Genomic DNA, 115,343 nt, shown 5'->3' with positions numbered 1-115,343 from the left:
TGTCCAGAACGAACACTGGCGCTATTCACCACCAACAACAAAACGTTCATACACAGCTATGAATGCTCTTGGGTTCACTACGCTAAGTTAAATCGGTTGTTATCTAACTGGCTGCAAACTGTACCAACTAATCGCGCCATTTACCCTATTGATATAACAGGTTCAGTTAAGTCACTCGTTGAAGATCTCCTTGAACTGCAACGAGTCGTACCAAGTGGGCATAGTCGAGAATATTACTTACTGCTAGATGATCTTGATAACGCTATGCGAAACTCAATGTGTGATGCTTTAGAGGATGTTTATCATGAGGGCGTTGCTATTCAAGGTGTCGAAAATTACCTTAATACCATACTCAGTCAATGAGCATTATCAAGTAGGAAACTCATGATAGAACTATACAAAGCAAGAGTTGCACTTTATGAAGCGCTAGAGACTAAAGATTTTTCAGCCATAAACAACAAAATGCTGAATCATATCGCAGAAATGTGTCTCACTGTGCTCGGAGTGGATCGCTCGGAGATTAACAAAGAGTTAATCGAAAAAAAAATAATCCAGTCCTCCCGTGCTTTATATATTGGCACTGAAGTATCCAATGATCGGAGTGAAGCCAAAGAGGACTCAGGTCAAGTCCTGCTCGATCTTATTACCAAAACCAACTCTAACAAAGTGAGTATAGAGCGGATAAATGTAGAGCATAGTGATGGTGAACAGAAGTTCACACTCACATTGAGACATACGGAAACAAAGACCATGATGGATTTTATTCTATCAATTAATCGATTCAGTGGTATTTGGGGTGGGCCTGCAGAACTATCAGTCAAAGCTCATATTCTCAAGAACAGGAAATCAATTTCTGTCATTGATAAGACAGAAAATGATTACGTAGTTCCAAGCTTTGAAAATCTTTTAACTTACTGGTACAGCACAAAAGAAAGTGGAATCCAGTTTATGTTTGGTCAGTGGCAAGTTAACAAATTTACAGAGGCCCAAACATACCTCTGTATTAAGGAGATATTAACGGATCAGTCTTACGAAGAGTTTGATGAAGGTGATTGGGAAAGTTTGAGCCAAATTGTAGCAGATGACGTCATGGTTTTAGAGTTGTCTGATTACATGACGTTTAAGCAATCAATCACAGCCCTACCGATGATGCGATACTTTTGGGATAACTGTTATGAGTACAGCGCGGAAGGGCATAACTTCGGTCAATCCGTAGCCTTTGCTCTGTTGCGTTCAGCTCTTATTCAAGCTGAAACTGAAGACCAAATAAATGAACTTGCCCGCGCTTTTGTTGAAAACGTCGATGCGGAAATTGGATCATTAACGGCTGCTGAATGCGCTCTCGAAGATTGCGTTTATTTCGGAATAGGAGAGTTTTCAGATATAAGCGTTCAATGCTTAGAAACGAGGAAGAAGTTCTTATCTCAAGTCGAAAGCGTTATTGACGAATTAGACGGCGAATGTTGGTAAATGATTTTTCCTGAACCAATAATGAGAAAAGTAGGAATAATTAATGGAACGAGAAATCACAATACAAGGTACCCAAGCCATCTATCATGCTTTCACGCTTGACCCAACGGATCGTAAAGTGGATTTCAGCAAGCACCTAGACCTAATCTCATCGACAATGGGTGACTTAGTTGTGGCTAATAAACCACGCTTCATTGGTATCGAAGGACAGTCAGGCACAGGAAAGTCAGGACTAGCTAAAGTGTTAAAAGAGGACGGTGTTAATGTCGTCGTCATTGATGTATGTGCCCTAAGTGATAAAACTTGGCAGCCCACGGACATATCTGATTACTTTGGCGATAGTAATGCCACCATCGTTATCGATGAGCTTGGCTTTGTTGACGTAAATTGCTACTCATTGATCGATCAGCACCTTGAACAAGGAGGTACTGTAGTAGCTTTGGTTCAGTCAAGAATGGATGTTGATTTAGACTCTGAGTTCGGGTGGCTATCAATGGATAGAAATGGAATCAGAGCCAAATAGGAAATGCGGCATTTATGTTTGGAAAGAAAAATAGAAAACTGATCATTAGCGATTCTGACATTGAAGCGGCATTGGCGCACTTAAACTCGCTACCTCAGACTATCACAAAGTCGATGCCGAACCCTTGGGCTAAACAACAATTCATTGATTGGCTTAAAAAGTCCATTCCTCAAAAAATCGAGTACGGGATTTCTTTCGGTGTGGCTACTGGCGTTTACGGGCATGTTGTTCCTGTATCGCATGGTTACAGCTCAATGCCAGATGATGAACGGTACTTAGTCATACTGTCAATACGGGCAGTAAACACCGATTTAGAGAGTATGAACGAGCTTAACTAGGATAGGAAATTATGGTCATTTGCCCAAAGTGTAGTTTTGAAGTTTTGCGGTCCGACAATGATTGGTTCTGCCTGCATTGCGATACCACAAAAATAGATGTAGACAATGAAGCCAGAGGTTACGGAGTGGCTACAGCTAAGATCATTAGCTCAGAAGATTACCGTGCACCAAAAAACCAACAACAATGCATGGAGGTTGCTTTAAAACATATACTCAGTGCAAAGCCAAATCTCAATAAAGACGTTCAGCTAGCTAAAACAGTCGCCTTCTCGTTATCCAATGAGCTAGAAATCGCTGAAAAGTTGAGGGATCACCCTGCTGTCCAACTAACATTGGGAAATATTAATGAATCTCTAAAGCGCAGTATCTCAAAACATCCGATGGTAAAGCGCATGAATGAACTTTACGCTTCACACAAGTTAAAATTCCAGTTTACTGATATATCGAACTCTGCTGGCAATGAAGTAATCGCCTCGTTCGATGGATTTGGTTTAGAGACCATCCCGCAAGATCTCGTTGCTGATTGGCTAGAGTTTAGAAATTGGTTGAACGCGGCGGCAAAGAAAACAGATCTTGTAATTCAGGAACGGTTTGAAAGCTACGCTTTCAAAAAAGTCAATTGTTAGCATAGGAAAAATCATGGCTGGCGTAGCGAAAGACCTAATAGGGCAGACATTCACGCGACTAAAAGTAATGGAACGTGTTGATCCACCAGAAGGTGTTACGCATAAGAACAGAGCGTATTGGCTATGTTTGTGTATGTGTGGCAATGAAGTAACAGTGCGTTCTGACATGCTAACTACCGAAAACACAACAAGTTGTGGCTGTCTACGAAATCAAAACCTCAGCTCCTTGAATTTCGTCGATCTTACTGGCAAACGATTTGGGTTTTTAACAGTTGAATCGAGAGCGGAACGTCCTGTTAACGTAAGTAATCTAAGCGCTTACTGGACATGCCGCTGTGAGTGTGGCGAGGCTGTAACTAAACATGGCGGTTCTTTGAGGTCAGGTCGATACAAAGATCACTGCGGGTGCAAAGGCGCCTAATAATCAATATGGAAAACATCATGAAAAGAATTACAGCAATAATAGCAATTTCCTTTTATATCGTTGGATGTAGCAAGGATATGCAGACTGTTACCCTGCCACCTGACGCCGTGATAACAAGCGGCTTTCACATTGAAGGAAAAGTAGAAGATAGCCTTAGATTGAAAGTATCTGAGATTGGCGGGATTAATCCAGAAAACTGTCACTTAGGCTACTCATCAAACGTAGACCATATAACAAAGAGAAACATCATTCGCATACACTCAATTCAGTGTGATGATCAGGTGAGGGAGTTCAAAGGTTTAGCTGTTGGCCAAGATACTATAGTTGGATTACGCATTAACCCAGAAGACTACAACATTCTAGAAGAGGATCGAACTTTTACCGTTATGGTACATGAAACCCTCAAACTTGGTGGACTACCTTTGAATTATTATAGTGATAAATCAGAGGTAGTTTTTAACCCAAAACAGATGTAGGAAACTGTATGGACTTAAGTGGATATGCGCTGATCGGTGGTGGTATAGCCTTCCTGCTCCTTGGAGCAACCGTATTTTTTGGTGCTATTACCAATAAATTCTAAGTAGGAAACTTAAAATGACTGAAACTGAGCAAAAAGAAGTCTTTGAACGTGGTGCGAGTGCTGCCAAAACCGCACTAGATTAATTACTCTAGGTAAGGAAAGTTAGAATGAATCAGATCCCGATAGAATATTGGAACTCAGAAGACAAAAAGTGGGACTCTCACCGAGCGTTTAAGACGACTAAACACTGGCATGTTTCTTACTACGGTACAGGTGCAGAATCAGAATCTTGCGATCTTATGATTGTTCAATGTGATAACGGCAAACGATACTTCATAGAGGACAATTGGGGGGGTGATGCTAAAGGGCATCAAGAAGTATTTAATCCAACTCAATTTGACTCATACCCAACGTTCTTTAACACATTCGATGACGTTAATCAGCGAACCGCAGAGATCGTAGCAAGTATCACTGGGGCAGACGTAGCTAGTCTATTGATTAGGGTTTAACTGCCTCTTAACCGATATTGGAAACAATAATCATAGGAATATAACCCATGAATTTGAAAACTTATGAAGATGAATACGGCCCCGATTATGAGAGAACATACGAAGCAATAGAGGATGCGACACTAAGCGATGGTTTAAGCGATTACATTGATGTTCTGATCCCTATATTCAATAAGCGACTACCTAGCTTCTCGTTTTTGGCCTATTCAGAAAGAGTTAATTACGAGACGTGCAAGCACTTTGTCAAATGCATGACACCAAAATCTTTAAAAGTGGAGTTTTACGCTGAAATATCGAGTTCTCATTCCAAGTATATTTCATTTGAAATTCGCTTATGCAAGCATGATCGGTGCGCGATGATCGGGAGCAACATTCTTAGTAATAAAGGTATAATTGTTAGAGGGGAGACATCAGAACTGCCTATGATGCTAGAAGCCTTGCTACAAGCCTTAAATGACAGTTTTGTTGAAATGAAGGGCTATTGTTTTCCCGTAGCATCACCGCCAACCGACACTAAACGAGTTCTTATATTTAGTCCTTATTATTTTGTTTATTATGACTCAAAAGGAACCGTAAGGCATGACTATAGCAATCTACCGTTTAAATTGGCTACTACTCAAGATTCCGTTCTAGGGATTTACAGTTTGATAGCTTTATCTCAAGAGGTATCGGACAAGATAGAAAGAGTCGATAAGCACGCTGAGGATGTAGCCCGATACATTGAGGTGAACAGAGCACCGGACAGTATTACCATGTCCTGTATTACTAAATTCCTGAGAAAAGAATACGCAAAGCCATTCCAAGGAGATAAAGGTTCGGTGGCTCATCTTAAATGGATAGAAGAACAATTCAAAAAGGCGTTTAATGTGAGAGTTTGTTAGGGGCGGGGGTTTTGTTAGCCTCTGTACAATATTTGTGGCGATCAAAACGTAAAAAATGCGACTGAGGGGGATTGTTCTCACCGCTGAATCGATACTTTAAGCATTCAAAAAAACACAGATATAAGTTCAACAAATGACATTGCAACACTCACCAATATCACTACTAAGGCTAACTTATTAGCGAGTTGAGTTAGGGCTAACGAATAGTCCATTCCCACAACACAAAACAAACAGATTGCACAAAGTACAGTTAACATAATCACTCTCCCTTTATATCGAATCAAATTCAAGATACACGAAGCTATTTGGTTGAAATTCAATTAGTGAGACGATTTTTCGTGATTGGGATCAATTGCTGTAACCTAGAAATGAAAATCACCTAAAACCAGTACTTGAGATTGAAATGACAGAAAAACCTAGTAAAACTCAAACCACTTTTCTTAGGCGCCTTCTGGTGGCTTATTTAATTGATACTGGAAAAAATACAGTACCTTTAGTGATGGAAGCGACGGGGATGCCGCGTAGAACAGCGCAGGATACGATCAAAGCGCTTCACGAAAATGAGATTAAAGTCGAACAATTTAATCGCGGTGAATATCGAATTGAAGATTGGGGTGCAGTAAATAGAAATTGGATAAAAAATAACTTTAAGCACGTGTGTGACGTGTTATCATATCCATATGAAATGGACTGAATGATTAATAGAACATGCCGTTAGGTCGGCTTAGGAAAAATCGATGACAGGATACGAACTAATCGCCACTGAAAGGCAAAGGCAAATTGATGTGGAGAATTGGTCTGAAGTACATGATGACCAACACGGCTCAAAAGTATTAGAGTTGGCTGCATATTGTTATCGTGACGCCGCCAATACTGATAGTGTTCTACAAGATTGCTGGCCATGGTCTCCAATGTTGTGGAAGCCTAAAGATCGCAAACGCAACTTGGAACGAGCTGGAGCACTTTATCAAGCCGCAGCTGATGCGGCGGAAAGAGCTGGGTCTTATGACGAAAAGAGAAGACTGCTCGGTCAGGTCAATAGCTGTGCAATTTTACTCGACAGCATCATCCAGCATGATGGTAGCCAGAAATAACCCTCGCTCACTAACCTGCTACTCACAGCACCAATGAGCTCTACAGTAACATAATCTAAACGACACGCTGTTTAGATTATGTCAATGCACCATTTATACGTTTTACGAATGCCTACTCAACCAATTACTCAGGAGATAGGGTGAATACTAGTTTCTTTATTGATATGGCCGGTTATGGAATGTTGACAGCTTCCGCACTTGTTAGCCTTATTGGCATATTAGGGGGTATTACATGCTTAAGACAAAGAGAGTATATCGGCGCATTAAACTTTTTTACTGTGACGTTTATGTGCATAACGACGGGATTAATTTGGTCTACTGATGTCATTGACGATTTAATCTTGACCTTTATCAAGTGGTATTGAAAATTGTTATCCAGTTTTTGCACATGGTATCCAATTAAGTTTAACCAATTTGAACCCATTATCATCCCATGACAGAAAATACTCTCCAATCACGATACTTCCCATTATGATGATCTTTAGAAGCAAGAATGAAAGATAGAACCCACAGAGATAACCATTGAGTTAAAATGCAATCAAACGAAATTTAAGAGTTGAATTAACATGTTGAGCCAAAAGTTGACACAACCCTCCTCGAAAGGAGTTGAACGTAACCCTAAAAAGAGACTTATTGCAAAGCATACAGATGTCCCTGTTGGCATTACTCTTTCGTACTCTACCTTTGTAGACGGCGCCTACGTGTTTACTGACACTCCTGCTTTCACCAATCGCGGTAATCCTACAGGACGTTATGGTACCTGGCTTGGGCAGAAATTTATTGCAGTTCATTTTGGAAACAATAGGACGCAAAATGAAGCTTTACAGTCCATTCTCGCATATAAAGTGAATGAGATTTATCCACCTAAAGCTTACTACAACCCAAAGACAGCGGAACTTTTGAAATTTGACTCAGAGATTGAATATCAAAATTATTTAAATTCAATTAAGCCTAATTTCGTCGCAATCCACCTTTACTTAAGTAAGGGTGCAAGAGCGTATTCAAAATCAGGTCTTAGACTTGGGCACTTTACTGCACTCAATGGGAGTAGCCAGAATAAATACTATTTCGGCACTCAAAGAAACCCAAGAGAAGCTCTTATCAACTTGGTTAGCAAAGAGATGGAAGAATTTACAGACCATTCGATTCGCTATATTTTCGATTCCAAAGAATACGTTATCCATGAACCTGATCATCACAATATTGCTTTAATGGTAGCGCGTTTAACAAGCCTTGCAGTCGATAACCCGATGGTTGGTGTTTTTGTAAGAACGGGACAAGTCATTCAACCGTGGCCACCTGTAACACCATTTGAAAGAAACCAAGAAGGGTCTATTTATGGAGCAATCCGAGTAGAGGGTCGATCGAAGAGTGTTAGTGTCGATTTCGGGAAAGACTTATCTAAAGAGAGCGCACTTACAGAGTTCCTCGCTTACAAAAATGCAGGAGTTAGCCCTCCGATGGCCTACTACTGTCATAAAGAAAGTAAACTCATTTATTCCAGAGGTTCTGATAGGGCGAACAAAAAGGTTAAAGCTCCATCGTCTGAAGTGATGTCAATTCGTTTAGTTTCAGGAGTAAAATCGATTGAAACTAAAATGCATCTCACCTCTGACAACAAACCTATGGGCTACTTATATCTGAATAATAAACGATTCGGTTTCGGTAGGCGTCGCAACCTCAGTGGTGCATTTCAGAATTTAATGACTTTTGCGTTAGGTAAGAAAGTAAAGTACCTTGAATCAAAGATCGATGACCAGAGCTGTCGCTATTCCACATCAGATAAGCAGCAGCTCCAGATATTACTCCAAAGCCTAGTAGAACATCTAAAATCAGAATTAAAGCAACACAGACCTGATTTTATCTTTGAAGAAAGTGCCGCTTTGAACGCTATAAAAGTGGTCAATCAATCTAAAGAACGCCAGATCAAAAAGGTCCCTCAGCTCGAATTAAGAGTTGGAGCTTTACGTAACGGAAAGACGCAATATCACACCTTAAAAAACGACCCACTTGGCTCTGTTTTGATAATGAAAAAGCGTATAACTTTCGGTGCAAACCGAAGTTTGACCGCCGCATTAAACATAGCGATCAATACCGCAAGGAAAAAAGGTGAACTAACAATTGAATTCATGCAGAATGATAAAACGAAAAAGTTTGACATAAATAACTCAAGTCAGTGCATTCTGATGGTAAATCAATTGAAATCACAGTTGAAAAGTGAATTAGAATCGGTTTGCTAGATAAGCAATCCTAACTTGAAAGCATTGAGATAAAGAATTTATTAAATGAAAAAAAACATTACACTACTAGCTTTTATAGCTACTATTCTTGTTGGAATGTTACTGGATTTTCCAACCTACATTGTCGGTGGCATTGGCGCAGGTTTTTCATTGCGTTGGTTTACATTTATCACAAAAGAACTTATACCATCTTACCCACTACACAAAGGGATTGAAATAACAGGTTACAGCCTAATGCTAGTCGTTGCTGGTGGTGTTTTCGAAATAAAACCAGATGACTCATACCTCACAATCCTTTTAATGATGGGATCTGCGAGCATAGGTATTATATTTGCTGAACTACTCGATAAAAGTATGCAAACAAGCAAATCTTAACGATTTAAAAAGACTGAATTCAATAACCTGGGATTTGAACAAGATCTCCGAAAACCTACATCAACTTCTGATTAACCAGTTAGAAGGCTCCAACCTAATCAACTTAAAAGGTCTTATGAATTTTCTCTGTAGGCCTTTTCTTTAAGTTTCGGTTTGGGTCAATATTTCCCCAAAAAATCCTTCAAAATCTTTCTTTAATTCAACAAATATGATCTAATCAGATTCATACCTCAAGTCGGACCCTGGGAGTTCGAGCCGTTGCCGTGGCATAGTCAGTTGATATTCCTCAAGAGGTGGCTTTCTACTCATTAAAATTTGACTCGCATTTTCACATGCGTGGTCAGGCAACAACTACGGAATCGAAATATGCGAATACCTATCCTTAAAACAGATCTATCTGAAGCTTTTAACTCGGTTGCTAAGTACCTAGGCCGCCACTGGCCAGAAGGAAAACTTAAGCACAACCAAAGCAGAGAATTGCTATCGAAGCTCATGGGGTACAACGATACTCATGAGGTTTACGAAACAGCCGAACTAAACACTCTCCCGGACATGATCACTCTAGATTCAGTGGTCAAAGCAATGCTTGTTCGAAGCTTAAAATTCAGCAGCTCAAATCCCGTCCTCCTACATAAACTTCTTACAAAACTTCCTTATAAAAAGTTAGCTTTCTACACCTGTACGACGAACTACAAATTAGACCAATTGAAAGAGCAGGCCAAACGTTCGAATAAGGTATTGGTACTTGATGAGTTCCACTCACATATGAACTACACAAGCCCTAAAATATATTGTGACGTTTATGACCAAAACCTGATTCCTAAATACAGACAAGCAGTAAGAAGAACAAATGATGGCTATGAGGTTTTTGACCAATCCAGAGTCGAGACGTTATCAACTACGTTCGATAACTTGCCATCAGAGGTTTTGGAGGAGCAAGGCATTACCAATGAAGCAATCATAGCTAACTATATCGCACCCCATATCTGGTATAGCTTAGACCACCACATCGACAAAATGATGGTCAATCAAGAATGGGATCTGCCTCATTGCTATAATGTTTTCATCGCCTATACAAGTAAGAGTGCTGACACAGAGCCAGTCTACCTTATTGGTAAAGGGGTTTACGAAGCGGTGGTCCCACGCATCTACTCAACAGCGAATGATGTTTACCAAGGCATCGCAACGCTTCTAAAAGGTCAACCGATAGAACCGCAGTCAGATCGACTACCTACTCTTTACAACGTTCGTGCTTGCTTCAGCCCAAAACACAACGAGCACGATCATTTTCGAATTGGCTTTGAAATGGCTGAGGCAAATCAAGATCTCTACCAATTTACCTTGCATGGCCAAGCGCTCGTAAAAATAGAACCTGTTAGCGCATTTCCTGAAGGGTGGCAGGACGCGATTGATTACCAGCCAACTAAACCGAAATTGTTTCCAAACATGCTTGAGTACCTAAACGATGTCATACCTACATGTATCGCAGAACAATCGCTTCAGATATCGAGACAAGCACTCACTAAAGTTAATTCAAAGCTCATTAGATTGGATAAACTTTCACAGAGCCAATGGCAAATAATGACTAAGCATAAGGGCCGTGTATCAATAAACTATGAGTCGAAAGACATTGAACGACTACGTGATGAAGACTTTGAACGTGATGAATACAAACTCATCGGACAATCAGTAGAAAAACAATATCCTGAAATTGAAGGCGTATTCGATTCTGATGTACTAGGTGTTCTCTACATTTCAAGCGAGCAAGATCACCACACAATCTATTACTCAAGAGAGGATGGGGATGAACTGCCGATTTGTTACGAGAGAAACACTCGCTTCTTGGTGAGTTTATGTGCAGGCCTACTGACTGATGAAGTAAGCTACTTTGCTGATGACAAAGCTTACCAAGCGACTATCCACGTCTTAACTGCCTGGATATTCAACGTAGAATGGAATTTTAAGTATGAATGGAGCAAAGAAGCATTTGAACATCTATCTCGCAACATAAAAATCATCCGTAGAACCATCGCGATTCAAGAGAATATCGACAGGTTCATCAAGTCACTATTGATGCACGAAGGTACTCTTCAAGACCGCGATGAGCAATATACCTATCATTCAACAACATCTGAACCCAAGCGTAACTCTGACAATTATGTATTTACGAATTTCGCAAAGCGATTCAGAAAAACATCGATATTAACGCAGAATGCCGAACAATTACTGAATGACTCTAACAAGCCGAATGAGGACAAGGAAAGCAATGAGATTAAACGTTACTAGGTACAAGCTTTATCACTCAGTAGGTAAGCAAATTTTGGCCCAGTCATGGGTCTCACTTTGCACTACCACTTCCATGCCGCTAGCTCTTATTCTCGTTACGCCCGTTTCGCTTATCATTCACGGTGAAAACCACTGGGCAATTACAATAGAATTGGTAGCGGGCTCCTTTGCGCTGGGCTACGTTGTCGGTCTTCCTTTTTGGGGGAAAATCAAATATGAGCAGATGCTGAGTCAATTTGGCCAAAAGGAGTCACATAGATTTCTAAGATGGTTAATACGTGACAAATCGAACTCTTTTGCATTCTCATCAAACCGATTAAAGGCCAATTAAGGTAATAAAAACATGCCCCACAAGAGACTCGCTTACGACAACTTTTCTGAATCGCAGATAATCACGAAACTTGCGTGCATCAGCGCCAACCACAGAATAGAAGTGAGTCTGTTTGGGCAGGTGCCATTAAGAGACGAAATGCCTCACGGTGTCTTATATTGGTCAAACTGGGATGAAGGATTTCCTCTCTTAGACGCCTTAGTAATACTCCGCAGAGGACTCGGTAAGCAGGATATAGAAAACAGCCTATGGTCGTTAGTTTGCAAGCCTTTCAAGGACTACTTTAATGCCGAATACCAACACAAACTTCCCGTGGTCATTCAGGAGAGCGACTTTGATGGTTTATGCGGCTCAATACTAAATGAAAACACCATTACAATTGGCGATTACATTATAGAACCCATTGGGTCGGGTGAATTAACCAACGCTTACGGTGAAGAGAGATATGGAACCGTTTGGGGAATCTTCAATCTTGATTTCACTCTGGTAGAGAAGAAGCAAGATTGCGATGAATGGGAAATGGCAAATCAACTTTACTCAATGGTTAATGGTTCAGCTCCAAATTCAGATTGTTTTGGTGAAAATGCAGAGCAACTAGATTTGTGTACCTGGAGCATATATGACCCTCAATATGTCCCACTTCTAAAGCGCGCTGAAGCAGAGTTAGAACATTTTTAGATATCGCACTCTTAGAACTTGATCCATTAGACTAGTTCAACCTAAAATACTGTATGAACAAACAGTATATCGAGTAAGAGTGTGAACGTTATTCCTATCAAAGCAAGTGCCGGGCTAAATGGCTTTGAGTCACCAGCTGCAGAGTATCAGCAATTAAAGTTGAGCTTAGACGAAATTCTTGTAAGCAAACCATCATGTACATGGTTAGGAGTGGCAAGCGGAGATAGTATGGTCGGGTCGGGCATCTACGACGGCGACCTACTTATAATCGATAGATCAGAAGCCGTTGAAGAAGGTGATGTAATTGTATGCAACCTAAATGGTGAATTTGCAGTCAAACAAATTTCCATTAAAAACCGTCAGCTGATCTCAACAAACCCAAACGTGAAGCCAGTAAGCATCAGTGAGACAGATACTTTTTCTAATGAAGGTGTTGTCACTTATTCAATAAGAGTTCACAAAAAGAACAAACTACAAGGTAGCATAGGGTAATGACTTACGCTCTCATTGATGCCAACGCGATGTATGCAAGCTGCGAACAAATCTTTCGTCCAGACTGGCGCAATAAACCTATTGCCGTTTTGAGCAATAACGATGGCACCGTAGTGGCGTGCAACCGCCTAGCGAAAGAGGCCGGCACGAAGAAGTTTAAGCCATTGTTCGAACAGCCGGTACTACAAAGTGACGGTACCAAAGGCAGTAAAGGTGTTATTTTCCTGAGTTCAAATTACGAATTGTACGCTGACATTTCTGGTCGCTTCCATGAAACCGTAGGTCGCTTTGCTCCTGAGCAATACGTATATAGCATTGATGAAAGCTTCTTAAATTTTAAGTCATGCCGAAAAGCGATACCTGATCTACGTGACCATTGCTTAACGATGAGAAGGACTGTTTGGCGAGAGTGTCGATTGCCTGTTTCTGTTGGGGTGGGAGAGACCCTAACTTTAGCGAAAGTAGGGTCCCACTTTGCCAAGCAAACTGCAGATTGGAGCGGGGTGTGCGTTATAGAAACTGATAAGCAGCGTCGCGAACTATTATCCAAACTACCTGTTAATGAAGTTTGGAACATTGGTCGCAAGCTAACAACGCACTTGAAGCATATGGGTATTACTACCGCCTTACAGCTTGCTGACACCGATCCAGATAAGATGCGAAAAAGCTTTAGCGTAGAAATGGAACGAACGATACGCGAACTTAACGGACAAGTGGCAAGGTCATGGGACCACAATGAAGTCAGCAAGCAGCAAATCTTCTCTACACGCTCGATGGGTGAGCGAATTACAGACGTTGACTCATTACAACAAGCAATAGCTAAACACGCCTGTATTGCCTCACAGAAGGCGAGAGAGCAACGTTCAATTGCCGGTGTGATGATCGTCTTTGCTTCTACATCTGCTTATGACAAAGGTGAACAGTATTACCAAAAGTCTCTTATCAAATTCGAACATCCAACAGCCGATGCCGACAAAGTAACAGCAGCCGCTACGCAAGCAGCAAGACAAATATACAAACGCGGCATTCGCTTCTACAAGGTTGGGGTAGGTCTTATTGACTTGGTTTCATCAAAGTACGAGCAGCAGGATCTTTTCAATGTCAAACCAAACAACCACGCATTGATGACGGTCTTAGATGGAATAAACAGCCGCTATGGGCGAGACACACTGTTTCTCGGCGCACAGGGCATAGAACAGAAATGGGCGATGAAACGGAACAGGTTGACACCTCAATATACGACGCGGTGGGCAGACTTGCCTCGCTTGTCTTGCTAGCATTTATTAAAACTTGTGCATTGGAAGTTTGTAGATGAAGCTAAACAATTCGCAAAACAGGTTGTGCCTTTGTATTTGAAGGAGGCTATACCACCAGCGGATTGTGTTATCGTTTCTGCACTACATCAGCGAGATTAGACATACTTATGAACCAAAGGGGCAAGCATGACCAATAACAAACATTTTGATAAATCCTTATCTCGGACGGTTAAGGGGCTAGAATCTACAATACCCTATGCAATAGAGACCGGTTACCCGTCGATAAGCGTTGATATGTCACTAGAGGTCGCTCAAGAGGTAGTAAATACCGTAAGATCATATCAAACATTTGAAGCATATCTTACGCAAAGAATTGCGAAAATTGAAGCAGACAAGAAAGGTCAAACAACAGAAGTTAAGGCCGTTCTTAATGGGGTTCTTGTGGAGCTAGCTGAGCTTAAAGATAAACTGGGGGAAATAGATGGAGTACCGTCTTCGTGAATGCCCTAGATAGCAAAATCAAAACTAAAAAAACATGACTGAATATGGTATTGGCATTCCAAAAGAAGTAGTTAACGATGCGCTTAAAATGCTAAAAGCCGAAGAGAAATTTTCTTTAGCTATGCTAGAGCATCAGCTGATAAAACGTGGGATACCTCACTACGGCGGAACCGATGGCAAGAAAGGTTACGTAGCAAATAGAATAGATGATCGGATCATTCAGAAACTCAAAAGAGAAGGTCACATCAAATTATCAAATGAAAGGGTATGGCAGTGGTTCGCGAATGGGTAACACTCGCGCTGGTGGCTTGATTAGCAAATATCAAAGCTCTAAATCACAACACCCAAACACATTCGATACAATAATTTAGAGCCAGTTTGGCATCTGTTTCCCTACTTATCTGTTTACTAACGATACAGCGAACTGAGCTGCATCCGATTCTGAAAAGTTACCCAACTGAAAAGCCCCTGCATTACACTTGTCACAGTACCATCCATTTTGAGTTCTAAATGCTTTTGATGAAGGAACGTGACTCACTAGCTTGTGATACATTTCATCAGCTCCGCACTTGGGGCATGGTGGAGGCGTCCAGTCTGGTAAGTCCATTTTTCCCTTAACGTTTCGACGTTGTTAATTTCTCTAGATCATGGCTTGATACCATTACAGGTGATTTGATTTCACCACCTACTGAGGAAATAATCGTCAAATCCATATCGTGAGATAGAAACTGTGGATGCTTTTTATTTCTGGTAACGATTGTATGTTTGATAATGGAGCTAATTTTTGACTCTTTAAACATGCTCTTTTCCCTACTTAGCTTGTTAAGTCTGTTGTTGGCCTCGCACAGTTCTAACAAGGCTTAGAAGTGCAATGAAGGAAAAAAGTGGCAAACCAATTTTGTAACCTACCCAAGATTCTCCGAACTGTGCTCCCGAAAACCCACCTTGTTGCGCCACTACTCCAACTACAGCTAATAGGGCCGCAACCACAAAGATAGATAAATGTTTAAGTCTGTATTTCATGTACTTCCCCCCTGTTTCGCGTTACTTAGCTTCTTTTACGACAGCTTGTGCATGCAGACCCTTGCTGAAGCAAAGGCCACCTTGCAACTTCCAACCGTTGCGAAGCTTCTTGTTTACTTCGTGCTAAGGGCTTCTGCTGTCTTTTTCTCTAATACTTTGTATTCCATAAACTACCTATAGGATGAATTTCCCTTATAGCTCGTTTAACGTTGGAAGTAGGATAGGCAAGGCACATATAAATAGAACTGAACCCGCAGCCTCTAAGCCACCTAACAGCCCATAAAATAGCCCTGATACCGCAATAACAAACGGTGCAAAATATGGCACTTGCTTGTGAAACCATTTACTCAAAAAACGGACTTTAACCGCTAGGCTTCGCTTACTATTTATGACAGGCTTGAATGCCGTTCTTACTGAGGGTTTAAAGCACCATGTAAGCAAGCCCATACAAAGAAAAAGAAGCGCGTTAAATGGTTCAAATACTGATTTCATACTCCTTTCCCTCTACGCTTCGCTGTCTTGCTTTAGCATGACGTTAAACGATGTGTTTGCGGCAATTGATTCACCAATAGGTGCGTCTTTCAATTGTGAAATATCAGACTTAACAAACACGGCTTTAAGGTCAGATAGTAGCTGTGATTCGTTAACGATCATTGTTTCGTAACTACCCATAAACCACACCATAGTCACGCTCGATACGCCCTAAAACTTCCGCGTTCTTAGTTGGTTCACCATCAATGCAAACCTGTACGTTTTGACCATTTTTAATCATGATTTTCCCTCTTAAATTTGTTTTCCTGACAATTTGCCAAAACCACGGGGCAATTGGCATTTGTTAGGCTTTCTACGCAATTGCATGATCCACGATGTTCTGTAAGTGCCAACCGGATTAGCAGATGTTTCAAATAAGCCACGATCTAGGTCTGATACTGGTATTTTTTTAATCACGATTTTCCCCTAGCGTCTAAAACGAACGTTTTTAGCAAAATAGTTGGTGCAAGTTCCGCGAGGGGCTGTATCACTTTTGCTTAATTTCTTTAGCCATTCACCAAAAGGTAGCTGACCACTTGAGTAGAAAACGACTCCTTCCATTAGTTCAAAATCACCTTTAGGATCGAAAATGGTAGGTGCATTAAGGTTGACTCGGCTAACCTTTACGCATTCCTCATTAATGCGGGTTCGTGTCTCTTCCCACTTAGGCTCTTTTTCCTGAATTGGTAGTATTGCTCCAAACATCTATTTTCCCCCGTTAGCGGCTTACTGTTCTTATTCCGCCATGAACTAACTGTGATACCGCATCTTTTGTAAATCCATAAGGCAACAAAACCTCTCCGACTTCTTCGGGGGCTAGCGGTTTTTCCGTTACGAACGAAACACCTTCTTTCCTGCCACACAAAGCCCATTGAAGAAGTTTACTTTGCCAATCACCCACTATTAGTGCTTCAAGTAGCTTTTCTTTACCTTCGATCTGAATACCTAGCTTTCCGAGCTTGGAAAAGCACTCAATAATTAAGCCATTCTTTTGTTCCCAACCACCATTCACAAAGTGATTTTCGAATGCTGTGACAAGTTGAGGTTTTAACTCATCTTCCCAACGCTTTTTATCTCGCTCTTCCCAAGCAGTTTCTTTGGTAACAAGTAAACGTTCTGGCGTCATGCTAGAAAGTGTTTCTGTTAAGCTTATATAGTTAAGTGGCTTATCTAAACGCTGACACTCCTTCAGAACTTCGCCAACCAAACTATTTAGTTCTAGGCTAAAAGGATCTGTCTTTGGAAAGAGTTCGTCACCCAATTCTGATCGATATGTGTTTAGTAGTACGCTTGTTCCTGTCATTTATTACGCTCTCTATTTGTTTTTCTACTCAGTCTTTCAATCGTTGGAAAAAGTCCGAACCTGTAATTTATTTAAACAAAATTGCAGTACTGCAATCAGAGTTACATTCCCCCCATTAAAGAGTTTTAGGAATGTTGTTAGCATCCATGAACGCGCTAACCTTACTCACCAGTTGTTTTGCACTTGGCTCTGTTTCTAACGTGGTCAATAGTTCATTCACGTTTGAAATGCATTCGTAATCAACGGATACAACTTGCTTACCTGTACTAGCAATATGAGTATCACAAGCCGTCTGTAATTGAAGTTCAACTAGTGAATCAACCATCGACAAACCAAACTCTTTAGCCGCTGTTTCTGTCACTGTTGCGTTTGAACTCGATGCGGCTAACGTCAAACCCATTGTTATAATGTACTTTTTCATACCGCTCTATTTTCCCTTTCTTTATGCTTAACATATACACAAAATATAGTACGCATTGCGTACCATTGTGGCTACTTCAATAGCCTTTCTATTGCTGATTTTGCGAGGTCGGGCATAGTTCTGTAATCCTTTGAATCTTCAGGCATTCGATAGGTTTTAAGTGCCCTTGATTTAATGCCTGATTGCTTGGCTAGTTCGTCCCACGTAACGCCTAGTTTAGCTTTGGCATTGTTGAGGAATTCCTTTTGAGTCATTTATCTCTCACTTACTTAATAGGTACTCAATGCGTACTACTATAGCGTTAATATTGCCGCTTCTTCAAGTTGCGATGGTGTTATTTCGATATAAACAAGAGTCGTTTGAATCTCACTATGTCCGAGTGTACGAGCTATTGTTTCCAGTGGGACATTAGAGGCATTTAACTTGGACGCTAGCGATCTTCTTCCGCTAGGTGGTCTTGTTCTAGATCCATTTGGGGAAGCGGAACCGTGGCTGCCGCTTGCGAGGATACTAATAGAAGATGGTACAGCATTGAACCTGTATTAGAATATATCAAACAAAGCTTTATTCGTTTTAAGTCATTGGATGACGAAGTTTGGTTTAACCCTGTATTCTTGAAGGCCACGTAATCTAACAAAAATTTGATATACTTTTGAATCAACAAAAGTATCTACCAGAAACATATTAACCCATAATCAAAGGTAACTATGATAGATCTCCCAAAGGCTACTCTTAAAGACATTCGGAAGTCGCTATCTGCAAATGGTGACTTGTTTACTAAACAGCTCGCACCAGAAATGGAACTACTACAGATTGCAGCACCTGTGTTGTTAGCAAACCAAATTAGCGCACATTACCCAGAACTACTTCAGAAGCAAGAAATCACCGTTCTTATTGCCGGCGCTGCTTTCAATGAAACACTGAATGGAGGTCAGAGCTACAAGATTCTCAACACGTTGCTTGGAATTGACGGCATAAAGTGGAAGTTAATTTTCGTAGGTAATGAGTCAAAATCTCTCAGTCAGTCACTCGGTTACACGCTAAATCCGACGCTCGCAGAAAAGACAGAATTGATTACTGTGTTGGACGAATGCTTCCTCAAAGAAGCCATAGAAAAATATGGTATCCCAGAACTTATATGCCTAAATCATCCAGGCATGGAATCTCATTACGAGACTTGGCTAGATGAGGATGACACCATCCTAGAACTATTAAAACAGGGGCAACGAATAGTTGGAGCTTCATATTCAACTGATGAGGTAGACACAGACCGCTACCATCTTTCCGCATACGGAATTAACTTGGTTGGTGACGGCATTAACCAAGGTTACTTCAACGCACATTCAACCAAAATGGAAGATAGGCCGGAATTTGAGGGCTTTTTTAATGATGCAGCGAACAGGGCAGTAGACCAAGGACTTGCAGACTGGGGGCAGACACAATGGAAACTTGAACTTGGTACCGGGGTACGAGACCTGGAGAAGATAGAAGTAATTGATGTTCTTGGTATCCTTCATAAAACGATCAGTGATTACCTCATAGACAAGGGCACTATCCAGTATCCGTTCGAGGTGTTTGACCACATAAATAGACTTGAAGGTGGCAACAGAATAGTACGGATAGTAAGCAACTTCTCTGTAAATCTAGGAACTTGGGAGATCTTTGATGAAGAAAGTGGGAGTGTTATTATTGAAGATATTGAAATCGAAGTTGATGACTTCAATATCAAAGCCTCTGACCTATTCAGTACGTCTATGATAATGGCGAATGTGTTCATTAATTACATTCGAGACGAAATCCCTAATTTAAAAGGCTAACAATGTTCCAAGCACTTACTTATAGCTACGCGAAACTAGCTAAAACATGTCCCAACGTCCACAGAATCATTGTCGTCTTACTGATGGTTGTGGGGGTGATTTCAGTATACCAACTGATTAATGAACAACTCCTTTTTGCTATTCCTCTACTGATGATAATGCCAGCGATTCTCTTTATGGGAACGGCTTCCAAGTATAAGCACCGACACCTACCAGATTAAAAGGAGGCAATCATGATACCTAACAACGAACCAAGAACACTGTTTTCTCTATTACACAACGCAACACTATTTATATAGTTTTTCAACTTGGTATTTGTCATTACCACTGTTTATGAATTAGAACCATTGCAACATGCATTGCTCGGAAATTGGTTAGTTTACATGGTCTGCATTGCGAGCCCAGTAAATGCAAATGTAAAAGGGGCAATGAAGTATCTCGCTTTACTGCCTCTTACCTTTTTGGTTGGGATACAGTTCTTAATATTATAGAAAGCAGACGGAATCGAGATAAAGTATATTGAAACAGATTTTGTACAAAGCTTTATGGCGATAGGCTTACTGCTAGCATGTGCTTTCTTCGCGCATTTGCTTACAACACGAGTAGATAAAAATTTCCGCTTTTTTTCGGAAAGAATGTCCAAATAGCCAATTAGACACCACGGTTTGTCCTTTACAAATCGAAGTAACGAAACACCTATACCAGTCGATGATCGATCTGTTGAAGCGGCTCGCTAACTTGGTGAGCACGTCACCTTAACTAAATCATGGAAAGTATTGGGAGAAAGCTGGATCTCCTAAGTCGGTAACTTGCGCGTTTAGAATACTGGTTATAATACTCGAAAAGGAAATACAAACCTGGGCTGGTGCACAAAGTTGCCACCTAGTAAGGAATATTGGAGAAAGCACGATGAAACCATTCATTAAGCAAGTTGTAGATCCGGCTACAAACGCAAGCCTTTTTAGTAAGAAAAATCGCCCCAAGCGCACACCTAAGTCCTCTGGTGATAGAGTTGGTACTCGAACTGCCTATCGCATGAAACAGAAACGCGATTTACGAAAATCAGCTGACACCTAAATGATGAAAACGCATGGCTTCGATTATTAGACCAACACTGTGATAGGCTTGTAGAGCCGTTTAGTAGACACAGCAATAGATAAGAAAGAGGGAACTCGGTCCTACTATTAAAGTGGATTTCTAACACCTTATTAAAAAGCAATAATGGTGATCGGGACGAGTCGATCCGGTCCAGCGCCGACAGAGGGACAAAAATGTATGCTCAATGAACTAAAAAAATATCTATCAAAAGAAGGGGTTCTATCGTGCGCTCAAGATATGCAAAAAGTTACGCACAAGAATCAAACAGTTTCAATAAATGACGCTCTTACCATAATGCTTCATAAAGAACTGCCTCTATTAGTAATACAATTGTTCGCCTTTCTTTTTGGTATGGCTGTGCTTTATGCATTACCATTTTTACGTCAGATACCCGAATTAAGTGAGACTTTGATTAATTCGCCATACATCAGTCTATTAACTTATGTTGCAACTGCTTGTACAGTTCTGGTGACTCTAGGGATAGTTTATCGATTAAAACTTATTACTTATGTTCGTTCGCAGAACGTCGTTATAGAAAAAACACTTATTGATCATCGGTAGGAAAGTTCGAGGAAACAGCAACGATCTTACACGCAGATGCTCAATCAGAAGGTGGGCCTAGTCTTGAAATTAAGGTTAACCCCCTTAATAACAAAATAATGTTGCTCGGAACGTGGCGTTCGGGTCACGCGCTGACAATGGGATATTTATGAAGCTAATCAGGCTACTAATTGCTATTTTGTCTTTACCATTACTTTCTTTATTTTTGATACCGTGGGTTTTCTACCTGAAAACAAGGTACTTTTGTAGTGATACATCAATCAATGAAAGATTGAAGCTAAGCGGTGAACTGATAGCAAAATATTACAAGCGATTTGTTAGTTGGTCATGTTAAAAAGAGCTAAAAGTGCGTAGTAGTTAACAAGACTACTGCATTTAAAACCGGTTAGTGTTGAGTATCTAATATTTAAGTGCAGTTAGTAATGAACGATTCCTATGGTAAGGTATCGTTCATTACTAACTAACCGACATTGTTGGAATTTTTGTTATGAAATTCAAGTTTTGCTCTTGGATAAAGCGCATTTTATCAACGGACGAAGTCCAGGTTATAGATCCTGTGTTACACCAGTTTGATGGGCTCGACTTCCGTGTTCATTCGATATCTAGTGAACCATACAATTTGGTTGACCCTTCCATGCACACTACGACCTGCAATGGTTATTCTCTTGACTCAAAAATACTTCGTTGTTCCTTTGAATTGATTCAAATACAAGGTTCAATATTAAGAGTAAATCATTTTGCTGTACAAGGAGATTGGATAGGAGACGGTAGGGCTGAAGTGTGTTTAAGGGCATTTGCCCAACTGATCGCAGAACAAGCACCCCACATAAACACAATCCAGTTCAGTCTTTATAAGGTTCGTATTAGGCAAAAGGTTTCTCAGATTATTGAACAAAAATTAGAAGAGAAAGCTAAAAGTTTGAAGGGTCAACTGCCAGATGACCAAATCAAACTTGCGACTAAGGAACTGAAAACTCAGCTGGAGGATGCTCAGGCCATAAAACTCGCAGGTGCGCGAAAGAGTTTTCTTACGACTTTGGGGGCAGAAACTGTACACCAAACGCCCCAAATCCGTAACGGGATTGGTGACCTCAACATTACAGTTTCAGGGAATTGGCCAAAGGAAAAATGGAAGCTGACCGAACATCCTTAGTAATGGAATCCCATCTGAAATATTGGCCGCTTTATTCTTGACAGTTTGTTTGTATCAAATTTACGACACAAGCTACAAATTACGTATCGGAAATTACAGGTTCACTGTAGAAAAGTGAACTAAAATGGCTTATCAAGATAATCAAATCGAAGGAATAAATATGTTTGGTCTACTAGACAGATTCAAGACAAAACCAGCAACCACAGATGAGTTAATTCAAGCGTGGATAGATAACCCAGTAGAGTGCCTACAAGGCCAGTTTGACCATAAAATGGAGTGGGATACCTGTTATGGTCTAGCGCCAATGGAAGGCCTTCCAGATACCCACGGGTACAGTATGTTCCCTGATCTGAAAGTTACAATAAAAGTTCGTAAAACAGAAGTAGATATAGGCTGGGTTGAAAGAATCAGTATGTACTCAGGTGGCACAGTACGAGTTCGACACTTTGCTCTTGACCCACGTTTATCTGGTCAAAACTATGGTGGCATTCTCTTGAAAAGTATCATTGATCTGCTTAAGGCAAACAATGCTATCAAGATTGAATTTCACGAAACGCACATCACCAAGCTTGAGCACTATCGCAAATTATTTACAAAGTATCAGATTGAAGAAATCTCCAAAGGTGTTTGGTGTGTAAATCTTTACGAAGACGGCAAAATACCTCAGCAAGTACAGGATTTTCAAGCTTCACTACTCAAAGAATAAAACCAACAGGACAACTCAACTTCTGTTTATTGGACTTCTAACCATGTCAGTGCGATAGGGGCCTTACAAGTGGAAGGTAAATCATTTCAAGGCCATGCATTTGGTAGAACTCTATCAGTTCAAAGCCGGTAAACAGACAGAAAATCTTCGCCAGCAACACTAACGGACTATCAAGCTAATTCTCAATGACAGCCCCTTACAATCAGGACTAATGCTTCCCAAACCCTATAAACTCAACAGAGGGGCTGTAGGTCGACCACAGCGAAAGATTCTCCCAGTCAATGCACAGTTCAAGTATTTGATGACCGCTACACGCTAGCACTTTCAAACTCGCGAATCATACCTATTCGATTAATGAATTGAGCACCGCAGCATTAAGAGGAGCAATCAGATTTTAGGTTATATTGACCCGCTGGAACGAAAGACTCTTTAAAAGCTATTTTTCTTTTTGAGTTGTTGAGCATTACTTCATACAACAATGACATGGGTATTCGAGACTGAATATAATAAGGAAGATTGTTATATTCACAATTGATCAAGTCCTGATATATAGATCTCTCAACCACTGGTTCATGCGCTGTAAGTCGAGAAGCTACACTTAAAAAGCTTTCGAAATCCCCTTCTTTAATTCGTGTAGAAGGTAGTAGCAAATCATAAAATTCGCGCTCTGCGCTATCCCTCACACCATTATAATTCTCATCTATTCCTTCAACCGTTCTCGAGTCAATTGACCCATTAGGTCTTTGCGGCTTCAGAACACCAAACTTGATTAAAGGTAGTGCACCTTCAGTACTGTTTGGCTGCTGCTTTGTATGTAGATCGACCTCCATACGCTTAACTGATGCATGAGAAAAGCTGCACACTACTAATGATGAAATTATCAGTGATTTTAATGAGTTACGCATTATTTTGCTAGTTACCTTTTATTGATATCGGCATTAATAAAGTAAATGAATTATCCAAAGCATCTTAACGCATACGCTACTAATTTAATACCAACAATGTGGCGTCACACTGTAACGCTTTTGTATCAAATACGTGCATTGAAAGACTGTCTTCCGCCTTAGTTGGTAGGGTGATTTGCTGCATTTCTAGAGATAAACAGGCAAGTCACAGTGTCACGTAGTTGTATGGTGATAACTCACTTAAAATGAACTCAAAAAACTTTTCAAATACTCTCTCCGAATAGGCTCCTAGGAAGGATATTTAAAGAAGGATGCTTAATGCCGCCCATAAAATTGAGTCAACATTTGTTTCTTCAAGTGAAATCCCACAGAAACCATACTTTCACAGCATCATTGATTTGAGAAATTTAACCAACATAGGGCACTTACGTGGCTCGACGCAAAACAGCAGCTTGCCGATTTTGACATATTCCCTTTTAAAACAATAATTTGACCGTAATGAGCGAGCTTTATTGTCTCAAATGCTTTTACGGGCAAACTTTAGCGTCTAACCACAAAGCTAACGTGAGCAACCCATAATGATAATTAATCCCAACAAGAACAAACTTTCATTTGTTCGTTTTGATAACTTCTATCATTTAGAGAGATCCTAGTTAAGAGTCATTGAATAGTGGGGCAGGTAGCCAGTTTTAACGGTAAAACTGAATAACCCAATTCCTAGCTGGGGGTGGCTGTAAATTGACTGATCGCTTATGTGAGTTTTTGCGATGAACAACACAGGAACGTTGTAAAAATTCTCCTGTTACGGTGTCACACAGTTAGTTTTGCTTTTACTGCCCAACCAAACAATAAACTGTATTTAACACAATGCCGTGACAAGGTAACTTATGTGACACTGTATTTTTTTGATTTTGTATGATTGAGGGTGGCAACTTCGTTGCCAATTCAAGCCATCACTGATCGTTAGTACCGGTAAGTTGAATAAAAAAAATTGAAGTACACTGATAAAACATTAACAAATGAAGCGAGTTAGCCAATGTATGAGCCAAAACTAGAATTGAAACCAATGGAATGTTTGATGATGTATATCATTGAGAACTGTGACCCAAATATGTGGCAGCTGCTTCAGTTTGATGAAGACGACAACGCAGACTGTTGGGGCCATAGAATTAACACTAAGGAAGACATCCAAAAATTCTTATCTTCCCGGTTACTTAAATTCGATCATATTGCAGAACACGAAATGGAATATGGGTTAGCTGTCTTTATAGTTTGTACGCAGATAGGAGAATACGAAGGGTATGGCGGAGAAACGTTCATCCTTACATTTGACTATGAGTTACAAACGTTCAAGGTTGTGTTTGACGAACAAATGCATTTAAGCACTTGGCTCTTTGATGAAATTGAAAATGTCGCTATGTGCTTTGATGAAGAGGTAACAAGTGATCGTAGTCGTTACCCTAAATTCCTAAAATGACAGTCAGGCCCTCACTGAGTCGACTCAATGAGGGCTTAAGCCTATAGACGCCTCGTATACTTACCAACCGCTTTAAGAGCTTCAATGAACACGTCTTCATTATATATTGGCGATTCTTGATTCATTAAGTAGTCACGACTCGATGAAAGTTCATCAAATAGCCTTTGTCCCAATAACGTGACTTCGGGTAATGCCAAAATTTCTTCCATTTGAGTCATTCCGATCTTGTTCTTAATACTTATATTCATGTGTGGCCAGAACATTCCAAGCGCTAGAGTACTACTGGTGAACTTGTAATTAGTCATCCTTGGCACATAAGGCAGGTACCCAACAATGGAGACCTGATCACCATGCTCATAAAATGCTGAAATCATCCCGTGTGAACCTGAAGGTATGGCCAGTTGCGTTGGATTTTGAGGATTGAGAGGTATTTGCTTAGCCATATTCGTATCGGTGGTGATTTGGACTAAATCTCGACCTACACCGCTCGGGGTATCTAGATATACATCAACATCTGACATTGGCTCATAGTCGATATATTGTGGCATAGAAGTGTATTCATCCGACTTAATCACAACTCGTCCTTTCATAAAGTCATTGCTTAACAAGAACGCTGCTCTTTCTGAGCCTAAACCAGAGTTATCCACATCAATACGTTGGTTTGACTCAGTGACCAATGTAAATGGTTGGTCTAGGTTCTGCCCAAGAACCGTTACGACATTTTCTTCATTCACTATCGATGTTACCGCGAACTCACTAGTGCCAATAAAATTCATACGTCTAGCATCAGTTTCTTCTAACTCACTAACTAAACGTAACAATGCAACGTCAGAACGATACCCGGGAGCGCAAATGAAGGTGAACCTACTATTATCTTTATCAGCAACGGTCTCGATTACTGCAACATTATCACCACTGATAGATTGCGCAGCTACTTCTGTAAACCCTGATAACGGTGCCGATGTAGTGATCGTGATTTCTTCGCGATCAACGCATTGCGAGGTATTTAGACCTGATTTCTCGCCCTCTATTTTTGATATGTTGACTTGTACTGTAGCGTTAACCGCTCCATTAATCCCCAATAAGATAAAACAAAAGGGAAGGGCATATAATTTCATTGTGATAGATACTTTATAATCAAGGGAAAATATACTTGAACAACTTTAGCATTCATAAAGATCATCAAGTTCGGTAGGTTATCCAAAACTATAATTCCATATACTTAAGTGATTCAAAGCATTTTTATCAAAAACTGGCCATATGTGAGCTAAGCCAAAATTCAGATGCAAACTACCTAAGATTTTTAAACAATTATTGTTCATGGGATGAACAGCATAGCGAACAGGCCCACACAATAGAATGTTAAAAAGGTGGTTAAACTGAGTAAAAAGGATTTTTGTCACTTCCTGGACGGCCGCAGATCCGACAAATAGCAAACTTATTGCGTTGAGTGTTTCACTATTGAGTTTTCAATATGGAAGGCCTTGAGAATGTGGTCAGAGCTACTTTGTAAATGATATCTTATACGTCATTTAACCACTAGATTAAGATCGTTCGCAAAACCTAGTGGTTATGGGATGAGACTATTGGTTACATGCATCTTTCAGCGATTTTCCAGCGGCGAACGACGGAACTTTCGCTGCTGAAATTTGAATTTCTTCACCAGTCTTCGGGTTACGACCGGTACGAGCGGAGCGCTTATTTACTTTAAAAGTACCAAAACCAACCAACTGAACCGAATTACCTGAAACTAGCGTGGAGGTAACACCTTCCATTACAGCTTCTATAGCAATCTTAGCTTGAGCTTTAGTGAGGTCTGATTTTTCTGCAACAAAGTCGATCAATTGAGTTTTATTCATAATTAGGTCCATGAGGATTTGATTTGGTGAGAAGATTAGTTTAGCGATAATCTTATGAATTTGCACTTGTTTTAAGATGAACTCAAGCAATACGTCAATATGTTTTGGTTTAAGATCTCAATTCACCCTAGATGAAGTTGGTGAATTGAACTCTCCAATCAGGCCTTCGAATCATAACGTACAGTCAATTAAGTAAAAACGAACAAAAGTGCGAATCATATTCGATGTCCGTACAACCAACGTTGCTCTTGCATACTATAAATTATATGATAGATAAAAATTTATATTCAGCCGAGTGTGTATAAATTACTTCTTAATCTCGCGTGGGCTCTATACCTATGCCACAAATCCCTAATATCTCTTTGTAGATGGTTTAGTAAAGTCATTCGAAGATTTTGCTAAACCCCTCTTTTTTCTACTTACTAGATTACAGCCACCAGCAGCATTAGCCATACGCTACATGCTAAAAGTATCTGCACGCCATCTCAACGTGAAGAAGAACCGAGAATAACCATGCCTTACGGCAAAAAACCAAACCCTGATGGGCTTCTCAAGCCTTTCTTGCGTAGCTCTATTGGAACAATCTGTATTACCGGAGCTACTAACATGAACAATTTATTCGCAACTACCCAACCAACAGACAGAGTGACACAACAACACCGTTGTACTATCTTCGATGTAACATCTTTCGGTTATACTCATTCTGAGAAAAAGTCGTCTGATAAACCCACGGAATCATACAACTTACTGTAGTGAAGCTTTATCTTTAACGCGCAAAGAATTAATGGGCGCTTGTCTTAGCAACAGCATTATTTCTTTGTCGAACAAGCTGAATCGTAAACATATGATTTAGTTAGCAGTATTTTTAAAAGTACGCCCACAAGGCAATTAACTTATCGAACGATCGTGGTTAACTCACTGTGAACAACGATACTTGATCGAGTTACGAACCAATGTTGAACGGATTTACTTTGGTCAAACACCTCGAGAATACTTAGCTTTCTAAGTTCATCAAACTATTAACTTTCCAACCTAAACTAACCCATTGAGGGGCTACTAACCTCTATGGTGTAGCTCTTAACTTTTATCTTTCTGGAGCTACATATGAACACTCAAAACCCACAAATCAACCTAACAACATACGTGGATCAATACTGGTCGCTTGAAATGAACCTTGCTGTGCCTAATTCACAAGAGCAATTTGCCCTATTTGTTGAATGCAGTAGTACAGCAAAGCTAATTGGCCTGCGAGATGTAAACACAATTGAAATGCTACCTTGTACATGGATGAAACTCCAAACTGAATGGGATGAAACCCGCTTCTTACATAAGTCCGATGCAAAATATGGTTCATTTCCTATTGCTGGAAGAAACTCTCGATACGCTGTATATGTTGATTTTGATATTGATAGTGGTGAACTTCTAGAGATTCGATACAACTTAACAGAGAATACACCTCGCTCTATTCGCATCCACAAGAACCATGCTAAGGCTACTTCTGCCCTAAACAAAAATTGTATAGAGTCGGTTCCCCGTGAACTAGAAGTTAAGTTGAAGGAGCGCTTTGCCGAAGACAGAGTTAACCCAGAATTGCGTAAGGATCACATTGTAATAAGCAATGACTACGAGTTGATTTCGATAGATCACTATTTAGAACTGTGTTTAGACCATTCAGTCGGCTTCTTAAACGGTGATTTACCAACGACTTTCCAGTCATATTTCGAAATGCACACTCAAAGAATGTTAAACGAACTGCAACTTGGAAGTGTACATCAATTATTACTGAAGCCTGCAATTTGGGATGAACTGCTATTTAGATTTAACCTACGGTTTAAGTCTGGTGCGGTTCTATCGAATACAGAGCTTGTAGAATACGTTAGTCAGTACATCACCCTAGATTCTGAAACGAAAGCCTATGAAGTATCTGTGATTGAACTTTATGAGCAAGCTGAGGACCCTGATCACAGTAGAATACACCTTACGGAACTATCCCGTGAACAATTCAATAAACTTGAAGGATCACAAGTTGGTAAACAAAACTGGATTACTTATTGTGGTGTAACGATTGAACAAGCATTAACAATCTGCATGACAAATGGCACTCTCGGTGGGGAATACCAAATCACGAAAATAGGTCCTTTTGATGCTCAAACACTTAACTTGCTATCTCGAGGCTTATACCAGTTCGAGAACAAGGGCCACCTTGCTCGTATCAACGGCCATGAACTTCCAATTGAAGTAGTAGAAATGAACAATAAGTTCTTTATAGGTACTACGTCACAAGGTGAGCTTATGTCCCGCGAGTCGCTACACTACTACCCAACTGAGATCACAGCCAAGTTCGTTCTTGCAACCCATACTTGGACTCAGAGGGAATTTGGACAAAAACCGATTTGTAGTGAAGAGGCTAGCAATGAAGCATCTGGTCACCTAGCTGAACTGTTACAATTCGAACCAATTACATCAAAACCAAAGAATTAAATACAAAATACTATATCCATGGCTCTAGTGATGATCTGGTTTACGCTCGCAATGCTGACAATACTGACGAATATAAGGAACTTTGCCTTTGCGGAAATCCTGGTACAGTCAATATTTTAAATACTGCAGGCGAAATCGAACTGATCTTTAAAGCCGGATTTGGTTTTAGCCCTAATTGGGCCATAGAACCTCACAAAGACACAACTGATCATGCTTTGAACAAATTCAAAGTCCAATTAGTTGATGAAACTACATTCAAACCAAACGACTACTCTCAAACTTTTGAAGTTATACTCCCAATCGGTTATACACTTGAACTAACCGAAATTGAGTATGATGATTATTTTGCTGATCGTCGTGATACTAATGAGCTAAAGCTCATACAACAACTATCTTTAAAACCATCATCAATTGAAGGTCAACAAGATCGCTAACCAACTAACCTCGATGCTTACTAGCGTCGAGGTTTTTTTATATAAAAAAATCATATTTAACCCTTTACCGATTGAAATTTAATGAATTTCAGTCAACACAATTGTTTGATACAATCACATGGCCAAATTAGCTAACCATAAATCGGTTAATCAATTGCTAGAACCATTTGTATAATAAGTCCGTCGAGATTGGTTACATTCATTTTAAACTACACATGGTTCTTTCACTGTTGCGGTTACTGTAGGCTCGACGCTACTTATCTCGCTATACCTAGTATTGGGTTGTCGTGGGGAATCTGATTCTGCTTTCCGCTTCCACCAGCAATGGTCATGATCTAATAGATAACCAGTCAGAATTTTCAATAACCGCAAGGAGTTTAAAGATGGAAATAAGCAATGAACAACTCAAAATGGACCGTAAGGCAGGAGTTTGGTTTATGATGATAATTTTTATACCTATATCAATTGTCACTATAATCATTCTTCACGGAGTATTCACACACCAACCGGAGCTACTAGACTCTTCAAAACTCAATATTCAAAAGATTGATACACTTCTGATTTCATCGAATCTTCTATTGAGTGACGAAAGCATTTATAAGGTGAGTAGAGAGTTTGCTATTCGATTGGAAACAGGTGATGAGATCATCATTAATCACTATGAAAAGAACATGTCGCAAATCTGCTTCAAGAACACTTGTGAATAGTTTCAGTATCTTTATTGGAACCACCATTATCAATCTCTTAAACTAGGTGAGCACTCTTAAGTGAAAAATGTAACAAGCACTTTTCTTCAATTGGCTTTTATTGTTGGGTATTCACAGTTGATTCCAAATCGATCAATTCGTAGGTTCTTTGCAGGAACTGAAGTTCATAGATCTTGGCTAGGGGGTAACCAAGGCAATATCGGCGAACCTGATGGCGTTCTCTACAGAGAGTGGTACACAAATCGAAAGCAACACCGAAATGCCTCTTTCAAGCAAGTACGAAGAGAATTAAGACAGTATTACGGGCTCTATGGCGAGAAACAGAATTCTTTCCTTACTGTTGCAATAGTAAAAAACATACTGGTACTTTACAGGCATGATTTACATATTTTGAACACAAAAGTAGCCTCACTCTTAAGGGGCAAATCTGCTAGAACGAATGGAAAAACTTAGATAGTAGACATTTTCACAAGGACAATTAATCAATGGATATCTTGACGGGTAGATCTTACTCATACCAACAGATTTTGAGAGTATTTGACGAAACACAAGAGCCAGTCAGGTCTTGCTTAAAACTGATTTGCGAAACGGGAATTAAGCCTTCAAATTTCACTCGCCTACGATATGACGCCGGTTGCTTCTTCATTCCATTTCCAAACGGAGACACACGCAAAATTAATGTTTCGAGTGAAATATCAGCGTTTCTCCTTAAACATAAACTGACTGAAGTTAAATCTACCGTTGTTAATGGCGTAATCGAGCGCCGACAGTTTTCACTACCAAGCGGCCCATTACTCAGTAGTCAGTTCACTAACGCCAGTAGAAGAGCACTCGGTTTCTCTTATGGGATAACCGGCATTAGGGAATATTGGTGTGAGCAACGATACAGACAACTAAAGGTTAAGTATGGCGCAGAAACCGCGCAAATTATCACGCGAGCAGAGATGGGGTTTCAGACTTGCGGGGTAGGGGGGAATCTTTATCAACCTGAACTGCAGATACTCGAGTTGAGAGAATCGTTATTAAGACCAAGCCCCAAGACCTCACAAACGACTTTAGCTGATATAGTCAGTAAAAAGTCGAGAAAAGTCTACGAAAGTGAAATCCGCAACAAATTCATTCTGGAACTGATATAGGTTTGAATTAACTGAACAAACAATATATATTAATGATGACGTCTACTCGGCCGAGTGAGTAAATGTTATCTCTTCAATAATCTCGAGTGGGCTTTCTACTTGTATCAAATTTTCACCTTTAAAGTGGGATTATCAAAGTAACCGTATTTTCATAATCCTACCTTTTTCTATTTAATAGACTATTGCCACCAGCAACACCAGCCTGCGCTGTTTGTTTACCGTGCCAACACGCTTTCTCACCGTGAGGTCAACCGAGAAAAAGTAACCATTAAACAACCAACCAAGTAGGGTTCTCACCCTACGGTGTAGCTCTACTTCAACACCCTTGGAGCTACATGCTAAATCTACAAAACTCTTCTTTACTTGATCAGTCCAACCATGAATTTGCCAAATCAAACTTAAAGTACGCGCCAGCAATAATTTTGTTGTTATGCTCTGTTATCACCCAAGCCTATTGGATTTCAGAAACAACAAATTCATTGATTACGTATGCTTTTGCAACACTAGCTTTGCTAATTTGTACCACTTTCATGATGACAACAGCATTTTACGCAATACTGACACTGGTCATTAAGTTAAAAGTCGAGGACTAACCAAAACTATACCTTCATGGGAGATAATTCCCATATAGGGGAGCTCCCAACATCCATTTAAGGAGCTTCAAATGCAACATTCACTTCTACCCGATACAGAAATGCCAACTAAACTTATTACCTTTCTGCAATCTAATCTCACAGGCAAACCAGATGGAATCTACAATATCACTCTTGGCTGCTTAGAGAATGATGACTCGATAATCGAGTTTCATGTAGAAAAGGCAGTTAATACCTTTACTGGACTTTACATTGCTCGGTTCGATCAATACCCATCAAAGTTCATCCGAATTTACTCCTATAACCTGGTTACACAATTAGCCAACTACTTAGGAGTAGCGGTTGGTTCTTTTGCCAAATGTTATGTAACTCAACTCAAGATTGACTCAAAAATAGATTTATATCTTGATGGGTTATTACGTGGTGAGATTTCGGTAGAGAACATCCAGTTAATTACCGCGCAGCACCAGCATGATCTTGTGATGAATAACGAACGTGTTAATTCTCATTTCAACAAGTTAGTTGGAGGGATGCAGCATGTTTAACATCACCGATAAGTACTTGAAGGCAACTATTGCATTGACTGTCAGTGTATTCGTCATTGCGCTGCCGACAGGCATTGCCACGAATGATTTAGCGATAAGTGTAGTTTGCATGCTACTCGTTGCTTTAAGCGCCATTACGGGCGTCACAATAACAATGTTACTACTGATTAGTGCAGTGTTCAGTTGTGACCCAGAAGTCGAAACTAAATAAACCCTTTCGGGCTACTACCGAAAGGTTCCGTAGCCCTTTGAATACTAGGAGCTACAACATGTCTAATTTAACAGCCAACCAAGTTCAGATGCCTCAAATGGCAGTACAACGTCGAATTGATACTATTTGGTCAGTACTTTTTGAAATTGTTGATGATACAAGTGTTGTGATTATCGGTCTGACTGATAAATGCAAACAGGCCTATGATTTCGAAGGTTCGTACTCTGCATATAACTTTGTTGAAAGTGATGGACGTACAGTTACATCGCTAAAAGTTAAAGATTCCAAAGGTGGGGACATCAGAGAATATGAGGTATTAAACCCTCAATATATCTTTAGTTACATGACTGATTTCTCTAACCTAAGCGTTTCATATGAAGACCCAACCAAACTTCAATGGAAGTCAGATTTTTCCACTGAAATTGATATTTATGGCACATCATCAAAGATGGACCCTATGGAACGACATTTCATTAGTTCTTTGAACAGAGGTTATGATGTGCACATTAACGGGATGCGTATAACCAGTCTAGATGTACAAGATTCTATAATTGAACTTTATGTTGCGGATCGATTGCTCATTATCACCCGTGATCACCTCCAGTGGTGTCAGGAATTTACTAACGGATATTTCCGAAATGTTGAATGCCCAACACTGGACGCTCGTGTTCACATTAAAATGAACTTTACTGAATACTAATTTCAACACAAACCAACCTTAACGGGACTACTTCCCGATAGGGGAGTAGCCCAGAACAATTATGGAGCTACAGCATTATGCTAAATACAACCATCAACAACATCAAATTCGAAGCACCAAAAACCACTACAGATATGCTGCAGGTACTTTTAGCAGACAAATCTGATGGGGCGTACCGTATTACACTCAATAATACGGAATACTCCGAATCTGGCCGAGGTATTCGCCCTCACTTTATTGAAGTAGAGAAAGACAATGACGGCTTTGTTATCTATGAAATGGGTAACTGTATGTATGGTCGTAATCAGAAAGGTGATATCGATCTTATTACTGCAGATTATTTCAATTTTAGGTCTGGTGAGAGCTTCGTTGAACGAAACTACCACTTTTCAGCTTTTACCGGTGACGGCCCAGAAGCTTCGATCGAGAACTTGAAAAGCCTTACAAGCTATTTCAGAATGAGATGCTTTGATTTGCCTGTTGTTGCTGAACTGAAAAAGAACGATGTAGCATGAATACCATCCATATCACTTTAAGTGAGTTGGATGCGATTACTGTCCTACACAACAAAGAAACCATTATTAGCGCATTCCCAAATAATAAGGGACTGAGCAACTTAATTGACCAAGCTACCAAGCTGCTCGATGAAGGTTTCAATGATAAAGACATTGAGATAAAACTTGAGATAGAAGATACATTCAACCCATCGTACATGAACGATGAAACGGGTATTTTCGGATATATCCATGACGAACTATCCAGTGTGAAATAACATCTAATAAAGCATTGTGGGGTTTCCCACTTTGCTTTTTAGCGTTACACCCAAGTAGGGTGGTTTATGTAAGTCAATCTAAGGCTTACATAAACCTCCCTTTTACTAATTACCATTAGTTACCTATTCAACCTTTCATTCACCCCGCTGAATGAAACTGCTTAGGCATGAATCTCAACATGAAGGAAAACCGAGAACAACCAAAAAAAACACAACCCCCCCGTCAGGGCTACTAGCCTATACGGAAGTAGCACCTTAAAGGAAACCATCAAGGAGCTACAATATGTTAGAACTTTTAATCAACGGTACGATTCGTACTTCAACTGTTATCAAGTTAATTACTCAAAATTTTGACCTGATTTTTCTTACTTTCATGTTCGTCATCGGCGCTGTGATTTACACTAAGAACAAATTATTCAACAAGAAGAGTGGTTAATTTTATGTCGACAGTATTTAAACATAAAGTCAGATTTTCTCAGTTATTCAAGCTACTCGGAATTATTTGTTTACTCACCCCTCTTGCTTTTGCATTGATCGGTGAATGGCCTGAAACTTATGACAATGACATTATGCCGGTATTCGCCCACATATATTTTTTATATGGAATTCAGATTATTGGTATCGCGTTCTTTGCGTCATTTTTGTGGCTTGCACAACAAAGCAAATAACCAACCTGTAGTGTAGTCTTCAAATTCCTCGTACTTTATGTATAAAGGGTTTTGGTGATAATACTTAACGAAAGAGAGTCTATATCATGCGTAAAATTTTATTGTTGCTTACAGCAATTACGATGCTTATCGCCAGCTTTATAACGATCATCTTCAGCAGTTACGAATACCCACAAGGTGATTTCATTCAGCTCATTGAGGTCGTAATTAGAAACATTGGATCTGGTGCTGTGCTACTCATAATCTCTGGCCTTTGTTTCAAAGCCATTGATTTCTCGTGATCTAAAATCGGAATCACTATAACTTTGGTTTTCTGATCCCTAACTATAGATACAAGCCTACAGGCACTACTTAGCCTATAGGCCAGTAGCGTCTAAATTTGATAAATGGACCTACTATGCGAGCTATACAATTCGAAGGCGCTTTGACTTCATTCCAAATAGAGTTAGAGCAACTTTTAGTGACAACGAACCGAGTAGATTTACCAAGAAAGCGACTCAGCCATTACCTCAGAATCCGAAAGCAACTTATTAGTGCTGGTGGAGTGTTTACATCGATGGGTTTTGACTTTGCTGCTGGTAATGCTACTGAGATCGTCAAAGCTATTAGCAACGGTATGAGCACGAAAGAGATTAAACAGCAACTCAACCCAAACTACCTATAAATCAATCAGCAATTATTTTGTTGATCTATGACAACCAAGCCAAAAGGCATTACTTATTGCCTACGGCGGTAGTAGTGCCTTTTTTAAGGAGCTATCATGCAACACTCTACTACCCAAAAAATTCAAACCAATAATACAATCAGCCAAAACACCTCTCAAATAGTCAACGGAGATATTCCAGCAAGACTTGAGACATTCATCCGAGAACACTCAAAACGTCTAATCCAAGGTTACATCTCGATTTCAATCCGAGATACTTTGACTGACAATATTGACCCCGAACGCACGATGATGCCTGTAGAGATCTTTGCATACATCAATTTAGGTCAGATACACCTACATTGGATTACTCATGCAAAAGACTATAACAATCCGACCGGAACGCGCCCCTTAACTAGCGAATGCAACGAGGAATTTAACTTTGTTGGCAATTTCTACGCAAGTAATGGCGAACAACTGTTTGGTATAGATGATAGTCGGTCTCACGAAGCACTTAATCGTTTTGCTAACTGGTTAGATGAAATGGTTAGCTGCGACTCGACTACAACTACTCGCAGTCCGTATGGCCCTGATTACATAGCATCTAGCAATCCGGGAGTTCATTTTGAAACTAAGTTTCTAATAGTTCCTACAGATGAATACACAGCTGAACAATTGAGTTGCCTAACTGAACACAAAATGCCGCATTTTAGTAACGAGAAGGCTCTACGCAAATTCTTAGCTACCAACGAATACAAGCATCATGTCTTCAGTACAGTACAAGACTTATTGGAAGAGCTTAATGATGATTTTGACCGTCATAATTACTCACACTTCACTCAAATAAGCTTGAACTTGGACACCCAATAATCACTATCAAAATCAATCTAGCAAGGCTAATCAAATCTTGCACTTATACCTTTGTATCGATCGCTTAAAACTTGTTAAGCGAGTTTACATCGATATTAGTGATCGATTGACTCGACAGTGAGTGCAATACAACAACTATAAGACGAAACTTACTGATCCTGTGGGATCAGTGGGTTTATATAAGCCAAACCACGTGGCTAAGCTTATATAAACCCCACTTTTATCATTCCGATAACCATACCTGCAGCCATTCCTAACCCGGATGTTTAATGATTGGCATGTCATAACTCAGCATGAAGTAAGACCGAGTAATAAAATAAACCTAAAAACCTAACTAACCAACCTAGCAAGCAAGCAAAAACAAGCTTGAGGTTGGAAGCTTATCTAAAACAGAGGGAAAGCGTCTAACCGCACCCTAAACACAACCCTATCGGGCACTACACGCCCAATAGGGGTAGTAGTGCCATCAATTCTATTAAGGACTACTACGATGAACAAACAATTACAAAACCTAAACAATGACTACAACAATTACATTGCGTACCAGGCTCGCGCTGACATCAACAAAGCAAACATTAACTCGCTTGTTGAATGGATCGGGGATTCAATTGAAGATTATATTTCTGATGGCGAAGACATTTCATCTCTTTCTGAAGCCCTCAATAACAATTCATTTATTGAAATTGAAGGTGCTCTAGATTGGCATGATACTAACAATGTAGGTTCTAAATTATGGTGTATGGTCATGACATTCCCAGAATTTGAATTAACATTTAACTGGCTCGAAGATCGTGACGACGGAAGCTATTACACATCAGAACAAACGGTCGTTATGACGAGTTGTACCATTGATGACAAGCAGCGAGAGAACATTGAGTGCATTTTCGCAAATGTTGTAGATGAGATCGCCAATGCCGTAAGTTTGAACGATGGTGACAGCCTGAGTGATACACCGAAGAAACCAACGCTTATTGCTGAACAATTTGAGCAAATTGAGTTATTTCTTAATACATATGGGGAAATGAGTGGCTACTACCGCACTGTTACCTCAATTATTGTAGGTGAGAACTCATATTCGACCACCCTCCTCGTTGAAGCGGATAACGCCATTGATGCTGAACTCAAAACGTTGCTATTCCTTGCTCCAGGAGCTGATGGTTTAGTTGAGCAAGATGGTAAATTCTTTTGCCATTCATATAACACCCTATACGAGCAAACTGAATCCACACCTTTACCTTTGTTCACGTTTGAACAAGAAAAAGGTAACCACCAAATTGTTCGTAATAACGACATCGCCAAACCGCAACCATCGTCTTTAAAATTCCTGAAAGTCTCAGCGACTCCAGAAGCTTTATTGACACTTTGTTCTGAGTTCGATTTAGCGAAAAAAGGTACATCTCTTACTACTTTTTTAGATCTAACGGATCTACTGAATAATGATGGGAAGGTGGACTTGTACAGTCCAAGTAAAGCCGAGGATGTGGCTTCAACTCTACGTCTAAAGCCAATTGATGTTGCAGGAAAGCTGATTCAACTAGTTCAGCCTGAAGTAGCTGTGAAAGAAGAATCTACGCTTTCGTCTTACACAGTTAACCTAGCTCTATTTCAGTTCTTCCAAGAACTGACAGAAGGTACCTGTATAACAACACCTAAGCTGAGCTATCAGTTTGAAGAAGACTTTGCGATTATCTTTGACCTAAATGAAACGCCTACAGTTCGTTCTTACTTAGAGACATATCTAGGCAAGATCGAGACTGATACAGTGATCGTTTACAACGGTTCACATAACTAAACCAACTAACCCACTTGGGAGCTACTACTTCCTTGTGGGGTAGTAGTCCCTTTTATCTAATATTTAAGGACTACATAAATGTGCCAAGCTAAACACCATTCCATGACAACAGCTGAAATTGCCGCATTCATTCGTTTACACGTAATCACAGATAACTCTGAGTTTACTATGAGTGGCCATGATGCAAACGAAGATATCTCCGATGGTATTGACCTGATCAATTGCACCGAGTTACCGAGTGAATCAGAACCAAATTCAAATTCACAAGTAAACATTGGCATGACAGGTTATCACCTCGAGCAAGCAATTGAGGATTGTTTAAATCAGAATCCAGTAATGGGTTACATCATTACTCAAATCGGTCAATTTTCTGACTTAGACCTTAAGCAAATGAATCAAGGGCATTTTGTCTGGCAAAATGTGTATGACAAATCAGAAGAGTGCACATTCCTTGTAGAGTACTCTCTTGAATTCGAGTCGGAAGAAACAAGTACTCCGATTTATAGTCGCATTGCAGTGCTTAAAGCTGCTGGTGATAAGTTCCTAACAAGAATCAAACAACATGCTATATACCCAGATGGCTCGTTGCCAATGTTTGATCGCTTGGAAGAATCAAATCGAGCGCCACTGTTTTATAGCTCGATACAACTAAACCTAACTAAAACGCAAATTGCTAACGTTAAATCAGGAACAGATGTTGATATTGACATTCAATCTAGGTATTGGATGCACAACTCAATCAATCACACACTCCCTGCAGAGCATGAGGAAAAGCACATTGTTGCCTACCTTAATAGCAACGCGGCTGTTGATGAATCACACTTCCAGTCGATCACAACATACTATGAAAGCAATCAATTACCCGATGCGAACCAATACACTTTTGGCTCCGTTTGTGTTTCTGATGCTGAAGGTATGTTTTACGTCCTCGATGTGAATGAATCTTACCCCTCAACAGAAACCCAAACTCCCAACGATGAATGTTTTATCACTGGTCTCTTTGCACCTCGAAACGAAGTACAAAGTGCAATCGACCTACCAGAACCCGAAGAGCACTTAACTGTTTCACGATTGTGTAACGGCGATGTCTCTGCTGTGTGCTATTACGGTGATGACTCAGACATGTGGACTCCAGTTCGAGCAGTAATAGAGATCCAGTTGGGTCAAGGCATAAGCCTTACGATCCCTGCATACGCAGAATAAAGCTAATTAATTAGCAACTAAGCGCAACTTCAAGTTGCGCTTTTTTTGTATCTATTCATTATACGTGTTGAACATCCTCGAAGATAAACAGACGTATATTGTCGCGTCTTACCGAAGCAACATGAAAGTGTATAAACGCGCTGATGCCCGACACAATGACCCGAAAGACATGGAATTTGAGTCAGTCACGTTCTAGCTGTAGCCCCAATGGGCGCAACGCCTTGGTGCGCTCGTTTTCCCTCTATGCTGTCTAGGAATACCATTAAAAGGCTGTAGTAGCCACACAGGGCGTAGAAGTTACGGTTCGAACATGAATACTCAAGGGATTGAGTTAAACGAAATACAAAGAGCATTAGGCCATTCTGAACCGTCAATGAGTTTGAGTACATCGACATTTCAGAAACTCAATTATGCCAAGTTGGGTAACTGGCTTTATAACTTTGTTAGGTTTATGATTTTATTTATTTTCCCTTTTTGGGAATGTAACGGTTGACTGTTTATTGTTCATTTCCCATAATGGGAAATGTAGCAAAGGGGATGTATGCGAATTTTATCAAGACAAACTTTAAAAGAGTTTTGGGAACAACCTAATTACGTTGATTCTGAACAGCTACTAATGGCATGGCATGACGAAGCCAAACACGCAAATTGGCAAACGCCCCAAGACATAAAGGCACTGTACCGAAATGCCTCTTTCGTTGGCAATAATCGCGTTGTGTTCAACATTCATGGTAACAAATATCGACTGATCACCGCGATCAATTACAAATTTTCGATGGTATATGTTCGCTTTATTGGCACACATGAAGACTATGACAAAGTTGATGCAAAAACCGTTTAAAAGAGGCAGATATGCAAGTTAAACCAATCAAAACAGCAGATGATAACCGCGCTGCTTTAGCGCGTATCGAGCAGCTTTGGGATGCTGAACCAAACACACCAGAGGGTGATGAGCTAGAAGTGCTTGCCACTTTAATTGAAGCGTTTGAAGAGGCGAATTATCCAATTGCACCGCCTGATCCAATCGAAGCAATAAAATTCCGTATGGAGCAGCAAGGGTTAGTAGATAAAGACCTTGTTCCTTTCCTTGGTCAGCGTAGCCGTGTTACGGAGATTCTGAGCCGTCAAAGACGTTTATCTATCTCGATGATTCGCAAGCTACACGATGGGCTTAGAATCCCATTAGATACCCTTGTGAGAGATTATCAATTAGTTAAATAGAAGGGAAATTAAAATGGCACGAAAAACGACTTTACTATCCGAACACGGTTGCAGCCTTGTTCTCGTAGAAGAACTTGACTCCAATGGAATCGTGTTATCTACCTCATACGAGGTGACCGATGTCGATGGAAATACCAAACCATATCCTAATAAGGTTATGGCTAAATCAGCTTATGCAAATCGGGTTTACGAAGCAGAGCTGCGTTTAGGCATCTCAAACTCTCCAGGTATGTGAATGTGATTTACAAGGGAAAGGTGAATATGATTAAAGCTCGCTTATTAGCGTTAATATTACCGCTTATTCTTGTTGGGTTTTGAGCCAACTCAGTAGCAATGCGGGTGTTGGGAAAGGTTGATGGTGAAGTGACTTATCCGTTAGCGATTCTAGTTGCTTTTCCATTCTTTCACTGTTTTTGATTTATGACATTAACAAATCACTCAAGCGCTAGTGGAAATTATATGAAATACAGACTTAAACATTTATCTATCTTTGTGGTTGCGGCCCTATTAGCTGTAGTTGGAGTAGTGGCGCAACAAGGTGGGTTTTCGGGAGCACAGTTCGGAGAATCTTGGATAGGTTACAAAATTGGTTTGCCACTTTTTTCCATCATTGCACTTCTAAGCCTTGTTAGAACTGCGCGAGGCCAACAACAGACCAAACAAGCTAAGTAGGGAAAATTGTGAAAACTATGGTAATGAGCAAGGTTAACAACCTTGATGTTCGCGTGTTGGTGTTAGTTATTTTTGTCCTCTCTGGGATGGTATTTATGTATCAAACGTACAGTAATGAAGTGCGTAAAGACAACATTTCCAATGCAGCAAATAAATTCGCTCCTTTGGTTAGCGAGTGCTTGGATAAAAGCAGTACGCTTGAATGCCTTGGACAGTTAAAACTCATTGCAGACAAAGCGACTTTCGAAGCCACACATAAAGTAGCTTTAGAGCAAAATTAGGGGGAAATGATGGAATATGTAGTAGCTATATTCGCAGTCGGGATTATTGCATTTTTCGCAGCAGGGTTTAGAGCTTTTAAAGCTCAAATGAGGCTGCAAGCCTGTATTGATAATGGAAAGGTCCAGTTTGATGGTTGTCAAATAGTACCATCCGAAGGAATCACAGACCCCGATAGAGCCAAGATTGAATATGAAATTCGTTTTTATCTTAATGCAAAACGTAATTTCAAAGATCTAGGTTTGAATCTATATCCAAAAAACTCGGCATAAGGGGAAAAATCATGCGAATACAAGGTTACATCGCGTGTGCTCATTTTGAAGAAACAATCAAACATCTTGGCGAGGGTGATACGCCAGAAAAAGCACTTTCTGATTTTGTTAATGGTGACTTTCAACTCCATTGCGAACGTGATGAAGTCGAAGACGGTTCATACGTCACCGTGAGGGTTTTTAAAGCAATTTATGCAGACACCACCGAAGCAAATATGGACGATTTTGAAGATGGCTGGCAATGGATGCTTGGTGATGAAGTTAGCGAGCATCAAGTGCAATTTTTTGAATGACGAGGGAAAAGGATATGGTTAAAAATATACTAATAGCACTCTTTGCAACTGTGACTGCAAATACTGCTATAGCGAGTGAATATCGAACAGCTCAAGATGTCATTGACCGCTGGATGATTCTTGACACTTGCGTTGATTATGTGAAAACCCAGAAGAAGAAAAATTCTAAATTAGACGCTGAAGCAGAACTTTTGAAATGCGCTAACGAAGCAGAAAAGCGTTTGTCTACTACGCATATTTAGGCACATTAAGGGACAGAGGGAAAAGAGCCATTTTGCACTGCTGCAAAATGTAACTCACATGATTCAATACACTCGGTGCTTATCGTCTTTATCGATTAGCAAGAAAGTGGCAAATAAACTAGAAGGGAAATAAATACACCATGTTTTTTGAGTTCTTTGATTGGAAAATTAAAGCAGGAATAATTATTTCCGTTGCTCTTATGTTGGGTAGCGTAATCAGCTTCATTGTTGCGTGGACAGCACCGGTACCAACCGATGCATTATCAGCCGTAACCAAATATCTAAATTATCGTTGGTTTGCTTTCTTTGTTGTAAGTACTTTCTCTATAGGTGCGGCAACCATGAAGTATCACGATAAAACACTGAAACGTTTTTAATAGGAGAATTGGCGGTGAGCTATGCAATGTTAGACAGTGATTTAGAAGCTCTCAAACAAACACCAGAACTTCAAGGTAGAGCATTTGGTATATCTAGAATCCAACGTTTCATGGGGTTCGGCTACAACCGCGCAGCACACCTAGTCGATGCCGCAGTTGAACTTGGTGTGCTTACTAGAGATCAAGACTCTGATTGGTTAGTTAGGCTAACAGAGCAAAACTAGAGGGAAATCATGATTAAAAATGGTCTAAACGTACAGGTTTGCATTGATGGTGGACCAAATAATAACGCGGAAGTTTTAGAGCGTATCGAGCGTGACTATGGTGTGGTTTATGAGGTTCAACTAGAGGATAGTAACGAAACAATGATCGTTAACGAATCACAGCTACTATCTGACCTTAAAGCCGTGTTTGTTAAGTCTGATATTTCACAATTGAAAGACGCACCTATTGGTGAATCAATTGCTGCAAACACATCGTTTAACGTCATGCTAAAGCAAGACAGCGAAGCGTAGAGAGAAGTTATGAGCAAGCAATGGACACACCAAGAGATTGTTGAGAGGCCGTGAAATGGCATTTGTGAGGAGCCTGGCCTCTCAACTTTCGATATATAAGGGAAACTAACGATGCAAAAAATATTCAGACTTTTAAATCCATACGTTGGTAATCGAGCTTACGTAATTGGCCCACTAATGATTATATGGGGGGCTCAATTTACCTCTGAAAAAATCATAGCAATAGCATTTATTGTTTCTGGACTAGTGATCATGGTTACTCGCCCTTTAGCAGAACTTGGTGACAAACAAACTCACACAAGTAGGGAAAAATCATGCAAGTGAATTTTATTGATGTTGGCAGTTCTTCAATGAATTGGAGTGCCGAAGTAGAGGAACTTAACTATGAAAATCTCTATAACGAAATAAAGAAAAGAGGTGCGCTGTACAGCAATGATGTTGAGTTTACCTATGAAGAAAGTAGCGGCAAAGGGTCGATCATTGTAGGTATGGTTCGTACTGGTGGTAAGTTCGAAGTAGTGCAACAAAAACAATCTTAGGTGGATGTATGGACTTACCAGACTGGACGCCTCCGCCATGCCCCAAATGCGGGGCTAATGAAATGTATCACAAGCTAGTGAGCCACGTTCCTTCATCAAAAGAATTTAGAACTCAAAATGGATGGTACTGTGCAAAGTGCAATGCAGGGCCTTTCCAGTTGGGTAACTTCTCAGAATCAGGTGCAGCTCAGTTCGCTGTATCGCTATTGAACAGATAACTAGAGGGATAAAACGCTCATGGGTATGACTGTCTGTGAGCACTGAGAAAAATGGACCAACACTGCCTTAATCGCCCATAACCAAGACGGCAAGTGCTTAGCCACTTTTGGTAGTAAATCGAAGTTTTACACACAAGGTTGTGGCTATAACTCGGCAGATGAACTCGACCAGAAATTTGCTGGCGACATTACTAATTCAGATAAGTAGGGAAAAGATCATTATGAAAAACCTCATGATTACAACGCTTTTAAGTGTGTTTGCATCGAGCGTTAGCGCCTCTGGTGAGGTTATAACGGAACGTGATTTGATGAAGCACTACGTAGCGGATCTTGAATCTGAATACATTGGTCAGTCAGTAGATCTTTATGATGGTGGCGCTGTAAATACGGCGGTCAAAAAGTACCGGCAATATTTGATGTTATGTAACCATAAGTTCGCATCGAACAAATGCGAGCAAGCCACACAGGAATTGACGGAATTAGACAATGCCCTTACTGCTCATTTCAGGTTTCACAGTGACCTAGCAGAAATGTGGGTTATCAAAGAATCTTTGGATACATCAGTCCCAAATGAAAATACTGAAGAATGGAGAAAGCTAAAATCTAAGTACGAGCATTCATTAGCTTGCGGTTTGGCATCTGGTGAATTCGATCAGGATTGCATGAGAAATTAGAGGGAAAGTCAAGGTATGGCGAAATGCTGTGATAAATCTGTTACTGTTTATATCGTCTGTACTGCACATGGCTTTTGCGGCGAGCAACACGGTGAAACCTTCGCTAGACAAATGCTGAGTGACGCGGATATATCGATGGCCAATCAGCAAGATGCCGAAATCATTAAGTCACTTGGCCAAGAGTATGTTGATACAGTAAATCGTCTAACATGCGAGTAACGAGGGGATAGGAATGCGAGAGTTAAAGTTTGGAAAGTCTTTAATCGTTTTTGGGGCCGTCAATGTCATATTGCTAATGTCTGTACTCCACATTAAAGCTTTCATTGCAGAGACGCCTATTGAGGAAACTAAATTTAGTTTGGATGGAACCATAGCGGTATTTATATTCATCGTTCTATATCGTCCATTCCATGAGAAATACTTTGGAAGTATTTTCAAAAAATAAGAGGTGATATTCATGGCTGCACCTAAAACTAATCAAAGCCCGACATATCAGAGATTCTGAACAATTCACTGTCGATGATTTTCAGCCAACAGATGAACAAGCCAAGAGGCTTGGCGTGTTAGTCGCAGAGTGGGCGCAATGAAAAGGCTTTTCCCTTAATACAACAGAGATAAACAAGCTGATAGAGCAGCTACAAAACGAGATTAGGGCAAATAGCTCAAAATAAGGGGATTTTGTTCGTGAAAAAGTATTTGGTATTTCAGTTGTCTATTGGGTTGTCTGCTGTTTTGTTCATAGACTGGTATTCAAGGGCGTTACCCAAAGCAGGCGAACCTCTACTACTGGTTACTACAATCGCCCAAGATTTGAAATCGAGTTGGCCTGTTGCTGTTGGGGCATTGTGTTGGTGTGCTTTTAGTTTTGTACTAACAAGGCGACTTTTTTCAAATCAAGTAGCTAGTGAAGAACTTTCAGATATGAGAAATGGAAGCGAATCAGATCGAGCGTTTGGGTTTGGAATCATATTTAATGTTATAGCAATTCTTTTATACATGCTATTTCGAAACATCAACCAGTTTTAGAGGGAATAGCGTGGCTAAACCCAAGTTTTCAGTTGGTCAGAGAGCGTTTGTTTCATCCCTGAACCCTAATCATAGCATCTACAAGAAGCAATGCTTTTTAGGGAGTGTGGTAACGATTATTAATGTCAGAGAGCAAAAAAACGGCTTTAGATACTTTATTCAACTTGCTACAGATAAACGTTACACCATGTTTATTCTCGAAAAGTATTTAGAACAGTTGACCAATCAGGTGCTAAGTCCAAGAGATAAAGCTAACCTACGTGTTAACCATGCTAGCGAAGTATTACAGTTTGATAAGGATCGTCTATCTATCCCTAGCGAAAAAGAACTGCTTTGGGACGCTTACCTGACTTTGGATCATGGCGACCATGACGAACGCTTGGCAATGTTGAGTAAATTAGAAAATTATTTTGATAAGGTCGGCAAGCCGCCAACCAAAAGTTAACGAGGGAAAAAGGATGCCGTCAGAACTTCACGAAGCACAGAATTTACATGCTATCCGTTGGATGAAAAAGCAGGGGTTCTCTGTGGTTGCTTCAAATATTCGAGCTGCTCAGTCTCGTGAAATCATCGATGCTATAGGCTTTCGTGATTCGTGCTCAATCGTGATTGAATCCAAGGTGTCTCGCAGTGACTTTCTAGCAGATAAGAAGAAGCCAGAACGTCAAGAAGGAGCGAAAGCACTTGGCACTTACCGCTTTTATATTTGTCCGGTTGGAATGATTAAAGCAGAAGAAGTATTACCACTTGGTTGGGGGCTACTCTATTCGGATGGTAAGCGAGTAGTCGAAGAATTTAAGCCTAAAGGTAATCACTGGCCTAGTGCGAACTATGAGCATTCAATTGGTGCTGACTGGATACCATTTCAGCATGAAGTTAATTCGAAAGCTGAACGCTCGATGCTATTTTCGCTATGTCGTAGGCTCGTATCTAATCAACCAATCGTCAACTAGAGGGAATAAGACGATGGATACTTTAACAAATTTGCTTTGGGTTCCTGGTATTGGTGTGAGTTTTTGTGTTGTGCTATGGGCCGCGTTTAAATCAAAACATAATCGAATAATTGCCTCTTTAGCAGTGTTGAGCCTGACAGTTTCTATAGCAGTATTTAATTTTGTTCCAAACCTACTCGAACATGACATTTTGAAATGGGTTTGTTTTGGCTCTCTCTTTTTATTTTTTATATTTACGGTTAGTTGGATGGTGTTAGATTTAAGCCCCAAGTACATGAAAATTTATAGGAAAATCAGGTAAAGAGGGGCGAATGTGAATAAACAAAAATTTTCAAATGATCAGGCTTACCGAGAAAAGGAAATTGAGAGAGGCACTTTACAACTACTCGTTATAACGATTATTGTCTGTACCCTGAGTTTTTTAGCGTTGATTAAAGGGGTAATCAACCCTCAGTTTGTTGCTGTGCTCATCTGCATAATTCTTCTCATATCTTCTTTACTTACGCACCTTTCACCTTTCGAAGTTGTTAGGGAGTTAACACGGCAACTAAATAGGGGCTTTCTTTATCTATGCCGTATCGTTAAACGCGACTTGTAGAGGGAAAATCTAACTATGGCGAAATGCTGTGTTAATCTGTCACGACTTACATTATCTACACCGCACATGAATTTTTCGGTTAACAACACGGTGAAGATTTCGCAAGAAAAATGCTGAATGAAGCGGTTATAACGAAGGCCAACTGTCAAGATGCTGTGCTCTTCCGGTCACTTAGCCAGTAGAACATTGATACAGTAAATCGTCTAACATGCGAGTAACGAAGAAAGTTATGCCTAAACCATTTATAAAAATTGTTGAGCAAGCGTGGTATTGCCACTTTCAAACAGAAGCTCCACACGCGGCATTTTCTAAGCTTTATTGGTGGTTTGGCTGTCAATTGCTGCGCTTACTTAAAAAATCGAAAAACATTGAAGTCGTGAACACTTACCACCCAGACGGTGATGGAAAAGTCGTGTTACTCGATCCTAAATAACCATCATCAACTTACAATACAGACAAGCAGGGAAAAGATTTATGAAAAAGACTGTGATTACAACAGCATTTCTAATGGCCACATGAATTGATGATTGCCCATCCAAATAAATCACACTCAGACAAAAAGGAAGGTACACGTTGTGAATCAAAAACAACAAATCTTAGATGCTATAACGGATAAACTAATGGATCATAAATTCGATCCTTCTGAACATAAAGAAACAATCAGTAAAATCCGTAGTTGGGAGTGTCGAAGGGAGGAAACAAAACACTTTGATACATACTCACTCATCGCATCAATACTGGCTTTGATAGTTGCATACTTTACTGCAGACTATCCAATTGAAATATTTTTTTACCTTCTACCATGGGATAGACATCCTGATTTTGGTCTTTCATGGTTAGCATCATTCTTGTTTGTAGCCGCCATTTTATGCCAGTTAATCCGCGTTATTGTAGACACCATTCGCTTCAAAGGTTTAAGTGAACCATCGTTCGACGAAGTGCAACTGGGGAAAAGCAAGAATATAGGAATGTGGATCACTGGTTTACACGAAGGTAGCTTCCTCTACGGGTTAAATATTCTTAACGTTATAGATAATCCATTGATTTTTGCAAAACTTCACACAAGAGAAAAAGTCAAATCAGCATTGTATTTCACTCTTTGCGAGCTCGGGGATGCCGAACAGTGCTACGAACTGGCATTACGTGCAAAAGGATTGGACCTTGAAAATGAGTATTACGTGGCTCTGCAAGCCGCACAATCGAAAGGAAGCTATAAAGCAGCTAAAGATTTATCAAATATCAGTACACCTATAGCCGGTTCTAGTGGACTAATGTTGGCAGGGGCAGCTTTGAGTATCAATACGTTGAATGCCGAATCTATCGATTAACAAAGGAGTAAAGAAATGAAGGCACAGCAAGTTCAAAGAGACGTAAAGGGTATGTGGCTCCATCCAGATCTACCGCACTGGGGGGAAGGGACGTCTAGTGTTCAGGTTAATGATTGGTTAGCTAAATCAGGATTAACCCATCACATCGTATTAATGGAGGGAGAATACGGGGAGCAATGGGCGAATGGAATGCTTGAAAGCTGCTCAGCATGGGAACCCGAAACTGATGTTCAAGGAGCATTTTTAGTCGGTATTTGGGAGACTGATGATGGTGTCGTAGCAATGTTCGCATCTCCACTTAAATTCGAGATACCAAAGCAAGTTCATTTAGATGCATGGGTCGCGGAGTACGCCCGCTTAATGATCACCCAGTGTCATTATGGCCTTACAAGTGCTATTGAAATGGGAATGGCTTCTCTAGAAAACGTAGATTACGACATAACAGACTATTCTCCATCGGAAGCTGTAGATCAAGAAATTGCTGCAATGCGAGACTGTTGCTAACAACTGTCACTGATAAACGAGTTATATAGACTACACATAAATTAACGACTTACGTATACCCACTATCCAATGATTAAGGTAGCTACATGAATCAAGATAACAAACGCATAATCACTGGGAAAAGTCCCAGTGGTTCTAAAAGAATCTTAGAGGTCAATAATTCATCAGAGGGCACTACTAACCTCTGGGTTAGACCTCCAAATAGTAAAAATGGCTTTTATATCACTGTACCTACTAACGAATTGATAGATGCAATACAATCCGAGTAATAAATCATAGGGCGGTCTATCTGAAATTGCCACGAGAGTCCTTAGCGATACACAATCTAAACCAAGGAGAGTTAAAACAGCGCAACTATTGGGTGCTGCTTTCGCGGCTATTTTATGTAGACTTTTTCTCTGTATACATTTTCAACTGATGGATTTTCAGTGACTACATTGATAAGTCTTTCTATGACTTTACTAATGCTAACCCTGGCTCTAACTGGTATCGGGTTAAGTTGTAGGGATACATTTTTTCATGAGTCGGGACTTCGTGCGAGTAGGTATCTGTTTCTACATGACAATTATAAGCGTGGTAGTCTTCATGTACTTAGAAGATTTGACCATTTTAATTATTCAAACTATCAGTTAGGCCGACTCTTTACCAACACAATAAGCTAAAGCCCTTAACGCTGGTAAAGACCGACGTTTAGACACACGATCCATTGGTTACAAACTCAAACCACTTTAGTAAACAAAGGAGCCTCCAATTTAAAAGCCTGAACGGGGCTGAATAATGACCCGCATCACCAAATTTGGATTCGGTCATCATCCAATATTGATCCTCGTTAACGAAAGGTTCACTATATTACCTCTCCTAGTGTTTTTTCGTGGTAATAATTATTTGTTGAGGGCTTGAATTCTTCTTAATGCAGACCTTCTTCGATACTCGAATCGACTCCCTCTTCAAAAAATAGGACGCTTTTAGCCAGAACTTCTTGTTGAGGAAGCAATTTATAAATTGTGATAAAATACTGAATTAGTTCTAAAATTTCAAAACTCGTCCCCCCCGAGTTTCAAAACACAAATAACAGGTACAGAAAGATGCAATATCCGGTAGCTATTCAGATAGGGACTGATCAGTCCATTATGGCAATTGCTGCAGATCTCAAACACTGTGTAGCGTCAGGTACAACTTACGCAGAAGTCATGGCGAAGATAAAAAAACAGTTAGAAGTAATGATTGCAGTAATGTTGTTCAATGGAAATGAGATCCCTTTTGCTTCTACAATCGATGAACACATTTATAACCCAGAATTTTCAACGGCATCATGGTGCATCATTGATGTCGACCTCGATGAATCTCTTGGTGAAATGCAAAAGAAAAACGTTTCAATACCAGTCGAGTTGCTTCGTATTATTGACTCAACAGTTGAGTCGTCATCTCAATATCGCGATCGTTCCCACTTTCTTCAAATGGCAGCGATCACTGAGTTAAACAACTCACAAAGGTTTTCAACCATAAAATTAAATAATTGATCGTCACTGTTATGATCAACTGGATGGCCAATAACATGAAATAAAAACTTAAAAGGTAATTTGTGACTATGAAACAGCTAAATCTCAAGTATTTAGGTCTTTGTTCCCTCTATCTTTCTCCGTGCTTTTTTAACGCCCTTGCAGTACTTTTCAACAACAAGATCTACATGTGGCCAGTAGCGTTCTACTTGGTGGGTTTCATTGTGTTTTCATGGTTTAAGCCAAGTCTGACAATGATACTAATAACTTTTTCGGCATTCATTACTGTAGGAGCTCTTCCAACTCCAAAAGAGTTGAACCTTTATATCGATTGGCTTGCCCCGGAGAAAGTCCTTATTTACGTTGCAAGCATTGCCAGCCTGATTGCAGGGCTTTTAAAGCACATGGACGATTTAACAAGTGACTAAAAATACGTTCACTGATCGACAGTGGTGAAAAAGCTCTCATTACCATGGACTTGGTATCATCACATCTTCCTAATAACCTTATAAACCTAAAAACAACTATGACATCAATTATCAAGAATATCGCGGCCCACCAATTGGTGCGCAACGAAGAAACCGGGGAACTGGTACTAAATATCCGACATGACTTATTACCCTCAGGAGCTTCAACAGAGAGCTTAATTCATGAGCTTCACCGAACATTCGCTACAAAGCAAAGTAAAGGCTATGCGGTTTTCAAAGAAGACAGCTCCGTTAAATCCCTCTTGAGCGATTACCAGATTAGTAATTTGAACTACTATGACTTCGCAAAATCAAGTGCGCAGCAGTTGCATAGCGAACTCATTAAGTACCCATTTGGTGATTCAGGTTTACTGATCATTGCTGAGTACCAATCTTTAGCCACTGACTACTTACTGCTTTGCATCATTCCCGTCATGCAAAGCTTAAAAGCAACCGAAGGCCTTGATATCTGCTCAACTGATTATTTGGATATTAGTAAGATGGATGTCGCGGCGCGAATAGACCTTACGGCCAAAGATACGCTTGTTAAAAACAACAGGTATATAACTTTTTTAAAAGGAAGGGTGGGGCGGAAAGTTTCAGACTTCTTCTTGGACTTTTTACAAGCTGAAGTACTTGTCGACGCAAAAATCCAAAACAAGGTTCTTACTCAGGCTATTAGTGACTTTTGCTGCGCTCAAGAACTTGATCAGGCTGAAACCGTGAACCTTAAAAAGCAAGTTGCAGATTACTGTTCAGGCCAAGCTAAGGGCGGTGAAGACATTGTTATGACGGAACTATCAAACGAACTGCCTAATGGCAATGAAGGAGCAAGCTTCATTGAATATACGCAGGAACAAGGTTACGAATTGGAAGATCAATTCCCGACAGATAAAACCACCATCCAAAAACTCAGAAAATATATCGGTGCTGGTGGCGGCTTAAAAATCAGCTTTGATGCTCAATTACTTGATGAACGGGTGTTCTACGATCCTGAAACTGAAACACTAACGATAAAAGGGATACCCCCTAATTTGAAAGACATGCTAACTAGAACACAACAATAGTATTCAGTTTGTGCGGTATCACATCGTTCAAAGATACCGCAACACACACGAAAACCTTACCGTCTTCAGCATTAAACGTTACATAATCAATTCTACATTAATGGAAATTATCAAATGACTAAGTTTTACGAAAGTCCGATAAAGTGGGCCTTTAACAAAGTTTTTAAGAAAGAGAACCCCGGCACAAACCCTGCATTCAATTCAGCGTTTAATATAAATTCTCAGCAAACAGCCAATTCAACTGCTGGATCTGGAGGAGGCGGTGCTTCCTCAGTTAACAAGTCCCGTTTACTCGCGCCGATAGCATTGTTTTCTATGGTATTCGTTTATTTACTAAATTCAGTGTACTTCGTAGATGAAAAGGAAAATGCTGTTGTTTTACTCAATGGTAAATACGTAGAAACCCGAACTGCTGGTATCCATGTTTTGCCAGCACCTTTTTATTCAGCTGAAGTTTATGATACCGAAACAATACTAGCTCTTTCGGTAGGTAATGAATCTCTAACAGTTGAAGAGGATTTAGCGTTAGTCGGGTTCACTTTGCAATATAAAATTACTGATGCCTATAGATATTTCATGGCCTCTGGAGATAGCTTATTAACCTTTGAATTATTCCTGGAATCTTCCGCTAAAGCAGTTATCGCAGATATGACTTTAGACGATGCCTTAACTGATAAGCGACCTGTTGTTAAAGCCTTGGTTGTTGCAAATATTAACAAGCACGTCAACGTTGATACCTACGGTATAGATGTTGTTGATGTCACTTATGAACTATCGAGAGCGCCGGATGCCGTTCAAAATGCTTATAAAAAAGCAGTTACCGCCCGAGAAGTTGCTCAAGGCATGGTTAACGATGCTGAAAACTATCAAAATGGTGTAATTCCAGACTCTGAAAGTAATGCAAAAAAAATTGAAGACAAAGCCAAAGCATACGCTAAACAAATGATTGAAAAAGCTAATGGTGATGTGGCCGGATTCAATGATTTGCTCCCGCACTATAGAGAGTCACCAACAATTACCAAGCAGCGCATGTACTATGCAGCAATGGCCGATATTCTGAGGGACAAGAAAAAAGTCATTTATGACTTGAATGATTCTAGCTCCAACCAATTGAACCACTTAGATATTAATCAACTACTTAAGAAATAGGACCGCTAGATGAAGAAGTTAAATATTGCTGTAATCACCCTTGGGATGCTGATTGCCCTTGGCTCTATCGCATTGTCTATGTTCTCTTTCGTAGTCAACGAACATCAAATCGCCTTCCTTCAGGATATGAAGAAAATAGTTCGCGACGAAAACGATCCCGAAAAATTTAAAGTGTATAGTCCGGGTCGACACTTCCACATTCCGTTAATTCAAAACCCGAAGTACATTGATACTCGAGAAAGAGTTTTTGTACTTACCGACACATTCGTAACCAAACAAAAGAAGACAATTCAAGTTGAGTACTTTGTTCCCTGGACTGTCGACGACTATCAGAAGTTTTACCTTGCTAGTCGCGGAAACGATACTACGGCAGAGAGACAAATGAATAGAAAGCTTAACGAAGCTGTTAGAAACCAAATCGGTAAATATAAAATACTTGAAGTATCAACCGGCACCATTATCGCCCTAGAATCTGAAGATAGTGACTTAGAATATTCTGAAGTTATCAGCCCTGATTCACGAAGCTACAAAGAAAAAATCGTTGGTAAGAGAGAGCAGATATTAGAAGATGCCTACAACGCTGTTAGCCCAACAGTAAATTCGGATCTTGGGATTCAATTGGCGTCCGTAGAATTCAGTGAAATAAACTTACCAAAAGATGTAGCTGAATCAGTGTATGACCGAATGAGAAAAGAACGAAATGGTGTAGCAACAAAGTTTATAAAACAAGGTGACAAGAAAGCTAAGGCAATTCGATCGAACGCCGACCTTACTGTAAGCAACAATTTATCTGTGGCCCAAAACAAAGCCATTAAAATCAGAAAGAAAGCGGATGCGGATGCTGCTAAAATTTATGCCGATAGTTATAAATCAGCTCCAGAGTTCTACGAGTTTTACCTTGCTCTAGAAACTCTACCGAGCACTTTCACCTCTGAAGACGTATTCCTGTTGTCAACCGATAGCAAGTTCCTAAGTCATTTGAAAGGTGACTTTAAATAACAGTTAATAAGCCGGCGTTAGCGCCGGCTTTTTCATACATAGATTAATAACAACTATAGTGTCGCATTCAGCCCCATTAGGCGCTACTTGATTGACCTGAGCATTCCATATATTATGATTATAAAGTTTACCTAGCCGAGTAGGTATGCTTCCTCAAAATTCTATCTCGCGTGGGCTCTACCACTATATCTAAATCTTTTTAATATCTTCCTCAAGATGGTTTATCAAAGCCACAACAAGGTTTTACTAAACCCTCCTTAATTCTATCTTTATAGATCACTGCCACCAGCAGCATTAGCTACCAGCTAATTGCTTACCGTATCAGCGCGCTCTCAACGTGAGGAAAAATCGAGATCAACCAAACGCCTTATGGCATAAAACATAGAACCCTGACGGGCTACACAGCCTGTCTGAGTAGCTTCGTTCGTCGTTCAACCAACAACTAATGGAGCTACAACCATGAACCAAGTACATTTATTCACAAACCCAACTCAAAAGCCTGATGTTCAACCAAAACGCGGAGACATAGTAATCCCACTCTCCGGTTTGAAGATTGGCCAACATGGCATGATTGACACCTTCTATCACGAAAATGACGACGACCACACTACTACCATAAGTATTGGTTTTCACGTTAGCGCATACAAAGTAGAAGGGAACTTTAACAGCGTTCAATGTTCTGGAGGTCCATTTACGGGAACTACTCACGACCAATTAACACTCATCGGCACAAAACAGCAACAATTCTGGGATTTCAGAAACGGTGCAGGTGCTGGTATGGGGGTTCAATACACTGAAGAAGTTAACGTATGGACATACAAACCGACGGAAGAACTTAGAATTTGCCTTAACCGATCATTCGATTCCTACGAAGCAATGATAAGTCACGATAAGACAGTAAGTGAAAAGGCCAGCATCATACAAACAGAGGTTCAACAGACAATCAAAGCAACCAATGAAGTAGACTTTTATAAAGTTTGTCGCGGTGGTTATTTGATTACTGATAAGAAATCTGATTGGAGTAATGGTTTTAATACTGACTACAAGTTCAAAGTTATATTTAGTTCTTACAATCGCAATCAACACATCTGTATTGCAGAACATGAAGAACCTGTCGGTTGCGGCTACCTGTACACAGGAGATGGTTTTGCATTTCGTAACAAGGTAGAACTAAACGCATTCATTGAAGCTTATAATTTAACAATTTCTGACATACGCGGCCCATGGGACCAGTTAATGCTTATTCCAAACATCAATATTGATGAGTGGAAGCAATTGAATATTACTGCCCTCAAAGCCCCGACATCAGCTTAACCAACTCATTACCCTCACAGGGCTCTACAACGCCCTCATAGGGATAGTAGCGCCCAATCAAAGCTTAAAAGGAGCTACTATGACTAATGTCACACTGATAACAAATCCAGACCATACCATTATACCAAGAGTAGGGGACATCCTCGTTCCACTCTCGGGTAACCAAATTGGCAAACATGGCTTAATTGAACGTATCTACAGTGAATCAAACACGATCTCTGTTGGTTTCAATGTTACGGGAAATAAAGTACCAGGTGAGTTCGATTTCTTAACTTGCTCGGGCGGGCCATTCGACACTACAAGCGTGGACCAACTGCAACTAATAGGCACTAAAATCCACAAATTTTTAGATAGTCGATTAGTGACAGGAGAGAATCGCTATGACAAGTACGAAGAAACTGTCAATGTTTGGGTTTACTGGCCTAAAAATGAATCTTACCCATCTTTGAATCGTTCATATGACACCTATCAAGCCTTTCTTGATAGCGAAGCTGAAATGTACCGTTTAAGAGCAGAGCTACAAAAAGAAGTCGACGAGCTCAAGGGCAACCTTGATCATGCTTCTGCAATCGTTAGAAATGGCTATGAAATTTGTAGTTCACGACATCGATTCTTTGAAGATAGATCAGCAAATCGTATCTTCGCAGCTTACGCATCAAACGAATTAATCATCATCAACAAGTATCGTACACCAGAAAGGTTTCAATACGGTTGTTGGGATGGTTTTTACTTCAAGGATTTAACCGAGTTGAATTCGTTTCTTGAAGCATATGCTTTTAATGAAATTGAGATCGACGAAGAATATGGCACTTACCGCCTTACTCCAAACCTCGATGTATCAACGTGGCTACCATTAAAACAAGTAACCATGAACTCAATTACAGAAGCGTAGAAAACACACACCTTAAAGCACTAACTCGCCGAAGGGTGGTCAGTGATTTTTCACAAAACTAAGGAACGAACATTGAACTCAAAAATCGATGCAACCTACGACTTTATTAGCGAACTACAGAAAATGACATCTAGTGCAGAACCCGACTACGGATTCACTGAAAGACAGCTTGAAATATTGGCTGAAAAATCAGGCGTTGGTGTTGCGGAATTTCGTGAGTGCTTTTTTATAGCTCTCAATAAAATAGCAGCTAATTAAAGACCGATATAAAAGAAGCTCATACTGTATCAGTTCTAACATAGTCATTTGATGATTAGGTTATTTGAACGATTGTTGCGTATGGACACACCCTAAAACTAACAACCAAACCAACCCTATCAGGGCATTAACTCGCCCCTGACAGGAGAGTAGTGCCCTTATTCCCCAGCTATTTTAAGGAGCTACTCATGTTTAATCAAAACCTAGAACAACAACTTAACGAATTATCTATACCGGTCAAAACAATCGATCCTTCATCGGTCGTCACTGTTGACCCCAAAGAGGAAGACTCTCCATGGGAGGTGTCTATTGGTAGAATTATAAACCTTTTAAAGTCAGGCTACAGCTTGTCTTTGGGATATAGTTCTGGTAAAGATAGTACTTGCGTCCTAATTATTCTGCTTGAGGCTTTAAAACGCCTTGTTGCGGAAGATTACGCTAACATCCCGCAATGTTATGTTTTAAATAGTAACACGGGGCGTGAAATGCCATTGATTGACTCTTACGCAGAGTGGTCTCTAACGCAAATCACAGTGTTCGCAGCTAAGAATCGTTTACCTGTACAAGTGCACCAAGTTAAGCCTTCCTTAACAGGATCGTTCAACTATTACTGCATAGGTAGGGGTAAGCTTCCACGCTTTGCCGGGCAAACTCACGATTGCGCAATTAGTGAAAAGATTCAACCTCAACAGAAACTCGTTAAGAAAATCGAACGAGAAAGCAACAACGAAGTAATAACCCTTCTAGGTACTAGACTTGATGAATCAGCTGCTCGTAAACGCAACATGCAGAAGTTCAGCATGGACGAAGTATCAATTGTAGAAGTAGAAGGTCGTAAGACATATGCCCCAATTGCAAATTTTGAATTGGACGATGTTTGGGAACTTCTTGCAGGCTGCGTTCAGCACGATCGTAAACCTGCTCGTATCTACAACACATTTACTCCTGACTTCGATGAGCTAATGACGCTATACCGTGATGCTAATGATGGTGTTTGTGGCGTTATCGTAGGCGACAAAGCTAACAAAAGCTCTTGCGGTTCCAGATTCGGTTGCGCCTGGTGCACCGTGACGGGTGAACGCGATAAATCCCTTGAGTCAATGCTAGAACAAGATGAAGTTTATAGCTTTATGCGACCTTTCGTAGCATTTCGTAAATACCTGATTAATATTCGGTTTGATATGAATAGAAGGGATTGGCGCGGTAAGCGGATTGACCATGGTTTCATGAAAGTACTCCCTGATTACATAAGACCTACCGAAAAGAGAGCGCTGCTACGCTTTCTTATCACGATGGACGTTATGGAAAAAGAGAGAGCTGCGAAGCACGAGGAACTGTATTACGCTGGAAAAATTGAAAAAACTCCTCTTAATGAACTGCTTTGTGATCCTATGTTCGAGAACATTACTCAAGCAGACATACTTGGCATAGATTTTGTATGGAGTTTGAACCGCGACTTTGAAAGCGCGAGTCCGGCTGCTCGAGATTACTTAGCGATTCATGAACTAGGGGAGCGATATTTCATTCCAGATGTACCGCGAGCTGAAAGGATCATTATCCCTAAAGCCCGTTGGTTTGATGTCACTCAGTCAATGCCACAACCTGAGGAAATCCAAGGTCTATTACCGGCAGGTATGGATCTAGATGACTTAGAATTGGAGTATTCTGATGAGATGCATGTAACACCAGCATCTGGCTTTTGCTACGTCAACGCTGTTCGAGAGAACTTCTATGACCTAAATAAAGTCGATATATCTGAGACTTGTAGGGCGGCATTGCGTAACGATTGGATTCGCATTCGTAAGTCAGACCTACTTCGTTACGATGCCATCGCAAGGCGACACGACTATATCCTCCGCTTGTTTAAGCAAGAACGACCGCAAAAAGAAAATCATTGGGGCGACCTAGTGATGATGAATGTTCATGAATTCTTGATTGAGAATAGTATTTCTCAGGATGAATTTGAAATTAATCGTAGCTACCTTCAACAACAAGAACTGGCCGATGAATATTCGATGGACCTTTTTGGTGTTGAGACTGTAGTAGATGCGATGAATGAACTTAATAACAATAAACCTAAAAAGGGGACAACTGTTCCTGAAACAACCGTAACGGATGTTAGTACATACGAAATGGCCGCAAACCAAATTAGCATGTTCTAACAACTTTCAACCATAGGGCTAACTATAGCCCTATGGTTATAACTGCCCTTTAACCATTACTCACAATTAGCAAGTTGACTCATTTGTTGATTCAACTAACTGAAGATTAGTAGCACTGAGAAATTGATTAGAGATATCAATGAAACTAAAAATTAAAGACGAATTCGGAAGTGAAGGGTGGCTTATCCTCATTGACGAATCAAAAAACAATCCGTTTAAAATTGAAGCTACCGACGGCTCTAGTCATTGGTATTGCTCAACGATAACGGCGATTTAATCACTTAATATGTTAGGACCATCTAAGTCACTCGCGTAACTCATCCAAGTTAAGCCGGTTACACGGAGGGTGGAAGGACATATTAAAGGTGGAAAAATCTTGATTTCCCTTAGGGCATTACATTTGCCCTTTGGTAATTGTGGCGCCTTACATACAAGGACCTACAAATGACATCAGGACAATCAATCCTATTTCGTAAGCACAATGCAATTAGCAAAGAGAACGCCGATCAGCAACTAGTATTACTTGAATCCAACCAAGGGTTTTACAATGCTGTTGCTGATCACACGTTCATTCGGCTAATCCGCACGCTAGATCGGGATCAAAACAACTTACATACCTATCATGTTGAAAGAGACTTTAAGGTCAAGGATCTTAAGTTACCTTACAAACTTTGGAATCGTTTAGCAGTTTGGTATGTAAACACGACAAACAAACAAGAAACCCACTCAATTTTCAATCCAAACCATTTAGGTTGGGAAGCGGGAGTGATGGTTTTCAAGTTTCGCGGCCAACACGCCTACAATGTTCCTTGTTTTGCAACATTGAACAAAGAAGCTATCAATGGCTGGTACACATTGTTCATCTACAACACCAATGGTGTACACCATAAAATCCGAGCAACATCCATGCAGATTCTTCGTTTGCTCTCTGAACTCAATTTTCAAGTATCAACTGAAACTGAACTCGAGACATTTAAGTGGAATCTAAGTGAGGTTTGTAACTTAGATTTTCGCGAAGAACCTCAAACGGTCAATTGTCAAACAATGCTAAGTTCACTAAATCACTCAGTACTATCTGTAAGTGGCTTTTGGCAGCAGATGATGACAGAACTGATTAACAGCTATAGTGCTTACCCATCTCACGACGCACAACTTGCGTTTTTTGATGCCGTAGGTGCTACAAAGTCCAATTTACCGGGACGCCAATTAAGCGATCACCTACTCGAATACGCTTTTTGGGAGGCGCTGTTCAATCACCATTAATACTTACTCAATCTTACCCTTTACTCGCACCAAGCAAGTAAGGGTAGGGTTTATTAAAAGGTTGTTACCACTGCCTTTCAATAAACCCTACCTTTCAATTTATTTGAACACTGCCACCAGCAGCATTAGCTACCGCTAAATGCCAACCGTGCCAGCACGCTCTCTACGTGGGTCAACTGAGAAAATGCCTATGGCAATAAACAAACAACCAACCAAACCTGACAAGGGAACTTACTTCCTTGAAAGGTAGTAGTTCTCAAAGTCTGCATTAGGAGCTACATAATGAAATTTATCTCTAAATCCAAAACAGCCTTCAAGATCAGCATCATGTCTCCATCTGGCGAAATGATTTACCGAACTATAGGCTTCATCCGCATAGGCGAAGAACAAGCTCAAAGAGAGGCAATAAAGACTCGTAATGAACTAGGTTCAGAAGCATGGGGAGAATTTTGGCCACAAATCCTCAATGACCCCAAGATTTTAATTCGTTTACCCAGCACCACAGAACCAACATTGCGAGAAGAACATGACCGTTACGGCAACAAAACCCTTCTGTATCGCGCAATGTGGAGCGAATGGGACGAAGAAGGCAATCGCAAGCGAAAGTGCTTAAAGCGCTCTGTAAATGCACATGGCTACGATGGGGCGTATGAAATTTGTAGATCGGCTCTCATGAAGGCCTATCAAGTATACATACCACTAATCGAGTTTATGAAAAGCAATGGATCTGAGCGGTTTATTAATTTCGAAACCTAAACCTAAACCTAAACCTAAACCTAAACCACTAAAGCTATAAATCTAGGAGCTTCAAATGCTAGACACTAATCATTACCTGACGATAACAGCAAGAATGCCACGATACCTCGTAGAGTTACTACAGGCACAACTGAATGGTCAACCAGCAGGTTGCTATCAGTTGATAATTGGCGATACAACAATGTGGCATGAACCAGTCAGCATTATTGTAGATAAACTTGAAGAAGAATATGACTCTGGACTTGAACTATACCAGCTTATTCGCTACTCAAACTTTCGCTTTGATGGAGACGATAAAGTTCAAGAAACTCTTGCGTTCGATACCTATAAAATGGAAGAGCACAACTTAGATCAAGGCATATTGTCATTTGATGAATTTTCGGAATCTTTCGAAAAACTTCAACTGGAATTACAATCCTCTGTTAGCGCTATAAGTAATGAAATTCTAGATGTGATTTCTATACGAAAACTCAAAAATGAAGAAAGAGTTAACAGTCAAATACCGGGAAACACATATCTACTAGATTCAATCGTTATAGGCAACGATCAAAATATTAAGTGGAACAGAAAGTACTGAAAAGAAACAGTTATCAGCGAGGCTAGCCCTGCTGATAAGCTTGATTCTTCTAGGATCATTAACAAGAACTTAAACATAAAGATGAATCGGATATCCAGTTACATTACGATATTTTCATCAGAGAAACTGAACCTCTCGATTGAGTGAGCAAGGCAAGATCATTGACTACTCGTTCTTGAAGTGGCCGGTGCCTCTTCAGACGTCGGTTCTAAATATATAAGAGCTTACCCTTTAAACTCAAATCATTTTGATTAATACAAACCACTGAACAGACGTTTAGTGGTTTTTTTTTTGTGATTCGCAAACTGGAAGAATGTTGGGATGAATTGGACGACTAATGTATACTTCGTCTAAAATGTTATACCAGCTTTTTGCTAGGGTCCCACAATAGAGTGAAATAGATACCAGAGTATTTATGAATAAAATCCCACTGTTACCACTAACGAAGAAAAAACTCTCCGACCTCTGTGTAGAAACAAGATACGTATATGCTTTTGGAGAACGCTACGAAATACCGAAACACGTCAATGCTGTAGATACAAGCAGCACGCAAGGATGGCAACTCAGATTTTCTCGCAGAGAATATCCAAAATTTAGTAAATACCTCCAACGTTCCGACAAACTCAATAGATCACACACAGATTGCATAGAGTCCCTATCTCAGTTAATAATTCAAAAAATGAGCAGTGGGGAACAAACCTCCAGTGAAAAACTTACATTAACTCAGGATAAGCCCCCAATTAATTTGACTCTGAACGGTGCTGGCTATTTGCAACTATCAATGCACCTATTTGGATACACAAGTAAATTTCCAAAACAAAAGACCGTTTCGGCTTATGTAGGCAACCAAGAAGATGGAATGCAAGACAGGTTGAACAGAGCAAACATTGCTCTGGCAGGGTTGTGGGAGTGGCGAAGACAAAAAACTAAAGAAGTCGGAATAACTCGTGCAAGAAGTCTTCAGCTACCAGATGACTGGAGCGCATTCTATTCATCAAAAGCTAGCCTTCCAACATTCAGCAAAGAAGCGGCCTTACAGTTGTTATCAGAAACAAAACAACCCGAGAAAGCCAACACGGACTGATATCGGATACCAAGACGAAATCATAGGCACTTATGCATCAGAAGGGCTGGGTGGGAAGTTAATTCACGCTATTGATAGAAGTCAGTAAAGTAAAGAGAGTAAAACCACTATGCCAGAAAACATTCAAATATTTTTACTTATGGTGCTACCAATTGCCTTGTGGTGCGTAAGACCCAAAGGGGACTTTTCTAGAACAGCTAATGCTAAAGAGAAGTCACGCATAATTGAAAGGTGCGAAGGAAACCCAAGTATAATTGAATACGTAGCTCTACTTGAAACCTTTGGTAAAGAAGTGATTTGCGAAGTAAAGCTAAAAGAAAACGAACCTGTGCGAGTTGGTTCTGGAGTAGCAGCAACTGATTCTTGGCTGTACCTCAAGTCACTCCAAGCTAACAGCGATTTACCAGAATACCTTTCGCTAAACAAGAAGGATGCCTAAGTGCTAGACCGTTTAGACAAGATTCCGACACCTAAATGAAAGCTTGAAACTCGACGGAAATACTACACCTTAAGTTTACTGCGTTACCCATACTTAAATGCAGAAGATATCTGCAATTAAGGGTTATTACACAGTGCATAAAAATCGGCCATCCAAATTAAAAAAGTTGGGCTAAATGACCAAAAGAACAATAAACGCTGGTGGTCTACAGTACCTATCAAGAATCTCAACTTGCAAACACATCGTATCGGTAGGCGGATTACTTCTGGTCGATGCAGTCAGAAATGGCAAACGAAAATCAAATTACATTCTATTTAAGGTCCATCGAAAGATGACAGTTTCGTGATCAAATTTTGTACAAAGCCATTTACAAACATTTCATATTGAGTGATCTTATAATTGCTTCAGCCAGAAGCATCCGCAACTAAAAGAGTCCCAAATGAAAAAACAACTCCAATGCATATTGGTGGTTTGCATAGGCTTAACTGGATTTCGATCAGTGGACCGCGAATACGCATTTATGACAGACGCCATTATTGAGGCAGGTACCGTAATTCCTGTTGAGGTAGGGCTGCAATTTGCTATCACTCCACGAATTTTGCTAGGTAAAGTGCCAACAAACTGCATGATTTCCTATACAGCCCGGTATAGTGGAAATTCAGATAGGATGATGATTGAACCTGATATTTTGCAGTGCTCAGGCGAAAGTAAAAAGCTCTATGGCTACATCATCGATAATGACGACGGCAGGGGGATCAAGGTGGTCCCAGGCTTCAACAATGAAACATTGTACGAAAACAGGAAATTCAAATTAGTCGTTACAAAAAGCCTTAGCTTGTCGGGCGTAGTCATTAATTACGAAACCCAAAGTTGAGTTGCCATAGAAAAGTAAAAAAGGATACGCCTAGCCAGGTCGCACAACTTATACTCATTGAGTGGCCATTAAATGAAACGAAGCGTGCATACTTTATCAATAACAAAAATCGAGAATACTAGAACTCATGATCAGCATAACGGACAATCAAGGATTCGGCATTAATATTGGTGTCGGTGTAGGCTTCGCGCTCTACCTAGCGATTAGACGCATTGATTTCAGCAAAGACCCATTTTTATTGCAGTTTTCCATTTCAATTTGTCTTTTCGTCTACGGTGTTACATTGCTGACTAATAAGATTTGGTTAGTACAGCTTTTCGCTGCAGCGGTTACCCTTTACTCAGCCCATAAAGCGTTTGTTATTGTGGCTAACTACTGGGAGGAAAGAACTGTTCGCAATGAAATAAAGGCCATAGCGCATAACCATAACTTAGACATTGCTGAGGTAACCTTACGATTTGAAAATATTTTTCACCGAAACTCACAGGTTGGGAGTATGGATAGACTTACCGCGCTTCGTAAGCTTTATGGGAGTGAACCAGTGTAAGCTTGCTCATGCGGCATTTACTCAGCGTCCTTTAAATGGATCAACCAAACCTGAATGGATCACTGTCGCTTAAATCACATGATGAAAATGCACTCTAAGCACTTGCTTTACCACACCAAATCAAAGACAGACGCATTGAAGTTTTGATCAGATGTGATAGTCTATTTTTGACCTCAAATTCGGACCATAGACGTAAGCGCCGCTGCCGTGGCATAGTCAGAGACATTTCATAGAGGTTTTTGATGCACATTGCTTGATGACCCAGACCAACCAATGACTCAGGAACAATTGGAGGAGGTTGGGTTATCAGTGTTGAAGCATCACCCTGAACTAGAGCCGCACTATTCAACTAAGTTTTTAGGGCTGCAATTTCAATACTATGATGACTCCTACCACGGATTAGATTCATTCGATTACGAGTATTCGGTGTGCACAGAGCGATGCAACAAGTTCCCCATTGCCCGTTCACTATTGATTAGCGCAGTTCGCTGACAGTGGGGATGGGCTTCAGTGGTAGCAAGCCTAAAATTAGTTCTTAAGAGCCCACAGAGGTCACAATTAAAAAGGTGTAGGATGGAAGTTGTTTTTATTATTTTCTTTGAATTCTTTCTATATGGAGTAACTTACTTAACCGGCGCTGTCACCTTAAAAGTTTTCACTCTTGGCAGGTACAAAATATCACGTCATGAGTGCGACTATAAAGCAGAGTACTTAGCTTTATTTGTTGGCGTTTCGATATGGGGCGGAGTTGGCCTCATCGCATGGCAATACTTCATATCCACTCAATAATCCAGCTGGACCGTCAGACCTTACAATCTGCGGAACATCCTTTATCACCTCGCGCGTGAGTGTACCGAACGGCCGGCATAGGTCAGTAAATAGACTGTTAGTTACTTGATTGACAGTAAAGGTTGATCAACTTCTTGGACTTAGCCTAGAACACTGTATATAAGTACAGCATGGTGAAGTATGATGAAGTTCATCCCTATTAAAGCGAACGCAGGTATAACCGGATTTGAAAGCCCAGCGCAACTCTATTCCGAATTCGCTCTAAGTCTTGATGACTTACTCGTAAGCAAACCTTCAAGCACATGGCTAGGAAGAGCTACCGGTGACTCCATGGTCAACATTGGTATTTTTGATGGTGACTTACTTATTGTTGATCGTGGTGCAGACGCTATCCAAAATGACATCGTTGCATGCAACTTAAACGGTGAGTTTTCGGTCGTTCAGATCGACATCAATCAAATGAGCCTAGTGCTTGCAAATCATGGAATGACCCCCGTAAAAATAGTTGAGTTAGACACGTTCACTATGGAAGGCATAGTGATAAGCAGTGTGCGCCTCCACCGAATCCGCACAAAGATGACCGAATCAACTCGTTTTGAAATCCTACCTCAAGAGTACAGAAAGCTGAATAGCAAGATTGACGACATGTTAATTCATAACCCTTCTAGCACTTGGCTTGGCATCGCCAATGGAGAGTCGATGATCAATGTGGGCATTTTCGACGGTGACTTACTAATCATTGATCGCAATGAAAAAGCTACACAAAATGATGTGGTTGTTTGCAATTTGAATGGAGAGTTCACTGTCAAACTACTCGATATTCAAAACAAAAGCTTAGTTTCGGCCAATCCAAGAATGAAACCCGTACCCATTTCAGAGCTTGATATACTCTCTCTGGAAGGCGTTGTGATTAGCAGTATTCGACAACACCGAAGCTTAACCCAGATGGCAGTTGCCAGATGATAGCCTTGGTCGATGCAAATGCCTTTTACGCCTCTTGCGAAACCGTATTTCGCCCTGAATGGAGAAGTAGAGGTGTCGCCGTACTAAGTAATAACGACGGCTGTGTCGTTGCCTGCAATAGAAAAGCAAAGGCTCTGGGAGTCCAAAAATGGAAGCCGCTATTTCAGCAATCTGTACTACAGAGTAACGGCACCGCCGATAGCCAAGGTGTTATTTTTGTATCATCAAACTACGCTTTATACGCAGACTTAAGCTTGAAAATGATGGATGTAATTGGAGAGTTCAGCCGGACCAACACGTATATAGCATCGATGAAGCGTTCCTAGATTTCAAATCCTGTGAAAAGGCCATACCAGACCTAAATTCATACTGTGCAGAGATACGAAAAGCTGTGTGGAAAAGGGGTCGTATTCCTACATCAATAGGTGTAGGTGAAACGCTAACGATCGCCAAAATTGGGTCACACATTGCTAAGACATCTCGCGAATGGAAAGGTGTATGTGTAATCGAAACAGAATCAGAACGTAAACGCCTACTAAAATCTGTTCATGTTAGTGATGTTTGGGGTATTGGTAGTAGGTTAACTCGCCACCTCAAGCATATGGGGCTCGAGAACGCACTCCAATTAGCTAATTCAGATCCGAAGAAGATGCGAAAGGAATTCAGTGTCGAAATGGAAAGGGTCATTCTCGAACTCAACGGACAGCAGGCAAAAGCTTGGGACCAAAACGAAGTGACAAACAGCAGATATTCTCTACACGGTCACTAGGGGAGAGGGTCACACAAATCGAACATCTTTCCAAGCAATTGCGAAACATGCAGCTATAGCTTCAGCCAAGGCGCGTAAACAGCAATCTCTCGCAATGACAATGACCGTGTTCGCATCTACATCTTCTTTTGACAAAGAACCTCATTACAGTAAGAGCGTCACAATTAAGCTCGCATATCCAACGGCCGATGCAGGAAAAATAGTAGCAGCGGCTACTAACGCAGCCAAGCAAATATTTAGGCCCAATGTTCGTTTCTACAAAGTAGGGGTAGGACTCACTGAGCTAACCACAGCCAAGTACGAACAAACTGACCTTATCAACCAAAACCCTAACAACAAAAGTCTCATGACGGTTCTCGACGGGCTTAATACCAGGTTCGGGAGGGATACGCTTTTTCTCGCGGCACAGGGGATTCAAGAAAAATGGGAAATGCGACGGTCAATGTTGACCCCGCAATATACGACAAACTGGAAAGACCTGCCCAAACTGAAATGTAGCTAATCACACCCAGTTCAATTTCGGTCGGTATCGAAAACGACTAACTTACTTGAAGCCCACCACAACAGAGAGCAACCGGTTAATGGTGGCTTAAGATGGCAAAAGTAAACATGTCAACTTTGTGTAGAAAATAAAATATCTATTTATTAATCAGAGATATAAGCTGTTATCTCACGCATATCGCAAACTAAAACTTCTAAAAACATAATGAGTAAAGTCATGAATAAATTATCGGTTGTTCTGGTGTTAATTATTGGCATCACTGGCTGCAATTCTGAAGACGTTAAAGCCACAGGCAATAATTACCACACTGAATCAATTGAACCAGCGAGCAACAAAGAGTTAGACCTCGAGCAAGATTTCAAGAATTCGATTGCGAAATATCAATCTCAACAACGCAAAACAGTATCCATGGCTTCTGGCTTCGGTAAATGGGTAGCTGAAAACAACATCGACTTAAGTAACAAAGAAGAAGCATTGATAAAGTTTAGGGAGTTCGCCTTTGAAGAGTATGGGGTGGACACAGAAGTTGAGTCTGCCAAGCTGGCTAAGTATAGAGATGAAATGTTCAATCACTCATTTTTGGACATAACGGTAGACCAATCAGAACTATACAAGTAGGTCACTGAACCCAAAAACTACGAATAATTGGCAAGACACTCATTCTCATGACGGCAGTGCCACATCAACCCATAGCTGGGTAACTCTGATCGCCAGTAGCAACAAGCTAAGAAAGTAATCTGTTTGATATCGTGCGACCATGTTCATCAGACAGGTTACCATCATGAAACCGGATTTAAAATCAACCCTGCTAGACATCCAGCACTGGACAACGAAACTATCACTACCAACACTTAAAAAGATCGAGACACTTCAGAAAGAATTGATGGAGCACGTCTATGAATATCAAACAACCATTACTGAAGGCGGCATTCCGCGCAAAGCAATAGCTGATAAGCTTGGTTATAGCTCTAAAAACGCCATTACCCGTCGCTTAGGTCAACTGGTTCAACTGAACTATCTTCAGCATCAAGTAAAAAACACACGCTACGGTGTAATCCCTTTAAGCGCCTTCAAAATTCCCGTGTACATGGAAAGTAATTGGGAGAAGCCAATCACCGAAGCAATTGTTGATACACGCATGTTCTCAAAGCCCCCTCATTATGCAATTCAACTTACAAAACAACACGGTCAGCTAGGCGGCACCGGAACCATGGTCATCTTGCACAAGGGCCTTTATGCCCCTAAAGGTGGAACGCGCGCTGTAATCAGCCGCAATCTAGAAATTAACCAATGCACTGAAGATAGCCGATTACGTGGAGTATTTGACAGCATTGTTGTAGGCACTATCACACCGTTGAAGCAAGGTTAGAAAAATTGAAACAAGACCTTACATTGCAAAACAAATCTACAGAGCACCTGCTATTTACCTCAAGGATTCATTGAGTAGCCTTGCGGAAAGTATAGATGGACCAATTCAAACGTAACTCCTCATTTCTGCCCTGTAGTAATAGCCCACTAGCTTTATGTTGATTCAAATGAATCAACTTTAGTGAGTCAAATTGTAAGTTGATAACAATCAACATACATGTATGATTAATACTATCTCTCATATCATATTTTTTACTATGCTATCGATTACAGCACAATTTTTCTGTGCCTGTATCGCATCTATGTTTATCGAGTACCGAAAGCAACGGAAAGACAAGAAAAATCACCACAGCAAAGTGGTAAGGTATCTTCAATTCCGACAAGCTGATCGAAAATGTAGCGTGCAAGATTACTTACAGGTAGAAGAATACGTTGGTAAATATTACCAGGGCCAACTTCTGATCAACTATATAACGACCTTTGAAAATAGAAAAAAGGAAGCAGTCGACATTTACGACCTTATTCTGTTTGTTAAAAACCCCAAAAAGATGTCAAAGAAAATAGGCATCAACGTTCAGTAACTGGTAATGGTCAGTGATCATATGCTATTTTGAAAATGACCTTGCCAAGTAGGTCAACCTCAAACGAGAGGTAAATAGTCTATTCCAATCTTGCGTGGGCTCTAAAGTTATGCCCGATAGGCTTTACCAAAGTGCACTGCAAAGTAACATCTTGAGTAAACCCTATCTTCTTTCTATTACTAGAATCATTGCCACCAGCAACATCAGCATACGCTGAATGTCTACCGTGCAACATGCCTCAACATGAGATAAAACCGAGACTAAATGCCTGAATAGGCCAACACAATCAACATTTCTTAAACCAAAACTAGGACTAATAAAGTTCTTTCCTAATGGGTACCTACAACCGCCCATTAAGGGCAGTAGTACCTTCAAAACTTCGGAGCTACTTCAATGAACAATTTATTAACGTTGACACAATACCTAGCATCTAAACAACAAAAAGACTTACTTAACGCTCTCGAACCGTATGATAATTCGGGCTTATCCGTAGAGCATTTAGAAGAAAGACTAACTCAATTCATACCAACTACCACATTGTTTAAGCTTGCCATCAAACATGAAGACCAACTGCTCCTTAATGAAGCACTTTGGCGCGACATGCTTTGGAGCTTTAAACTACATCTTCGCAACGCAAAGGCACTCGATGAAATAGCAATACTTCCTTTTCATGGTTCCCGCCTCGCGAGAGATGGCGCTAAGGTACTCGTATCTTTAACTTACGTAGATGATCAATTCAATTCGGTAATCGCTACAGAATTGAAACCTGACGGGGTTCGTGTATCCACACACTACGAAACCTTCACAAGTGCCGCACAGCAAACATTTGCTCTTGGTTTTCGTGAGGAGTCAGATATTGGTACCTACAATAGACTTGAAGAAGAGTATTCGTTGGTATACCCACAAACTACGAAAAACTATCACTTCAAAGGCGAAGGGCTTTCACCGAATAGCACTAACCTAGAAAACCTTTGGCGTCATCTTTATCGCAAGTTCGTTTTAGATCGTTGCACTTCAGATATGCCTCAACAACTACAACGCCAGGAGTTCGTTCGCTATGTTCAACATAACTTAGTTCAACATGGCATTGATGACCATACAGGCATTTATATGCCTTTAAATCACTGGTTATTTATCTATAACGAATACACGTCAACTACAGAAGGGGAGTGATCATTATGTCTTGCGAACATTGCGAAGATGGATTGATATGTACAACCGGATGCATCACGAAAGGTCGAAAGATTAATTCAAATGCACATCGATACACATCAAAACCACGACCTCATCGTAGTAACAATGATGAATATCACGTCATTCATGTAGAAGAACATACTGGAGTTGTTGATTATGATTAAAATTGCACTCAATCAGTACCCATTCGAAGCTGAACTGCTCAATAGCTCGACCACTTCCACGTGGTTGCGTGATCAATTAACAGCGCTTGAAGGTATGTGCAGCGATGATTTAAGAACTTTATGTGAGGACTCGTACAAGCTAACAGCGGCTATCAAAGATAGAACCGGTGTAACTCGAGAGCCTATTAAGCCAAGTTTATTAACTGAGCAATCAGAAGACTTCGAGGGAGCCTACAGCTTTCTAGTTGAAGATATTAAACGCACTGAGAAAGCAATCGGAGTTACCGGCCACTCAGTGGTGGAAAAATATGAGTTCAGTTCCATCGAAAAACTAAAAGAAGAGTACATTCTTATGGCAAAACGTTACGCACAATTACTTGTTGATAACGGCCATGCTGAAGGTATGCAAGCAGCTATGGAAGATTTCATCGGATACATAAATCCCATGAAAAGACCGTCCTTAGACTGATATACAAAGCCAAAGTTGAGCAATAGCTCACTTTGGTTTTTTTTTGCAGAAAGGAAAGTAGGCTAAGTGATTCGAAATATGAGATAGGGAAAACCAATTAAATTACGTGGTTTCGTAATGACCTGAAAATCTGGGAAAAAATTTGAGGCAATAGGCCATCAACATATAGACACGCTTAATAAAATCCAACAATCTTCCTACTATTGAGTAGAGCAAGCGGGAAGATCACCAGAGGCGGTAACGTACTAACATGATTGGTTTGGTATAATGAAAACTACTAAAAAGACATAGTGAAAACATAGCATGACAGCAACGACGACATTCAATATTTACAAAAGTGCAATAGAAAGAGCAAGCAAAGAAATCTTTGGCTTTAAACTGCCTTTAGAGTCCAAAGGCGATCATGGTAAGGCGAAAAATCTTCTTGACCAAATGATCGTTGAAGAAGCTAGTCTAAGCGACCGAAGCCACCTAGAGCATTTTATCAATCAGTGGGAGGAAGCAAATTACGAAAAACTACCAGATTTGAGAGGGGCAGAATTATTCAAACACTTGCTGAGACAAAATAATCTAAAGCAAAGCTCCTTTCCTGAGATTGGAGACCAATCTTACGTTTCAAAGATCATAAGAAAAAGGGTTCCTTTACAACTTAGCCACATCAAACACTTGAGCCATCGGTTCGGGTTGCCTCAATCTGCATTTCTTGATTAGTAGAACAAATTTTATGAACCACTTCGACCGCTCTTTTAAAAACAATATTATCAATAAAGTTGGGGTTATCATATATGCGATATTTATACGACTATCTATTGCAAGTTTCTCTAGACATTTAACGTTAATACATAATTACACGCCCTTGTTTACCCCTATCAAACAGTATTAATTAAAATTAAAAACATAATGATAAATAGATTAAAACGAAATTTCCTAAAGATTTAACGACTGAATACATGTTAAGTGCTAGAATTACTTACACTTTGTAGTTTTCTTTTGGAGTAATGGTGTTCAGTCGTGGTTAATCAAGTTTCATTATTCAGAAGTGCATTTTCAAGTCGCGCTAAACTGCCTTGTCGAATCTCATACTATCCTAACTCGATCAATCCAACGGGGTTTTACACTTACATTCCTCATCCGATGGGAAAGCGATTTGCCATCCGTAAGTTGTTTAACTTCGATTTGGCAACTTATTTCGATAATGAAATTGCATTTTTTTCAGCTGTATATTTTTCTTACAGGGTAGGGGTACTTGTATGGGGTAGGGATTGGTCAGACTCAAAAAAAATGACCCCTTCAGAGTCTCTTACTCAACACCTTAGCGAACCAACCGGAATTACTGACATAACTGAGATCATTATCAATGAGTCAGATCCATACTTCAACGTAGAATGGCAACAGTTAGGAACTAAAAAAAACCAGGAGTTCTTTTACCAGAGAGGTAACCAGTCATCGAGGAAATTTGCCTTCTTCAGTGCTATCTGCTTTAAGACCAAAACATTAGAAACCGAACTAAGACTCAAATACATGGTTAGAGAAAGCAATTTGGTTTCAGAATCTTTTCTTCGCGCCGATGACATTGAATCTTTCTTTTTTGATACTGTACGAAAACTCAATTGCACAGACATCCAATTTTCAGCTGAAGAATTAACTGAGTTTTACAAAAAGATCTAGTTACTACTGAAAAAACTCAAGCGCCGCCTGGCCTAAACCTTGTTTTTATCAGAACGCTAGAATATCATAATCATTGTCACATCAAGTTGTGAACGATTTTCTAAGGCCTGTCGCCATATTGCTTCGCCAGATAAGCAACTCAAGTATTCATCTTGAGAAGAAACATATTCTGCGTGGGCTCTATTCTTATATTCCAAACTTTGTAGATGGTTTAACAAAGCCACCCCAAGTCTTTGTTAAACCCTCTCCCTTTCTAATTTTAGAATCAATGCCACCAGCCACATCAGCCATTCGCTGCATGTTTAATGTGACATCGTGTACTCAGCATGGGAAAAACCGAGAAAACACTTAATACAAAATTGATAAAAACCAAACTCCCAAGGCGCTTTTTACCTGCCGCTTAGTACTTCTATTTACACGAAGCCACTAGCAGTAGATAGCCTCAGAGATCATCACAGTACGATCTTGCTATTTGCACTTTCGAAAAACCTTATTTTTAAACTTAATCATTGGAATAAACCCCAATTGAACCCCATGGGATCTCAACAATCCCTTAGGGATAGTTGGCCCCATTAAACCGAAACAATGGAGCTACAACAAAATGAAATTATCCAACTTCCTGAACGACACACAAGTTCAATCACGCATATGTAGTTTTTTCAAAACTGAAGAACCACTAAGCGCTGTAATTACAATGATCGAATACATGCCACAAATGTTCGTATACAACCCTAACAGGCTGCCATTGGACACCTTAGACTTAGATGCAAAAGTTTGGGAATTCGTCATCATGGATTACATAACGAGCGCAGAACGTGATTCCAATGTAGTTCAAGACATCGAACAATTGCCATATATCGCGATCAATTATGATATCGGCGCATTAGTTGAGTTCAGTCATAACGATGCGAATGATGAGTTTTTGGTTACCGAAATCTTTAAAGATGGTCGTATTATCGAAAACTATTTTCCTAACTTTCACATGGCAAACAACTTCACTTACCGTCGCGGTTTTCGTGATGCTTTAACTCCATCTGAATTCCATACGGAAATGAGTTGGAACTTTAATGCCTTGTTTTGCGAAGCTTATGAAATCTATCACAAAGCTTATAAAGTTCAGGCGCCAAGCGAGACCAACATTGAAATGTTCATCAGTCAGGGGTTACGCAGCAAAAAGACCATTAGCAACATCAAATTACACTCAGAAGATGCTAAAGCATTTATTGCTTGGTTCGAAGACCGATTGAACGCAGGATCAAAACGATGTAATGACACAATAAAGTTGGACTCATTTTGTCTTACTAATTTCATGTGGTTTGATATGTTCATACTGTTCATTGATGAATCAAGCGTCGTTATTGGTGATTATGTGGATGCAACCGCGCCGACACCAGTATGAGAAAGGGATGCAACACCACTTGTTGCTCGAATCTAAATAGCAAGTAAATGAGACAGCGTATGAATGCCCATTAGCAAGCTTCGTTATCACATGCTAACAACCAACTAAGGGACGTTTTCTAAACTAATCCTCAAAAACCCTGTGGGTACATCATCCCACGAGGGAAGGTGTATTCACCGGCCACCAAAAATTAAACCGGAGCTACACGAATGAAACTTCTAAACTACCTAAGCAATACCAACCTAACTCCTCTCATCTCTGAAGCATTACGTTGCGAATATAACGATTCGGCTGATGATTTTGCGAAAAAGGTTGTTACAGACCAAATGCTAATGAGTCATTTGTACCTACGATTACTCAACCCACAAAAAAATGAACCTATTGACATAGATCTACCAAAGAACATATGGGATGCAATATTTGCGAATTACTTCTTCACACTGTACCAATCTGCTGAAGTACTTGAATGCGAATCCCAGATACCGTTTTATGCCATTACCAAGGATAAATCACGGATTGCTTCATTCGATTTTGGTGATTTCTCAGAATTCAATATCACTGAGCAAGTAAGACCAGGCATCGAGCATACAATTATCTTTGATGATTTTGCTAAAGCCAACGAGTACTTGTATGAAAGCGGGTTTATTGATGAACTAAGTTACGAACAATATCAAGAGCACATGCTACGATTTGATTGTCCTTTCAGGAGAACAACTTACACTTTATTTTCCGAAACCCTAACAATTCGACCTATAAGCAAATCATTTTTGGAATTCTACGCATACAAACTCCAAAACCTTGCAAATATTGACCCACTAATTGCAATAGAAATGAAACCGCTTGAGAAAGAATTTGAGGCTTGGCTGCAAGCCCGTTTGGACATTGCAAGTAAATCGATAGCTCAAACGTACCCAATTACACATCTATCCGTAGATGTCGTAGTGTGGGAGTATTTGTTGAGCATCTACATTAAAAATGGCGATAACTGCATTAAGCTACGTCCTTATTTTGAGCAGCAAGCAAACTCAGAATAGAAATTAATGTAGACAATAAAAAACATATAACTCTAACCTATTACCAATAGCTAGAAGGGGTCACTCGGTGCTCCGTGAGCACTTTGTGAACCCTTAAGCTGGTACGATATACCACAACTAAATCCCGAATTATTATTTGGGATTTTTTTATTTCTGATACACGATATTCCTATACTCATAACAGAACTCTATAAGTAACTTGAAACTTTAAGCTGAATATCATAATCTGAAATAACAATTGGATTTTCTTTCCAATTAGGCTTATTTAAAAGTCCATTGCTCCGCCAGATGAGCAATCATTGAAATTCAATGTGACCATTCTGAGTGGGCTTCTATCTTGTACCTAAAATACCACCTCCCTACAGGGATTAAGTTGAATGAACATTTTTGATATCAAGGCCTTTCTAGATAGCGCTAAGAAAAATGGCGAATCACGTATCGTTGCTATTGATTTAGAGAGGAAAGACGGTGGGCGAGAAATGGTGACTTTTGGCCATGGCGAAATAGATTTCCTAAACTCCACTCTTGGCAAGTCACCGAATAGCTATCCCACTATAGTCGAAGTAAACTCTAAAGACGCGCCAACGATTACGCTTGTGTATGGCCAATATCGACCTAATTACAGCGATCTAAAGGACCAATCCCTTATAACTGAGAATTTAAAGCGATTACTGTGCAAGCCTTTGGTTACAATAGATTCTGGGACTGACCATTACTATGCAGTCAAGTTTAAAGTACTTGATTTCAAATTGGTCGAGGAACAAGTCATCGCGTACTGCTCTCATTGCGAAGAACCACATGAAACTAATTATGTTGCTTTCGCTTTGCTGGTGGAAATTCACCAAGATTTGCAAATCGGAGACCTTAGCTACGGCTGCCAAGTCGCATTTCATGCAGACCCCGATATGGATGTGGTTGGTAATTTCTACAATCGAGAAGGTCTCATCGTCCTTGATCTGGAAGAATCAGAACTAGATTCGACCACCTTGAATGCTGATAATTGGCTAAGTAGCATCAAACTAGATAAAGCAAAATTGGTCTCAAAATACATCTAATTTTGAGTTGGGTTGCATAAAGTGACCCATTTTCGGATAGGCTTTACCAAAACCAACATTAAGTGAATTTTGTTTGAGTAAACCCTATCTTTTTTCTTTTTATTAGAATCATTGCCACCAGCAACATCAGCACCTCGCTGAATGTCTAAAGTGGCAACATGCCTCAACATGAGATACAACCGAGAAAAACGCCTTAACTGGCCAACAAACCTAACCAAACACAAACCAAACTACCCACAGGGAACTACGACTCCCTTTGGGGAAAAGTAGTCCCTATTTATAGGAGCTACAAATGTACCAAAAAATTCTTAATGCCAACCTAGTCACCATCAATGGTCAACTTAGATCTTGTCGCTTTTCAGATTTTTTTAAAGACGAAATCCTTTCAACAATGAACAATGATTCCCTTTATCGAAGAAAAACTGAAGATCGATCATTTCAGGCCGCTCAACTCGCAGCAGGTTTAATAGTTGATGAAGAATTGCACTTTAACTTAGCTGCACTTATGAGTGTTAACGTTACAACTGACATCATGTTTAACCAAACCGTTCGTATGACAATTCCACAATTTCATGGTGAGGAGACATTCGATTTGGTTTTCCATCCAGCTAACTACAAAGTCACTAACCTTGTTACAGCAATTACAGTGGATGGATGCTTACTAAGCGATTCTAATTGTCCTGATGACGCTTTCAATTCTGCTACATCATTGAATTTGATTTATGACATTGAAGATAAACAGCCATACCTCTTTTATTCAAATAGCGAAGCTTTGGCTGAAGCCGCTGAGTTACAACATCAGTTAGGCCATTCATACTTCGTTGCGACTAAGCGAATTAATACTGAGCTAGAAGAGGGTTGCGGCTATGCTAAATAAATCTACTGGTATCATTCAATTAGACAAAATTTCATTCCCGGTATTTGACAATGGAAGCGTATCCGTTGACTACATCAAACACCTGATTGATCACCACTCAACTCATACGAGCTACAGTTGCGATCAACACATCATCCTTATTGATAAGGGGCTTGGTGTGGAGTTGGAAATTGAATTGGATGAAGGTTCGATAAACTTCCCTAAGATGAACTTCGACAAACTCATCGATCAACGCGGCAAAACCATTACGGATTGCTGCTTAATTGAAGAAATCATGATTGACCTCGTTTGCGCGTTCTTAACGAATGATTCAGATGAACTATCCATTAATGATTTGACCATCGTTCATTAATCACCCTGACGGGCAAGCTTGCCCTGTTATCGGTGCGGCTCCGTCTTAATTTTTAGGAGCTATATAGAATGAAGCCAGTAAAAGTAACCCCCAAAACCTATCGTATTGTTAACAAGTTCAAACCTGTCTATGTGTACTATCCGCAATCAAACAAGCGTGAAACTGCGTTGCTTGATCATGATAATAAGCTGGTAGGATTTACACAGAACCACGTCTACCACCCACAATGGGCTCTCTAGCGGCTCAACAGATAGAAAATGAAGCACAGGCCTTGGTCGAACGTTCAATAAACTATCAATTTGAATGTCGCCATTCTCATGGCCACCAATACATTTTAGGTTCAATAAATTAACCACCCAATCGGGCTACTTCCCGAGTTGGGAAGTAGTCAATTTAAATTCAACATCAAGAGACTACTATTATGCTAAATCACTATATCGACCAAACAAAATTCAATACTATCCTCAGCAAAACTAATCACCTTCAAAGGTTTTATCAAGACACTAAATGTCCATCTTGCTGTATGGGCCAACCTATGAACCTCTTATGTTCCTGTCTTGGTTATGCCAATGCAATCAAGGAAATCGCATTGAGTTGCAGTAAAGAGGATTTGTTAGAAAAGCCCGGTCAACACTCAAAAATTACTTCTGTAGTATTTGAGATGTTCTTGCCAATGAGTTTTGACTCAATGGTAGAAAGAATGAATGAGTCTGACGCCAAATCACTAGAGGAGGGAGAAGCAGCTGTTACTATCGAACCACTAGTTGAACTAACAAAACCTTCTTTTAAGTATTTGGGGGTAAAAGTGAATGGTAACTTAGTATACGTAAGTCCTACATTCACCTACTCAAATTGTGCTTCGATCTTAGAATCATACATGAACTCACACTAAGGTTGCCGCAATGAAAGATCATTCAAACCACAAAAAATACTACGCACTTTCTCCGAAAGATTACGCTATGATTTTCGAAGAAGATAATAGTTCAGACAAGCTGATAAGTAACAATAAGGCTTACATGATTGAACTCGGTTTCAAGTTTTTCAATAACAATGAAGAACTTCTTCAAGCCGCTGTAAAATCTCAAGGTCTTACTAGTCTGGAAGAAATTGCAGGTAATGAAATTGAATTTACTCAAAACAATGAAAGTTGGACTGAATCTATGCATGCACGTGGCATCGACATCGACCTAGATGACACCACTTCAGAGACCTACATCGAATACTTTGCCAACTTCACTTTATAATTTAAACCTACCACAAGGGTAATCATACCCTTGGGCATGATTACCCTTTATATGAGCGCTAATCATGAAAAATCAATTCCATATTCGAAAAGTACATAAAAATGTTATACCTCTATACCGCGCCCTCGAACTTCCAACCCCAGTCCACCAGCATGGCGACAAAGGCTTTTGTCAATCATACGCTCACGATAAGTGCGCTATTTTTGCATACTCCGTTTCTCGTGTTCTCCACGGGTCATGTCTCAATTACGACATAACTGTTGTTCTTGCTAATGGCTCTATTCCTGTGCACTGGTATATGTCATATGTAACGAATCGAAACAACAAACGAGCTTTTATCGATGCCTACGGTATTACTTACGATGAACGTAGTATCTGGACACGATATGGTCTTGAACCAAGCGAAGACGCTACAGGTTTAGTTTCCTTTAAATTAGGTGACAACTCTGATGCTTGGGAGGACTTACAAAGGACTGTAAATATACAATTGGGTGGTATGTCTCACAAATTATGGGAGAGCCACTATAACGATATTGCTACACGATTTGGTGAGTTAATGACTGACAACTTAGCTATTGTTGAGAACCGAGAACCTATGTTCTTTTGGTCTATGCAAAACGAAGCTGTTAGGTACCTTAACTGGCTGAAAAAACAACCTTGGTTTATCGTACGCGATGACGATAGTAAGTCAGAAATGACTTCATCTATTGAAAAATTAATCGTGGCTTTAAAGCGAAATAAGAAACCAAACCTTCTTTGGGAGTACGCAGTAGACCACTGGATGACAACCGACCTAGAACACGACCAAGGCCCTGAATCATGGCAATGGATCTATTCTCAGATCGACTCATTCCGTAGTGCTCGCGACATAATGTGTTCCCACACAAACACATCAACCAAATAAACAACTAACCCATCAAGGGCACATTTATTGCCCTTTGGGTAGTGATGTGCTTAAGGAGCTTAAAATGAAAAATGAACTTCAACTAAAACCTAAACTTTGCACATCTATCGAAAATATTAACCGTAATATCAATCACTTCTTTCTAGTTATGACATCAAAGGCTGTGGTAGGAGGTAACTTCTATCTACAACCGGACTTTGACGCCGATCATTACACAGACATTGTTTCTAAAGCGATCATGTCCCGTGATATTTCGCCTGAATGTTCAAAGCTTCTTATTGAAGCTCTTGCAACAGTTCATTGCGAATGCTCGATGATTAATAAATGTTTGCGTAAACAAACACTGAATCGAGAAACCTGCAAAGAAGCACGAGACCTTATAAAAAAGGTTGGAAAAACAAATGTAGATATTGATATTTATCTAACAGAAATAGAAGCAACCGAACTCGAGATTGTCGAGATTATGCTTCAAAGTGAAAAACCAAATTTTAAAATGAACCCTAAGAATGATCACTATCCTTTGGAATTACATAAAGCAGGCTACCAAGACGGTTACCGCCAACGTTGGGTTGAGTTAGCAGATGAAATTATGGCTACTTACCCTACAGCGAAAGGCATGAACGTTTTAAATGAAGCTTTTAATATGCTTGACCGCATAATAGAAAATTTCGTGATTAGCTCTGTAAACATGCGAACAGTCGCATTGAAAGACATAAGCGGCATATACGCACAGAAATAATATTAATTAAACCCAAACGATGTTTGGGTTTTTTTTTGGCTTGAATTTGCTGGGGTGGTACAAGAAATTAAACTCGCGTGGCAAAGACGTAACATGCTCAAGGGGTTATAATAATGACTCAATCCTGATAGAGAACTCTAATGAATAGAATAACAACCCATGTTGAGCTCCGCACCATCCTCCGCGATGCAATTAACGCGAACGGCGTAGAAATTCCACTGTCACAGCGCACACAAAAAGGTCTAGAACACTTCAAGGCAACGAATGGTTTGCTATACACAATAATGACATTAAATTCCGACGCCTCTGGGATAGACACTGCAACAAACATCAGACCTAAAGCTCCGCTAGTCGAACTTCAAGACAATCATAGTCTGGCCTTAGACGTAGAACTAACAAATACTATAGAGCCTACCAAAGAAGCGGTTCTAGCATTTTTTTCAACAACATTACTCGCTTTTCGAACGACCACGCATTAGGTATAAAAAAAGCGCTAAATTTAGCGCTTTTTCATTCCGAAGGTTAGTTATCTAAGCCAACCCATGTTTGAGTAGAAGTGCCCCACCTATATGGCCCATCAAATTTGCTATCGATGACACCTTTAGAATGAACATAAACAACGGTCCCAGCATCCTTACCTGAGTAAGATGCTAAAACATTACTGAGGCTAGAATCACCTACAGAAGATTGTAGAGCATTTAAAAAGGAGGCTGCTGAACCTGTATTAATATTAATGGAGAACATGTCCTTATCACTCATGCTCGCGATTTTACCCATGAACAGAGAAGAGGCATAGTCAGCTGCAGAAAAGGACTCAGTTGTGTATTCCTTAGTATCATAATCACGGAAGATCACTTGAATCTCACCACTTGGTGCAGATAGTCGGTCAGACTCCAACAAATTGCGGCACTTAGTCGAATCAGAAGGGCCACAAGCTACGGCTTTCACATAGCGAAGATCATCCGGTGAATCAATCCAAGGTAGCTCAAGACTAAACCCTGCATTATCAGGCTCTGGCGCGTGAACCGCAAACGGAATAACAGTACCTGTGGGGATGATGTCAACCATGAAGGAATTGGTAGAACCAGGAGCCAACTCTAAACCATCATAGATAACCACAGTTTCTGGAGAGTTATCCGTCGTAACAATCATCTCATGAGGACCTTCAACCAAGTTGTTCTCTCCTGAAGCTAATGGTGGAAGTTCGACTGAAACAATGTGATTGTCATCGCTGTCCAATAATGGGGCTTGACTTGGAAGCAGCGTAAATTTTGGTGTTAAATAATCATCCTTATCACTAGGTATCACTTGAAGATCAAATGCACCCAAAGAAACTCGGTTACCATTACTGTTAACTGCTGTAATTCGAATATCACTGTGAACACCTAAATCACTTACACTGGGGGTCATAATTATGCGTGAATTAACATCATCGTAAGAAAGGAAGGATGGGCTATTCTCAACCATTATATTCGGCTTAACGAAGCCATCGCTAAACTGACCTCCGATTTCGACATTCACCGCGTAAGATTTACTAGCAATCAAGTGAGATGGGAGAGCAGCATTGAGCCCCGATGCCAATACATGAAGTGTGACATCTCCTTCGGCTTCAATACCATTACTGTCCAACACTGCGTATTCAAAATTTTGAGTCCCATTTTTATCGGGCATAGGTTGATAATCAAAGCTGCAGGGTGGAACGAAAGTAACTTTGCCATGATCCGGTTGATTGACCAGTCGACAAGTATGAGTCTCGTCAGTATTTCCATCGGTCCAAGAACCGGTGATACGTGTAACTTTGCCCTGATCGACATCCATTTCAATATCCGCCGGAATAGGGGGGTGTAGTTCTTGGATTGAATGATATCTAACGTGACTTTGTGACCAGTTTATGAACCCGAATCGACCGGGCTTTACAGCTTCTGTTTCTACATCGAAAATCACCTTATCATCAACACTGGCGATAACTCGCCCCGGCTTTAGCTGAACTTGGAAGTTATAGTACTGGTTATGCGTCCAACCTTTACTGCGATCGCGGGCTAAAAGTGTAGTTAGAGAGGTGTTGCCTTCATGGATATCCCAACCAAGAGTCTTAAGCTGATCCAAAGATCCTCTCGAGTGGATCAGAGAATAACCCTTCTTCGCAGTACCTTGGTCGGCTTTCTTCCAATCAAAGATTATGAACTCGGAGTCGCTATAACTGACAACGAAACCTATATAGTCATCATCGGATGATGTTTCCACTTTTATGTCCCCACGAAAAACGCGGTAATCATATGATTGATCAGACACATAGGCTGTTGGATGGCCATTAATGGACTGAAACACTGAGTGCCTGTCAGCTGACAAGCTCCATGTTCCATTGGCTGGGCTACCTTCTTGTTTCCAGGTACCCAAATCGACCATTGCGGCATTTGCACATCCAGCAGCGGCAGCTAGGGCTGCTAATGCTAATATTCGTCGCACAAAATATCCCTTAATGCGTTATTAATTAGATAGAAAAGAGTATTGTGGAGATGCTACTTCCTATAGTACATGTCTATAAAATAAACATCAATGTGAGACTTGGTTGGCTCGATCTATTAATAAATACGATGTAGTATGCATAGGCAGTCTCCACGAAACCCCATTTTGAATCAACTTTTGACTCAACACATGACTCAACACATGACTCAACGGTATCACCGCCTTTAGTACGTGTTAACGAGAATCTATGATGAATGAACACAAGACAATACTTAATTGGCAAGTAGAAATGCCTAAAATCACAACTCAAGATCCAAACTCGACGCTATCTACTATTCAGATAGGCCCGACAACGACATTAGAACTTGTTGTGGTCCAAGGGGTAGAACTTTTCAATTTAGTAACAACTAAAATTGACACGCGTGATGAACACCTTGCTATTAGCATTTCAGAAGTAGAAAGCGGTGTGATTTTAAACTTAGTTGACAAACACACCCTTCAATCCACAAGCCGTGTAGCAGAGATTAAGCTTAATAAAGAGCAGATCGCCAGCATCAAATCAGCTATTGAACTTAAAATTGAAAACTTAGCCGCTTAAGGACTACCAATGATCTCAAAGAGACTGCCTACAAGGGTTAATGGCATTAAACCAATTGTCCTTACGTCATTATTTGCCTCAATTATCGCTTCGAGTTTCCATGCACACGCTGTAAGTCGACTGGTTCCTCATGAGTTTGTTGACCATTCGGAAGACGTGTCGATTGATAACAAATCAAAAATAGGTCTAGCAACAGAAGTTTACCTCAAAGACTATAGCGATAGTCCGACACCTGGAATTGTAACTGGCGAGATATTCTCTATTCAAGGGAACTTAGCTGTTGGTTCACAAACCGTAAACTTCACACTCAACTCGAATTCAACACAAACTTATATCGTGAATGACGTTATTGTGCGGCCTGGCCAAACCATAACAATGGTAGTAACAATCCCCGAAGATGGTCGCCTACGCATTCCGTTCAAAGGAACAAGTCCTCAAGACGGTAAATTTGACTACACCATTATTATTCCTGAATTAGTTTCTATAATCGATAAAGTACCCGACCTAAGTGTTTACGATGCTTCCATCCTAGAAGGAAACAGCGGTCACAAAAGTGTAGAAGTCGAATTTGCCATAGACGTTAAGTATGGAAGGCCTGTTTCGTTTAACTACATAACCAAAGACATCGACACAGCAAGTATCGCTGGTGAGGCTCGTAACTTAGCATACGACCACTATAACAATCCGTTCATCTCTATAGTTGATAACCCCAATGGTGGTCGGCTAGTGCTAGATGGCGGTTTTCCAAAAATGTATAATAATTCCAATGGCTTAGGTGATACTTGGCTCTATATGCGCAACGTATGGGACTGGATCAAAACCGATAACTTTGGCAACGGCGTTTTATTACTAGGTGATAAACCTGCTAGTCATGGTGGTAACTACAGAGTAAAAGATTACAGCGGCGGTGCAGGCTTTGGTAGTTCATTCACAACATGGGCAAGTAACAATGGCATACCAATATCTATCAAAGATGTAGATAACTATGGCGGGTTCGGAAATGCGAACATTTCTCTAGCTGAACTTAAAAATTACCAAGCTGTGATAGTTATGGGGTCAGAAACATCGTCCTCAAACGCTTTTACTCAATCAACAATCTCAGCGTTTGGTGATTACTCTAAAAGCGGGGGTGGCATTATGCTTATCACTGATCACGACGTTTTTCAGGGTTCAGTAAATCAGATCGCATCCAATTTTAACCTTCGATTCTGGGGAAATGTGAATAGAGCTCCGGTGCTGGTTTCGGATCTTATTGCACGATATGGAAATCACCCTTTGTGGGATGGGCTAACCGTGGTGCCTGCGGGTGGTTCAGAAGGGAATGTAGATATCAGTGCCGTTGATTTCAGTCAAATTGACTATGAAGGTGTTGGTGGACAAGTAACCTTCGCTCCCGGTGAAACAAGCATTAAAATTCCCATTAAAATTTATGGCGACACAATCAAAGAACAAAACGAGCGCTTCAGCGTGAACGTTGAAAACGTCGTAAATGCGAATCCTCTAGACACTCAAGGCATTGTTACAATTTTAAATGATGATTAGATGGGAATTGATTCAAAATGCACATTCGAAGAAAAATACAACAGATCTTCACAGTCTTACTTTTAATCTTTACTTGTGATGTCTTAGCGAACGTTCACTACATCGAAACGAATGGTGAAAATAAAAGGTTCAAAGAAGGGGTTAACTTTCTTCCTAACCATTCAGGTTTAAGACTTCATCTAATTTCAGGCCTAGATCGTCGCGTGGTTGTAGATATTACATCCGAAAGCGGTACTAACTCATACGACCTAGGAGTTGTCGGAATAAGAGACTCACTGGAAGTAAATGATGAAAAATTTTACGGGAAAACCCTCGTAATTGGACACCTAGTTCAAAATGCTTACACCATAAATGTCACTCAACTTGACACACAGGGCAACATTATAAGTGCAACTGTGCAGCAATTAACCGTTGATGAAGCACCTCCAACTTTAGGAAATATTTTCTGGAATAGCTTTGCATATAAATTGAGTAACGTACCTAACCATCAATGGTTAGGCGACTTCGAGGTTTGGAACTGGGGTGCAACCAATGTAAACGACCAATTATCTGGTATAGATAAAGTCATGGTCTACGCAACAAATAGAGGAGAAACCACACCTCTAAAAACGCCCATTGAAATGGCATACAATCAGGTATCTAAAGAGGCAAGGCAGGGCGGAGCCCCTAATATATTTCCGACCTACGAACGAGATTACACGATTCATATCGATGCCTACGACAAAGCGGGAAATATAGGTAAAACAACAAGAGATATCACTTGGACTGGTCCGGGTTACCTTCCCGAATTAGTGGGCATCAATGACGGAACATATTCTGGGAATTTTCTACCCGGTTCACCATACACCGGATACAAGGCATATACACCCGGTATGGAGGTTGGAAACTACAATTTCAAATTGGTATATCGAATGCCATATGAATGGGCTAATCCTGCAAATCCCGGCAGACTTTACAGCTATTGGGGTCAATACAATACTACCGAATATGTTAAAGATGGGTACGCCTACTTTCATGTACAATCCGTGTATTCAAAGGGTGACCCGAGAACGCACGAAATTTCAATTGGCCGTCATGATCGCTGGGTATCTCACTTCCTATATCACGATTTAAATCTAGCCCCACATCTAGCAAAGCAACCTGTCGCAGTAAAACAAGAATACTTCGTTAATGGAGTAGGGTGGGTTAACTACGGGCACCATATGTTAGGGTTGGCGAATCAGAATGATAAACCAACTCAATTTAGAGTTACCGCAGAACCCAGACCATATATCCAAAGAGTGTTCATACAAGAGCACGGTGCCGGAGGTGGGTATTCCAACTGCGTCATCCCGGTAAATGGTACAACCTGCCAAGCATCACTACCTACTCAATACGTTGACTGGAAAGGTGCTAACCCTGCAATACCTAATGATCTAATTCTTGTTCGTCATTTTTGGATGAACAAAATCGTAAAAGATGATTTCAGGGCTTTGAAAAGTTCTAATCTAGGAGGTATGAATTTTACCGTCGACAAGACAGTACCTAGGGTGACTAAATCGTTAAAGAAACCATATTCGAACGAGTACCAAATTTATGCTTTAAAGGACTTTTCAGGTGAGGACTGGAACAGGGTTCAGATGTCTAAGGTCGGACTTAGAATAACTGACACTTCAAACAAGACAATCGATGTTTGGGTAGACGGTAACAAAGGACAATTCAGCTTGAATGGTAAAATCGTTCCTCTAGGCGGCGCATTTATGGACGAATCAATACCGCTACCACAACTGGATAACGGGTTATACAACATAGAACTAATGGCTCAGGATACTGCTTGGAATATAACCACGGTAGATTTAGGCCATATCCAGTACGAAACAGAAAACCCAATTATTGAACTGGGTACAATTGAGAACATACCGCTACAAAATGCCTCGATAACAAAGTTAGATCAGATATTATTTAGCGTAAATGATGCCAATGATTACTTAATAGAGTCCGTCCTACTTACTGGCGGTGCTGCTAACGATGAATTTGAACTAAAACTGGTTGCAACTGGAAATGACAATTATAGAGTTGAAACTCCAAGAGTCTTTCCGACATTGATTGAAAATGAATGGTACACATTAACTGTTGCAGCAGTTGATGATTTCGGTAACCGAACCATTGCTAATAGTATTTTCAAGTACATACCAGAAAACATCATCACTTTGGGGTCCCTCATAACATTACCGGTGAGTGTCCCACTCCTTAAACACGATGATAGTCCGGTTACATCGCTAACCTTCAACCCTATGACAGTTGAAGGCGGGCAAATGGCATCAGGTATACATGACTATTACCTGACAGTTAGGAGTGATTCAAAGCTCCCTATTACAGTTGACGGCGTATCTATTAGTCCGGGCGAAACAAAACTTCTTTCGGTTGATTTTGGTGAAGGGGATAGGCCAGTTACCATTCCTGTAGCAACCAGCAGTTCTATCATTGCCACATCAGATATAATGGTGGAAATCCCGAAATTAAGTTCGAAATATGAGTGATTATTCGGCCACTAATTTGCCACCATAAAGCGATTCAATAGATCAAAAAAAAGCAACGCTTTTGACACAAAGCGTTGCTTTCAAAAAATAAATCAAATCATGATTACCATTTTTCAATGATTACGTCAGATATGACAAACTCACCATCGACTAAAGTTAATGAAAAATCAACGTTGAAAATATCATACCCGTCTACATCGTTAAGTTGGTTCGAATATTGAATTGAGTTGCCGTCTATTAGATTAAATAAATCTTCATTAAAAGCGAAGTCATTGAGTATCTGTTGCTCAAATGATTCAAGCTCTGTGCCTAAAAACGAAAGAGAGTTAATGGCCAAAGTTTCAGTGTCGACAAAATTAACCGAAGCGAAAGAGCTGTTTGTTGAGCTCGAGTAGTCATCCCAATCAGCTACGACCAAAGAACCAGTATCTCCAACATCACCAATAATGTCTAAATTAACATAATCAACAGTATCGATATTATTGGCATTCAAAACTAACTGGATAGTGTCTAATTTATCATTGATTAAGATCCCTGTATCACGGATTTGACCAAGATTACCCCGTTTGGCTACGTCAAGTGAATTCAAACCTGCAGAAGTAAGGAAGAAATCACCCAATACACTTGTTTGGTTAGAAACAGGATTGAACGCTGACAAAGTAAACGAACTTTCAGGATATTTAACATTAGAGTAGAGCACATTATCTAAGTATATCGCAGGATCAAATAGTTCATCCTCAGAAATTTCAACGGTTCGATCGTAACCAATCAATGAGTAATGGTCGCGTTCACCTTCAACTAGAACCAATTCACCCGCAATAATTTGGGTGTCTTTAATTTGACCATTGCGAACGACGTTTTCAGAAAAGTCGTTTTTCTTTATGGTTATGTTATGTTCCAAACGGTTACTTGATAAAGGCCATCCCGGAATGAACTTATAGGTGGAATTTTCAACCAAAGTACCAGCATTGTATACTTTTACTTTTTCCCCTTTATAACTATCTAAGTATTCAAGTTCAAACTCAGAATTGAGAGCATAGGCCACATTAAGTGAATCAGGATGATTGATGAAAATCAGAGGCTTACCAAAAAACAGCGTTGAACCACCGCGAAGATACTCGTTTAAGATAGAATAGTCACTTAGAGCAACAGGAGCCCCTGTGGCACTTCTTAAAGTAATCAGCCTGCAACCTTCTTTGAAAGGTAAACTGGCAATAAAAACATTCTCGGCTAAGCGATTTACTAGATCATCAGGAGTAACAAAGGAAGGGACAGCACAAGCTGGTTTCCATTTAGACCCGGCAGTGGCATCCTTCATAGTAACAACATCAAGTCGTTCCGATTGCGAGTCAAACTCTAAATGATATGCTCGTGGCAAAAGTTCTTGGGCATGAGCAACACCAGAAATCAAACAAATTGCGATTAATGATGATAACTTTTGAATTGATGTATTCATGGGTTCCTCTTTTATGAATTAGGGATACTGACTGTCGTAAGCATTGATGGAGCTTATGGATGACAGACTATGTTAAGCTTGTTGTTCGAGATGCGCAACATGATGCAAAGCTTGCTTTATAAATTACCTATTTAGATCACAATCAATGCGTATTACATTGAGACTATAGTCATTTCCTATACCGATGATAGCTTGAGTGGTATAGACTTATTAGCATGCCGGCGCCGACCAAGACTACAGTCATAACAACATCAGAAATCAAATAATACACAGATAAGCATGATTATCTGCATGGACTTACAAACAGTTCCAATTCGGTATCACAAAGCAATGATCAGCAATAAGAAGTAAAACCATTAATATCAGCAAGCTACCCCAGATAACTGTAATTATCAGGGTAAGTATAATAGGTAAGTTATCATGTTCGATTACAGAAACCTCGATGATCTGGTTAACCCAAACCTGACTATCACTTCTGCAAAAAACCACAAAGTAAAAGCTACTAAGATGTTCTACCTCTATGGTTTTATTCTCACCGTAGTCTCTACACTTAGTGGCTCTTACGCTATTGGGAGTTTATTCATTGATGAACTGGATAAGTACACTACGGCGACCGCTACACCCATAGCATTCCTGATATTCTACCTGATTGATCGAATGTTTTATTGGAGTAAAGTTCGTAATCTCTTCACGGACTTTCTTAGTGGCGAACCTTACAACCTTACAACCTTACAACCTTACAACCTTACAACCTTAATTAAACCCACATTCGTATAGGCTCAGCAACATGAAAAGACTGATCATCAATTGTGCAATTTTTAGTGCACTTGCAATAATTTCTAGCTCTGTTTCTGCAAGTGCAATAATTTCTAGCTCTGTTTCTGCACATGGCAATTCTGCTGCTATTTGCCCGACACTCGTGAAGCAATACGAAGATTCAATCCCTGACGAACATAAAAACACCGCAAAGTTGGTTAAAACAAAAAATATGGAAGTGCGAACCTTATTTCTATCTAATGACTCACTCAAGACCGTTACTTTTAGATGCCCAAAAGAAAGTGAATTTATGAATTCAACGACTTGCCGATTTAATGAGACCGGCCTTTTTAGGACCAAAGAACTTGTTCGCCCTGTACCTATTGAGGATTCAGATTTTGGAAGTGTTGGAAAAGTTCATAGAAAGCAACATTTATACGAGTGCAAGTTTGTTATTGGTTACACACTGGGCTGATGTGCACATCCTAAACCCAGATCACGACATGAACACTGGAACCGAAGCTTTTTCACACGGGAATGTTATATGAAGACAAAATCGGAAAATATACGCCCTGCCCCCAATTGACCGCGAAAACGCGCATAAGAAGTATGAGAACATTAATCGGATACAAAGATGCTATAACTGGCCAAATGTTTCCATCTCGAGCTAAGTTCACTTTAACCACTGTGACACATCAATTGACAATGGATACTCATATGAACAGAAAAATAATCAGCAAGATACTTGTTGGTCTCATCGGATTAACAACACAGCCGCACGCTTCTGCGAAACTCTTATTTCAATCAAGTTCTAACAACGTTCCTCTAAAACAGCTATGCCCTTATAAGGTGAATGAATACAAGCTATACACTAGCAACCTTTTAGATAATGAAGCGAAGCTAGTCAGAACGCGTGGTTTGGAGATCCGTAGTTATTTCAAGACCGCCAACACTTTAGAGACCATCACACTCGTTTGTCCGAGGTACAGTATTTTTTACGGCGGCAATGGAATGTGCCGAAGTAATGTCGATAACAGTCTTGTAGAAGCGAAGCCAATCAGCAGTGAACATTTTGAAGTGCTTGATAAGGTTACAAATATTCACTACATAGCCGAATGCAAATATGCAGTCGGATATGAGGAAAGTAACTAAACAAGTACTGTCATAGTTTTAATCACTTTTGCTACATACTTCTATATAAGCACCCTACTCTTACTAATAAATTAACGGTTAAGTTCAACTATGTCGCAAATCACAAAGTGATCGTAATCTTCGGTCTAATCACATAATCTCAAGTGCGCAAGAATTCGGGCATAAAAAATACCCCTAAGACGTGATGCCTTAAGGGTAAGGTAAACTGGTTGGATGATCAGTTCTACTTAACTATTCGTCAAAAGTGACAAGTGGGTTGCTTTGTATTATTCGAATTTTCTTACCAGTCTCATAACAACAATGCCATTCTTCAACTGATCGAACTCTTCCCCACTAGTGAAGTTGATTAAGAGTCCCTCATAACCAAATTGAGTATGGACTTGGTGTTCATCTGGGGTATTTGACCAGTATGGCGCATTAATTGTTGAACTGAATAGGCTTAAATCAATGGCTGGCGCATAACAACGATAATCAACGATACTGGCCAGTTCCTTGATGTTCGGCATTCTAAAGCCGGGCAGGTTACCAATGGTAGTAATTGCAGTATCTTGAGTCGCAATAAGTGCATCCTGCCAAGTTGCGAAATATGATGGCGTACCATTACAGCTATTAGTGGCTGCATCATATGTTTCGCCTACATTGCATTTGCTCCATAAAAGACTGTTAACAACATCTAGGATTGTCCCATCGTGGCGATCTACAAATTGACCATCCAAATGAGATGCTGGTTGATCGTTAAAGCATGTTTGAGCAAGCAGCCCACTACTTGCAAAGGTGGTACAAATAGCAAAAACTGTTCTAATTTTCTTGTTCATTATTGAGCACCTTCACTAACTGCGATAAGACCATTTTGATAACCTTTTTGGCAAAGTTCTAACTTTCCGTTTGTCATATCAAGACACCAAGCAGACCCATCTTTATTCGCTGACGTTTGATTCGTTAAGTAGTGGGTCTGAGCCCCACTTTCATCTATAGTTTCGAAATATTTAACAGCTGACGGATCAACCGATGAATTGTGATTGTGGATTGCCCTTATTTCATTAGGAGACGGCAAACGCCAATCATCAATACCACATACCGCATATGTGTTCATTACGTTCAAATAATCAGCAGTGTTGCAGTTAGCGCTTATGTTTTCCTCAGTCATATAAGAACAGTGAGAGCTTATTGGGTATTGGCTGGATACTGGAGCATAATGGTCATCGTTCTTAGCTCCTAAGTTACCACCATGCACCTTAGAGTCCTTGTTGTACCATGTGTACTTATATGAGCTGCTTCGCCAGTTAACAGAGTAAGTTTCATAAGGGAATGGATCTACTTTGTTGTTATCTTTCCAAAGATCAATGACATCTTCAATTTGATCAACAGTTTGAATTATCGCGGTTTGAGGTGCATGTTTATTCTCATAATAAAGCCCCGTTCGCTCGTCTCGTACGCATGACCATGTACTTGCATTCATCGATAAAGTGTTACCGTTCTCATCGATTTTAGAGAAAATGAAGCCTTGATCACCATCATTTCGTTCATTTACAGGGTCTTCTATATCGTTACCATAAGAAGCGTCTTGGTTCGGGAATGCAGCTGATGGTGCTGCATTGTCAAAAGTTGCACCATCATAAAAAGTACTTACACCAGTATCATTAATACCGTAGCTACCCGGTATCAGGATAAACAGGGATTTCTTGTCTCCTACGTCAGCAGAATTCGATGAAGTAATGTCGAATTGAATTGACTCCCCCCCTTCAGGCAGACCATCGGCTACTATATCAATGTCAAATTGGAATTGTTTAGTTTTAGCTGGGATTTTAAATGTGGAACTTGGCAATGAAGTTGTGTAATCAACGGATGAAGCTAAGCCACTAAAGCTGCTTTGTAATGTAATTTCTTGATCAGTGTACGTAGTCAGTTCTAGGGTTACTGTTGCTGTATCGCCTTCAACTACCGTCAATTGAGTTTGCTTAAGATTAACCTCTGGTAAGTTATCTTTATCGCGTATTACAACTCTTGTTTCATTATTTTCTACTTTGAGTAAGCTAGTTTCTTCAATCTCAATAGTAAACTCGAATTCAGTGTCACCCTCAAATACTTCGTTTCGAAGTACGGTTACGGGTACATTGAGCTCTTGCAAACCCGCGGGCATAACAACAGTTTGGTTAACGTTTTGGTAATTGGCTAAAGCCCCAGATCCATTTGCTGTCACATCGCTAGTTACCACTTTGACTTGTAAGTCTGTCGTCAGTACTTCATCAAGTTTAATGGATATGAAAGCTTGAGAGGTTTTACCTATATCGGGTTCATTGATATTGATGGAACTGGGAACATTTACCATTACAACAGTTGGTTTGTTCGATGACCCATTATTTTTTGAGTCACTACTACTGTCGCTATCTGAAGAACCACAACCAGTTAACGCAACTATTGCGAGTGAACTCGAAACGAAAGATGCGAGGTGTTTCTGTTTGAATTTCATTATTTATACCACTTATTAACAAAGCTGTAATTTAAACGTTTGATACAGTTATGAATGCGTGAGAAGGCGCTTGTTAGATAACAAGTCAATAGCCATAGGAAGTTGCACATTAAACTCTATATGAAATCGAGATCCAATACATATATGAAATATGAAAAACGTGATTAACGCTATGCAACAAATTGTTCAGATGAATAATATCAAGGTTTTGAGTCGGTCTTGGAACTTGAAATTCTGTTCTGTTCTGTTCTGTTGTTCATTAAACAAACCACATAAATCAAGAGCAGCTCAAAATTGCTGTTCACCCCATGAACGCCGGTTTCATGCTAGCCGGAGACCTGACAAACCCCTCTCGAACCTGCAGATGTTGAGGGGAAAACCGAAAACTTTGACTGAAAGGTGAGAATTTAAGGTCTTTCATTTGACTCAATCTTCCAGTTAAAGGATCATATATAAGCAAACTCCACAAGCACCCCACTAAGAAACCTCGAATGAGGACGCCATGCTTAAGAAAAATGCATTAATAGTCACTGTTGTATTAAGCACAATAGTGCCTTCGGCATACGCCAACATCAATATAGAAAAAGACCTACACATTTTAGCAAACCAACAAGTTCTTTTAGATTCTAGCGACCAACCACTTGCTATTATCGGAACCGAAGAAACCTTGATGATCGACGACGAGATACCGGCAACGGGTATCCAGAATGCTGAAATCGCAGTTGGCCACAGCGCACTACAAGCGTACCGCTTCATTGACATACAAACTAAGGTGGAAGTTACTATTCAGCCGGGTCAAGTTGACACTCTCACATTCGAACTACCAAAATCAGGTGGAAAATTGATGCTGGCCGCAATTCCAGTAGGGTCAGCCTTACCAAACACAACTGATTACACGGTGACCATTGATAAACTAAATCACAGAAATCCCGCTTGGAAGATCGAAAAACAGCCTAATTATGGCGAATTACAATATCAATCCTTAGATAGCACTTGGAAAGCATTCATACCCAACAAGGAATACGACTTAGTTGATGAAATTAGATACATCCCAAACAAACAACTAGTTGAAGACGGCGCTAGAGATGTCGCAATAGGGAGTTTCGATAGTAACCCCGCTACATATATTTTTGATGGAAAATCATCCGTTGCTCACTGGGGAGCAAGCTTTGGGGATAAACGCATATATTCGACTACAGGGCTCGAAATTCAAACTTACATGAAAGATTATGACACCCTTACTGCTTATAACGGTCCTGGCACCGCTGAAGGAGCTGGAATTGGCGGCACCAAAACGGATGGCCTAAACCCCAATGATAAGCTAGTAGTAAAGATTTTGGGCGACAATCTAAACCAAGTTATCTGGGGGTTAGATGGTCTAGGTGGCTGCTATGTAAAGGGTTCTTCGTGTGAATCCGAAGTTCGAGTATCCGCTTACCGCACTGATGGCACACTAATTCAAACACAGGGCGACTTTCGGGATGCACTTTCACCTGAGGGTGGAGAGGCATTTAGAGACGAATACATCTTCACCTTTAACGAGCCCGTTGACCGCTTCGAGTTATGGCAAACTGGCAATGGTTCTTATGTTGCACAAAATGCAACTATCTCAAGGACCCTTCAAGAGTCCATTCAGTTAACTCGTATCAATGCAGATAACAGCCAACAAGTACGCTCAGTTGATTTAAACCTTCGATACGCAGATTCATCTAACACAATTGATATAGATAAACTCCTTGGAGCAAACGAATAGAATGAGCCAACACATCCTGAAGTACGCACTTAACTCTAAAAATGGCGAGTTTGATAAAAATATAGTGATGATGTTTGGATGGGACACCGCCCTATCGCAACTCTATGCACAATACCATATTGAAAAACCACAAGAAGATGAGAATGGAGATATACACTTCGAAGCAGAGAATAATTCACTACGCGAAAAATTGCTCGCCATAAAACCTTCGGCAATTCGACTGAATGAGAGTAGAGTTCTTGATCTTGTTATCGACAATGTACAAGGTATTGTAGCTGACACTGGAATACCAATATCAAGTCAGCTTCTGATAAATATTGATACAATATGCGGCCGTATGATAGAAGATGCCACAATGGAAGAACACAGGCTAAGAGTAGTAGTTTATGAAACTAACTAAACTCCCCTCAGGAATAACTAAGAACCGCTCACATTCAATATACTCAGGCCTAATACCAATGAACCTACATCCAACTGGCCGAGGATAACTAAGTGCGGAATTTTTGCAATAAAGTAACTTTTACACTAAAGATTGGTTTAGAGGCGTCCTAATTAACGCCACGTAAAACCGGCCACCTAAGCATGTTTAATCAGATTTACGTAGATAAACGGCTTTATTCACTCAAATAGCAATTGCAGGATAAGATCTAAAGTTAAACCACTGATATATAGAAGTTAAAACCCAAACAACCTATGGATATTGAAATTATGGAAAAGTCGAATCTAACGGAAAAACAACTAAAACTCTATCAAAAATCAGACATGATGGGCGCGGGCCTAGATGGCCGCATAGCGACAATAGAAACCGCGCAAAAAACCACCAAGCTAACGTTTATTGCCTTTCTTATCTTAGGTCTATTGATAGCAGTACCTGCGTTGATAACGATGGTTTTGACCTTGACTGCGGGAGGTATTCCAACACTCTCACTTTTCTTTAGCGCTGGCCCGCTAATTCTAATCTTCATTATGCATAAAATAAAAATTGCACCTGAAGACGCCGAAGCAGTCATTAAAGTATTAAAAGCCGAAACGGCATAATCATTCGAAAAAAAACGCCCAATCAAGGGCGTTTTCCATACTTTATGAATATCGGGTGTCAGATTAGTTGCATTTTTTCAGAAACTTACCTGCCATAAACATGGGATTTTGACGAACTAAATAATGGTGCATAAACGATTTTCAAACTTTGTCGTCCACCGACACCAACTAAAACTATCCCTACCACCAGCTATTAAAAAACAAGCTACGCTTGGCTTTTCAATTGCACTTCACTCAGAACCTGTAACCCAAAGTGATAATTACTCGATCATCATCGATTTCAACGCTGCTATTGGAACTTCGGTTTAGAGTTACTTCTCTCGATATATTTTGGTACTCAGCGGCTACGCTAATATTGCTTGAATCCTGATACTTCAGTCCCGCTGACCAGGCAAAATCAAGGTCAGACTCGGAATCAGCGCTCCCACCGTTAGCAAAATCGGCCGTCCAGAAGTTAATTTGCGGTTTTACGAAAACTGATATGCCATCATGAACCCTTCTAACATTGCAACCACAGTACTCTGGGGCTATAGCTGCAATACGATAGGATATTAATGGGCCTGCGAGTACATCAATGGTTGTTACATCCCCAAGCGAATTATGGGGTACATCAGAGTAATCCAGAGCAACCGACCAACCAAGAGAAAAATTTTTCCATACGTAATTTAGTTCGTTAGCTTCAACACCATAGCTGAAAGCTGTTTCCTTACTTTTGTCCGCAGCAACCGAGAGCTCTTGATCTACCATACCAAAACGTAATCCAACTGAATAAGCAGCAGACGCATTACTGGATACGATAGCTAAAGCTAAGGCAATGCCTTTGAATAGCTTCATAAAACACCTAAATGAATAATATTAGACAACCTCACTGCAAGAAAGTGAGTGTTACATAGCGATTGAATTATCGATAGCTTACCACAATTCTGATTGATTTTAAGCCAATTCCAATAAAGACAATAGGTTGAGGGATTTACACATAGGTTGTCCACTTTTATTGTGGATAACTTTAAATTTCACTCTTGAAAGAGCCAGACTTAGCCGTAGTTATAACACGAGATACTAACTCCTTATTTTGGTTTACGACCAAATAACCCTTAGCGCCAACCCTACCAACTGCAGATACCAAGTCTTGGTCTTCAGAGACAACGAACCCGTCTACCAATTCAAGTGTATACCCACGGTTTTGAATTACTGACTTTGCCTCTTCCCACTTTCGAGTCAATATATGCTGTTGAATCAGCCTTCCTGTAATGAGTACTCCGACCAAAAATAACAGGTGCAACACACTGATCTGATAACTTAACAATAAATTACACAGTTCCACAAACACACTCCTAGTAGTCGAGCCGAATTAGACCTCGATGATTGACGATTCAACACACGATATAAATAACATCTTGATTACGTTGAGAAACCATACAAATAAGTAACCCCTAGCTTAATCATTACCATCAGGTTTGATCTGAACTGGTTCTATACGAATCGATACATCACCAAGACGCTCTGCTCTTTCCAAATCCTCAATAGCCTTCTTAAAATCTGAAGCGAGAATTTTCTGATCTTTTCCTACATCATCATCAGTACCAATCGCTGAAATCAGATGGCTCGCATATAGTGTCATGATCAATGCCACCCCAGCGGAGGCAATACCTAGAATCATTAGAAACTTTTGCAGTGCGGATTGTTTTGAGTTTGATGATGACTTCGGTCGCCCAACTGTATTTCGAATCATCATTTGTTGATTCAAAAACTCAATTGAAGTTAACTCAGATAAGTTAAGAATCGACACAAACAACAAGCCATCAACTAAGCCTTTTGCTAAGTAGTCATTTCCTACGTTAGTCATGCCCCACTCACTTGGTTCGCAACTTATCGCACTTTCACCTAACTCATTAAGTATTTCGGCGGCAGAACCCACGTACAAATACCCTTCACTTCCGTTGAGAGAGCTAGAATAATAAACAACAGTCTTACCTATTGCGGACTGCTCTCGAATCAATGAAATCAACAGAGATTTATTAACTTCATTATCAAGGAATCTCGTACAACTCATAATTTATACCTTTTAAATACGGCTTCAACAAACGCTGGTGGGTTGAACAGACTTTAATCTACCACCAGCTTTGACTGGATATACTGAACTTCTTTTGGAGAAAAGATTAAATCTTTCAAGTTTACACTTGGCAACCTAAGTTCAGCACGATTACTCAAGTAAATCTGGAAAGCTCCATAACTCGAATGCCCTGAATCTTTCATCACATCAGAGGCCTTCCGACCAGAATGGAGGTCATTAGTAATACCCAGGTGGCGTAAGGAGTGCACTGTGAATGTTCTGAGCTCTTGAGCCTCTTCAACCTCACCTCGCTCTACCAATATATCAGAGGCCAAGTCATAAAGTTCATTGATCAGCGCTGATATTTGCTCGTCTCCAAGGTTTGCGTTGATCAGTCCTGCTTGTCTACCGTGAGATGCTGCTTTGTGTCTTACAAACAAAGGTATATCAGTCTCATTGGCCGTTGGAAGCGGGTTAAGACCTAAGTGCACACGGTAACGCTTTAAAGCCCCCAATAACATGTCAGAGACCAGTACAGAGCGAGATTTCGACCATTTTGACCTTGGTATGTAAAACGTATAGTAATAACTGCCTGAATGAGTTCTATGCCGACGGAAATCACTAAATGATGGTGAATGTGTCGGTCTAGAGGATATCTCTGACCTTCTTGGATAAGCCAAAACAAGCAGATAGAACAAAAATCGAGATCTTTCATATTTTTCTGGCTGTTCTTGGCAAAGAAACTCGAGCAACTCAAAAATTGCCGTAACTTGGACTTGGCTTAGGGCTTTTTCCTTATCGGTATCCGTTGTTCCGACATTACCCACATTCCCCTCTGCTATTCGTTTTTGTACTATAGCTGCAGGGTTCATATCAGTAACTTCCAAATCCCCAAGATAAGCATAGAACGAACTAACAATACTCAATTGACGTTTTAACGTATTGAACTTGCGCTGGTAAGGCTTGCCATGCTTCTTATCAAGGTTAACAAAGGGTTGCCAGTTCTCATTTAGTTCAGGTTCCCATTCAAAGGGAATCTTCTTTGGTTCGTTAGCAATTATGGGGATTCCGCTATGGCCAACTACCAATTCTTCTGGTGGTTGATTCCCAAAAGAAACAAAATCAAACATGTCTTTACGGTTGATTTCGAATATAGACTTACGTTTAACATTCCATACCCAATTCAGAAAGATACAAAGTTCATTTCGTATTGATTTGTAGTTGTTTCTGTTGTGATGATACTCCATCAGAAAGTCGAAGGCGTAATCATATTCTTCAAATACGTTTCTATGGTGCCTCTTTACTAAGTGGAGAAAGTCAGAAATTGCTGGGGCAACTCTATTTGCATGGTTGTGAGGCAAAAACAGTGGAGAAAATTTCATTTGTTTCTCTGATGAATGGGTTCATGTACATATTCACAGTATAGCATCATTGTAAATACCGCAAAATGGTATTTTACAACGCATTTAGATTTTCGTTCATGGGGTGAACATGAGAAATGAAACTTTCCTGAAATGACGATCAGTTACATATAGATTACATTGGTCGTGGCCGTATGAATTACTAGTTCTTCAGGCGAATATTCAGACCTTAACAGCGTTGCAATCTTGAAACACCTGCAATATGCAATTGCACTTTGCAAAAATGTGTTTATAAAACAATCACTATGAAACCAAATACCAACAATTTTATTGTTTGATTTATTGGCATGTTTCATGCAATAGTAATTCTGATCCTTCATAAGCCGAGGATCACCTAGCCAACTGACGTTGTTAGTGAACCTCTATTGTTCACGGAATAAATATGCGCCAAAGTCCAACTTTTGACTTTGGCTTTTTTTTTATCTGTTGCTTAATTAATAGACTCACACCATTCATTTATAGCTTTCAAACGTGATATGATGCACAAAGCCTTTCTCTTGGCTCATTCTGATTACTAGGTAACTACACAAATGAAATTTAAAGTATCACACCTTGTTGGTGCGGTTCTCTTATGCAGCACTGTATATGCAGGTCAAGTAGTCGTCGAAAATAAGTTACGAGACATAGGGTTTGACTCTCAAGTTGAACCTTCTTTCTACCAACGACAATTGATTGAAGACCTCCTGCTTACTTCTGATATGGAACTCCCTAAGGGAAAGTTTGACTACACATACCACTACAAAGCTAATTCAGTTATTAAAACTATTTGGTTCTTCGATGGGACAAAACTTGTTGTAGATGGGTTTCTTGTGAACAATTCCTATACTGATATTACTTCTAAAGACCCATACTACACCGCCAGAGCAGATGTAGCTTTTCAAGGTTCAGTATTACAATTCACAAACGCGTCTGGGTCTATAGGCCTTCTCCCAAAATATGGTTTAGCAGTCAAAGAACTCAACCTAAACAAAATTCAACTCGCAACTAGTGATGGAAGCGAAGCTTACATGTACAAAATGAGAGCCAGTAATGAACGCTAACATATTGACCATGGCATTAGAAATTAAAGCCAGTACCGGATTAGTTCATCTCCAAAGCATGTTTGGCTTTTGGGGGGTTTTCTATTCTGGGACGTTTATTGGTTATATCGACAAAAAGACAAACAGCTTGTACCTTAAAACATGCCGTTTAACCATAAGGCTAGATAAATCAGGGTATGAGATGACTCCACTGACACTTAAAAATGGCTTGGAAAGTCATGTACAGTCTGCATACAAAATCCCGTCAGAAACCGTAAGTACTGTAAAATCGCTAAACGAAACACTTCATGAAGCCCATGAAGACAGACTAAAGACCGAACTAACACAAGAAGCTAGTCGCTGTTTACGTATTAAAGACCTACCTAACATGACAACTAAGATCGAGCGAAAGCTTAGAGATACTGGGATTACTACACTAAACCAACTTGATGAACATGGTACCGAAAAAGCTTTCACGAAGCTTCTTGAGTCACAGACAGTAAATAGCAAGTTAATTCTGAAAATAGAGGGAGCGTTGACTGGCAAACATGAAGCCGTTATTCCGCTAGAACGTCGATTAGAGTTACTAGCATTCAGCCAAAGCGAAATTAGAAAGCAAACAAACTTAGCGACTTAACTTGCGAGGGATCTATGTACTACATTTTAACTCTAGAACCCACACAGCTCGACGTAGCAATGGAAATTAAGGGCATTACCCCTGCTGATGTGATTCATCGTTCCAGGGGTGTCCTGCAGCATTTAAATCCTACATACAAACACCTTACAGTAGAAGAGATCATATCCCTTGTGGGCCTAAACCTACTTGAATTCAGGATCTTTAAATGCTCCGCCCCCTGGAATGGTTATACCTGGTCCGAAGACGAAGCACCCATCGAGATGAAAACTGAAGCGTTCAATATCTCTGACATTGACCATAAGGTCGTAGTCGGGCATGTCTGTAGCGATGAAATACTTGAGATCTGGCCAATCTCGAAATTAATTACCTATTAATTGTCTATCGATTAGCACGCTACATGATGCTGTCCAATCCTTCGCCATCGACTTTGAAGCCTCTACCATATCGATAGGCCATTTCTTGAGTAGACCAACGTCCTAACAACATAATTCGCTCCAGTTTGAAGCCAGCTTCCCATAGAGCTTGACAGCAACCAACTCGCGTTGAGTGGCAGGAAAATGCTCTTCTATCCTCTTTACGATATTGAACAACCTCAAATGCACGGGAAAACACCTCAACTAAAGCATCATGCGACATCTGCTTCTTACCTGATTTAAATATACTTCCATATTTAGACAAACCCCGGAATACATAGTCCTCAGGCTTAAAACTTCCCGCTACTGACAGATACTCAGTTATCCAAAGACAAGCGTTCTTTGATATAGGCGCTATATCGGGCTCACCGCTGTGGTTAGTCTTGCTAATCGGGATAAGCAACTGCTTTGCATCTAAGTTCAAATGCTTGTACTTCACGTTCCTTAATTCGGAACTACGTAGTAGGCAAGAAAACATGAGCCCCAAAATTGCCCTGTCCCGCAAAGCCATCGTTGTACCTATCGAATGGTACTTTTCGGAAATCTCATCCAGATCTGTTCTCAGCAAAGGTTCTGCCTGAGTAATAAACAAACCGTTGGCAGCTTGCTCTTCAGAAACGCGCTTAACAAAATCTTTGATTACCTGATCTTTGCAAGGTTCTTTAAAACCTGAAGCATGGTGAATGCGGTTAATGGCCCACATATCACGTTTCAATGTGGAGCGATGCAGGACTTGCGAGCGCAGCTTGATATACTCGAAGACATCATCGTGAGCCGCAGGTAAAGGGGACTTGCCTCTAGTGATGCAATAATTGAAGAATTGAGCCCACTTGCTTTGTAATTCGTGCCAGCTACTGTCACGTAACCCCCCTCTTACTTCTTGGAATTCCTCAAGGAACCTTTGAGAGTGGGCAAACAGTTCGGGAGAGTTTTGAATTTGTTCGGGCAATAAGCCTAGGCTGCGGATCTGGTCAGGCCTAACGCTACTGTTTAGTTCAGGGGAATTTAGTTGAACCGAAACACCCTTTTTATTAGCATCGTGAACGAAGGTGGATAATGAAGTTATCTGTCGCAAAGCGTGAGTCCTTTAATTTTCCCACTCTATTCAAATACATCAGAGTCATCAATCCTTGTCATCTTGTCTAGGTCACTACGGCTCAAGGACTTGATGAAGGATATATTGAACACACCCCAAGAAGTTACCTTGTAGTAACACTTGCCGTTAGATCGCTTCCGCTCGTACTCGACAAAGTACTCTTCACGCAACATTTTAAGGTGGCGACATACAGTGTTACGCGGCATTTCGGTTTCTGCAATAATCTGTGACAAACAAGGAGTCTTGGAACTCGACATTGAGATTAGAATAGAGATTGTTTTTCGACTAGCACTTAAATTCATTATGATGTGTTCTCACTGCGAACCTAGAGTTAAAAAGTTGTTCACTTACTGCTGGAAGCAAACATAGTATCGCTTTCAACACACATAATACAATGCAAGGAGGTAAAGGATGCTTGCTAGTTTCCAGGCTTACAAGCATCCTTAAGCCCTTGCGGGCTACTTTCATTGCAAAGCAATCAAAGTATTAGGAAGCGTCTTTCAACGCCCAACAAAAGTACCACTATCTGGTACTTTGGGCAAGTTAAATTACCAAATAATGGTAATTTACAGTTCAACAATCCATCGATGGAAATAGCTATGCTGAAAAAAATTAACTTTGCTATTACTGCAATCTCTATAATTCTGGTAGCAATTATTATGCCGCCCAACTATGTTGTCTTCAGCATGATGTTGATCTCCCTAGTTACGGCATTTGCGTATTCAAGAGATAAAAGGATCTCCATTCGAAATGCTCGAAGTAGCAAACAACAAAGAAGAACCCCAGAATCTTCACTATTACTTCTGTCACTATTTGGTGGTGGTGTCGGCGCTCTATTCGGTCAAGTTTGGCTCAACCACAAAATTTCTAAAACAAGGTTCATTGTCATTCACATGTTTAATTGCGTTGTGCATGGATTTGCAATAGCATGGATATATCTACCAAGCGAATTCGCTTTCCTACCAACTATTGAAGAAATCTTGAACATGGTCAGTCAATTATGATCAACATTGTATTGCTCATAGTGCCTATACTGGGCTTCTATAAAATATGGGATATTGGACTTAAGCACTTTGATAGTGGCTTGCTCCTGATTGAAGGTCTAGCCCTTCAAATCCTTATTGCTACTGTCTCTATCATGTTCAGTTTCTGGCACATAAATAACAGAAATTAAAATGGCACGTATCAGTTTAGAAAATCAACTAATGCTAAAATTCGTAGACGCAACTGTTGCATCCACAGGTGAAATCAAAGCCAAGGATATAGCGACTGCTTTCAATGTGTGTAAAAACACTTCAATTAGAATTCTCAAACTTTACAAAGAAGCACTCCCCGGCAACTTAAGGCTAATCGAACAAGGTAAGTATGCTAAGACATCTGTATTTAAAGCCAAGTTCCTTGGCCAAACTACACCAACAGATTATTTTCATCAGCTTGAAGCAATACGATCTCCATTCAAGTTCATTACATCGGACCAAGCTCCAGATTGGTGCTACCAAACAAACTGTTGATTCAATTGTGTAGTCAACCATCGCTGATCACCACTAGTAGGATTCTTTGCTCGTTGTGAAATTTGATAAAGTATGATGATTAACTGACAGAGTGAAATAAACATGGCGAACAGTTCCCTAAAATGGGCTGGTAACAAGACTGTCCTTGCAAAAAAAATTGCACCTTTACTCATTAATGAATTTGGTGAACTTCACGACCTGAGAGTGATGGAGCCCTTTATTGGCAGCGCAGGATTTTCATTGCACTTTGAGTTTAAAAACGTCATAGCCAACGACTTATATCCGCCATTGATCAATTTTTATGAGACCATTCGCAAGAGTCGCATCGACGTATACGAAACTAAGGCTGATAAAGTTACTTATATGAAGCATCGCGATGCGTATAATGAGAAAGTATACGCTGGCATCATTGATAAGGAACTTGCGGATTCACTGCTTTACCTTAACCGAGTGTGTTTCAAAACTCTGACGTGTTAGTTTGAAGAAAAATTTGTAAGTATTTTTATTGTTTACTACCTTTCACTTATAGGTGGCAACTTAATGGTAAAAATGTATGCAAAGAGTACGTGATAAAACTCATAACCAGCACTGGATTTATCTTGATGATAACGATGTGCCACTTCTGTTACCTTGCCTTTATAGTCGTTACACCACCTTGAATGGGCTTTCTGTTGTCCATGAGAAAGTAAAGAACGCTGAGACAGAACAATATGACTTCCAATTCAAGGAGGTTGAAATTGGTGAAGATGCTCAAAACGTCAGAGGTGAGAAATTGGGTGTTTTCCTTGAGTGGTTAGAAGATTATGCCAAAGAATCAGATCAGCCCCTACTTACACTCGATAACCATATTGCTCTTCCCGATGAATATATGAATACATTCATTAATGACCATCTAGTTCATAAGATGGAAGCTAGTGAAGTTGTCGTTAATCGAGCGGTAATGTCATTAGAGAGTTATTACAACTGGCTTTCTTACTTCTTTGATATGTCATATAAAAAAATCTTTATATATTCAGAAAATAGACAATTAGTTCGCTTAAATAGCAAATCAAAACTTATCATAAAATATCTCCTTCCAGCGACAAGGGAATTGCTTTACGCCAATACAAATACTCTTTTTGAGGAGATTGTTCTACGCAATGGTGGAGAGCTTGGTTGTCGGACTAAAGAGAACCAAGGGTTTTACTTGGAAGACTTTAAGTCTGATGGCTTTATTCAAAAAGGCTTATTGAACCTTTTTAAAGATATGATGGTTAATCCTGATAAAGAGGAATTTGAGTACCACCTAGCTTCTTTTCACGCAAAATATGGTTCAAAGAGAAAGTTTTATATTCAGCGTTCTCACCTTAGTTTAATGAAGCGTTATTACGACCAAGAGCGCCCTAAAACTGAGAGTAATCAGTTATTGGTCTCCAACTCTACTAATGACACTTTTGGTAAGCCCGTAGGTAAACAATACGGCACTCAGCTTTTTTCTAGGGTGTTAGAGAAAGTTCGCAAATTAATACAAGAGAATCCAGAAGCTTACTCAGGTTACCAAGAGTTGGATAAAGCGCTGAGTTACCACCACTTAAGACACTCTTTTGGCACTGATATTTTTTATGAAGGTTGCCAACAAGCAAAGAAATCATACGAATCGATTACCACGGAATCTGCAGTGTATATTGAAACCGCAAGACGCTTAGGACACAAAGTAGATAGCAAGTATTCAAACCAAACCACAAAAATGTATATTCATGCTTGTGGCCAGAGAGAGCAGTTACTAAGGGAGGTGGTTCTTGGATAATTTAGAGGAATTTTCAAGCGCTGAGATAGAAAGGGTGCTATCAAGTGAATTTAAGAAAAAGCAACCGATAGCATCACTAGAGTTGCCTTTCTCTGTTAAGTCTATTTCTATCCCTCAGAGTAGAAAAAGTGCTGCCTATATTCTATCCATGACTGACACCGAGGATTCCGATAAATCGATTATCTACAAGGCAATGATTGCGGCTTATAACTACGCCTTTTTTGATAAAAGTGCTGCGTTTTCTGCAACAGTATACTTTTCGAATGCAGCCAAACCATTCATTGAGTGGCTCAATGCCCACAAAATTGAAAATCGCTACGAAGCTATAAAACTTTACGAAACCGACCGTATGGATGAGTTAGAGAATCATGGTGGTTATAGCCCTTTAATTACTTTGAAGTGTGTATTGGGTTATGCCATTGAGTCTGAATCATTAAGAAAAGAGTTAAGTAGTGATGAGTATGCGTATCTTATTGAGCTTCGCAAAACAAAACACACCCCTAACCTGAATAAGTCTCAAAAATCTATAGCCAGTTATTTCGGTGCATTAGACTGGTTAAGAAGAGACGATATTGGTATTGGAAGTGAGCTTTATTCCGCTCTCGCTTCCCCAAAGTTGGCGGTGAATTCATTAAGCTTAACCGCAGCTACTGTTATTCTTGAATTGAAAACCTATAAAGATGAACTACAAGCGCTGATTAGGAGTATTAAACCGCAGTTAAGTCCCTGGTTAGTTATTGAGTCAAAGGATAGTAGATTTGAGAGGTGTAAAGCAGTAGGTAATATCATTTATTTGATGTTGTCTGCTTACCATAAACAAGATAATTCATCGAATACCCTTAAAGCAGCGCTAGAGGTTTTGATTCTTTCTAATTCAAGTAGTTTAGTTACCTACAATACTATTACTCCAGCATTAAAGAGCCAGAATGAGTGTGATAGCCTTTTTTTGAATAAAAGACGTGACAAAACGAAAGTTAATGTGGGTTTCACAGGTTTGCATTCTTCTGCAGTACTAGATGGCACTCTTTTCTCTATCGAGTGGATTAAGGGTGTGTTAAATGGCGATTCATCAAAAGCACTGACTAATGTAGAGGGGTTAATGTTTGCTTGGTTGATGGCCAGCTTAACGGTGCAACCAAATGACATACCTAAACTAAGGCACTCTGATTTTAGGTTGATGAAAGTTGGTGGAAGAGTCACTAATATTGAGTGCGAGTATTTTAAAGGTCGGGCTAAAGTGTTTCATACAACCCGTTCTTTATCCGCTCGAACACCAGAAGGTAAGGCGCTTTTAACACTACTTGAACAGCAGGATGAAGGCTTGCCTTTCTTTGCTAAACAATTATTGGTAATTAGTAACAACATCAACGCACTTTTAGGTGTTTTTGCTGCGATACTTCAAATAAGCGATTTGTCTGAAAAGCTTAAAGCTGCACACGAAAAACAGCAGCAACCCAATTTAATGCCTCAAGTAATTTGCGTACTGATTTCCCACGGTGTCCATCCTGACAATGTTATTGATAACACTAAAAAAATAACGGTAGAAGAGAGATGTAAATTAGTCGCTCAATCGCAATCACCTTGCCAGAGAGGTATTTTCGGTCTTCAAGTTATTAAAAATAGTGCAGTTCATGCATTTAGTGACTCATACACATTGAATTACTTGATTAATCGAAACTCTCATTCGAACCAAACTGAGAAAGTAAGCTACCTAACCGAAGCTAATGAAGAATGGATGAATAGCTCTGGTCGAATCACTCGTGAGGTGATGCTGGATTTGATTCATAATGTTTTTAATTTGAACTTTAAGGCTGAGAATGAAAAACAAGTCGCAGCATTTAATAGTGAGTTTATGGCGGTCACAGATTTGATTTCATACAAGCATGAGGAAATGAATGCAAGGCTTAGAGTCGTCACAGGGCAAGAAAAGGGGCGAGTTAATGAAGTGGGCGTGATGGCGTTGAGTGACCAAAAAGAAAATGAAGCGTTATCGCCGATCTATGTCTCAGATAGCCCTATTACTGTTTTAAAAATGTACAATTATCTCCATGAATTCAAAAAGAACTATAAGAAGCTCCTTTCTCATAATCCTGACCACTTATTTAAAACTGTGATACCGACTGTGGAATGGCTAGAAGACACCCTACCCAAGATGAGTAAAGCATCACAACGTAAAGGTAGGGAGCAGTTTGACTTAATGATAAAAAACGGCGTGGTAATGAGCGTCTTTCACTCGATGTAAGGGGGATTTATGGCACAAACAGTATTTAAAAATCCAGTTGATAGTTTTTGGTATGACCAGAATTTAAAGTTGACCGCTAACCCATTTTTCATGAGTGATAAAGGCGATGTATATTCTGATACTTGGTACTTTAAGATTAGACACAATGGCGCTATCACAACATTGGATTTTTCATTGTTTGATTTACCCGCTTTTAACCATGAATCCATAGCGACTTACTTAAAGGATGGGTGTGACCACCCTTTAAATGCGAAAAAATATGCAAAGTTAGTTTGTCTGAGTGTCATCAGTCCTAGGGACTCTCAAGCTGTTCTTCCCGTTTATCAAATGATGCTGCACCTTTTCGCCTTCCTTAAAGAGAATAGCGCAACAAGCCTTACTGTATCGTCATTGGAGCCTTTTTGGACATCAGTTATGGGAAGAGCGACCAACCAGTATGGATTTGTGAATCGTATATCAACGCCTTCTTATCGAGGATCAATTAGACCAGTTCAATTTCATAAAATAAGAAATAATCTTAAAGCATTGGGTGTTGTTGGTGTTATTGATTCCACTCCAACACAAAAAAAAATAGAAAAAAGCTTAGATAAAGTCTGTCAATCACAATACAGCACAACGCTCAATGAGTTTAAAAAAGGCGGTAGCTTTAACTTTCTTGGGCTTGAGTTGGGGCAGTATTACGTTGACCATCTTAATCAGGTTTATCAAAACGACTTTCTGTATGCCTCTGTATGTCGGTTGGTATTTGAGAGTATCGACACTAAATATGGGATGAAGAGTTTAGATGCCGGTTTATCTAATAGCCTCCGTGAAATCATACTTACTGCAATATTAAATGACAAAGAGTATAAGCCTACCACCCACAGAGGCGGAATTAATTTTAATGCTCTTGCAGTGGAAGTGAGAGATGCGCTTTTTGAGGAATACTTGAAGCGATTTGAGTTGGTAACGCCTTTAAAAGACCAATCCATTGAAGCGTTAGTTATTGAGTTAGGCTTATTCTCTCGAAGTGATTCAGTGGAATTAATTCGAATATTAATGCTGCAAAAATACTTAGGTTTAGAGGGGAATAAGAAATCACACCAGATATGGCAAGGCTATTTGCTTTCATTAGATAAAACCTTTTTAGAGGCAGAATCTTTAAGCCAATTATCCGTAGATGATGTGTACGAAAAAATGCAAATAATTGTCTCTAAGCAAAGATTGGGGAGGGAGCTGTTTCTTGCTGATATTGGCGCTTGGGCAAATAAACAATTTTTTCATTCAGAGTTAAAAACGTATCGAAGCTTTAAAGCAATTCTGAATATTCCACTTTATGCGATGACTAATCTTGTTGTGGCGTGGACAGGCTATCGACTATCTGAATTCGGTTTTCCATTGAATGCGATACACTCTGAACCGAATTTGGATATTCTCGACAATGCTCACGTTCCATTTCGCTTCAAGCTTAAATGGCTTGTCCCTAAAACGGGCGGTTCTACCAAAATTAATCGAGAAATCACCTCTCAGTGCTATCAAGTTGCCGCACAATTAAATGAGGTGTTCGGGCGTGAAGGTGATGAGCCGTGCCTATATTCTTGTGCAGAACAGGCTAAAAAGGAGAGCATTAATCAATCTGGAAAATACATTGATAATAGAGTTAGAGCGAATTGGGAAGGCTTTGTCAGAGCGTACCAGCCTTTTAATGATGTGGTTAAGCTCGATACCTTAAATAGCAAGCACACTGCTCAGTTGACGATTGATGAGCAAAAAGAATTAGAATTGCTGTCAGCCAAATACAGTATTGGCAGTGCTCGTTATAAGAACTTGCTTTCTTGTGCTCAAGAGGTGAAAAAAGATTGGGTGAGACTGTCCTGCACAAGTTTTAACTCCGCTAAAGCTCAAAAAGCGCTGAAAGCCTCTATTAAACTATTATCTAAAGGTGAGCCTCTTGAAAATACAAAGCATCAAGAAATTATCGAAACTTATCTTTCCGATGAAACTAAAGCGCTGCTAGTCAATGGCTCAGTGGATTTGAATGATAAGAAAACAACGATGGATATTAGCTCTGAGTTATTAAAAGGTGTGCGCTATCCTTCTCCCCACGCTTTTCGTCATATATGGGCTGAGTCAGTTCTCACACGCTATCAGGGTGATGTGGGTGCGGTTATACGCCACCAGTTTGCTCACCTAGATAATTCTTTCTTCATGGCGTACCTAAGGGATAAAGATGCTAGAGGGTTAATGCAATCAGCGAAGCAGCGTTACCTAAACTCATTGGTCGAATTGCTGATTATAGAGTCAGAACAAGTTGGTGAAAAATACGTAGGCGGTTTGGCACAGTTCGTGAAAAAAGCGACAACATTAACGCAAGTGAAAGATGATAATGGAATACTTGCTCTAAGAGAGGCGTTAAGTGGTCGTATCATTGATATTCAGGTGAATACTTTCGCTACTTGTATTCCTCGTGATGGAGCGGATTCTAGAGCAAAATGTTCGAAAATGGGGTTGTTAAACCCACAAGATGCCAAGCCTGATCTTTGTCTGAATTGTACCAATGTACTCATCACTGAGGGTAATATCAAAGGGATATGGCAAGTGATTCAACCAATGGTTAAAGAGTCGTTACAGGAGCACGCTTTTGGTTTCTTTTTAGAGGCACACCTACCAACACTCAAATCAAGCTGGAAGCGCATCAAAGAGCTTAGAAGTGAAAAGAACGTTGTAAGTGTCGACAAGATTCTAGCTGCAATTACTAAAGCAATTGATGCTATAGAAAGCAAGATTATGGAAGAGGAAAGGCTGTATGCCCAATGACTTTGATTTAGATGAGCTTATGTCGGATGAGTTTCTGGATTCGTTAGATGATACTTCAGACAAATCAGCCCAAAATGAACAACCATCATGGGTTGTTGACGACCCAGAGCATACTACTCATAAAGCTTACCATGCCATTCTTGATTTAAAAAAGGAAGCTGAAGAAGCGATTTCAAGCTTTGGTGAGGTAGTAACAAATAAGACTAAGAAGTTCTATCAAATTAAAAAGTCTAATGTAGCTAGAGTGGTTGGTCGGTCAGCACAGAGCATTTTCAATGCGTCCTCATTCAGTAGAGACATTGAAGGCTTCTTTGATGATGTTAATCAAGAGCTTTTAGAGATGCATGAAATTGAACAAAAGAAGCAATTAAAAAGAAAGAAAACGGGCATCAGAGTTAATAAAAAAGAAGTTATTGTTCAGAGTCATCAATCTTTAGAAAAAAAGCACAACGCACTTAAAGCTCGAAGCGTCAAAGAAACATTGGATTTAGCCGTTGCCAAGATGCCTTTGGATTTGAAAGCAAAAATGGGACTTATGTAAGTCGTCAAAAAAGCTATATTTTCGTTATAAACTGATGCATATATCTTGGGTTTAATCTTCATCTGGAATCAAATTATAGATTGAACATTTGAGAGCTTTAGATACCGTAAACACCTTCTCTAAAGTCACATTTTTTCACCACGTTCAAGAACACCAATATAATTCAAACTAAAGCCGCACTGTAGTATCCGCCTCATGAATCTGCGGGGCGACTTGTTAGTGTTTGAAGTTCCGAGGTAGGAGTGAGTCGATATCAGACTCTACTTTCGCCAGCTCTTTTATGCACTTGACCATGTATTCGTAGAGGATAAGACCATTGGCTTTTGCAGTCTCGATGATGCTGTAAAGCATGGCGCTCGCATCAGCACCGTTTGGTGTGTCTGAGAACAACCAATTTTTTCGGCCAATGACTAGCGGTTTAATTGCGCGTTCATCGCGATTATTATCGATAGATAAGTGACCATCATCTATATAATGTATGAGCTTTGGCCATTGTGCCCGAGCGTGTATTTTATCGCTTTACCTAGTGGACTAGAGCCTATCACTTTTTAGGTCGTCATCCATTCGTAAAGTTCACCCAGTATCGGCTTGGCATGCGCTTGACGCTCCGTGCCCTTTCGCTGGATCGTGTAGCTAATCCCCTTTCGGACAACTATTTTCAAATGACTCTTCAATAAGCCGCATTGTCACATCAAGAATCTTCTGCTTATCCGCTTCAGAGAGCTTATTTAGATTCACAGCTAACTCCGCAGAAATCTCATCTTCACAAAAAAAGTAACTCAAAGGCACACCAAGTTCATCTGCAATTGACTTTAACGTATTGATATCCGGCGTATGTTTTCCCTTTTCGTATTGATTCATTCGAGGGCTTGCTGAACTTGCATCCATACCTATGTTTTCTCCCAAGGCTTTTTGAGAGAGCTTTGCTTTTTTTCGAGCTTGTTTGAGTCGCTCTGGGATTGGGTTTTTAAATGACACTTAGATTTCATTTCTCTGAGCTCAAGTTGACTAAGATTTTCTTAGTTTTATGGATTTCTGTATACTAAGCAATCCTTAGTTTTTGGTTGGTGTAATTTTGGAAATGAAACGGGCTCGAAGAATTAGTGCGGTCATGCACAAGTTATTGATAGAAAATGGGTTAGATGGGTTCACTGTGCTAGAAGCGAGAGATTTATGGCTATCACTTGATAATGTGGACTCCAATTCTGCCGAAGCTCGTAAAAAGGTGTACCGAGCAATTTTTCACTTTGAAAAGAAAAGTTGGTTGCGAAGTGAGGGCTCAGGTCGGAGAAAGCATTACTTTCAAACGGAACAATTTAAAGATTTACATAACAATGTAACCACGAATAACCAAGCGGATATAAAGTCTAAAGTACCCATTCAAAACTATTCCATTTTGAGCAATGAACGTAATGAATATAAGGGTGAACTTGAGATCGTACTTGGGGAGATTGACGAGTATCAATCGATCGTATCTCGATTTCCTGAGCTAGAAAATAAACTAGCCCCTTTGCATCAAGAGGCTAAAGAGCGCGCCGCTTTATTGCTCGGTAAAGTGAATGTTTTAACAAGGGTTCTTAATACTCTCTATGAAGGAGATGAACCGTGTTAAGGGAATGGCAAGGTGAATGCTCTGACAGAGCGTTGAAAAAATATCAATCCAGCGGATCCCATTTCTTTTGCCAAGCTACACCAGGGGCTGGTAAGACAGTGCTTGCCGCTACTATTGCGTCAAGGCTGCTACAAAGTGACATGGTAGATCTTGTATTGTGCTTCTCGCCATCACTGACGGTTTCTGATGGTGTAAAAAGAACCTTTTCGTCGATACTTAATTGCACATTTAATGGTGGTATGGGAGCTATAGGGCAATCTTTAACATACCAATCTATCCAGTTCCTTACTGATGAGTTTTGGCAAACATTGCGTAATCACAGGGTCTTTGTTGTCTTTGATGAAATACACCATTGCTCTGGCTCTGAGGTTGAAAATGCGAACATTTGGGGGCATCAAGTTCTCACTAAAATTCAAGGGCTTGCTACTTTTACCCTCGCACTTTCAGGTACACCGTGGCGTTCAGACTCTTTACCCATTGTCATGGGTGAGTATAGCGACCCAGACGGACAGCTTCTTGTCGATTACCAATACACTCTTAAACAAGCTATAGCTGATGGTGTTTGTAGAAGGCCTAAAATCGTCTTGGTTGATAATGAACACTTATCTGTTAGTAGTAGCGAAAAAGTCGAATCCTTTTCATCAATATTAGAGATGCTTAAACAGACAAAAGCATCCTACCAGAGTGTTATTCACAACCAAGAGGCGATGGAATATCTACTCTGTTTAGGGTGTGAGCGGTTAGAAAAAGTACGTACCAGATCCCCCAATGCCGGTGGGCTGATTGTTGCAGCGTCGGTTCAACATGCGCAAACAATCAAAGAGATACTATCTCAAAAATTTGGGCAAACCGTTTCTATCGTCACTTATCGACATGAAGAACCGCTGGCAGAAATAGAGCGTTATCGACAAAGCGATGCACAATGGATTGTTAGTGTAGGTATGATCAGTGAGGGTACTGATATTCCTCGCCTTCAAGTATGTTGCCACATGAGTTCAGTCAAAACGGAATTGTATTTCAGGCAGGTGCTCGGAAGAATACTTCGTGTGAATAATACAATAAACCAACAAGCGTGGTTATTCACTTTTGCTGAACAAAGTCTGATTGAGTTTTCTGAAAGGATTGAACAAGATATTCCTGAGTCTCGTCTCTATGTAAGTATGGGGAAACCTATCGAAACAGAG

General features: G+C 40.1%; 139 protein-coding genes and 3 pseudogenes (1 of these 142 running past the window's edge). 118 read left to right on the top strand and 24 right to left on the bottom strand.

Annotation, left to right across the window (positions count from 1 at the left end; all coding sequences use genetic code 11):
* The 19 genes from OH460_RS08075 to OH460_RS07985 form a co-directional block, all read left to right on the top strand.
* On the top strand, positions 1–363 hold the 3' portion of the coding sequence (locus tag OH460_RS08075; RefSeq protein WP_269996465.1) for a hypothetical protein. The gene continues 381 nt to the left of window position 1, outside the view; the window shows 363 of its 744 coding nt (coding positions 382–744); the start codon falls outside the window, past its left edge; the stop codon is at positions 361–363.
* Between the two features lie 21 nt (positions 364–384).
* Entirely contained in the window at positions 385–1,470 is a 1,086-nt protein-coding gene (locus OH460_RS08070) for a hypothetical protein (protein ID WP_269996463.1), read from the top strand.
* A gap of 43 nt (positions 1,471–1,513) precedes the next feature.
* Positions 1,514–1,993, top strand: a complete 480-nt coding sequence (locus tag OH460_RS08065) for a hypothetical protein (protein ID WP_269996461.1) — start codon at positions 1,514–1,516, stop codon at positions 1,991–1,993.
* 14 nt (positions 1,994–2,007) lie between these two features.
* Positions 2,008–2,331, top strand: coding sequence for a hypothetical protein (locus tag OH460_RS08060; RefSeq protein ID WP_269996459.1), 324 nt, complete (start codon positions 2,008–2,010; stop codon positions 2,329–2,331).
* A gap of 11 nt (positions 2,332–2,342) precedes the next feature.
* Positions 2,343–2,957: a hypothetical protein gene (locus tag OH460_RS08055; protein WP_269996457.1), complete on the top strand. Its 615-nt coding sequence runs from the start codon at positions 2,343–2,345 to the stop codon at positions 2,955–2,957.
* Between the two features lie 13 nt (positions 2,958–2,970).
* Positions 2,971–3,378: a hypothetical protein gene (locus tag OH460_RS08050; protein ID WP_269996453.1), complete on the top strand. Its 408-nt coding sequence runs from the start codon at positions 2,971–2,973 to the stop codon at positions 3,376–3,378.
* 20 nt (positions 3,379–3,398) lie between these two features.
* Complete coding sequence (locus OH460_RS08045; protein WP_269996451.1) at positions 3,399–3,857, top strand: hypothetical protein; 459 nt, start codon at positions 3,399–3,401, stop codon at positions 3,855–3,857.
* Between the two features lie 211 nt (positions 3,858–4,068).
* The gene (locus tag OH460_RS08040) at positions 4,069–4,410 is read left to right on the top strand and encodes a hypothetical protein (RefSeq protein ID WP_269996449.1); all 342 of its coding nucleotides are present in this window, start codon (positions 4,069–4,071) and stop codon (positions 4,408–4,410) included.
* A 47-nt stretch (positions 4,411–4,457) separates the two neighbouring features.
* On the top strand, positions 4,458–5,291 hold the full coding sequence (locus OH460_RS08035) for a hypothetical protein (RefSeq protein WP_269996447.1): 834 nt from the start codon (positions 4,458–4,460) through the stop codon (positions 5,289–5,291).
* 403 nt (positions 5,292–5,694) lie between these two features.
* Positions 5,695–5,985 (top strand): helix-turn-helix domain-containing protein, encoded by a 291-nt coding sequence (locus OH460_RS08030; RefSeq protein ID WP_269996445.1) that lies wholly within the window; start codon positions 5,695–5,697, stop codon positions 5,983–5,985.
* 43 nt (positions 5,986–6,028) lie between these two features.
* Positions 6,029–6,385, top strand: a complete 357-nt coding sequence (locus OH460_RS08025) for a hypothetical protein (protein ID WP_269996444.1) — start codon at positions 6,029–6,031, stop codon at positions 6,383–6,385.
* Between the two features lie 566 nt (positions 6,386–6,951).
* Positions 6,952–8,625, top strand: a complete 1,674-nt coding sequence (locus OH460_RS08020) for a hypothetical protein (RefSeq protein WP_269996442.1) — start codon at positions 6,952–6,954, stop codon at positions 8,623–8,625.
* A gap of 45 nt (positions 8,626–8,670) precedes the next feature.
* Positions 8,671–9,000, top strand: a complete 330-nt coding sequence (locus tag OH460_RS08015) for a hypothetical protein (RefSeq protein ID WP_269996441.1) — start codon at positions 8,671–8,673, stop codon at positions 8,998–9,000.
* Between the two features lie 366 nt (positions 9,001–9,366).
* Positions 9,367–11,286 carry a hypothetical protein gene (locus tag OH460_RS08010; RefSeq protein ID WP_269996439.1) on the top strand — a complete coding sequence of 640 codons (1,920 nt, stop codon included), beginning with the start codon at positions 9,367–9,369 and terminating at the stop codon, positions 11,284–11,286.
* A gap of 469 nt (positions 11,287–11,755) precedes the next feature.
* Positions 11,756–12,295 carry a hypothetical protein gene (locus OH460_RS08005; protein WP_269996437.1) on the top strand — a complete coding sequence of 180 codons (540 nt, stop codon included), beginning with the start codon at positions 11,756–11,758 and terminating at the stop codon, positions 12,293–12,295.
* Between the two features lie 81 nt (positions 12,296–12,376).
* Positions 12,377–12,787 (top strand): S24 family peptidase, encoded by a 411-nt coding sequence (locus OH460_RS08000; RefSeq protein WP_269996435.1) that lies wholly within the window; start codon positions 12,377–12,379, stop codon positions 12,785–12,787.
* Positions 12,787–14,064, top strand: coding sequence for a Y-family DNA polymerase (locus OH460_RS07995; RefSeq protein WP_269996433.1), 1,278 nt, complete (start codon positions 12,787–12,789; stop codon positions 14,062–14,064). Before OH460_RS08000 ends, OH460_RS07995 begins: the two co-directional genes overlap by 1 nt.
* A gap of 165 nt (positions 14,065–14,229) precedes the next feature.
* Positions 14,230–14,544: a hypothetical protein gene (locus OH460_RS07990; RefSeq protein WP_269996431.1), complete on the top strand. Its 315-nt coding sequence runs from the start codon at positions 14,230–14,232 to the stop codon at positions 14,542–14,544.
* Between the two features lie 34 nt (positions 14,545–14,578).
* On the top strand, positions 14,579–14,836 hold the full coding sequence (locus tag OH460_RS07985; protein ID WP_269996429.1) for a hypothetical protein: 258 nt from the start codon (positions 14,579–14,581) through the stop codon (positions 14,834–14,836).
* 105 nt (positions 14,837–14,941) lie between these two features.
* Here OH460_RS07985 and OH460_RS07980 read toward each other — a convergent pair whose 3' ends face one another.
* The 9 genes from OH460_RS07980 to OH460_RS27420 form a co-directional block, all read right to left on the bottom strand.
* Positions 14,942–15,097 (bottom strand): hypothetical protein, encoded by a 156-nt coding sequence (locus OH460_RS07980; RefSeq protein ID WP_269996427.1) that lies wholly within the window; start codon positions 15,095–15,097, stop codon positions 14,942–14,944.
* A gap of 269 nt (positions 15,098–15,366) precedes the next feature.
* A complete protein-coding gene (locus OH460_RS07975; protein WP_269996425.1) occupies positions 15,367–15,567 on the bottom strand; it encodes a hypothetical protein in 201 nt (66 codons plus the stop codon).
* Positions 15,568–15,759: 192 nt separating this feature from the next.
* Positions 15,760–16,059: a hypothetical protein gene (locus OH460_RS07970; RefSeq protein ID WP_269996423.1), complete on the bottom strand. Its 300-nt coding sequence runs from the start codon at positions 16,057–16,059 to the stop codon at positions 15,760–15,762.
* 12 nt (positions 16,060–16,071) lie between these two features.
* The gene (locus OH460_RS07965) at positions 16,072–16,239 is read right to left on the bottom strand and encodes a hypothetical protein (protein WP_269996421.1); all 168 of its coding nucleotides are present in this window, start codon (positions 16,237–16,239) and stop codon (positions 16,072–16,074) included.
* Positions 16,240–16,524: 285 nt separating this feature from the next.
* Complete coding sequence (locus tag OH460_RS07960; protein WP_269996420.1) at positions 16,525–16,803, bottom strand: hypothetical protein; 279 nt, start codon at positions 16,801–16,803, stop codon at positions 16,525–16,527.
* 13 nt (positions 16,804–16,816) lie between these two features.
* On the bottom strand, positions 16,817–17,401 hold the full coding sequence (locus OH460_RS07955) for a hypothetical protein (protein ID WP_269996418.1): 585 nt from the start codon (positions 17,399–17,401) through the stop codon (positions 16,817–16,819).
* Between the two features lie 115 nt (positions 17,402–17,516).
* A complete protein-coding gene (locus tag OH460_RS07950; protein ID WP_269996417.1) occupies positions 17,517–17,822 on the bottom strand; it encodes a hypothetical protein in 306 nt (101 codons plus the stop codon).
* A 71-nt stretch (positions 17,823–17,893) separates the two neighbouring features.
* A complete protein-coding gene (locus tag OH460_RS07945; protein WP_269996416.1) occupies positions 17,894–18,076 on the bottom strand; it encodes a hypothetical protein in 183 nt (60 codons plus the stop codon).
* Between the two features lie 39 nt (positions 18,077–18,115).
* A complete protein-coding gene (locus OH460_RS27420) occupies positions 18,116–18,331 on the bottom strand; it encodes a tyrosine-type recombinase/integrase (protein WP_443088679.1) in 216 nt (71 codons plus the stop codon).
* A 198-nt stretch (positions 18,332–18,529) separates the two neighbouring features.
* Between OH460_RS27420 and OH460_RS07940 the strand changes: the two genes are divergently transcribed.
* The 4 genes from OH460_RS07940 (at position 18,530) to OH460_RS07925 (ending at position 23,157) form a co-directional block, all read left to right on the top strand.
* A complete protein-coding gene (locus OH460_RS07940) occupies positions 18,530–19,639 on the top strand; it encodes a hypothetical protein (RefSeq protein WP_269996415.1) in 1,110 nt (369 codons plus the stop codon).
* A 1,275-nt stretch (positions 19,640–20,914) separates the two neighbouring features.
* Positions 20,915–21,298 (top strand): hypothetical protein, encoded by a 384-nt coding sequence (locus tag OH460_RS07935; protein WP_269996414.1) that lies wholly within the window; start codon positions 20,915–20,917, stop codon positions 21,296–21,298.
* Positions 21,299–21,785: 487 nt separating this feature from the next.
* A complete protein-coding gene (locus OH460_RS07930) occupies positions 21,786–22,451 on the top strand; it encodes a hypothetical protein (protein WP_269996413.1) in 666 nt (221 codons plus the stop codon).
* 160 nt (positions 22,452–22,611) lie between these two features.
* Positions 22,612–23,157, top strand: coding sequence for a hypothetical protein (locus tag OH460_RS07925; RefSeq protein WP_269996411.1), 546 nt, complete (start codon positions 22,612–22,614; stop codon positions 23,155–23,157).
* Positions 23,158–23,531: 374 nt separating this feature from the next.
* Here OH460_RS07925 and OH460_RS07920 read toward each other — a convergent pair whose 3' ends face one another.
* Positions 23,532–24,062 carry a hypothetical protein gene (locus OH460_RS07920; RefSeq protein WP_269996409.1) on the bottom strand — a complete coding sequence of 177 codons (531 nt, stop codon included), beginning with the start codon at positions 24,060–24,062 and terminating at the stop codon, positions 23,532–23,534.
* A gap of 1,078 nt (positions 24,063–25,140) precedes the next feature.
* On the opposite strand from OH460_RS07920, the gene OH460_RS07915 reads away from it, so the two are divergent.
* Entirely contained in the window at positions 25,141–25,539 is a 399-nt protein-coding gene (locus OH460_RS07915; RefSeq protein ID WP_269996407.1) for a hypothetical protein, read from the top strand.
* 41 nt (positions 25,540–25,580) lie between these two features.
* Here the strand turns inward: OH460_RS07915 and OH460_RS07910 are convergent, their stop codons facing one another.
* Both OH460_RS07910 and OH460_RS07905 read right to left on the bottom strand, forming a co-directional pair.
* Entirely contained in the window at positions 25,581–26,621 is a 1,041-nt protein-coding gene (locus tag OH460_RS07910; protein WP_269996405.1) for a hypothetical protein, read from the bottom strand.
* Positions 26,622–27,122: 501 nt separating this feature from the next.
* Positions 27,123–27,398, bottom strand: coding sequence for an HU family DNA-binding protein (locus tag OH460_RS07905; RefSeq protein ID WP_269996403.1), 276 nt, complete (start codon positions 27,396–27,398; stop codon positions 27,123–27,125).
* Between the two features lie 606 nt (positions 27,399–28,004).
* Here OH460_RS07905 and OH460_RS07900 point away from each other — a divergent pair.
* From OH460_RS07900 to OH460_RS07545, 73 genes and pseudogenes are all read left to right on the top strand, one after another.
* Positions 28,005–28,151: a hypothetical protein gene (locus tag OH460_RS07900; RefSeq protein ID WP_269996401.1), complete on the top strand. Its 147-nt coding sequence runs from the start codon at positions 28,005–28,007 to the stop codon at positions 28,149–28,151.
* A 351-nt stretch (positions 28,152–28,502) separates the two neighbouring features.
* Entirely contained in the window at positions 28,503–29,879 is a 1,377-nt protein-coding gene (locus OH460_RS07895) for a hypothetical protein (protein ID WP_269996399.1), read from the top strand.
* A 215-nt stretch (positions 29,880–30,094) separates the two neighbouring features.
* A complete protein-coding gene (locus OH460_RS07890) occupies positions 30,095–30,313 on the top strand; it encodes a hypothetical protein (protein ID WP_269996397.1) in 219 nt (72 codons plus the stop codon).
* 437 nt (positions 30,314–30,750) lie between these two features.
* Positions 30,751–31,020: a hypothetical protein gene (locus OH460_RS07885; protein ID WP_269996395.1), complete on the top strand. Its 270-nt coding sequence runs from the start codon at positions 30,751–30,753 to the stop codon at positions 31,018–31,020.
* A 1,800-nt stretch (positions 31,021–32,820) separates the two neighbouring features.
* On the top strand, positions 32,821–33,294 hold the full coding sequence (locus OH460_RS07880; protein ID WP_269996393.1) for a hypothetical protein: 474 nt from the start codon (positions 32,821–32,823) through the stop codon (positions 33,292–33,294).
* Positions 33,287–33,505 carry a hypothetical protein gene (locus OH460_RS07875; RefSeq protein WP_269996391.1) on the top strand — a complete coding sequence of 73 codons (219 nt, stop codon included), beginning with the start codon at positions 33,287–33,289 and terminating at the stop codon, positions 33,503–33,505. The genes OH460_RS07880 and OH460_RS07875 overlap by 8 nt, the downstream gene beginning before the upstream one ends.
* Positions 33,506–33,563: 58 nt before the next feature.
* A complete protein-coding gene (locus OH460_RS07870; RefSeq protein WP_269996389.1) occupies positions 33,564–34,205 on the top strand; it encodes a hypothetical protein in 642 nt (213 codons plus the stop codon).
* Between the two features lie 77 nt (positions 34,206–34,282).
* Positions 34,283–34,720, top strand: a complete 438-nt coding sequence (locus tag OH460_RS07865; protein WP_269996388.1) for a hypothetical protein — start codon at positions 34,283–34,285, stop codon at positions 34,718–34,720.
* Positions 34,717–34,977, top strand: a complete 261-nt coding sequence (locus OH460_RS07860) for a hypothetical protein (RefSeq protein ID WP_269996387.1) — start codon at positions 34,717–34,719, stop codon at positions 34,975–34,977. The genes OH460_RS07865 and OH460_RS07860 overlap by 4 nt, the downstream gene beginning before the upstream one ends.
* A 283-nt stretch (positions 34,978–35,260) precedes the next feature.
* Entirely contained in the window at positions 35,261–35,413 is a 153-nt protein-coding gene (locus OH460_RS07855; protein WP_269996386.1) for a hypothetical protein, read from the top strand.
* A 4-nt stretch (positions 35,414–35,417) separates the two neighbouring features.
* A complete protein-coding gene (locus tag OH460_RS07850; RefSeq protein WP_269996385.1) occupies positions 35,418–35,645 on the top strand; it encodes a hypothetical protein in 228 nt (75 codons plus the stop codon).
* Between the two features lie 86 nt (positions 35,646–35,731).
* The gene (locus tag OH460_RS07845; RefSeq protein WP_269996384.1) at positions 35,732–35,926 is read left to right on the top strand and encodes a hypothetical protein; all 195 of its coding nucleotides are present in this window, start codon (positions 35,732–35,734) and stop codon (positions 35,924–35,926) included.
* Positions 35,927–36,042: 116 nt separating this feature from the next.
* Positions 36,043–36,309 carry a hypothetical protein gene (locus OH460_RS07840; protein WP_269996383.1) on the top strand — a complete coding sequence of 89 codons (267 nt, stop codon included), beginning with the start codon at positions 36,043–36,045 and terminating at the stop codon, positions 36,307–36,309.
* A gap of 96 nt (positions 36,310–36,405) precedes the next feature.
* On the top strand, positions 36,406–37,158 hold the full coding sequence (locus tag OH460_RS07835) for a hypothetical protein (protein WP_269996382.1): 753 nt from the start codon (positions 36,406–36,408) through the stop codon (positions 37,156–37,158).
* 490 nt (positions 37,159–37,648) lie between these two features.
* Positions 37,649–38,950, top strand: coding sequence for a hypothetical protein (locus OH460_RS07830; protein ID WP_269996381.1), 1,302 nt, complete (start codon positions 37,649–37,651; stop codon positions 38,948–38,950).
* A gap of 78 nt (positions 38,951–39,028) precedes the next feature.
* Positions 39,029–40,153 carry a hypothetical protein gene (locus OH460_RS07825; protein ID WP_269996380.1) on the top strand — a complete coding sequence of 375 codons (1,125 nt, stop codon included), beginning with the start codon at positions 39,029–39,031 and terminating at the stop codon, positions 40,151–40,153.
* 541 nt (positions 40,154–40,694) lie between these two features.
* A complete protein-coding gene (locus OH460_RS07820; protein WP_269996379.1) occupies positions 40,695–40,994 on the top strand; it encodes a type II toxin-antitoxin system HigB family toxin in 300 nt (99 codons plus the stop codon).
* 11 nt (positions 40,995–41,005) lie between these two features.
* Entirely contained in the window at positions 41,006–41,374 is a 369-nt protein-coding gene (locus OH460_RS07815; protein WP_269996378.1) for a helix-turn-helix domain-containing protein, read from the top strand.
* Positions 41,375–41,387: 13 nt separating this feature from the next.
* Positions 41,388–41,609, top strand: coding sequence for a hypothetical protein (locus OH460_RS07810; RefSeq protein ID WP_269996377.1), 222 nt, complete (start codon positions 41,388–41,390; stop codon positions 41,607–41,609).
* Positions 41,610–41,833: 224 nt separating this feature from the next.
* Positions 41,834–42,046, top strand: a complete 213-nt coding sequence (locus OH460_RS07805) for a hypothetical protein (RefSeq protein ID WP_269996376.1) — start codon at positions 41,834–41,836, stop codon at positions 42,044–42,046.
* 8 nt (positions 42,047–42,054) lie between these two features.
* Positions 42,055–42,327, top strand: coding sequence for a hypothetical protein (locus OH460_RS07800; RefSeq protein WP_269996375.1), 273 nt, complete (start codon positions 42,055–42,057; stop codon positions 42,325–42,327).
* A gap of 9 nt (positions 42,328–42,336) precedes the next feature.
* Positions 42,337–42,597 (top strand): hypothetical protein, encoded by a 261-nt coding sequence (locus tag OH460_RS07795; protein ID WP_269996374.1) that lies wholly within the window; start codon positions 42,337–42,339, stop codon positions 42,595–42,597.
* An 11-nt stretch (positions 42,598–42,608) separates the two neighbouring features.
* Positions 42,609–42,890: a hypothetical protein gene (locus OH460_RS07790; RefSeq protein WP_269996373.1), complete on the top strand. Its 282-nt coding sequence runs from the start codon at positions 42,609–42,611 to the stop codon at positions 42,888–42,890.
* A 14-nt stretch (positions 42,891–42,904) separates the two neighbouring features.
* Entirely contained in the window at positions 42,905–43,132 is a 228-nt protein-coding gene (locus OH460_RS07785; RefSeq protein ID WP_269996372.1) for a hypothetical protein, read from the top strand.
* A gap of 140 nt (positions 43,133–43,272) precedes the next feature.
* Entirely contained in the window at positions 43,273–43,509 is a 237-nt protein-coding gene (locus OH460_RS07780; RefSeq protein ID WP_269996371.1) for a hypothetical protein, read from the top strand.
* 14 nt (positions 43,510–43,523) lie between these two features.
* Positions 43,524–43,733, top strand: coding sequence for a hypothetical protein (locus OH460_RS07775; protein ID WP_269996370.1), 210 nt, complete (start codon positions 43,524–43,526; stop codon positions 43,731–43,733).
* Between the two features lie 9 nt (positions 43,734–43,742).
* The gene (locus OH460_RS07770) at positions 43,743–44,024 is read left to right on the top strand and encodes a hypothetical protein (RefSeq protein ID WP_269996369.1); all 282 of its coding nucleotides are present in this window, start codon (positions 43,743–43,745) and stop codon (positions 44,022–44,024) included.
* Positions 44,025–44,338: 314 nt separating this feature from the next.
* Positions 44,339–44,563 carry a hypothetical protein gene (locus OH460_RS07765; protein WP_269996368.1) on the top strand — a complete coding sequence of 75 codons (225 nt, stop codon included), beginning with the start codon at positions 44,339–44,341 and terminating at the stop codon, positions 44,561–44,563.
* Between the two features lie 8 nt (positions 44,564–44,571).
* Positions 44,572–44,781 (top strand): hypothetical protein, encoded by a 210-nt coding sequence (locus tag OH460_RS07760; protein WP_269996367.1) that lies wholly within the window; start codon positions 44,572–44,574, stop codon positions 44,779–44,781.
* A 221-nt stretch (positions 44,782–45,002) separates the two neighbouring features.
* Entirely contained in the window at positions 45,003–45,455 is a 453-nt protein-coding gene (locus OH460_RS07755) for a hypothetical protein (RefSeq protein ID WP_269996366.1), read from the top strand.
* A 15-nt stretch (positions 45,456–45,470) separates the two neighbouring features.
* A complete protein-coding gene (locus OH460_RS07750; RefSeq protein ID WP_269996365.1) occupies positions 45,471–45,674 on the top strand; it encodes a hypothetical protein in 204 nt (67 codons plus the stop codon).
* A gap of 465 nt (positions 45,675–46,139) precedes the next feature.
* On the top strand, positions 46,140–46,481 hold the full coding sequence (locus OH460_RS07745) for a hypothetical protein (protein ID WP_269996364.1): 342 nt from the start codon (positions 46,140–46,142) through the stop codon (positions 46,479–46,481).
* A gap of 10 nt (positions 46,482–46,491) precedes the next feature.
* Complete coding sequence (locus tag OH460_RS07740; RefSeq protein ID WP_269996362.1) at positions 46,492–46,926, top strand: hypothetical protein; 435 nt, start codon at positions 46,492–46,494, stop codon at positions 46,924–46,926.
* Positions 46,927–46,939: 13 nt separating this feature from the next.
* Positions 46,940–47,434 (top strand): hypothetical protein, encoded by a 495-nt coding sequence (locus OH460_RS07735; RefSeq protein WP_269996361.1) that lies wholly within the window; start codon positions 46,940–46,942, stop codon positions 47,432–47,434.
* Between the two features lie 13 nt (positions 47,435–47,447).
* Positions 47,448–47,735 carry a hypothetical protein gene (locus tag OH460_RS07730; protein WP_269996360.1) on the top strand — a complete coding sequence of 96 codons (288 nt, stop codon included), beginning with the start codon at positions 47,448–47,450 and terminating at the stop codon, positions 47,733–47,735.
* A 526-nt stretch (positions 47,736–48,261) separates the two neighbouring features.
* Positions 48,262–48,465, top strand: coding sequence for a hypothetical protein (locus OH460_RS07725; RefSeq protein WP_269996359.1), 204 nt, complete (start codon positions 48,262–48,264; stop codon positions 48,463–48,465).
* 142 nt (positions 48,466–48,607) lie between these two features.
* The gene (locus OH460_RS07720; protein WP_269996358.1) at positions 48,608–49,360 is read left to right on the top strand and encodes a hypothetical protein; all 753 of its coding nucleotides are present in this window, start codon (positions 48,608–48,610) and stop codon (positions 49,358–49,360) included.
* A gap of 15 nt (positions 49,361–49,375) precedes the next feature.
* Positions 49,376–49,864, top strand: a complete 489-nt coding sequence (locus OH460_RS07715; RefSeq protein ID WP_269996357.1) for a hypothetical protein — start codon at positions 49,376–49,378, stop codon at positions 49,862–49,864.
* 1,085 nt (positions 49,865–50,949) lie between these two features.
* Positions 50,950–51,384 carry a type II toxin-antitoxin system HicB family antitoxin gene (locus tag OH460_RS07710; RefSeq protein WP_269996356.1) on the top strand — a complete coding sequence of 145 codons (435 nt, stop codon included), beginning with the start codon at positions 50,950–50,952 and terminating at the stop codon, positions 51,382–51,384.
* A 68-nt stretch (positions 51,385–51,452) separates the two neighbouring features.
* A complete protein-coding gene (locus OH460_RS07705) occupies positions 51,453–51,791 on the top strand; it encodes a hypothetical protein (RefSeq protein WP_269996355.1) in 339 nt (112 codons plus the stop codon).
* Positions 51,792–51,889: 98 nt separating this feature from the next.
* Positions 51,890–52,897, top strand: a complete 1,008-nt coding sequence (gene yejK / locus OH460_RS07700; RefSeq protein ID WP_269996354.1) for a nucleoid-associated protein YejK — start codon at positions 51,890–51,892, stop codon at positions 52,895–52,897.
* Positions 52,898–53,011: 114 nt separating this feature from the next.
* The gene (gene hflK, locus OH460_RS07695) at positions 53,012–54,046 is read left to right on the top strand and encodes an FtsH protease activity modulator HflK (protein ID WP_269996353.1); all 1,035 of its coding nucleotides are present in this window, start codon (positions 53,012–53,014) and stop codon (positions 54,044–54,046) included.
* A 9-nt stretch (positions 54,047–54,055) separates the two neighbouring features.
* Positions 54,056–55,045 (top strand): protease modulator HflC, encoded by a 990-nt coding sequence (gene hflC / locus OH460_RS07690; RefSeq protein ID WP_269996352.1) that lies wholly within the window; start codon positions 54,056–54,058, stop codon positions 55,043–55,045.
* A gap of 459 nt (positions 55,046–55,504) precedes the next feature.
* Positions 55,505–56,359, top strand: a complete 855-nt coding sequence (locus OH460_RS07685; RefSeq protein WP_269996351.1) for a hypothetical protein — start codon at positions 55,505–55,507, stop codon at positions 56,357–56,359.
* 79 nt (positions 56,360–56,438) lie between these two features.
* On the top strand, positions 56,439–57,251 hold the full coding sequence (locus OH460_RS07680; RefSeq protein WP_269996350.1) for a hypothetical protein: 813 nt from the start codon (positions 56,439–56,441) through the stop codon (positions 57,249–57,251).
* A gap of 72 nt (positions 57,252–57,323) precedes the next feature.
* Positions 57,324–57,509 (top strand): hypothetical protein, encoded by a 186-nt coding sequence (locus tag OH460_RS07675; protein ID WP_269996349.1) that lies wholly within the window; start codon positions 57,324–57,326, stop codon positions 57,507–57,509.
* A 188-nt stretch (positions 57,510–57,697) separates the two neighbouring features.
* On the top strand, positions 57,698–59,671 hold the full coding sequence (locus OH460_RS07670) for a phosphoadenosine phosphosulfate reductase family protein (protein WP_269996348.1): 1,974 nt from the start codon (positions 57,698–57,700) through the stop codon (positions 59,669–59,671).
* 444 nt (positions 59,672–60,115) lie between these two features.
* Positions 60,116–60,934, top strand: a complete 819-nt coding sequence (locus OH460_RS07665; protein ID WP_269996346.1) for a hypothetical protein — start codon at positions 60,116–60,118, stop codon at positions 60,932–60,934.
* Between the two features lie 282 nt (positions 60,935–61,216).
* Complete coding sequence (locus OH460_RS07660; protein WP_269996344.1) at positions 61,217–61,690, top strand: Fe3+-citrate ABC transporter substrate-binding protein; 474 nt, start codon at positions 61,217–61,219, stop codon at positions 61,688–61,690.
* Positions 61,691–61,745: 55 nt separating this feature from the next.
* Positions 61,746–62,267, top strand: a complete 522-nt coding sequence (locus OH460_RS07655; RefSeq protein ID WP_269996342.1) for a hypothetical protein — start codon at positions 61,746–61,748, stop codon at positions 62,265–62,267.
* A gap of 415 nt (positions 62,268–62,682) precedes the next feature.
* Entirely contained in the window at positions 62,683–63,351 is a 669-nt protein-coding gene (locus OH460_RS07650; protein ID WP_269996340.1) for a hypothetical protein, read from the top strand.
* A 109-nt stretch (positions 63,352–63,460) separates the two neighbouring features.
* The gene (locus OH460_RS07645; protein WP_269996338.1) at positions 63,461–63,790 is read left to right on the top strand and encodes a hypothetical protein; all 330 of its coding nucleotides are present in this window, start codon (positions 63,461–63,463) and stop codon (positions 63,788–63,790) included.
* 439 nt (positions 63,791–64,229) lie between these two features.
* On the top strand, positions 64,230–64,664 hold the full coding sequence (locus OH460_RS07640; protein WP_269996336.1) for a hypothetical protein: 435 nt from the start codon (positions 64,230–64,232) through the stop codon (positions 64,662–64,664).
* A gap of 127 nt (positions 64,665–64,791) precedes the next feature.
* Positions 64,792–65,211, top strand: a complete 420-nt coding sequence (locus OH460_RS07635; RefSeq protein ID WP_269996334.1) for a hypothetical protein — start codon at positions 64,792–64,794, stop codon at positions 65,209–65,211.
* 972 nt (positions 65,212–66,183) lie between these two features.
* Positions 66,184–66,564, top strand: a pseudogene (locus OH460_RS07630) (LexA family protein); the annotation flags it as partial.
* Positions 66,565–66,576: 12 nt separating this feature from the next.
* Positions 66,577–66,963, top strand: a complete 387-nt coding sequence (locus OH460_RS07625; RefSeq protein ID WP_269996896.1) for a LexA family protein — start codon at positions 66,577–66,579, stop codon at positions 66,961–66,963.
* Positions 66,960–67,732, top strand: a pseudogene (locus tag OH460_RS27415) (Y-family DNA polymerase). The gene OH460_RS07625 and the pseudogene OH460_RS27415 overlap by 4 nt, the downstream one beginning before the upstream one ends.
* A complete protein-coding gene (locus tag OH460_RS27410) occupies positions 67,713–68,234 on the top strand; it encodes a DUF4113 domain-containing protein (protein ID WP_443088678.1) in 522 nt (173 codons plus the stop codon). Before OH460_RS27415 ends, OH460_RS27410 begins: the two are co-directional and overlap by 20 nt.
* A 216-nt stretch (positions 68,235–68,450) precedes the next feature.
* Positions 68,451–68,852, top strand: coding sequence for a hypothetical protein (locus OH460_RS07615; protein WP_269996332.1), 402 nt, complete (start codon positions 68,451–68,453; stop codon positions 68,850–68,852).
* 163 nt (positions 68,853–69,015) lie between these two features.
* On the top strand, positions 69,016–69,603 hold the full coding sequence (locus tag OH460_RS07610; RefSeq protein WP_269996330.1) for a hypothetical protein: 588 nt from the start codon (positions 69,016–69,018) through the stop codon (positions 69,601–69,603).
* Between the two features lie 973 nt (positions 69,604–70,576).
* On the top strand, positions 70,577–71,356 hold the full coding sequence (locus tag OH460_RS07605; protein ID WP_269996328.1) for a hypothetical protein: 780 nt from the start codon (positions 70,577–70,579) through the stop codon (positions 71,354–71,356).
* Positions 71,357–71,533: 177 nt separating this feature from the next.
* Complete coding sequence (locus tag OH460_RS07600) at positions 71,534–72,010, top strand: hypothetical protein (protein WP_269996326.1); 477 nt, start codon at positions 71,534–71,536, stop codon at positions 72,008–72,010.
* 303 nt (positions 72,011–72,313) lie between these two features.
* Entirely contained in the window at positions 72,314–72,721 is a 408-nt protein-coding gene (locus OH460_RS07595; RefSeq protein WP_269996324.1) for a hypothetical protein, read from the top strand.
* Between the two features lie 300 nt (positions 72,722–73,021).
* Positions 73,022–73,678: a hypothetical protein gene (locus tag OH460_RS07590; RefSeq protein ID WP_269996323.1), complete on the top strand. Its 657-nt coding sequence runs from the start codon at positions 73,022–73,024 to the stop codon at positions 73,676–73,678.
* A 601-nt stretch (positions 73,679–74,279) separates the two neighbouring features.
* Entirely contained in the window at positions 74,280–75,077 is a 798-nt protein-coding gene (locus tag OH460_RS07585) for a hypothetical protein (RefSeq protein WP_269996321.1), read from the top strand.
* Positions 75,078–75,286: 209 nt separating this feature from the next.
* A complete protein-coding gene (locus OH460_RS07580) occupies positions 75,287–76,111 on the top strand; it encodes a hypothetical protein (protein ID WP_269996319.1) in 825 nt (274 codons plus the stop codon).
* Between the two features lie 377 nt (positions 76,112–76,488).
* Complete coding sequence (locus tag OH460_RS07575) at positions 76,489–77,166, top strand: hypothetical protein (RefSeq protein ID WP_269996317.1); 678 nt, start codon at positions 76,489–76,491, stop codon at positions 77,164–77,166.
* A 292-nt stretch (positions 77,167–77,458) separates the two neighbouring features.
* Positions 77,459–78,043, top strand: coding sequence for a hypothetical protein (locus OH460_RS07570; protein WP_269996315.1), 585 nt, complete (start codon positions 77,459–77,461; stop codon positions 78,041–78,043).
* Positions 78,033–78,395, top strand: a complete 363-nt coding sequence (locus OH460_RS07565) for a hypothetical protein (RefSeq protein WP_269996313.1) — start codon at positions 78,033–78,035, stop codon at positions 78,393–78,395. Before OH460_RS07570 ends, OH460_RS07565 begins: the two co-directional genes overlap by 11 nt.
* Positions 78,396–79,297: 902 nt before the next feature.
* On the top strand, positions 79,298–79,639 hold the full coding sequence (locus OH460_RS07560) for a hypothetical protein (RefSeq protein ID WP_269996311.1): 342 nt from the start codon (positions 79,298–79,300) through the stop codon (positions 79,637–79,639).
* 298 nt (positions 79,640–79,937) lie between these two features.
* Complete coding sequence (locus tag OH460_RS07555) at positions 79,938–80,543, top strand: hypothetical protein (protein WP_269996309.1); 606 nt, start codon at positions 79,938–79,940, stop codon at positions 80,541–80,543.
* 64 nt (positions 80,544–80,607) lie between these two features.
* Positions 80,608–81,282 (top strand): hypothetical protein, encoded by a 675-nt coding sequence (locus OH460_RS07550; protein WP_269996307.1) that lies wholly within the window; start codon positions 80,608–80,610, stop codon positions 81,280–81,282.
* 140 nt (positions 81,283–81,422) lie between these two features.
* A complete protein-coding gene (locus OH460_RS07545; protein WP_269996305.1) occupies positions 81,423–81,761 on the top strand; it encodes a hypothetical protein in 339 nt (112 codons plus the stop codon).
* Positions 81,762–81,804: 43 nt separating this feature from the next.
* Here the strand turns inward: OH460_RS07545 and OH460_RS07540 are convergent, their stop codons facing one another.
* A complete protein-coding gene (locus OH460_RS07540) occupies positions 81,805–83,748 on the bottom strand; it encodes an Ig-like domain-containing protein (RefSeq protein WP_269996303.1) in 1,944 nt (647 codons plus the stop codon).
* A 247-nt stretch (positions 83,749–83,995) separates the two neighbouring features.
* Here OH460_RS07540 and OH460_RS07535 point away from each other — a divergent pair, with 247 nt between their 5' ends.
* The 3 genes from OH460_RS07535 to OH460_RS07525 are packed head-to-tail and all read left to right on the top strand — an operon-like array spanning position 83,996 to position 88,407.
* The gene (locus tag OH460_RS07535; RefSeq protein ID WP_269996302.1) at positions 83,996–84,346 is read left to right on the top strand and encodes a hypothetical protein; all 351 of its coding nucleotides are present in this window, start codon (positions 83,996–83,998) and stop codon (positions 84,344–84,346) included.
* Positions 84,347–84,355: 9 nt separating this feature from the next.
* Positions 84,356–85,888 carry a Calx-beta domain-containing protein gene (locus OH460_RS07530; RefSeq protein WP_269996301.1) on the top strand — a complete coding sequence of 511 codons (1,533 nt, stop codon included), beginning with the start codon at positions 84,356–84,358 and terminating at the stop codon, positions 85,886–85,888.
* A 17-nt stretch (positions 85,889–85,905) separates the two neighbouring features.
* Positions 85,906–88,407, top strand: a complete 2,502-nt coding sequence (locus tag OH460_RS07525; protein WP_269996300.1) for an Ig-like domain-containing protein — start codon at positions 85,906–85,908, stop codon at positions 88,405–88,407.
* Positions 88,408–88,510: 103 nt separating this feature from the next.
* Here the strand turns inward: OH460_RS07525 and OH460_RS07520 are convergent, their stop codons facing one another.
* Positions 88,511–89,863 (bottom strand): hypothetical protein, encoded by a 1,353-nt coding sequence (locus OH460_RS07520; RefSeq protein WP_269996298.1) that lies wholly within the window; start codon positions 89,861–89,863, stop codon positions 88,511–88,513.
* Between the two features lie 420 nt (positions 89,864–90,283).
* On the opposite strand from OH460_RS07520, the gene OH460_RS07515 reads away from it, so the two are divergent.
* From OH460_RS07515 to OH460_RS07505, 3 genes are all read left to right on the top strand, one after another.
* Entirely contained in the window at positions 90,284–90,640 is a 357-nt protein-coding gene (locus OH460_RS07515; protein ID WP_269996297.1) for a hypothetical protein, read from the top strand.
* 10 nt (positions 90,641–90,650) lie between these two features.
* Positions 90,651–91,094 (top strand): hypothetical protein, encoded by a 444-nt coding sequence (locus tag OH460_RS07510; protein WP_269996296.1) that lies wholly within the window; start codon positions 90,651–90,653, stop codon positions 91,092–91,094.
* 242 nt (positions 91,095–91,336) lie between these two features.
* Positions 91,337–91,771, top strand: a complete 435-nt coding sequence (locus tag OH460_RS07505; RefSeq protein ID WP_269996294.1) for a hypothetical protein — start codon at positions 91,337–91,339, stop codon at positions 91,769–91,771.
* Between the two features lie 266 nt (positions 91,772–92,037).
* On the opposite strand, the gene OH460_RS07500 is transcribed toward OH460_RS07505, so the two are convergent.
* Positions 92,038–92,586 carry an Lcl C-terminal domain-containing protein gene (locus OH460_RS07500; RefSeq protein WP_269996292.1) on the bottom strand — a complete coding sequence of 183 codons (549 nt, stop codon included), beginning with the start codon at positions 92,584–92,586 and terminating at the stop codon, positions 92,038–92,040.
* Positions 92,586–94,241, bottom strand: a complete 1,656-nt coding sequence (locus OH460_RS07495) for an Lcl domain-containing protein (protein WP_269996290.1) — start codon at positions 94,239–94,241, stop codon at positions 92,586–92,588. Before OH460_RS07495 ends, OH460_RS07500 begins: the two co-directional genes overlap by 1 nt.
* A gap of 502 nt (positions 94,242–94,743) precedes the next feature.
* On the opposite strand from OH460_RS07495, the gene OH460_RS07490 reads away from it, so the two are divergent.
* The 3 genes from OH460_RS07490 to OH460_RS07480 all read left to right on the top strand — a co-directional run bounded on the left by OH460_RS07490 (position 94,744) and on the right by OH460_RS07480 (position 97,032).
* Complete coding sequence (locus OH460_RS07490) at positions 94,744–95,994, top strand: hypothetical protein (RefSeq protein ID WP_269996289.1); 1,251 nt, start codon at positions 94,744–94,746, stop codon at positions 95,992–95,994.
* A 1-nt stretch (position 95,995) separates the two neighbouring features.
* The gene (locus tag OH460_RS07485) at positions 95,996–96,394 is read left to right on the top strand and encodes a hypothetical protein (protein ID WP_269996287.1); all 399 of its coding nucleotides are present in this window, start codon (positions 95,996–95,998) and stop codon (positions 96,392–96,394) included.
* A gap of 308 nt (positions 96,395–96,702) precedes the next feature.
* Complete coding sequence (locus OH460_RS07480; protein ID WP_269996285.1) at positions 96,703–97,032, top strand: hypothetical protein; 330 nt, start codon at positions 96,703–96,705, stop codon at positions 97,030–97,032.
* 234 nt (positions 97,033–97,266) lie between these two features.
* Here the strand turns inward: OH460_RS07480 and OH460_RS07475 are convergent, their stop codons facing one another.
* The 4 genes from OH460_RS07475 to OH460_RS07460 all read right to left on the bottom strand — a co-directional run bounded on the left by OH460_RS07475 (position 97,267) and on the right by OH460_RS07460 (position 100,467).
* Positions 97,267–97,866, bottom strand: a complete 600-nt coding sequence (locus OH460_RS07475) for an outer membrane beta-barrel protein (RefSeq protein WP_269996283.1) — start codon at positions 97,864–97,866, stop codon at positions 97,267–97,269.
* 172 nt (positions 97,867–98,038) lie between these two features.
* On the bottom strand, positions 98,039–98,356 hold the full coding sequence (locus OH460_RS07470) for a hypothetical protein (RefSeq protein WP_269996281.1): 318 nt from the start codon (positions 98,354–98,356) through the stop codon (positions 98,039–98,041).
* A gap of 114 nt (positions 98,357–98,470) precedes the next feature.
* Entirely contained in the window at positions 98,471–99,085 is a 615-nt protein-coding gene (locus OH460_RS07465) for a hypothetical protein (protein WP_269996278.1), read from the bottom strand.
* A gap of 53 nt (positions 99,086–99,138) precedes the next feature.
* Positions 99,139–100,467, bottom strand: coding sequence for a hypothetical protein (locus OH460_RS07460; protein ID WP_269996277.1), 1,329 nt, complete (start codon positions 100,465–100,467; stop codon positions 99,139–99,141).
* A 569-nt stretch (positions 100,468–101,036) separates the two neighbouring features.
* On the opposite strand from OH460_RS07460, the gene OH460_RS07455 reads away from it, so the two are divergent.
* The 3 genes from OH460_RS07455 to OH460_RS07445 are packed head-to-tail and all read left to right on the top strand — an operon-like array spanning position 101,037 to position 102,536.
* On the top strand, positions 101,037–101,546 hold the full coding sequence (locus tag OH460_RS07455) for a hypothetical protein (protein ID WP_269996275.1): 510 nt from the start codon (positions 101,037–101,039) through the stop codon (positions 101,544–101,546).
* The gene (locus OH460_RS07450; RefSeq protein WP_269996273.1) at positions 101,536–102,162 is read left to right on the top strand and encodes a TfoX/Sxy family protein; all 627 of its coding nucleotides are present in this window, start codon (positions 101,536–101,538) and stop codon (positions 102,160–102,162) included. Before OH460_RS07455 ends, OH460_RS07450 begins: the two co-directional genes overlap by 11 nt.
* 14 nt (positions 102,163–102,176) lie before the next feature.
* On the top strand, positions 102,177–102,536 hold the full coding sequence (locus OH460_RS07445; protein ID WP_269996271.1) for a hypothetical protein: 360 nt from the start codon (positions 102,177–102,179) through the stop codon (positions 102,534–102,536).
* 19 nt (positions 102,537–102,555) lie between these two features.
* Here the strand turns inward: OH460_RS07445 and OH460_RS07440 are convergent, their stop codons facing one another.
* Together OH460_RS07440 and OH460_RS07435 are read right to left on the bottom strand one after the other, a co-directional pair.
* Positions 102,556–103,650, bottom strand: a complete 1,095-nt coding sequence (locus OH460_RS07440) for a tyrosine-type recombinase/integrase (RefSeq protein ID WP_269996269.1) — start codon at positions 103,648–103,650, stop codon at positions 102,556–102,558.
* A gap of 26 nt (positions 103,651–103,676) precedes the next feature.
* Entirely contained in the window at positions 103,677–103,973 is a 297-nt protein-coding gene (locus OH460_RS07435) for a helix-turn-helix domain-containing protein (RefSeq protein ID WP_333482704.1), read from the bottom strand.
* Positions 103,974–104,270: 297 nt separating this feature from the next.
* Here OH460_RS07435 and OH460_RS07430 point away from each other — a divergent pair, with 297 nt between their 5' ends.
* The 7 genes from OH460_RS07430 (at position 104,271) to OH460_RS07400 (ending at position 112,547) form a co-directional block, all read left to right on the top strand.
* Positions 104,271–104,675: a DUF1294 domain-containing protein gene (locus tag OH460_RS07430; RefSeq protein ID WP_269996267.1), complete on the top strand. Its 405-nt coding sequence runs from the start codon at positions 104,271–104,273 to the stop codon at positions 104,673–104,675.
* 171 nt (positions 104,676–104,846) lie between these two features.
* On the top strand, positions 104,847–105,182 hold the full coding sequence (locus OH460_RS07425) for a hypothetical protein (protein WP_269996265.1): 336 nt from the start codon (positions 104,847–104,849) through the stop codon (positions 105,180–105,182).
* Between the two features lie 102 nt (positions 105,183–105,284).
* On the top strand, positions 105,285–105,659 hold the full coding sequence (locus tag OH460_RS07420; protein ID WP_269996263.1) for a DNA adenine methylase: 375 nt from the start codon (positions 105,285–105,287) through the stop codon (positions 105,657–105,659).
* A 76-nt stretch (positions 105,660–105,735) separates the two neighbouring features.
* Complete coding sequence (locus OH460_RS07415; protein WP_237297703.1) at positions 105,736–106,968, top strand: site-specific integrase; 1,233 nt, start codon at positions 105,736–105,738, stop codon at positions 106,966–106,968.
* Positions 106,961–109,210, top strand: a complete 2,250-nt coding sequence (locus tag OH460_RS07410; protein ID WP_145570632.1) for a hypothetical protein — start codon at positions 106,961–106,963, stop codon at positions 109,208–109,210. The genes OH460_RS07415 and OH460_RS07410 overlap by 8 nt, the downstream gene beginning before the upstream one ends.
* Positions 109,211–109,219: 9 nt before the next feature.
* The gene (locus OH460_RS07405) at positions 109,220–112,006 is read left to right on the top strand and encodes a hypothetical protein (protein WP_145570634.1); all 2,787 of its coding nucleotides are present in this window, start codon (positions 109,220–109,222) and stop codon (positions 112,004–112,006) included.
* Positions 111,996–112,547, top strand: a complete 552-nt coding sequence (locus tag OH460_RS07400; protein ID WP_061024042.1) for a hypothetical protein — start codon at positions 111,996–111,998, stop codon at positions 112,545–112,547. Before OH460_RS07405 ends, OH460_RS07400 begins: the two co-directional genes overlap by 11 nt.
* Before the next feature lie 216 nt (positions 112,548–112,763).
* Here the strand turns inward: OH460_RS07400 and OH460_RS07395 are convergent.
* Positions 112,764–113,158: pseudogene (locus OH460_RS07395) on the bottom strand (IS66 family transposase); the annotation flags it as partial.
* Positions 113,159–113,180: 22 nt separating this feature from the next.
* Positions 113,181–113,525: a helix-turn-helix domain-containing protein gene (locus OH460_RS07390; RefSeq protein WP_061024045.1), complete on the bottom strand. Its 345-nt coding sequence runs from the start codon at positions 113,523–113,525 to the stop codon at positions 113,181–113,183.
* Positions 113,526–113,628: 103 nt separating this feature from the next.
* Here OH460_RS07390 and OH460_RS07385 point away from each other — a divergent pair, with 103 nt between their 5' ends.
* Positions 113,629–114,159: a hypothetical protein gene (locus OH460_RS07385; protein ID WP_269996254.1), complete on the top strand. Its 531-nt coding sequence runs from the start codon at positions 113,629–113,631 to the stop codon at positions 114,157–114,159.
* The coding region (locus OH460_RS07380) for a DEAD/DEAH box helicase (protein ID WP_269996252.1) at positions 114,153–115,343 on the top strand (1,191 nt) is incomplete at its 3' end. The genes OH460_RS07385 and OH460_RS07380, both read left to right, overlap by 7 nt.

Source organism: Vibrio sp. Makdt (assembly GCF_027587015.1).
Taxonomy (GTDB): domain Bacteria; phylum Pseudomonadota; class Gammaproteobacteria; order Enterobacterales; family Vibrionaceae; genus Vibrio; species Vibrio chagasii_B.
The sequence above is the reverse complement of the archived record's forward strand: the minus strand, read 5'-3'. Positions and strand labels throughout refer to the sequence as shown.

Bases quoted from the DNA above. Each gene is read 5' to 3' on its own strand.
- OH460_RS08070 (WP_269996463.1), top strand. From the start codon at position 385: ATGATAGAACTATACAAAGCAAGAGTTGCACTTTATGAAGCGCTAGAG.
- OH460_RS08065 (WP_269996461.1), top strand. From the start codon at position 1,514: ATGGAACGAGAAATCACAATACAAGGTACCCAAGCCATCTATCATGCT.
- OH460_RS08060 (WP_269996459.1), top strand. From the start codon at position 2,008: ATGTTTGGAAAGAAAAATAGAAAACTGATCATTAGCGATTCTGACATT.
- OH460_RS08055 (WP_269996457.1), top strand. From the start codon at position 2,343: ATGGTCATTTGCCCAAAGTGTAGTTTTGAAGTTTTGCGGTCCGACAAT.
- OH460_RS08050 (WP_269996453.1), top strand. From the start codon at position 2,971: ATGGCTGGCGTAGCGAAAGACCTAATAGGGCAGACATTCACGCGACTA.
- OH460_RS08045 (WP_269996451.1), top strand. From the start codon at position 3,399: ATGAAAAGAATTACAGCAATAATAGCAATTTCCTTTTATATCGTTGGA.
- OH460_RS08040 (WP_269996449.1), top strand. From the start codon at position 4,069: ATGAATCAGATCCCGATAGAATATTGGAACTCAGAAGACAAAAAGTGG.
- OH460_RS08035 (WP_269996447.1), top strand. From the start codon at position 4,458: ATGAATTTGAAAACTTATGAAGATGAATACGGCCCCGATTATGAGAGA.
- OH460_RS08030 (WP_269996445.1), top strand. From the start codon at position 5,695: ATGACAGAAAAACCTAGTAAAACTCAAACCACTTTTCTTAGGCGCCTT.
- OH460_RS08025 (WP_269996444.1), top strand. From the start codon at position 6,029: ATGACAGGATACGAACTAATCGCCACTGAAAGGCAAAGGCAAATTGAT.
- OH460_RS08020 (WP_269996442.1), top strand. From the start codon at position 6,952: ATGTTGAGCCAAAAGTTGACACAACCCTCCTCGAAAGGAGTTGAACGT.
- OH460_RS08015 (WP_269996441.1), top strand. From the start codon at position 8,671: ATGAAAAAAAACATTACACTACTAGCTTTTATAGCTACTATTCTTGTT.
- OH460_RS08010 (WP_269996439.1), top strand. From the start codon at position 9,367: ATGCGAATACCTATCCTTAAAACAGATCTATCTGAAGCTTTTAACTCG.
- OH460_RS08005 (WP_269996437.1), top strand. From the start codon at position 11,756: ATGCCTCACGGTGTCTTATATTGGTCAAACTGGGATGAAGGATTTCCT.
- OH460_RS07995 (WP_269996433.1), top strand. From the start codon at position 12,787: ATGACTTACGCTCTCATTGATGCCAACGCGATGTATGCAAGCTGCGAA.
- OH460_RS07990 (WP_269996431.1), top strand. From the start codon at position 14,230: ATGACCAATAACAAACATTTTGATAAATCCTTATCTCGGACGGTTAAG.
- OH460_RS07985 (WP_269996429.1), top strand. From the start codon at position 14,579: ATGACTGAATATGGTATTGGCATTCCAAAAGAAGTAGTTAACGATGCG.
- OH460_RS07980 (WP_269996427.1), bottom strand. From the start codon at position 15,097: ATGTATCACAAGCTAGTGAGTCACGTTCCTTCATCAAAAGCATTTAGA.
- OH460_RS07975 (WP_269996425.1), bottom strand. From the start codon at position 15,567: ATGAAATACAGACTTAAACATTTATCTATCTTTGTGGTTGCGGCCCTA.
- OH460_RS07970 (WP_269996423.1), bottom strand. From the start codon at position 16,059: ATGAAATCAGTATTTGAACCATTTAACGCGCTTCTTTTTCTTTGTATG.
- OH460_RS07965 (WP_269996421.1), bottom strand. From the start codon at position 16,239: ATGGGTAGTTACGAAACAATGATCGTTAACGAATCACAGCTACTATCT.
- OH460_RS07960 (WP_269996420.1), bottom strand. From the start codon at position 16,803: ATGTTTGGAGCAATACTACCAATTCAGGAAAAAGAGCCTAAGTGGGAA.
- OH460_RS07955 (WP_269996418.1), bottom strand. From the start codon at position 17,401: ATGACAGGAACAAGCGTACTACTAAACACATATCGATCAGAATTGGGT.
- OH460_RS07950 (WP_269996417.1), bottom strand. From the start codon at position 17,822: ATGAAAAAGTACATTATAACAATGGGTTTGACGTTAGCCGCATCGAGT.
- OH460_RS07945 (WP_269996416.1), bottom strand. From the start codon at position 18,076: ATGACTCAAAAGGAATTCCTCAACAATGCCAAAGCTAAACTAGGCGTT.
- OH460_RS07940 (WP_269996415.1), top strand. From the start codon at position 18,530: ATGATAGATCTCCCAAAGGCTACTCTTAAAGACATTCGGAAGTCGCTA.
- OH460_RS07935 (WP_269996414.1), top strand. From the start codon at position 20,915: ATGCTCAATGAACTAAAAAAATATCTATCAAAAGAAGGGGTTCTATCG.
- OH460_RS07930 (WP_269996413.1), top strand. From the start codon at position 21,786: ATGAAATTCAAGTTTTGCTCTTGGATAAAGCGCATTTTATCAACGGAC.
- OH460_RS07925 (WP_269996411.1), top strand. From the start codon at position 22,612: ATGTTTGGTCTACTAGACAGATTCAAGACAAAACCAGCAACCACAGAT.
- OH460_RS07920 (WP_269996409.1), bottom strand. From the start codon at position 24,062: ATGCGTAACTCATTAAAATCACTGATAATTTCATCATTAGTAGTGTGC.
- OH460_RS07915 (WP_269996407.1), top strand. From the start codon at position 25,141: ATGATGTATATCATTGAGAACTGTGACCCAAATATGTGGCAGCTGCTT.
- OH460_RS07905 (WP_269996403.1), bottom strand. From the start codon at position 27,398: ATGAATAAAACTCAATTGATCGACTTTGTTGCAGAAAAATCAGACCTC.
- OH460_RS07900 (WP_269996401.1), top strand. From the start codon at position 28,005: ATGAACAATTTATTCGCAACTACCCAACCAACAGACAGAGTGACACAA.
- OH460_RS07895 (WP_269996399.1), top strand. From the start codon at position 28,503: ATGAACACTCAAAACCCACAAATCAACCTAACAACATACGTGGATCAA.
- OH460_RS07885 (WP_269996395.1), top strand. From the start codon at position 30,751: ATGATGATAATTTTTATACCTATATCAATTGTCACTATAATCATTCTT.
- OH460_RS07880 (WP_269996393.1), top strand. From the start codon at position 32,821: ATGCAACATTCACTTCTACCCGATACAGAAATGCCAACTAAACTTATT.
- OH460_RS07875 (WP_269996391.1), top strand. From the start codon at position 33,287: ATGTTTAACATCACCGATAAGTACTTGAAGGCAACTATTGCATTGACT.
- OH460_RS07870 (WP_269996389.1), top strand. From the start codon at position 33,564: ATGTCTAATTTAACAGCCAACCAAGTTCAGATGCCTCAAATGGCAGTA.
- OH460_RS07865 (WP_269996388.1), top strand. From the start codon at position 34,283: ATGCTAAATACAACCATCAACAACATCAAATTCGAAGCACCAAAAACC.
- OH460_RS07860 (WP_269996387.1), top strand. From the start codon at position 34,717: ATGAATACCATCCATATCACTTTAAGTGAGTTGGATGCGATTACTGTC.
- OH460_RS07855 (WP_269996386.1), top strand. From the start codon at position 35,261: ATGTTAGAACTTTTAATCAACGGTACGATTCGTACTTCAACTGTTATC.
- OH460_RS07850 (WP_269996385.1), top strand. From the start codon at position 35,418: ATGTCGACAGTATTTAAACATAAAGTCAGATTTTCTCAGTTATTCAAG.
- OH460_RS07845 (WP_269996384.1), top strand. From the start codon at position 35,732: ATGCGTAAAATTTTATTGTTGCTTACAGCAATTACGATGCTTATCGCC.
- OH460_RS07840 (WP_269996383.1), top strand. From the start codon at position 36,043: ATGCGAGCTATACAATTCGAAGGCGCTTTGACTTCATTCCAAATAGAG.
- OH460_RS07835 (WP_269996382.1), top strand. From the start codon at position 36,406: ATGCAACACTCTACTACCCAAAAAATTCAAACCAATAATACAATCAGC.
- OH460_RS07830 (WP_269996381.1), top strand. From the start codon at position 37,649: ATGAACAAACAATTACAAAACCTAAACAATGACTACAACAATTACATT.
- OH460_RS07825 (WP_269996380.1), top strand. From the start codon at position 39,029: ATGTGCCAAGCTAAACACCATTCCATGACAACAGCTGAAATTGCCGCA.
- OH460_RS07820 (WP_269996379.1), top strand. From the start codon at position 40,695: ATGCGAATTTTATCAAGACAAACTTTAAAAGAGTTTTGGGAACAACCT.
- OH460_RS07815 (WP_269996378.1), top strand. From the start codon at position 41,006: ATGCAAGTTAAACCAATCAAAACAGCAGATGATAACCGCGCTGCTTTA.
- OH460_RS07810 (WP_269996377.1), top strand. From the start codon at position 41,388: ATGGCACGAAAAACGACTTTACTATCCGAACACGGTTGCAGCCTTGTT.
- OH460_RS07805 (WP_269996376.1), top strand. From the start codon at position 41,834: ATGAAATACAGACTTAAACATTTATCTATCTTTGTGGTTGCGGCCCTA.
- OH460_RS07795 (WP_269996374.1), top strand. From the start codon at position 42,337: ATGGAATATGTAGTAGCTATATTCGCAGTCGGGATTATTGCATTTTTC.
- OH460_RS07790 (WP_269996373.1), top strand. From the start codon at position 42,609: ATGCGAATACAAGGTTACATCGCGTGTGCTCATTTTGAAGAAACAATC.
- OH460_RS07785 (WP_269996372.1), top strand. From the start codon at position 42,905: ATGGTTAAAAATATACTAATAGCACTCTTTGCAACTGTGACTGCAAAT.
- OH460_RS07780 (WP_269996371.1), top strand. From the start codon at position 43,273: ATGTTTTTTGAGTTCTTTGATTGGAAAATTAAAGCAGGAATAATTATT.
- OH460_RS07770 (WP_269996369.1), top strand. From the start codon at position 43,743: ATGATTAAAAATGGTCTAAACGTACAGGTTTGCATTGATGGTGGACCA.
- OH460_RS07765 (WP_269996368.1), top strand. From the start codon at position 44,339: ATGCAAGTGAATTTTATTGATGTTGGCAGTTCTTCAATGAATTGGAGT.
- OH460_RS07760 (WP_269996367.1), top strand. From the start codon at position 44,572: ATGGACTTACCAGACTGGACGCCTCCGCCATGCCCCAAATGCGGGGCT.
- OH460_RS07755 (WP_269996366.1), top strand. From the start codon at position 45,003: ATGAAAAACCTCATGATTACAACGCTTTTAAGTGTGTTTGCATCGAGC.
- OH460_RS07750 (WP_269996365.1), top strand. From the start codon at position 45,471: ATGGCGAAATGCTGTGATAAATCTGTTACTGTTTATATCGTCTGTACT.
- OH460_RS07735 (WP_269996361.1), top strand. From the start codon at position 46,940: ATGCCGTCAGAACTTCACGAAGCACAGAATTTACATGCTATCCGTTGG.
- OH460_RS07730 (WP_269996360.1), top strand. From the start codon at position 47,448: ATGGATACTTTAACAAATTTGCTTTGGGTTCCTGGTATTGGTGTGAGT.
- OH460_RS07725 (WP_269996359.1), top strand. From the start codon at position 48,262: ATGCCTAAACCATTTATAAAAATTGTTGAGCAAGCGTGGTATTGCCAC.
- OH460_RS07715 (WP_269996357.1), top strand. From the start codon at position 49,376: ATGAAGGCACAGCAAGTTCAAAGAGACGTAAAGGGTATGTGGCTCCAT.
- OH460_RS07710 (WP_269996356.1), top strand. From the start codon at position 50,950: ATGCAATATCCGGTAGCTATTCAGATAGGGACTGATCAGTCCATTATG.
- OH460_RS07705 (WP_269996355.1), top strand. From the start codon at position 51,453: ATGAAACAGCTAAATCTCAAGTATTTAGGTCTTTGTTCCCTCTATCTT.
- yejK (WP_269996354.1), top strand. From the start codon at position 51,890: ATGACATCAATTATCAAGAATATCGCGGCCCACCAATTGGTGCGCAAC.
- hflK (WP_269996353.1), top strand. From the start codon at position 53,012: ATGACTAAGTTTTACGAAAGTCCGATAAAGTGGGCCTTTAACAAAGTT.
- hflC (WP_269996352.1), top strand. From the start codon at position 54,056: ATGAAGAAGTTAAATATTGCTGTAATCACCCTTGGGATGCTGATTGCC.
- OH460_RS07685 (WP_269996351.1), top strand. From the start codon at position 55,505: ATGAACCAAGTACATTTATTCACAAACCCAACTCAAAAGCCTGATGTT.
- OH460_RS07680 (WP_269996350.1), top strand. From the start codon at position 56,439: ATGACTAATGTCACACTGATAACAAATCCAGACCATACCATTATACCA.
- OH460_RS07670 (WP_269996348.1), top strand. From the start codon at position 57,698: ATGTTTAATCAAAACCTAGAACAACAACTTAACGAATTATCTATACCG.
- OH460_RS07665 (WP_269996346.1), top strand. From the start codon at position 60,116: ATGACATCAGGACAATCAATCCTATTTCGTAAGCACAATGCAATTAGC.
- OH460_RS07660 (WP_269996344.1), top strand. From the start codon at position 61,217: ATGAAATTTATCTCTAAATCCAAAACAGCCTTCAAGATCAGCATCATG.
- OH460_RS07655 (WP_269996342.1), top strand. From the start codon at position 61,746: ATGCTAGACACTAATCATTACCTGACGATAACAGCAAGAATGCCACGA.
- OH460_RS07650 (WP_269996340.1), top strand. From the start codon at position 62,683: ATGAATAAAATCCCACTGTTACCACTAACGAAGAAAAAACTCTCCGAC.
- OH460_RS07645 (WP_269996338.1), top strand. From the start codon at position 63,461: ATGCCAGAAAACATTCAAATATTTTTACTTATGGTGCTACCAATTGCC.
- OH460_RS07640 (WP_269996336.1), top strand. From the start codon at position 64,230: ATGAAAAAACAACTCCAATGCATATTGGTGGTTTGCATAGGCTTAACT.
- OH460_RS07635 (WP_269996334.1), top strand. From the start codon at position 64,792: ATGATCAGCATAACGGACAATCAAGGATTCGGCATTAATATTGGTGTC.
- OH460_RS07625 (WP_269996896.1), top strand. From the start codon at position 66,577: ATGACCGAATCAACTCGTTTTGAAATCCTACCTCAAGAGTACAGAAAG.
- OH460_RS07615 (WP_269996332.1), top strand. From the start codon at position 68,451: ATGAATAAATTATCGGTTGTTCTGGTGTTAATTATTGGCATCACTGGC.
- OH460_RS07610 (WP_269996330.1), top strand. From the start codon at position 69,016: ATGAAACCGGATTTAAAATCAACCCTGCTAGACATCCAGCACTGGACA.
- OH460_RS07605 (WP_269996328.1), top strand. From the start codon at position 70,577: ATGAACAATTTATTAACGTTGACACAATACCTAGCATCTAAACAACAA.
- OH460_RS07600 (WP_269996326.1), top strand. From the start codon at position 71,534: ATGATTAAAATTGCACTCAATCAGTACCCATTCGAAGCTGAACTGCTC.
- OH460_RS07595 (WP_269996324.1), top strand. From the start codon at position 72,314: ATGACAGCAACGACGACATTCAATATTTACAAAAGTGCAATAGAAAGA.
- OH460_RS07585 (WP_269996321.1), top strand. From the start codon at position 74,280: ATGAAATTATCCAACTTCCTGAACGACACACAAGTTCAATCACGCATA.
- OH460_RS07580 (WP_269996319.1), top strand. From the start codon at position 75,287: ATGAAACTTCTAAACTACCTAAGCAATACCAACCTAACTCCTCTCATC.
- OH460_RS07575 (WP_269996317.1), top strand. From the start codon at position 76,489: ATGAACATTTTTGATATCAAGGCCTTTCTAGATAGCGCTAAGAAAAAT.
- OH460_RS07570 (WP_269996315.1), top strand. From the start codon at position 77,459: ATGTACCAAAAAATTCTTAATGCCAACCTAGTCACCATCAATGGTCAA.
- OH460_RS07565 (WP_269996313.1), top strand. From the start codon at position 78,033: ATGCTAAATAAATCTACTGGTATCATTCAATTAGACAAAATTTCATTC.
- OH460_RS07560 (WP_269996311.1), top strand. From the start codon at position 79,298: ATGAAAGATCATTCAAACCACAAAAAATACTACGCACTTTCTCCGAAA.
- OH460_RS07555 (WP_269996309.1), top strand. From the start codon at position 79,938: ATGTCATATGTAACGAATCGAAACAACAAACGAGCTTTTATCGATGCC.
- OH460_RS07550 (WP_269996307.1), top strand. From the start codon at position 80,608: ATGAAAAATGAACTTCAACTAAAACCTAAACTTTGCACATCTATCGAA.
- OH460_RS07545 (WP_269996305.1), top strand. From the start codon at position 81,423: ATGAATAGAATAACAACCCATGTTGAGCTCCGCACCATCCTCCGCGAT.
- OH460_RS07535 (WP_269996302.1), top strand. From the start codon at position 83,996: ATGATGAATGAACACAAGACAATACTTAATTGGCAAGTAGAAATGCCT.
- OH460_RS07530 (WP_269996301.1), top strand. From the start codon at position 84,356: ATGATCTCAAAGAGACTGCCTACAAGGGTTAATGGCATTAAACCAATT.
- OH460_RS07525 (WP_269996300.1), top strand. From the start codon at position 85,906: ATGCACATTCGAAGAAAAATACAACAGATCTTCACAGTCTTACTTTTA.
- OH460_RS07520 (WP_269996298.1), bottom strand. From the start codon at position 89,863: ATGAATACATCAATTCAAAAGTTATCATCATTAATCGCAATTTGTTTG.
- OH460_RS07515 (WP_269996297.1), top strand. From the start codon at position 90,284: ATGTTCGATTACAGAAACCTCGATGATCTGGTTAACCCAAACCTGACT.
- OH460_RS07510 (WP_269996296.1), top strand. From the start codon at position 90,651: ATGAAAAGACTGATCATCAATTGTGCAATTTTTAGTGCACTTGCAATA.
- OH460_RS07505 (WP_269996294.1), top strand. From the start codon at position 91,337: ATGAACAGAAAAATAATCAGCAAGATACTTGTTGGTCTCATCGGATTA.
- OH460_RS07500 (WP_269996292.1), bottom strand. From the start codon at position 92,586: ATGAACAAGAAAATTAGAACAGTTTTTGCTATTTGTACCACCTTTGCA.
- OH460_RS07495 (WP_269996290.1), bottom strand. From the start codon at position 94,241: ATGAAATTCAAACAGAAACACCTCGCATCTTTCGTTTCGAGTTCACTC.
- OH460_RS07490 (WP_269996289.1), top strand. From the start codon at position 94,744: ATGCTTAAGAAAAATGCATTAATAGTCACTGTTGTATTAAGCACAATA.
- OH460_RS07485 (WP_269996287.1), top strand. From the start codon at position 95,996: ATGAGCCAACACATCCTGAAGTACGCACTTAACTCTAAAAATGGCGAG.
- OH460_RS07480 (WP_269996285.1), top strand. From the start codon at position 96,703: ATGGAAAAGTCGAATCTAACGGAAAAACAACTAAAACTCTATCAAAAA.
- OH460_RS07475 (WP_269996283.1), bottom strand. From the start codon at position 97,866: ATGAAGCTATTCAAAGGCATTGCCTTAGCTTTAGCTATCGTATCCAGT.
- OH460_RS07465 (WP_269996278.1), bottom strand. From the start codon at position 99,085: ATGAGTTGTACGAGATTCCTTGATAATGAAGTTAATAAATCTCTGTTG.
- OH460_RS07460 (WP_269996277.1), bottom strand. From the start codon at position 100,467: ATGAAATTTTCTCCACTGTTTTTGCCTCACAACCATGCAAATAGAGTT.
- OH460_RS07455 (WP_269996275.1), top strand. From the start codon at position 101,037: ATGAAATTTAAAGTATCACACCTTGTTGGTGCGGTTCTCTTATGCAGC.
- OH460_RS07450 (WP_269996273.1), top strand. From the start codon at position 101,536: ATGAACGCTAACATATTGACCATGGCATTAGAAATTAAAGCCAGTACC.
- OH460_RS07445 (WP_269996271.1), top strand. From the start codon at position 102,177: ATGTACTACATTTTAACTCTAGAACCCACACAGCTCGACGTAGCAATG.
- OH460_RS07435 (WP_333482704.1), bottom strand. From the start codon at position 103,973: ATGAATTTAAGTGCTAGTCGAAAAACAATCTCTATTCTAATCTCAATG.
- OH460_RS07430 (WP_269996267.1), top strand. From the start codon at position 104,271: ATGCTGAAAAAAATTAACTTTGCTATTACTGCAATCTCTATAATTCTG.
- OH460_RS07425 (WP_269996265.1), top strand. From the start codon at position 104,847: ATGGCACGTATCAGTTTAGAAAATCAACTAATGCTAAAATTCGTAGAC.
- OH460_RS07420 (WP_269996263.1), top strand. From the start codon at position 105,285: ATGGCGAACAGTTCCCTAAAATGGGCTGGTAACAAGACTGTCCTTGCA.
- OH460_RS07415 (WP_237297703.1), top strand. From the start codon at position 105,736: ATGCAAAGAGTACGTGATAAAACTCATAACCAGCACTGGATTTATCTT.
- OH460_RS07405 (WP_145570634.1), top strand. From the start codon at position 109,220: ATGGCACAAACAGTATTTAAAAATCCAGTTGATAGTTTTTGGTATGAC.
- OH460_RS07400 (WP_061024042.1), top strand. From the start codon at position 111,996: ATGCCCAATGACTTTGATTTAGATGAGCTTATGTCGGATGAGTTTCTG.
- OH460_RS07385 (WP_269996254.1), top strand. From the start codon at position 113,629: ATGAAACGGGCTCGAAGAATTAGTGCGGTCATGCACAAGTTATTGATA.